The organism is Trichocoleus sp. DQ-A3 (assembly GCF_039961975.1).
Classification (GTDB): Bacteria; Cyanobacteriota; Cyanobacteriia; order Cyanobacteriales; family FACHB-T130; genus FACHB-T130.
The window spans coordinates 634,386-731,136 of sequence record NZ_JAMPKC010000001.1 but is presented as its reverse complement, the minus strand read 5'-3'; the positions used below and the strand labels follow the sequence as shown (position 1 = coordinate 731,136).

General features: G+C 47.4%; 79 protein-coding genes. 29 read left to right on the top strand and 50 right to left on the bottom strand.

Annotated features, from left to right (window positions below; genetic code table 11):
• The first annotated feature begins 214 nt into the window (after window positions 1-214).
• The 4 genes from NDI44_RS02965 (at window position 215) to coaE (ending at window position 7,579) form a co-directional block, all read left to right on the top strand.
• Window positions 215-4,207, top strand: a complete 3,993-nt coding sequence (locus tag NDI44_RS02965; RefSeq protein WP_199304868.1) for a PAS domain S-box protein — start codon at window positions 215-217, stop codon at window positions 4,205-4,207.
• The gene (locus NDI44_RS02960) at window positions 4,200-4,643 is read left to right on the top strand and encodes a response regulator (RefSeq protein WP_190413703.1); all 444 of its coding nucleotides are present in this window, start codon (window positions 4,200-4,202) and stop codon (window positions 4,641-4,643) included. Before NDI44_RS02965 ends, NDI44_RS02960 begins: the two co-directional genes overlap by 8 nt.
• 147 nt (window positions 4,644-4,790) lie before the next feature.
• Window positions 4,791-6,992 carry an EAL domain-containing protein gene (locus tag NDI44_RS02955; protein ID WP_190413701.1) on the top strand — a complete coding sequence of 734 codons (2,202 nt, stop codon included), beginning with the start codon at window positions 4,791-4,793 and terminating at the stop codon, window positions 6,990-6,992.
• A complete protein-coding gene (coaE, locus tag NDI44_RS02950) occupies window positions 6,989-7,579 on the top strand; it encodes a dephospho-CoA kinase (protein ID WP_190413698.1) in 591 nt (196 codons plus the stop codon). Before NDI44_RS02955 ends, coaE begins: the two co-directional genes overlap by 4 nt.
• Before the next feature lie 142 nt (window positions 7,580-7,721).
• Here coaE and NDI44_RS02945 read toward each other — a convergent pair whose 3' ends face one another.
• From NDI44_RS02945 to NDI44_RS02930, 4 genes are all read right to left on the bottom strand, one after another.
• Entirely contained in the window at window positions 7,722-9,119 is a 1,398-nt protein-coding gene (locus NDI44_RS02945) for a TldD/PmbA family protein (protein ID WP_190413696.1), read from the bottom strand.
• Between the two features lie 198 nt (window positions 9,120-9,317).
• Window positions 9,318-9,878 (bottom strand): signal transduction histidine kinase (STHK), LytS, encoded by a 561-nt coding sequence (locus NDI44_RS02940; RefSeq protein WP_190413694.1) that lies wholly within the window; start codon window positions 9,876-9,878, stop codon window positions 9,318-9,320.
• 251 nt (window positions 9,879-10,129) lie between these two features.
• Window positions 10,130-10,648 carry a BON domain-containing protein gene (locus NDI44_RS02935; RefSeq protein ID WP_190413692.1) on the bottom strand — a complete coding sequence of 173 codons (519 nt, stop codon included), beginning with the start codon at window positions 10,646-10,648 and terminating at the stop codon, window positions 10,130-10,132.
• Window positions 10,649-10,726: 78 nt separating this feature from the next.
• Entirely contained in the window at window positions 10,727-11,410 is a 684-nt protein-coding gene (locus tag NDI44_RS02930) for a general stress protein (protein ID WP_242028870.1), read from the bottom strand.
• A 520-nt stretch (window positions 11,411-11,930) separates the two neighbouring features.
• Here NDI44_RS02930 and NDI44_RS02925 point away from each other — a divergent pair.
• Complete coding sequence (locus NDI44_RS02925; RefSeq protein ID WP_190413690.1) at window positions 11,931-13,493, top strand: hypothetical protein; 1,563 nt, start codon at window positions 11,931-11,933, stop codon at window positions 13,491-13,493.
• 75 nt (window positions 13,494-13,568) lie between these two features.
• Here NDI44_RS02925 and NDI44_RS02920 read toward each other — a convergent pair whose 3' ends face one another.
• Window positions 13,569-15,218 (bottom strand): alpha/beta hydrolase, encoded by a 1,650-nt coding sequence (locus tag NDI44_RS02920; RefSeq protein ID WP_190413688.1) that lies wholly within the window; start codon window positions 15,216-15,218, stop codon window positions 13,569-13,571.
• Window positions 15,219-15,600: 382 nt separating this feature from the next.
• Here NDI44_RS02920 and NDI44_RS02915 point away from each other — a divergent pair, with 382 nt between their 5' ends.
• Entirely contained in the window at window positions 15,601-15,903 is a 303-nt protein-coding gene (locus NDI44_RS02915; protein ID WP_199304867.1) for a Dabb family protein, read from the top strand.
• 159 nt (window positions 15,904-16,062) lie between these two features.
• Here the strand turns inward: NDI44_RS02915 and NDI44_RS02910 are convergent, their stop codons facing one another.
• The 3 genes from NDI44_RS02910 to NDI44_RS02900 all read right to left on the bottom strand — a co-directional run bounded on the left by NDI44_RS02910 (window position 16,063) and on the right by NDI44_RS02900 (window position 19,671).
• Complete coding sequence (locus tag NDI44_RS02910) at window positions 16,063-16,986, bottom strand: restriction endonuclease (RefSeq protein ID WP_190413686.1); 924 nt, start codon at window positions 16,984-16,986, stop codon at window positions 16,063-16,065.
• Between the two features lie 200 nt (window positions 16,987-17,186).
• Complete coding sequence (aspS, locus tag NDI44_RS02905) at window positions 17,187-18,992, bottom strand: aspartate--tRNA ligase (RefSeq protein WP_190413683.1); 1,806 nt, start codon at window positions 18,990-18,992, stop codon at window positions 17,187-17,189.
• Window positions 18,993-19,365: 373 nt separating this feature from the next.
• The gene (locus tag NDI44_RS02900; protein ID WP_190413681.1) at window positions 19,366-19,671 is read right to left on the bottom strand and encodes a hypothetical protein; all 306 of its coding nucleotides are present in this window, start codon (window positions 19,669-19,671) and stop codon (window positions 19,366-19,368) included.
• A gap of 207 nt (window positions 19,672-19,878) precedes the next feature.
• On the opposite strand from NDI44_RS02900, the gene NDI44_RS02895 reads away from it, so the two are divergent.
• Window positions 19,879-20,400, top strand: a complete 522-nt coding sequence (locus tag NDI44_RS02895) for an orange carotenoid protein N-terminal domain-containing protein (protein ID WP_190413679.1) — start codon at window positions 19,879-19,881, stop codon at window positions 20,398-20,400.
• 110 nt (window positions 20,401-20,510) lie between these two features.
• Here NDI44_RS02895 and NDI44_RS02890 read toward each other — a convergent pair whose 3' ends face one another.
• The 3 genes from NDI44_RS02890 to NDI44_RS02880 all read right to left on the bottom strand — a co-directional run bounded on the left by NDI44_RS02890 (window position 20,511) and on the right by NDI44_RS02880 (window position 24,243).
• Window positions 20,511-21,275, bottom strand: coding sequence for an ABC transporter ATP-binding protein (locus tag NDI44_RS02890; protein ID WP_190413677.1), 765 nt, complete (start codon window positions 21,273-21,275; stop codon window positions 20,511-20,513).
• Between the two features lie 76 nt (window positions 21,276-21,351).
• A complete protein-coding gene (locus NDI44_RS02885) occupies window positions 21,352-22,569 on the bottom strand; it encodes an ABC transporter permease (protein ID WP_190413675.1) in 1,218 nt (405 codons plus the stop codon).
• 87 nt (window positions 22,570-22,656) lie between these two features.
• Window positions 22,657-24,243: an efflux RND transporter periplasmic adaptor subunit gene (locus NDI44_RS02880; RefSeq protein WP_190413673.1), complete on the bottom strand. Its 1,587-nt coding sequence runs from the start codon at window positions 24,241-24,243 to the stop codon at window positions 22,657-22,659.
• 320 nt (window positions 24,244-24,563) lie between these two features.
• Here NDI44_RS02880 and NDI44_RS02875 point away from each other — a divergent pair, with 320 nt between their 5' ends.
• A complete protein-coding gene (locus tag NDI44_RS02875; protein WP_339380716.1) occupies window positions 24,564-25,448 on the top strand; it encodes a tetratricopeptide repeat protein in 885 nt (294 codons plus the stop codon).
• A gap of 356 nt (window positions 25,449-25,804) precedes the next feature.
• Here NDI44_RS02875 and NDI44_RS02870 read toward each other — a convergent pair whose 3' ends face one another.
• Complete coding sequence (locus tag NDI44_RS02870; RefSeq protein WP_190413671.1) at window positions 25,805-26,128, bottom strand: hypothetical protein; 324 nt, start codon at window positions 26,126-26,128, stop codon at window positions 25,805-25,807.
• A gap of 450 nt (window positions 26,129-26,578) precedes the next feature.
• Window positions 26,579-26,812 carry a Nif11-like leader peptide family natural product precursor gene (locus tag NDI44_RS02865; RefSeq protein ID WP_190413669.1) on the bottom strand — a complete coding sequence of 78 codons (234 nt, stop codon included), beginning with the start codon at window positions 26,810-26,812 and terminating at the stop codon, window positions 26,579-26,581.
• Between the two features lie 95 nt (window positions 26,813-26,907).
• Between NDI44_RS02865 and NDI44_RS02860 the strand changes: the two genes are divergently transcribed.
• The gene (locus NDI44_RS02860) at window positions 26,908-27,441 is read left to right on the top strand and encodes a hypothetical protein (protein WP_190413667.1); all 534 of its coding nucleotides are present in this window, start codon (window positions 26,908-26,910) and stop codon (window positions 27,439-27,441) included.
• Window positions 27,442-27,892: 451 nt separating this feature from the next.
• On the opposite strand, the gene NDI44_RS02855 is transcribed toward NDI44_RS02860, so the two are convergent.
• Both NDI44_RS02855 and NDI44_RS02850 read right to left on the bottom strand, forming a co-directional pair.
• The gene (locus NDI44_RS02855) at window positions 27,893-28,111 is read right to left on the bottom strand and encodes a hypothetical protein (protein ID WP_190413665.1); all 219 of its coding nucleotides are present in this window, start codon (window positions 28,109-28,111) and stop codon (window positions 27,893-27,895) included.
• Window positions 28,112-28,273: 162 nt separating this feature from the next.
• On the bottom strand, window positions 28,274-28,705 hold the full coding sequence (locus tag NDI44_RS02850; protein WP_190413664.1) for a nuclear transport factor 2 family protein: 432 nt from the start codon (window positions 28,703-28,705) through the stop codon (window positions 28,274-28,276).
• A 277-nt stretch (window positions 28,706-28,982) separates the two neighbouring features.
• On the opposite strand from NDI44_RS02850, the gene NDI44_RS02845 reads away from it, so the two are divergent.
• The gene (locus NDI44_RS02845; protein ID WP_190413787.1) at window positions 28,983-29,312 is read left to right on the top strand and encodes a phosphomannose isomerase type II C-terminal cupin domain; all 330 of its coding nucleotides are present in this window, start codon (window positions 28,983-28,985) and stop codon (window positions 29,310-29,312) included.
• Between the two features lie 248 nt (window positions 29,313-29,560).
• Here NDI44_RS02845 and NDI44_RS02840 read toward each other — a convergent pair whose 3' ends face one another.
• The 4 genes from NDI44_RS02840 to NDI44_RS02825 form a co-directional block, all read right to left on the bottom strand.
• Window positions 29,561-30,526 (bottom strand): restriction endonuclease, encoded by a 966-nt coding sequence (locus NDI44_RS02840; RefSeq protein ID WP_190413663.1) that lies wholly within the window; start codon window positions 30,524-30,526, stop codon window positions 29,561-29,563.
• 361 nt (window positions 30,527-30,887) lie between these two features.
• Window positions 30,888-31,535: a Uma2 family endonuclease gene (locus NDI44_RS02835; protein ID WP_190413662.1), complete on the bottom strand. Its 648-nt coding sequence runs from the start codon at window positions 31,533-31,535 to the stop codon at window positions 30,888-30,890.
• A gap of 65 nt (window positions 31,536-31,600) precedes the next feature.
• On the bottom strand, window positions 31,601-34,210 hold the full coding sequence (gene acnB, locus NDI44_RS02830; RefSeq protein ID WP_190413661.1) for a bifunctional aconitate hydratase 2/2-methylisocitrate dehydratase: 2,610 nt from the start codon (window positions 34,208-34,210) through the stop codon (window positions 31,601-31,603).
• A gap of 640 nt (window positions 34,211-34,850) precedes the next feature.
• Window positions 34,851-35,276 carry a DUF4278 domain-containing protein gene (locus NDI44_RS02825; protein WP_190413660.1) on the bottom strand — a complete coding sequence of 142 codons (426 nt, stop codon included), beginning with the start codon at window positions 35,274-35,276 and terminating at the stop codon, window positions 34,851-34,853.
• Window positions 35,277-35,710: 434 nt separating this feature from the next.
• Here NDI44_RS02825 and NDI44_RS02820 point away from each other — a divergent pair, with 434 nt between their 5' ends.
• Entirely contained in the window at window positions 35,711-36,355 is a 645-nt protein-coding gene (locus NDI44_RS02820; RefSeq protein WP_190413659.1) for a hypothetical protein, read from the top strand.
• A 6-nt stretch (window positions 36,356-36,361) separates the two neighbouring features.
• Here NDI44_RS02820 and NDI44_RS02815 read toward each other — a convergent pair whose 3' ends face one another.
• The 3 genes from NDI44_RS02815 to NDI44_RS02805 form a co-directional block, all read right to left on the bottom strand.
• Window positions 36,362-37,840 carry a DUF1802 family protein gene (locus NDI44_RS02815; RefSeq protein WP_190413657.1) on the bottom strand — a complete coding sequence of 493 codons (1,479 nt, stop codon included), beginning with the start codon at window positions 37,838-37,840 and terminating at the stop codon, window positions 36,362-36,364.
• A 38-nt stretch (window positions 37,841-37,878) separates the two neighbouring features.
• Complete coding sequence (locus NDI44_RS02810) at window positions 37,879-39,318, bottom strand: hypothetical protein (protein ID WP_348235258.1); 1,440 nt, start codon at window positions 39,316-39,318, stop codon at window positions 37,879-37,881.
• Between the two features lie 409 nt (window positions 39,319-39,727).
• On the bottom strand, window positions 39,728-40,420 hold the full coding sequence (locus NDI44_RS02805) for a hypothetical protein (protein WP_190413653.1): 693 nt from the start codon (window positions 40,418-40,420) through the stop codon (window positions 39,728-39,730).
• A gap of 163 nt (window positions 40,421-40,583) precedes the next feature.
• Between NDI44_RS02805 and NDI44_RS02800 the strand changes: the two genes are divergently transcribed.
• Window positions 40,584-41,861 carry a Mur ligase family protein gene (locus NDI44_RS02800; protein WP_190413651.1) on the top strand — a complete coding sequence of 426 codons (1,278 nt, stop codon included), beginning with the start codon at window positions 40,584-40,586 and terminating at the stop codon, window positions 41,859-41,861.
• Between the two features lie 68 nt (window positions 41,862-41,929).
• Here the strand turns inward: NDI44_RS02800 and NDI44_RS02795 are convergent, their stop codons facing one another.
• Window positions 41,930-42,493 (bottom strand): adenylate kinase, encoded by a 564-nt coding sequence (locus tag NDI44_RS02795; protein WP_190413649.1) that lies wholly within the window; start codon window positions 42,491-42,493, stop codon window positions 41,930-41,932.
• A 302-nt stretch (window positions 42,494-42,795) separates the two neighbouring features.
• Here NDI44_RS02795 and NDI44_RS02790 point away from each other — a divergent pair, with 302 nt between their 5' ends.
• Genes NDI44_RS02790 through NDI44_RS02780 form a run of 3 tightly spaced genes read left to right on the top strand, consistent with a single transcriptional unit; the run spans window position 42,796 to window position 44,718 of the window.
• Entirely contained in the window at window positions 42,796-43,332 is a 537-nt protein-coding gene (locus NDI44_RS02790; protein WP_190413785.1) for a P-loop NTPase family protein, read from the top strand.
• 51 nt (window positions 43,333-43,383) lie between these two features.
• Window positions 43,384-43,968: a dCTP deaminase gene (gene dcd, locus NDI44_RS02785; protein ID WP_190413647.1), complete on the top strand. Its 585-nt coding sequence runs from the start codon at window positions 43,384-43,386 to the stop codon at window positions 43,966-43,968.
• Between the two features lie 12 nt (window positions 43,969-43,980).
• Window positions 43,981-44,718, top strand: coding sequence for a hypothetical protein (locus NDI44_RS02780; protein WP_190413645.1), 738 nt, complete (start codon window positions 43,981-43,983; stop codon window positions 44,716-44,718).
• 77 nt (window positions 44,719-44,795) lie between these two features.
• On the opposite strand, the gene NDI44_RS02775 is transcribed toward NDI44_RS02780, so the two are convergent.
• The 9 genes from NDI44_RS02775 to NDI44_RS02735 all read right to left on the bottom strand — a co-directional run bounded on the left by NDI44_RS02775 (window position 44,796) and on the right by NDI44_RS02735 (window position 55,655).
• Entirely contained in the window at window positions 44,796-45,335 is a 540-nt protein-coding gene (locus tag NDI44_RS02775) for a deaminase (protein ID WP_190413783.1), read from the bottom strand.
• A complete protein-coding gene (locus NDI44_RS02770; protein WP_190413643.1) occupies window positions 45,332-46,861 on the bottom strand; it encodes a thymidylate synthase in 1,530 nt (509 codons plus the stop codon). Before NDI44_RS02770 ends, NDI44_RS02775 begins: the two co-directional genes overlap by 4 nt.
• Window positions 46,862-46,932: 71 nt before the next feature.
• A complete protein-coding gene (locus NDI44_RS02765; protein WP_190413641.1) occupies window positions 46,933-48,432 on the bottom strand; it encodes an NAD(P)/FAD-dependent oxidoreductase in 1,500 nt (499 codons plus the stop codon).
• A 90-nt stretch (window positions 48,433-48,522) separates the two neighbouring features.
• Window positions 48,523-49,599 carry a threonine-phosphate decarboxylase CobD gene (gene cobD / locus NDI44_RS02760; RefSeq protein WP_190413639.1) on the bottom strand — a complete coding sequence of 359 codons (1,077 nt, stop codon included), beginning with the start codon at window positions 49,597-49,599 and terminating at the stop codon, window positions 48,523-48,525.
• A gap of 26 nt (window positions 49,600-49,625) precedes the next feature.
• Complete coding sequence (locus NDI44_RS02755; RefSeq protein ID WP_190413637.1) at window positions 49,626-49,907, bottom strand: HU family DNA-binding protein; 282 nt, start codon at window positions 49,905-49,907, stop codon at window positions 49,626-49,628.
• A gap of 375 nt (window positions 49,908-50,282) precedes the next feature.
• Complete coding sequence (locus NDI44_RS02750; protein ID WP_190413635.1) at window positions 50,283-52,880, bottom strand: AMIN domain-containing protein; 2,598 nt, start codon at window positions 52,878-52,880, stop codon at window positions 50,283-50,285.
• Window positions 52,881-52,958: 78 nt separating this feature from the next.
• Entirely contained in the window at window positions 52,959-53,750 is a 792-nt protein-coding gene (locus NDI44_RS02745; RefSeq protein ID WP_190413633.1) for a hypothetical protein, read from the bottom strand.
• Window positions 53,747-54,547: a PilN domain-containing protein gene (locus NDI44_RS02740; protein WP_190413631.1), complete on the bottom strand. Its 801-nt coding sequence runs from the start codon at window positions 54,545-54,547 to the stop codon at window positions 53,747-53,749. Before NDI44_RS02740 ends, NDI44_RS02745 begins: the two co-directional genes overlap by 4 nt.
• A gap of 4 nt (window positions 54,548-54,551) precedes the next feature.
• Window positions 54,552-55,655 carry a type IV pilus biogenesis protein PilM gene (locus tag NDI44_RS02735; protein WP_190413781.1) on the bottom strand — a complete coding sequence of 368 codons (1,104 nt, stop codon included), beginning with the start codon at window positions 55,653-55,655 and terminating at the stop codon, window positions 54,552-54,554.
• Between the two features lie 230 nt (window positions 55,656-55,885).
• Between NDI44_RS02735 and NDI44_RS02730 the strand changes: the two genes are divergently transcribed.
• Window positions 55,886-57,166, top strand: coding sequence for a sugar ABC transporter substrate-binding protein (locus NDI44_RS02730; RefSeq protein WP_190413629.1), 1,281 nt, complete (start codon window positions 55,886-55,888; stop codon window positions 57,164-57,166).
• Window positions 57,167-57,323: 157 nt separating this feature from the next.
• On the opposite strand, the gene NDI44_RS02725 is transcribed toward NDI44_RS02730, so the two are convergent.
• The 8 genes from NDI44_RS02725 to NDI44_RS02690 form a co-directional block, all read right to left on the bottom strand.
• Window positions 57,324-58,682 carry an ATP-binding protein gene (locus NDI44_RS02725; RefSeq protein WP_190413627.1) on the bottom strand — a complete coding sequence of 453 codons (1,359 nt, stop codon included), beginning with the start codon at window positions 58,680-58,682 and terminating at the stop codon, window positions 57,324-57,326.
• Window positions 58,683-59,260: 578 nt separating this feature from the next.
• On the bottom strand, window positions 59,261-60,175 hold the full coding sequence (locus NDI44_RS02720; protein ID WP_190413625.1) for a PAS domain S-box protein: 915 nt from the start codon (window positions 60,173-60,175) through the stop codon (window positions 59,261-59,263).
• Window positions 60,172-62,031, bottom strand: coding sequence for a CheR family methyltransferase (locus NDI44_RS02715; RefSeq protein WP_190413623.1), 1,860 nt, complete (start codon window positions 62,029-62,031; stop codon window positions 60,172-60,174). Before NDI44_RS02715 ends, NDI44_RS02720 begins: the two co-directional genes overlap by 4 nt.
• A gap of 461 nt (window positions 62,032-62,492) precedes the next feature.
• Complete coding sequence (locus tag NDI44_RS02710; RefSeq protein ID WP_190413621.1) at window positions 62,493-64,157, bottom strand: chemotaxis protein CheB; 1,665 nt, start codon at window positions 64,155-64,157, stop codon at window positions 62,493-62,495.
• A 277-nt stretch (window positions 64,158-64,434) separates the two neighbouring features.
• A complete protein-coding gene (locus tag NDI44_RS02705) occupies window positions 64,435-67,131 on the bottom strand; it encodes an ATP-binding protein (RefSeq protein WP_190413618.1) in 2,697 nt (898 codons plus the stop codon).
• A 127-nt stretch (window positions 67,132-67,258) separates the two neighbouring features.
• A complete protein-coding gene (locus NDI44_RS02700; protein ID WP_190413616.1) occupies window positions 67,259-67,687 on the bottom strand; it encodes a response regulator in 429 nt (142 codons plus the stop codon).
• Window positions 67,688-67,747: 60 nt separating this feature from the next.
• Window positions 67,748-70,639: a PAS domain-containing protein gene (locus NDI44_RS02695; RefSeq protein ID WP_190413614.1), complete on the bottom strand. Its 2,892-nt coding sequence runs from the start codon at window positions 70,637-70,639 to the stop codon at window positions 67,748-67,750.
• Between the two features lie 629 nt (window positions 70,640-71,268).
• Entirely contained in the window at window positions 71,269-73,452 is a 2,184-nt protein-coding gene (locus NDI44_RS02690; RefSeq protein WP_190413613.1) for a PAS domain S-box protein, read from the bottom strand.
• Window positions 73,453-74,199: 747 nt separating this feature from the next.
• On the opposite strand from NDI44_RS02690, the gene NDI44_RS02685 reads away from it, so the two are divergent.
• The 3 genes from NDI44_RS02685 (at window position 74,200) to NDI44_RS02675 (ending at window position 77,451) form a co-directional block, all read left to right on the top strand.
• Window positions 74,200-74,922, top strand: a complete 723-nt coding sequence (locus tag NDI44_RS02685) for a response regulator transcription factor (protein ID WP_190413611.1) — start codon at window positions 74,200-74,202, stop codon at window positions 74,920-74,922.
• A gap of 347 nt (window positions 74,923-75,269) precedes the next feature.
• Window positions 75,270-77,018 carry a SpoIIE family protein phosphatase gene (locus tag NDI44_RS02680; RefSeq protein WP_190413609.1) on the top strand — a complete coding sequence of 583 codons (1,749 nt, stop codon included), beginning with the start codon at window positions 75,270-75,272 and terminating at the stop codon, window positions 77,016-77,018.
• A gap of 4 nt (window positions 77,019-77,022) precedes the next feature.
• A complete protein-coding gene (locus NDI44_RS02675) occupies window positions 77,023-77,451 on the top strand; it encodes an anti-sigma regulatory factor (protein WP_190413607.1) in 429 nt (142 codons plus the stop codon).
• Between the two features lie 320 nt (window positions 77,452-77,771).
• On the opposite strand, the gene NDI44_RS02670 is transcribed toward NDI44_RS02675, so the two are convergent.
• On the bottom strand, window positions 77,772-78,206 hold the full coding sequence (locus tag NDI44_RS02670; protein WP_190413605.1) for a ketosteroid isomerase family protein: 435 nt from the start codon (window positions 78,204-78,206) through the stop codon (window positions 77,772-77,774).
• Window positions 78,207-78,373: 167 nt separating this feature from the next.
• On the opposite strand from NDI44_RS02670, the gene queG reads away from it, so the two are divergent.
• Both queG and NDI44_RS02660 read left to right on the top strand, forming a co-directional pair.
• The gene (queG, locus tag NDI44_RS02665) at window positions 78,374-79,387 is read left to right on the top strand and encodes a tRNA epoxyqueuosine(34) reductase QueG (RefSeq protein ID WP_190413603.1); all 1,014 of its coding nucleotides are present in this window, start codon (window positions 78,374-78,376) and stop codon (window positions 79,385-79,387) included.
• Between the two features lie 66 nt (window positions 79,388-79,453).
• Window positions 79,454-80,104 (top strand): HAD-IA family hydrolase, encoded by a 651-nt coding sequence (locus tag NDI44_RS02660; protein ID WP_190413601.1) that lies wholly within the window; start codon window positions 79,454-79,456, stop codon window positions 80,102-80,104.
• Between the two features lie 72 nt (window positions 80,105-80,176).
• Here NDI44_RS02660 and NDI44_RS02655 read toward each other — a convergent pair whose 3' ends face one another.
• The 3 genes from NDI44_RS02655 to gyrA all read right to left on the bottom strand — a co-directional run bounded on the left by NDI44_RS02655 (window position 80,177) and on the right by gyrA (window position 85,032).
• Window positions 80,177-80,818, bottom strand: a complete 642-nt coding sequence (locus NDI44_RS02655; RefSeq protein WP_190413599.1) for a restriction endonuclease subunit R — start codon at window positions 80,816-80,818, stop codon at window positions 80,177-80,179.
• Window positions 80,819-80,994: 176 nt separating this feature from the next.
• Window positions 80,995-82,338 carry an ATP-binding cassette domain-containing protein gene (locus NDI44_RS02650; protein WP_190413596.1) on the bottom strand — a complete coding sequence of 448 codons (1,344 nt, stop codon included), beginning with the start codon at window positions 82,336-82,338 and terminating at the stop codon, window positions 80,995-80,997.
• Window positions 82,339-82,500: 162 nt separating this feature from the next.
• Window positions 82,501-85,032 (bottom strand): DNA topoisomerase (ATP-hydrolyzing) subunit A, encoded by a 2,532-nt coding sequence (gyrA, locus tag NDI44_RS02645; RefSeq protein WP_190413594.1) that lies wholly within the window; start codon window positions 85,030-85,032, stop codon window positions 82,501-82,503.
• Between the two features lie 165 nt (window positions 85,033-85,197).
• Between gyrA and NDI44_RS02640 the strand changes: the two genes are divergently transcribed.
• Window positions 85,198-85,593: a response regulator gene (locus NDI44_RS02640; RefSeq protein WP_190413592.1), complete on the top strand. Its 396-nt coding sequence runs from the start codon at window positions 85,198-85,200 to the stop codon at window positions 85,591-85,593.
• A gap of 575 nt (window positions 85,594-86,168) precedes the next feature.
• Window positions 86,169-86,567, top strand: a complete 399-nt coding sequence (locus NDI44_RS02635; protein WP_190413779.1) for a response regulator — start codon at window positions 86,169-86,171, stop codon at window positions 86,565-86,567.
• 363 nt (window positions 86,568-86,930) lie between these two features.
• On the opposite strand, the gene NDI44_RS02630 is transcribed toward NDI44_RS02635, so the two are convergent.
• On the bottom strand, window positions 86,931-87,278 hold the full coding sequence (locus NDI44_RS02630; protein ID WP_190413588.1) for a hypothetical protein: 348 nt from the start codon (window positions 87,276-87,278) through the stop codon (window positions 86,931-86,933).
• Between the two features lie 213 nt (window positions 87,279-87,491).
• Here NDI44_RS02630 and NDI44_RS02625 point away from each other — a divergent pair, with 213 nt between their 5' ends.
• Window positions 87,492-88,421, top strand: coding sequence for a DMT family transporter (locus NDI44_RS02625; RefSeq protein ID WP_190413586.1), 930 nt, complete (start codon window positions 87,492-87,494; stop codon window positions 88,419-88,421).
• Window positions 88,422-88,642: 221 nt separating this feature from the next.
• Here NDI44_RS02625 and NDI44_RS02620 read toward each other — a convergent pair whose 3' ends face one another.
• Both NDI44_RS02620 and NDI44_RS02615 read right to left on the bottom strand, forming a co-directional pair.
• A complete protein-coding gene (locus NDI44_RS02620; protein ID WP_190413584.1) occupies window positions 88,643-88,825 on the bottom strand; it encodes a hypothetical protein in 183 nt (60 codons plus the stop codon).
• A 142-nt stretch (window positions 88,826-88,967) separates the two neighbouring features.
• Window positions 88,968-89,882, bottom strand: a complete 915-nt coding sequence (locus tag NDI44_RS02615) for a LysR family transcriptional regulator (protein WP_190413582.1) — start codon at window positions 89,880-89,882, stop codon at window positions 88,968-88,970.
• 399 nt (window positions 89,883-90,281) lie between these two features.
• Here NDI44_RS02615 and NDI44_RS02610 point away from each other — a divergent pair, with 399 nt between their 5' ends.
• Window positions 90,282-90,584, top strand: a complete 303-nt coding sequence (locus tag NDI44_RS02610; RefSeq protein WP_190413580.1) for a hypothetical protein — start codon at window positions 90,282-90,284, stop codon at window positions 90,582-90,584.
• A 196-nt stretch (window positions 90,585-90,780) separates the two neighbouring features.
• Here the strand turns inward: NDI44_RS02610 and NDI44_RS02605 are convergent, their stop codons facing one another.
• Window positions 90,781-90,987, bottom strand: coding sequence for a hypothetical protein (locus NDI44_RS02605; protein WP_190413578.1), 207 nt, complete (start codon window positions 90,985-90,987; stop codon window positions 90,781-90,783).
• A gap of 33 nt (window positions 90,988-91,020) precedes the next feature.
• Entirely contained in the window at window positions 91,021-91,683 is a 663-nt protein-coding gene (locus tag NDI44_RS02600) for a class I SAM-dependent methyltransferase (RefSeq protein WP_190413576.1), read from the bottom strand.
• A gap of 86 nt (window positions 91,684-91,769) precedes the next feature.
• Here NDI44_RS02600 and NDI44_RS02595 point away from each other — a divergent pair, with 86 nt between their 5' ends.
• Window positions 91,770-92,177, top strand: coding sequence for a hypothetical protein (locus NDI44_RS02595; RefSeq protein WP_190413574.1), 408 nt, complete (start codon window positions 91,770-91,772; stop codon window positions 92,175-92,177).
• A 200-nt stretch (window positions 92,178-92,377) separates the two neighbouring features.
• On the top strand, window positions 92,378-93,148 hold the full coding sequence (locus NDI44_RS02590; RefSeq protein ID WP_190413572.1) for a hypothetical protein: 771 nt from the start codon (window positions 92,378-92,380) through the stop codon (window positions 93,146-93,148).
• 355 nt (window positions 93,149-93,503) lie between these two features.
• Here the strand turns inward: NDI44_RS02590 and NDI44_RS02585 are convergent, their stop codons facing one another.
• Entirely contained in the window at window positions 93,504-94,841 is a 1,338-nt protein-coding gene (locus NDI44_RS02585) for an N-acetylmuramoyl-L-alanine amidase (protein ID WP_190413570.1), read from the bottom strand.
• A 208-nt stretch (window positions 94,842-95,049) separates the two neighbouring features.
• On the opposite strand from NDI44_RS02585, the gene pgl reads away from it, so the two are divergent.
• Both pgl and NDI44_RS02575 read left to right on the top strand, forming a co-directional pair.
• Window positions 95,050-95,775: a 6-phosphogluconolactonase gene (pgl, locus tag NDI44_RS02580; protein WP_190413568.1), complete on the top strand. Its 726-nt coding sequence runs from the start codon at window positions 95,050-95,052 to the stop codon at window positions 95,773-95,775.
• Window positions 95,776-95,885: 110 nt separating this feature from the next.
• A complete protein-coding gene (locus tag NDI44_RS02575; protein WP_190413566.1) occupies window positions 95,886-96,665 on the top strand; it encodes an FHA domain-containing protein in 780 nt (259 codons plus the stop codon).
• The last annotated feature ends 86 nt before the right edge of the window (window positions 96,666-96,751 follow it).

Here is a 96,751-nt window from a genome sequence, read left to right as displayed (position 1 = left end):
GTTCGACAATGAATATGATTTAGCCCTTGCTGTAATGGACGGCATGGAATCACGGAGTGAACAAGGGGGATATACGTTGGAGCGTTTTAGGTTTAAATCATCCTAGCTACTTATTAGGTTTCATCTCACCCCAAGCTTTAAAAAGCCCTTAGCGAAGCGGCAGCCATTCACCGGGGTATAGCCTTGCTCCTGCACAAAAGGAAATTGTTGAAGAATGGGCTGGCCTAAGCGATCGCAATCAAAATTACCGAACTCTGTTGAACCGGGTTTGCGAAAAGCAAAAACATACGCAGTTTCACTGCGATCGCGCCTCATCGGCTTGGTATTGCTGGTTGTTGTCCTGGTATTGGCGTTGATGTACACAAACTTTGAGGAACGCCGACACCAAACAACTCAAATTCAGGCAGAGGCGCTACAAATAACTAGGCTGGCTACCGCTAACCAAGAGCGCTTGATTGACAGCAAAGGGATAATTTTAGCTCACTACCCTAACCCCGAAGCCTGGGTTAGGCAAGCCGCACCGGAAGCACCTTTGGTTAAAACGATGCTGACGCAAAAAAGGGCTGGCATGGTGGAGGCTTCCGGCGTGGATGGTGTAACGAGCTTGTATGCGATCGCGCCCTTGGAGGGCACTTGTAGGAATCAGGGCGATCGCTGCAACCTCTACGTGTCAGTGGGCATCCCCAAAACCGTCGCCTTTACTGCTGCCGATCGGCAGTTGCACCGCAACTTAGCAGGCATGGGATTAGTCGCCGTGTTAGCGATCGCTGCCACTTGGGTGGGTAGCGAGGTGTTGATGTTGTGTCGGGTGAAGGCGCTCCTGAAGGCAATGCAGCAGCTCTCAGAAGGCGATTTGAGCGTTCGTAGCGGGGTGACTCACGGTTTCGGAGTCAGGGAATTGGCGGGTGCTTTTGACACGATGGCGGCGTCGCTAGAACGTTCTGAGCGCGATCGCCAGTCGGCAGAAACCTCCTTGCAAGAGCAAGAGGAAAAATATCGCTCCTTGGTGAACAGCCTGCCACAGGTGCTATTCCAGACTGATGAAGCCGGATATTGGACATTTCTCAATCCCGCCTGGAAAGAAATTACCGGCTTCGCCCTCGAAGAAAGTATCGGTAAGAATTTAATCGATTTTGTTCATCCAAGCGATCGCCCACAACACCGCGAAGAATTTCGCTCCCTCATTGAACGCCAGAAAGAATTTTATCGGTATCAGGCGAGATATCTGAGTGCAAACGGCGACTATCGTTGGCTGGAAGGACACGGCAAATTAACATTGGCTTCCGACGGAACGATTATCGGTACGTCCGGCACCCTGAGGGACATTACCGATCAAAAACAGGCACAAGAAGCCCTATTAACCACAAATCAAACGCTGCAAACCCTGATTGAAACTTCACCGTTAGCGATCGTAACGCTCGATGTTAATCGGAACGTCACCCTGTGGAATCCAGAGGCTGAGCATCTTTTTGAGTGGAAATCAGCAGAAGTTGTCGGCTATCCGCTGCCGATTTTCCCCCCGGATCAACAGGAAGCGTTTCATGCCTTGCTTCAGGCTGACTTACATGGCGGAGGAGATCGTGGTAGCGGTGGCAGGGAATTCCGCAGCCAAAAGAAAGACGGCACCTTGATTGACGTTAGCCTTTGGACAGCCCTGCTGCAAGATGTCAATGGCAAGATGAGCGGCAGCATTGGCATCTTCGCCAATATTAGCGAAAGCCTGCGGCACGCTACGCTACGCAATCGCGCTCTGGAAGCGCTGCGGGAAAGCGAAACCCGTTACCGCCTCGTCGCTAAAGCCAGCAACGATGCAATCTGGGACTGGGATTTACTGACAAACCGCGTAGAGTGGAACGAATCCCTGCAAAAACTCTTCGGCTATGCGGAAACTGAAGTAGGTTTTGATGCCAGGTGGTGGTACGAAAATATACATCCAGAAGACAGAGAGCGGGTTGTCAGTGGGATTCATGCTGCAATTGACAGTGGAAGACAAATCTGGTCGGATGAATACCGCTACCGTCGCGCCGATAACTCTTATGCCTTAGCGAGCGATCGGGGATTTATCGTCCATGACGATAAGGGGAATCCAGTGCGGATGATCGGCGCGATGATAGACATCAGCGAAAGCCTGCGGCACGCTACGCTACGCAAGCAAGCTGAGGCGCTGATCGCAGGGCAAAAACAGGTACTCGAAATGATTGCCACCGGCGCAGCACTGGGTGATGTTCTGGATGTTTTGGCTCGGTTTATCGAGACCCAATCCGGTGAGGGCTTTTGTTCGATTCTGCTAGTTGACGAAAAAGAGAACAAGTTACGACATGGAGTCGCTCCTAGCCTTCCCGAAAGCTACACTCAGGCGATTGATGGTATCGCGATTGGTCCTGGTTTTGGTTGCTGTAGTAAGGCAGCGTATTTCGGTAAACCCGTGATTGTCTCAGATATTGAGAGCGATCGCCTTTGGGCGGATTTCCGAGATTTGGCATTAAGCCATCAACTACAAAGCTGTTGGTCTACGCCTATTTTTTCCAGTAACGGTAAGGTATTAGGCGTTTTTGTAATGTATCATCCCGACGCGAGGCGACCGAATCAGGATGAGTTATATCTGACCGAGATTGCGACCCAAATTGCGGGAATTGCTCTGGAACGCCAGCAAGCAGAGGCAGCATTGCAACAGAGTGAAGATCAACTGCGCTTGATTACAGATGCTTTGCCGGTGCTGATTGCCTATGTCGATTCGGAACAGTGCTATCACTTTAACAATCGGGCTTACGAACAATGGTTCGGCAAATCTCAGGCGGAAGTCATCGGACAGCCCATTAGAAAAATTTTAGGGGACTCGGCTTATCAGGCAATTCAGCCGTATGTCGAGGCAGCATTGTCCGGGCAGGAAGTAACCTACGAAAGCCCTATATCCTATGAATATGGAGGGATGCGTTGGGTCAATGCTACTTACCTGCCACATTTTGGGGAACACGGTGAAGTCAAAGGATTTATTGCCTTAGTCAGCAACATCACCGAACGAAAAGTGGCTGAGGAAGCGTTGCGGCAGAGTGAGGAACGATATCGTTCTTTGGCACGGGCGACCTCACAGATGGTTTGGACTTCCAACCCCCAAGGTGAGGTTGTGACCGATCAACCGGATTGGAGAGCCTATACGGGTCAAAGCGAGGCAGAAATACTAAGCTGGCACTGGCTAGATGCCATCCATCCAGACGATCGCGATCGCATTGCCAAGCAGTGGTCTAACGCTATCCAAACGAAAAGCCTCTATGACACTGAGTTTCGGCTGCGGCGTGCTGATGGTATTTACCGCTACTTCAATGTCCGTGGGGTTCCCGTATTATCAAAAGACGGCGATGTGCGAGAGTGGATCGGCACCTGCACCGACATTACCGAAAAAGTCCAGGCAGAGGAAGCAATTCGACAGTTGAACGCGGAACTTGAACAACGAGTCATCAAACGAACCGCGCAACTGGAAGCTGCAAATCAAGAGTTAGAAGCTTTCTGTTATTCCATCTCTCACGACTTGCGATCGCCCTTGCGTGCTATCAACGGATTTTCGCGGATTTTGCTGGAAGAATATCTAGAACAACTCGATCCGGAAGCCCAACGCTACCAGAAACTGGTGCGGGATAATGCTCAGCAAATGGGACAGCTGATTGATGACTTGCTGACATTTTCGCGCCTTTCGCGCCAGCCACTGAGAAAACAAACTGTAGCGATCGCTGATTTGGTACGTCAAGTACTGGCAGACTTATGGCACGAACAGCAAAATCGCCAATTTGAAATAAATATCGGCAATTTACCCGCCTGCGAAGGCGATCCTGCTTTACTTAAGCAAGTAGTTGTCAACTTGCTGACAAACGCTCTAAAATTCACGCGCGGTCGGGAAGTCGCCCAGATTGAAATTGGCTATCGTCATCAGTCATTTACGAATGACCCAGAACTAGAGACAAATGACTTTTCAACCACTGTCGTTTATTTCGTCAAAGACAACGGCGCAGGCTTTGATATGCGATACGCTCATAAACTCTTTGGCGTCTTCCAACGGCTGCATCGTGCGGAAGATTACGAAGGAACCGGAGTCGGACTCGCGATCGTGCAGCGCATCATCCATCGCCACGGCGGACGTATTTGGGCTGAGTCAGGCGTTAACCAAGGCACAACATTTTACTTTACCCTGGCAGAGGGAAATATTCATGAGTGAGCGCACAGCAGAATGTTTGCTGGTCGAAGACAATCCCAACGACCTAGAATTAGCACTTTATGCTTTGCGAAAGCACAACCTTGGCGATCGCATTCAAGTTGCCCGCGACGGTGCGGAAGCCTTAGACTACATTTTCCGGACAGGTGCCTATCGCGATCGCTATCCGGAAAACTACCCCAAAGTCATTCTCCTCGACCTCAAACTCCCCAGAGTAGACGGCTTGGAAGTCTTGCAACGCCTCAAATCTGACCCCCAAACCCGCATGATTCCAGTCGTCATCCTCACCTCGTCAAACGAAGAACGCGACATCGTAGAAAGTTACCAGTTGGGCGTCAATAGTTATATCGTTAAGCCGGTGAACTTTGAACAGTTTACCGAAGCAGTGCAGCAATTAGGCTTGTACTGGCTGCTGTTAAACCAGCTGCCAAGCCGCTAGCAGCTAGCATTCTTGAGGCTAAAAATTCTAAAAACCGCAATTAAATTTACGCTCAACACCTCATAATTCAGACTGCACGCTCTCTAAAAGCGAACAGTGGTGTAACCCCGCCCACGGCTCAATTCCCTTGCTTACAAGAAGGTCATCATGTCCGCTCCGCTCCAGATTTTACTGCTTGAGGATTCCCTGGCTGATGCTGAATTAACTTTGCACGAACTACGTTTGGCTGGCTTTAAACCCGACTGGCAGCGTGTAGAGACAGAAGCCGACTACCTCGCCCAACTGCATCCCGGTATCGAGCTAATTTTGGCTGACTATAGCTTGCCTCAGTTTGACGCCCTCAGAGCGCTACAACTTTTGCAAGAGCGCGGCTTAGATATTCCGTTCATTGTGATCACGGGTACGGTGAGCGAAGAAGTGGTAGTGGAGTGCATGAAGCAAGGGGCAGCGGATTATCTACTGAAAGACCGTCTGATGCGGCTAGGATCGGCAGTAGCGCAAGCCCTACAAGCCAAACAAATGCGCGACCAAAAGCGGCAGACTGAGGTGGAAAAAACCAGATTAATCGCCGCTTCACAAGAGAGCGAGCAACGATTTCGAGCGCTGATCGAAAATGCGACCGACATCATCATCATTGTTAACGCCAGCGGTCAAGTGACTTATGTGAGTCCCTCTGTCAATCGGATTCTAGGATACGCACCCGATGGACTCATAGGCAAAAATGCTTTGACATTTATTCACCCAGAGGATGTGCTACTGGTTAAGCAAAGGCTGAAAAATTCGATTCAAAATCCCAATGTGACTCAGCGACTCGGTGAGTATCGCGTGCAGCATCGCAATGGCTCTTGGGGGATCTTCGAGGCAGTCACCACTAACCTCCTGAACGATCCGGCGGTGCAGGGGATTGTCGTCAACTGCCACGACATTACTGAGCGCAAGCAAGCCGAGGAGCAACTGCGACACCATGCGTTCTACGATTCGCTTTGCGGTTTGCCGAATCGGACATTATTTCTCGAACGTCTTGCCAGCCAAATCAAGCGTTCCCAAAGAGACAAAGACAGTTTATTTGCTGTTCTGTTTCTGGATTTGGATCGCTTCGAGATGGTCAAATATAGTCTGGGACACCTGGTAAGCGACCAACTGCTCATCGCTACAGCTCGCAAACTGATGACCTGCCTCCGTCCTACGGACACCCTAGCTCGGATTGGCACAGACGAATTTGCAATTCTGCTGGAGGATATTCACGATGTTAGCGATGCGATTCGCGTTGTCGAGCAGATCCAGGGGGAACTGAATTCGCCTTTTAACTTGGATGGGCGCGAAGTATTCACCACGACTAGCATTGGGATTGCCTTTGCAGGAAAGGGACAAGAGGGATGGGAGCCGGTTCGGAAAGCATCTGCCTCTATGCCGCTTTGTCCCTCTGCACCCTCTCACAATAACCTCTTGCCTCGTCCGCAAGACCTGCTACGGGCAGCCGACACGGCTATGTATCATGCCCGGTTAGAGGGTAAAGGTCGCTATGTTGTCTTCCATCGGGCCATGCATACCCTTGCCGTGGCACATTTGCAGTTAGAAACGGATCTGCGACGAGCGATTATCGCTACGGAATTTCAACTTTACTACCAGCCAATCGTCGAGCTGGCGACGGGTAAAATTAAGGCTTTTGAGGCTCTGGTGCGTTGGAATCACCCGACTCGTGGCATGGTTCCCCCAAGCGAGTTTATCCCTGTGGCAGAAGATACGGGTCTGATTATTCCCTTGGGTACTTGGGTATTGAACGAAGCTTGCCGTCAGCTAAAAGTTTGGCAGCAGCAGTATTCTACGACTCAGGGTTTGGCAATTAGCGTGAATCTCTCTGGTAAGCAGTTTTCGCAACCAAATTTGATTGAGCAGATTGACCGAATTTTGAGGAAGACTGGCTTGGATGGACACTATTTAAAGTTGGAAATTACTGAAAGCTGCTTGCTGGAAAATGCTGAAGCTGCCGCCATCCTGCTTTGGCAATTGCGAGATCGAAATATTCAATTATCGATTGATGATTTTGGTACGGGTTATTCATCCTTGAATTATCTGCACCGCTTTCCCGTTAATACATTGAAAATTGACCGTTCTTTTGTGAACCGGATGGGAGCGGGTGGCAAGGATGCAGAGATTGTCAAGGCAATCGTGGCGTTGGCTCATAATTTAGGAATGAGTGTGACGGCGGAGGGGATAGAAACGGCTCAACAGTTGGCACAACTCAAGGCATTGCAATGCGAACGAGGACAGGGATATTTTTTCTCGAAACCTTTAGATAATGGGGCTGCGGGACAGTTGATTTTGGCACAGTTGCAAGTTAATTCATGATGCGCGTTATTGGTCTGACGGGAGGCATTGGTACTGGCAAAACAACTGTCTCAAATTATCTTGCCAGCCACTACAATTTGCCGGTTTTGGATGCGGATATTTATGCTAGAGAAGCTGTAAAAGTGGGTTCGCCGATTCTCGGCGAAATTGTTAAGCGTTACGGAGCCGATATTCTGCTACCGGATGGAACACTTGACCGCCGAAAGCTGGGCAATATTGTCTTTAATTCGCCCGAAGAGCGGCGTTGGCTAGAGCAACAGATTCATCCTTACGTGCGCGATCGCATGATTGAAGAAATGCAAGCACTCAACTCGCATCCGGTTGTGGTGTTGGTGGTGCCTTTGCTATTTGAAGTAGGGATGACGGCTCTGTGTACGGAAACTTGGGTCGTATACTGCTCCGAACAACATCAACTTCAGAGATTAATCAAGCGAGATCGCCTAACTTTAGAACAAGCGCAAGCTAGGATTACTAGCCAAATGCCCATTCAGGAGAAATGCGATCGTGCTGATGTAATTTTAGATAACTCTTCTAGCCTAGAAGCTTTGCTCAAACAGGTAGATATGCAATTAAAAATGCAAAATTAAAAATGTGGGAGTTGTTAGTGTCATGAGTTTTTTATCGCCTATATCTTGACTTCTTCTCTGTCTCTTGAAAGGAAGAATGCCGAGGTTTAGGTCCTTCCAATCGTGAAAACTTCATGACACTGACGAAATTTCTAATTTTTAACTATTCTGCATCGCCTCCCACAATGACATTGCGAATGCGGAGACTTGGCCCACCACAACCAACTGGCAAGCCGTTCTGACCTCCCTTACCGCAGCCGCCGGATTCATCCCAGTAGAAATCATCCCCAATTGCTTCAATATCCGCCAAGGTGCTGAAAACATTCCCCGACAGCGTCACATCCCGAACGGGTTCAGCAATCTTGCCGTCGCGGATCATCCAAGCTTCAGCGGCGGAGAAAGTAAACATTTCTCCATTCGTCATACCACCCAACCAGTTACGAGCGTAGACGCCTTCTTTGATCCCTGCAAATAAATCCTCCACAGGCGTTTTACCCCGCTCAATCCATGTATTCGTCATCCGGACAAGGGGGGGATAGTGGTAATTCAGACAACGGGCATTGCCAGTGGGGGCTTCGCTTAGCTTTCCAGCAGTTTCGCGGGAGTGGAGGCGTCCAACTAAGATGCCATCCTTAATTAGCTGAGTCGTGGTAGCAGGCGTCCCTTCATCATCGTATAAGTAGCTGCCACGATGACCGGGAGGAGCAGCACCGTCAAAGATTTGCAGTTCTTTGGGTCCAAATCGGCGTCCCAGGGTCATCACTTCTAAGATATCCGGGTTTTCATAAGCCATGTCTGCTTCTGAAAGGTGCCCAAAAGCTTCATGGACAAATAAACCGCTGAGAATGGGGTCGATGACGACCGTGTAGGTATTGCCTTTCACAGGAGGCAGAGAGAGGGCGTTCACGGCACGGAGAGCAGCACTCCGAACCTGATCGTCCAAATTTGTTAAGTCTTCGTAGGCTTTGCGGGAGCCAGTCGTTTCGCGTCCAGTTTGCACGGTTTCGCCATTCCGCGCAGTGGCGGCAAAGCGCATTTCCATATCTACCCAAGACTGCTCAATCAGCGTTCCGTCTGAGGTGGCGAGGATAATTCGCTGGGAACTGTCGCTGTAGCGCACAGAGGTGGTGGTGATTGAAGGGCTAGCGCTTTTGAGGATTTCAGTGTAGCGATCGCACAATTGCTTCTTGGTTTCCAGCGATATCTCTCGCGGATCGCTGCCTTCTAGGGGAAGTTGGCAAGTCGCCTGTACTGGCTCAATCGGAGCCAACAGGGTTTCTTCATCGCCAATAATCCGAGCGGCAGCGATCGCTTCTTCAATTCGGTCTGCTAAGGTAGAAAGCTGATTAAAGCTGGCAAAGCCCCAGCCGCCCTGGTAACAAGCCCGGACTTGTCCACCAATGGAGATGCCTTCAGTGAGGGTTTCGACCTTATCGCCGCGCAAAAAGATATCAGTTCCTTCGGCTTCTTCTATCCGAACTGCCAAATAATCGACTTGAGGTGAGTAACGAGCGATTAAGTCGGCGAGCAAGTTTTTGGCATCAGCCAGTAAGGTCGGCATTTGTCTTGCAGCAACATTAATAAACTGCTTCCATTGTGCAATTATTTGGTCGCACCTTGCCACTGGAAGCAGGAAACGAGGAGCCGGGGAGGTTATGGTAATCGATAGAGATACAAAATACGAAAACCCCTTTTCGCTAGGAAAAGAGGTTTTTAAAGCCAGATGCACCTGTTACTACCTGGACAAGAATCTCTAATATCAAAGAGGCATTTCATTGATGGATGGCGGTGGTGATGCCGCAGCATCGTAAATTCTTAATTCTTGGACGTTCCAACGGTTGAGAATTGCTTCAGCTTGACGTACCTCTGCTTCTGTGCCCTCAACGATCAAGAAATAGTCCCCATGATGAATGCGATCGTTGTAAATTGCGGCTTGCTCATCAGGAATCCCGTAGCCAGTCAAGGCACCTAATAAGCCGCCTGCGGTTGCACCAATCACACCACTGGTTAAAGTAGTCGCTAAAGCCGTGGCTGCCACCCCAATAATGCTAATTGGCCCTAATACGGGAATGGCAGCAATGGTGCCTAGTCCCAGCGCCAAACCCAAGACGCTTCCGGCTGCACCACCCGCGATCGCGCCAAGGGTCGTTCCTTCTTGCGCTTTAGAAGTCGGTGGCGGGGATACTTGCTCAGGCTCTTTGTTGATTGCAGAAACCTGATTCATTGGAAACCCACCGGCTTTTAATTCCTGAATTGCGCCTTCTGCATCTTGCAAGCTTGAGAACACGCCAAAAGCTCGTTTTGGCTGAGTAAGCACCATTACCCTTTCCTCTCTAACTCTTTAGGAATCTATTCGTGATTTTGCCACAAGCGAAATCAAATTACAGTTTCACCGTTATTACACAGGACTTATCCAGTTGCCCTGAACTAAAGCCCACTCTAGTAGTTCCAGCTTCACCGCTCAAACCCATGAAACGGATTGATTGGAGTTGTTTTATTCAGTGAAAACTGACTTGGGCTTTCAGCCAGGAAATTGATTTCCTGGTTTCCAGGCCCTAAGTCCTAGTAAAGTTAATTTTTCTGGGCTGGCGCAACTTTCGCTTGAACAGCTACTGTCTTAACCCCCTTGATTTCCTTCGCCAACGGTTCTATTTTTGCCACTTGATCTGGCTTTTCTACAGTTCCTACAACTGTTACAGCTCCGTCTTTAGCATCAATTTCTAATTTGCTGCTGGGCAGGTTCGCTTCTAACTTGCTGCGAACCTCGCTTTCCAAGTCGCTATCAGCTCTTTCTAAGGGGTCGCCAGCAACCTTATTGCGTTGCTCCCGTGCCCGAATATCAGATTCTAGCTGTCTTTTGCGGACATCACTCGATGCATCGTTCTTCGCGCCTTGATCGGGTTGTGCTGAAGCATCAGCCGAGGGTGATGCTGGGGCACTGGCATTTGGACTGGCGGCTCCGGTTGCAGCAGGCGAAGAAGTCTGACTTGAATCAGAATCCGCTCCAGGAGACGTTTTCTCGTTGTTATCGCAAGCCGCAACACTCACTAACAAGACGCCACTAAACAGTAATGTTAAAAACTTGTTCATTTGTCAATTCCTCACTTCGAGCAGATAAGAGGTGGAAGCGTTTTACCTCCCACCCCGTTCAATCGTTCTCAAATCAGCCTAAAGAGTCTGTTCCCGACGGTCGATAATTTGAACCGGGGTATCCGTGCGTGGAGTTGTATCAACTACTGGAGTTTGATAAGTACCACTGGGATCGGCAATATCAGATGTGCGAGTTGTCGTTGTAGTGGTTGTATTGGTGGCAGGAGCATCGTAGATACCCCAATCTTGAATTCCCCGATGACTGAGAATCGCTTCGGCACGACGGATATCGTCGTCGCTGCCGTCTACCATTACTAAATAATCCCCACGGGATACTCGATCGCTATAGTGTCTGGCTCTTTCTTCAGGAATTCCCAAACCGATTAATGCACCTAAAAGACTTCCTGCGGCTGCACCAATGGCACCGCCAGAAAGGGTTGTAGCAATAGCGGTGCCTGCTGCTCCCGCTAGCATGACAGGGCCAAGTCCCGGAATTGCCAAGGCTCCCAGACCAACGAGCAAGCCTGTTAGACCGCCCAAAGTACCGCCGGTGACGGCACCTGCTTTCGCACCTTCGTCGGCTTTATTGCCAACGCGATCGCTTACATCGGCACCAGCAATGTCGTTTCCTTTGTCCGCGTCACGAGCTACTACGGACACGTTGTCCATAGAAAAACCAGAATTTTTTAGTTCAGTCAGTGCTACTTCGGCGTCTCGATAGTTTGAAAATACGCCAACAGCACGCTTATGTTGTCCTAACATCAGTGTTTTCTCCGATTGCCACTGAACCTAACCAAATTGTGTTACTAACACAGCAGCATTAGTCTGTCAGTAACAGTTCAATTCTTGCTTTTTATTTGACCAAAGCCATCAATCTTCAGATATAACTTCAATCTCCAATTTTCTGTTTTTTTGCAATTCCCCATCTTCCTTAGGAATTAGATCGTTACTAATTGAGGGAGTTGCACTTTGACCGTCTGCTCTTTATTAACAATCTTTTTAGGGGTCTTCAACTAGCAAGCACAGTAAGAGTTTGAGAAACAAAAGCTTATTTTCTTAACAAAAAAACATATATTAGGAAACGCTAGTAAAAAGAAAACAAATAGTTAGAGTTCTGTAGACTGTTAAATAGGAAGCGCAAGAAGTGATAGACAAAAAAATATTTTCTCCTATTCAATGATTTTATTAAAAACAGAGGACTTTAATTTTTGGGTCAAAACAGGGAAGTATAAATAAGGTCTACTGGGTTGTTTTATCAAGTTGTCAGATTGAGGAGTTTCAGATGCGGTACTTATTATTAATTTTTGTGTCTTCCCTACTAAGCTTGGTGTCCGGACAGGCGATCGCGCAGGCAGAGTCCCAAAGGCTGGGTGTAAGCCGCCAAATCCCTTCGAGTTCAGCTTCGGATCAAAGTTTCTGGCCCCAAGCTCAGCGATTGGTACAAACTCAAATCAATTTAATTAATCGAATCGAAAGAGCGAGTGCGTCTCCCGAACCCTACCCGGCTTTTGCGGCGGAGGGGCAAATCCTCCTCCACCAGGGAGAAGTAGATCGCTTTCTCAAGAGCCAATATCCCAATCCTGCTTTGCTGTGTACCCGCACGAACGGCGTTACCCCGGCAGGCTCTAATTTAACCTTGGAGCAGGCGCAGGTGTATTGCGCTCTCTATGCTTCGACGCAGCAATTATTGCCCCTGCGTCCGGTGCTGGAACGGCGACAGTCCATTCTCGCTCCCACTAGAGGAAATCCTTTGGCAATTGGTCAACCGTCGATTTTGACCGTACCTCCTCAGCGTTTGGCGGTTCCAGTGCCCAAATTTCCCGCTCCGGAACCGCCAGTCGTTGGTGTAGCAGCAAAGACACCGATTTCTGGCTATCAGCCGCCAATTCAGCCAGCGATCGCGCCCTCCCAGCAAACCGTGACAACCCTACAAACTGCCAAAAAGTTCTTGGGGCAAGCTGTGGCAGCATTTCCCCCCTCCGCCCGTTTTACTGATATCGCGGAAACGTACCAATTAAACGAACGCAACTCTTACGCCCTGTATCGGCAAGAGCCAAGCCTGTATAGCGAATTTCTTTCTCAACCCAACACCGGCATTGCCCGCGTTTTACCATCTGAGGCTTACCGTCAACAACTGAATCCACTAGGAAATCGGCTCTCGCCCAGCGTAGCAGAGCGTTTCCCATTTCCAGCTTTGCTGCAAGGGGTGGGCGGTGGTAACGATGAGGAATCGACTCCCTCATCGGTGCGAGTTGGTCCTGGGGATGAATTTACTCCGCGCTTTGCGGTTCGGATGGAAGGTAGTAACTTTGAGATTGCCCAGCAAGGGCTGGATTTTGGCTTCATGGTGGATTTGGGAGAAGTCCCCTTAGAAAACCTCGATCCCACCTTGAAGAAAGTCCGCGCCTTATCGCCGCAAACGCGCCAGTTTTTCCTCAATTATCGTCCGCCGAATCAATTAGCATCGATCCAGGTAGATCGACAGCGCTTTATCACGGGCAAGCTGGGTCAGGTAGCTTTCAGCGAACCCGTGCAACAGACGAGAGCGATCGCATCCTCGATCGACCGCCTCTCCCCAAATGCACCAGCGGTGCTGAACCACACCTACTTAATGCGATTAGTTCAATTCCAGGTGCCGGAAGTGGTTCAGACGGGAGGTACCGTTTCCAGGGAACAACGCCGCTATCTTGACCAAATTCTAGAATTACCCAGCAGCGATGTCCTTGTCGCCTTCCGTCCCGTCAGCCGTCGTGCTGATGGCAGTTACACGGTTTTGTGGCAAGTGCTAACTCAGTTTCCAGATCCCCAGATTGAAGATGTGGAAAAGTACATCAAGTTGCAGTAGTGGGTAATCGGTGATTTTATTTCGAGCCAAGGTGCAAAGAAGTTATTCTTAGCGTCTTTGCACCTTGGCTCGAAATTATCTCTTGGATTGATTCTCAAGAAAATCGTCCACCACGGCTTGCGCTTCCGGTGGAATCTCAGTGACGAGACGAATCGGGAAAGCGTCTGTTGAAGCCAACTGAGCATATTCTGGGGTGAGGAAAATTGCGTACTTGGCAGCATCATCGGTGAGTTGTGCTGCCATTGCCAGCGCGATCGCTTTCATGTAGCTGCGGATGGCAACAGCTTGTTCGCCAACAACTTCACCACCCGTGTAAAGGGTATTCGGTTGTCTCGCTTGATCTTGGGTAGTGCTGGGATCTTTCACACTTAAATGGGTGCTTCCCACCACACCCACCAGCCATTTTGGACTGGGTATTTTAGAAAAGCCGATAATTTGTTCGGTTAAAGCGGGAGTCGTCTTATCAGCGGAAGCGGCTTCAATTAAAGTGGGGACTTGCACAGCGCTTAAACCTGTTTCGCCAAAGAGCAAAGAGGTGGTGGGATTGAAAGCGATCGCTGCTTTTACCCTGGGATCTCGCAGTTGATAGCGGTCTTCCGGAAGTCCCCTGGCAAAACACTGGGAAGCTTCCCCAAGATTAAAGGAAATTACATTCCCTTTACAGCGCTCTTTTAAAGACGCTAATTGCAACTCGGCACCCGCAACCGATAAAGCTGTACTACCCCCCAGAGAATACCCGATTACCATGACGCGATCGGGTGCCAGTTTCCCCTGAAGTTCCCCTGCTTGGTTCAGCTTTTCTAGTTCGTCGATAACAAAACTGATATCCTTAGGACGATCCAAAAACTCCTGAGCATCTAACAGAGGAGCCTTGCCTCGGAGTGCCTGCTTCACATGACTTTCGTTACTCCCAGGATGTTCTAACGCTGCCACTACATAGCCATAGGATGCCAAATGCTCTGCCAGGTAGCGCATATCGGTGCGAACCGAACCTAAGCCATGCGATAGAACAATTATCGGTTTAGCCGGAGAAGCCGCTTCTGACCAGTAAACATCAAGGGGAATTTCCCGGCGGCGCTGGGTATCATCGAGTTTCAAGTTCAGCACCTGCACGGATGCCGTTCCCGGTAGCGTGGGATCGAAAGGTAAATTAAGTTGGGGGCGCTTGACAGTCAGTTGGGGGGCAATCTCCGCCATAAACCACTGAGTTTGCCAAAAAGCGCTGTTAAAATTTTCGACAACTTTAAATGCTTGGCTTAAGTCTATATAAAGGGTTTGACGGGGATAAGCTTCAATAAAGCTGAGCAAAGAGAGTCCTTCTGGTGCCCTAGCCCCCAATACGAGTCCCGATCGCACATCTAGCACCCCGACGTTATCCTGTCGCGATGTTGTGCTAGCCAAAGAAGATGCGATCGCGCTACCAATTTGAGTATCGAGTAACCGACTCACTTGCACAACATCAATATCAAGTTTTGCCCTCAGCGCTGACAGAATTTGGCTTCGTTGTTGCGAAGACAGGTTTCTTGCAAAACTTCTCAAAGACGATGGGGTGGTTCCCGTTTCCGCAAGCTGGCGGAGATCCGCGATATTGATGGATTCAGTAGAGGAGCCTTTCCGAACCACGATGGTTTGAGCGGCTTGTACAGAAGGAGTTGCGCTGCTGATGTAGGCGCAACCACTGAGGACGCTGATAACTGACAACAGCCATCTCAAGCGCGATCGCATGAATATTTCTCCTTTCTTGTGCTTTTTCGCTATCTGCTTGCAATTATTGTAGGGGCGCACGGCTGTACGCCCCTATAGATGTATACCGTGCAATTTATTCTTCACAGGCACGAAGCGTCTGACGTTAGGTTGTGGCCTTTGTCTGTACAGCCGCGACTTTCAACCATAGAGCAAGTGCAGCAAGCAGCTCACAAGCAGCAGAATAATTGAGAACCATTTGGTCTTGCGAGTGAATTTGTTGAAGACAGCAAGCACCCAAAGAAGCAGGATTAAGGGGCGATCGCTTGTGACTGAATTTTATTGAGAGCGATCGCATCGGGCTGTGTGTTCTTTCTGTTCCCAGCTAAGCTTTTAGATACTCTACCATCAGTAACCTAAGCAAATGCCTCAGATTCAACACATGGTTCTGCTCAAATTTAAACCAGAAATAACGTCGGAAAAGATTGCAGATTTGTTAAACCAACTGGGTGAACTTCAGCAATTAATTCCAGGCATTACCTACTATGCAGGGGGAGCCTACTCTAGTCACGAGGGGCTGAACCAGGGCTACAACCACGGATTTTTGATGACATTTGAGAGCGCAGATGCCCGCGATTTCTATCTGCCGCATCCCGAACACGAACGAGTGAAGTCTGCGATATTAAAATGCTTAGATGATTTTATCATCTTTGATTTTGAAGCTTAATTCTGTTAGGAAGGAGAGCGTTGATATAAACGTCTCTCCTAATTTCTGATTTCTTAAGCCCAAAGAAGTCGCAAGAAACGTTGCGCTTAGATAAGTTTAAACAGCCAATATTGTATCAGAATATCAATCTCAAAGGAAAGTTAGAAGCAAATTAACTATTTATGGAGATAAATTTGCTCCATCTGTAAAGTAGTCCGAGTCTATTTTCTTTATTTCGTAAGTCGATACTGTTGATACTCCTACATTGTGATCGATCATAAACTCGGCAAGTTGTTGACCGTCTATTAAAACAATTTTATATTCAATACTTGAAGCGTAGTTCCGTGCCTTAGTGGTAAATTTAGATGCCGTAATAAATACTCCCTTCTTTGCTTTCTTTCCATGCAAAGCGCCTACAAAGTCTCGGATTTCCGGTTCACCTATAGTTTTTTCAGCCCAGCGTTTTGCCTGAATATAAACAATATCTAACCCTAACTTATCTTCTTTAATCGTGCCGTCTATTCCTCCATCACCAGTCGTACCTATTGCTTTCCCAGCATCTTGTATAGAGCCACCATAACCCATGCGAACAAGCAAATGCACTACAAGATTTTCAAAAAACTTTGCTGAACACTCTTTTATCTTTTTAAGCAACTCTATTTCTAAATCTTTACGAATTTTTTGATAACCACAATCTATCAGCTTTTGGGGAGAGTTATCTAAAACTTCACCAAGGTCTTGTTTAGGCTTTTCAGCATCTTTCTTTGTTTTTTTAGGTCTTTTATCTTCAAGAAATTCTTTTAAAAAATTTATATCTATTTCTGACGGTGCGGTGCTTAAAATTTCCATGCCCAGCTCTGTAATTTTAACTAACCCTCTTTTATCTTCTAATAAACCTGCATTTTTTAAGTAATCTCTTGCGCGTCTAACCCGATTATCAAACAATTTTTCTCCCCCACTAGATGTTGATTCCTTTTGTTCATCCTCACTCAAATCGAATTTCTCAGAAAGAACTTCAATAGCATCTCTCAGAGAGTGTTCTTGCCCGTCACGAGCATAATTAAACAAAGAAGGAGCAATTGCTTTAGCCTGAGGTATTGCCATAACTTATCCTTTGGATGGAGCGGACTTGGTGTATATTATTCCAAGCAATCCCTTAGATTTGAGGCTATCCAGAGGAAAAGATAGCGATCGCTATCTTTTCCTCATGCCTCTGCTTTACTTTCCATGTTTTATTTTCCAAACATTTTGAAGGCGCACAATGAGAATTGTGCGCCTCTAAACCTTTGTCGCGATCGCGCGAGTTACTGCTTGTCTTTTTCGCCGGACTTGGGCTTGTAGGTCGAAGCAACGTGCAATTCCTTCAACTGCTTTCCATCGACACCAGAGGGCGCATCGGTCAATAAACAACGAGCCTGCTGTGTTTTCGGGAAAGCAATCACATCCCGAATCGATTCTTCCCCTGCTAAGAGCATCACCAAGCGGTCTAAACCGTAGGCAATTCCCCCGTGCGGCGGCGTGCCGTATTCAAACGCCTCTAGGAGAAATCCAAACTTGGCATACGCTTGCTCTTTCGCCAAGCCAATGGCTTCAAACACCTGCTCTTGAACCTCGCGCTGGTAAATCCGCCGACTTCCACCGCCAACTTCCACGCCGTTGAGAATCAGGTCATAAGCTTGCGCCCGTGCCGTCTTCAGGTCGTGCAAATCATCGGGATGGGGAGCAGTAAAGGGATGATGCAGCGCTTCTAGGCGCTTCTCATCCGCATTCCACTCAAACATCGGGAAGTCTGTCACCCAAAGCAGGTTGTTTTTGTCAGGAGCGATGAGTCCCAATTCGCGACCAATCACCTGGCGCAATCTATCGAGGGTTTTATTAACCGTATTCGTATCGCCCGCACCAAATAGCAAAAGATGACCGGGTTTTGCACCTGTGCGACTTAGCAATTCTTGCTTTTGCGCTTCGGTGAGGTTGTCTTTAATCGCGCCAATGGTGTCGAGTTCGCCGTCATCTCGCACGCGAATATAGGCAAGACCCTTAGCACCGGCTTCGCTAGCTTCTTTAAATAGGTCGCCGCCTGGTTTAATCCGCACGTTGGAAAAGGCGTCGTTTCCGCCAGGAACGGGCAATACTTTGACGATACCGCCAGAGGCGACAGCGCCGGAAAATACCTTAAACCCAGAATCTTTCAGCAAATCGGAAACGTTGACAAGTTCTAAGCCAAAGCGGGTGTCTGGTTTATCGCACCCGTAGCGATCCATCGCGTCTGCATAAGTCAGGCGCGGGAAGGGACGGGGTAAGTCGATGCCTTTGACCGTTTTGAAGATATGGCAAACTAAACTTTCGTTGAGCTGGAGAATCTCTTCTTGAGACATGAAGCTCATCTCCATGTCTAACTGAGTAAATTCTGGCTGTCTGTCTGCGCGTAAATCTTCATCTCGGAAGCAACGAGCAATCTGGTAATAGCGGTCATAGCCAGATACCATCAGCATTTGCTTAAATAGCTGCGGTGACTGAGGAAGCGCATACCACTCGCTGGGATTGACGCGGCTGGGGACGAGGTAATCCCGTGCGCCTTCAGGAGTCGATTTGGTGAGAATCGGCGTTTCGATTTCGATGAAGTTTTCGATGTCTTCCAGGTAGCGACGGATGGCTTTGACGACTTGGTGACGCAACTGGAGGTTGCGAGTCATGCGATCGCGTCTTAAGTCTAGATAGCGATACTTCAGGCGCAAGTCTTCGCGCAGGGATTCTGTGTCTCCCGCCCCTACTTGGAAGGGCAGCTGCTTGTATACCTGATTGAGCAGTTCAATTTTGTCTGCGTAAATTTCAATTTCGCCAGTCGGGAGGCGAGGATTAAGCGAGTCTTCGGGACGTTTGCTGACTCGACCTGTAATTCTGAGGACGTATTCGTTGCGCTGATTTGCCGCCTCTGCGTAAGAGTCAGGCGTCCGCACTGGGTCGCTGATAATTTGAACGATGCCGGTGCGATCGCGCAAATCTAAAAATATCACCCCCCCGTGGTCGCGGCGACGGTCTACCCATCCACACAAGGTGACAGTTTGTCCAATATGTTCGCTTCTAGGTTCGCCGCAGTAATGGGTTCGCATGGTTGCCGATCGAATGCTTGCTGAAAGATTGGGATTTAAAGGTAACAAAATGTGAAAGCTTTGCCCATTATCCTGCATTCTTTGTAATTCTGTTCAAACTGCTAGGGGCTGAACCTAGCGAACCTCTAACAATTCCTGACATTGGTACCAAAATAACTAAAGCTCAACCAACGCTTGGTTGAGCCATATTTTTGCATTTTGAGCGATTGGGATACGTCGCAGTGACCCTAAACTAGGCAAGATCCGAATCATTGCGGCATCGTCTACGCGATCGCTATCCTGATTTTTTTTAGTGAATACGGCTTTACTTCCCTGGTTTACCCAGTCCTATCGCTTTTTCCACGATTTATCGCTTTTATTGGCTGTTTTTTTCTTAAGCTCTAGGATTGACATCCTTCGCCATTTCCCGGAAGTCTTCCGGATTGCTATGAGCCTCTGGTGAGGATTTCATCTCTGTTGGCTGGGGCATTTTCCGGGCAGCACCTGTTGCAGCTTCAGCCGCTTGGGCACCAGCACCACTCTGGTCAACTTCACTAACGCTAAATTCTTTTGATGCTGCGTAGTCAGCGTCGAAATCGACACTTTGCGTTGCTTCTTCACCTGCAACCATGCGTTCGGCAGCTAGCTGGGCATCTTGAGTTGTCGCTTGATTCGGATCGGGTTTCACTTCTTCAGTCATAAGTAACTCCTATTTATTTAGACTTTTTTATCTGCAATTTAGATTTTAAAGGAGCGATCCCCGTTCCTCTGACCCTCTTGAGATAGATCCTTAGCCAACTCTCAATCTGCAAAACCGAGTGAGTCAAACTCTCTCTCTTGGAGGGCGATTTTAACCCACCAAGTTTGCAACTCTTGGAAATATTAACCTCATTCTTGGATAAAGTTTATGACTACAAACCAAAAATCTCAAGCTCTTTCCAGTGAAACTCAAAAAGTGGTTGAGGCTTTTGAAGCGTTGAACACGGATGACAAACTAGCATGGTTTTATTACGTTTATGAAAAGATGGGAGATTCGATTACTCCCGCTGCCCCAACTGCAACCGATCCAGAACTAGCTCCGAAGCTGTTAGGAGAATTTTTTGATTTGGATGACGATCGCCAGTTGGCAATTATGCGAGAAATTGTCAATCGCGAAAACACAGAATATTCCCATGCTTATGGGGCTTTGAAAGAGAATAATCAGTTAATGGTTTGGTATGCTTGGGCGCAGGGTATGGGTGATACGGTCGTAGATGTGCCCTCGGACTACCAAGCAAATAACCCCGTTAACGACCTAATGGGTCAAATTGAAGGTCTTGACTTTGAGGGACAAATTTCCATGTTCCGGACAATCGTTAGCAACATGGGCTATACGGACGTGAAGCCAATTCCCTCTCAAGCTGAAACTGGTAAGACTGCCAGCCTGTAAATTATTTCCTTATGCCATCGCAGGGGCGCATAGCCAGCCGTGCGTCCCATGATTTGATCCGAAATGCCATTAAAAAAGAGCGTTCTTGGAATTGAACGCTCTTTTTGCAATTAAGAAACGGCGACTTTACCAATATCGCCTGGGGTCAAATGGGAATGCAGCACTTGTCCATCGCGGAACCAGACGATGCGTTTGGTGAGACGAGCAACTTCGGGTTCGTGCGTAACCATGACCACAGTGATGCCGCTGGTATTCAGTTCTGTGAAGATGTCCATCACTTCTTCGGTCGTTTTGGAATCCAGTGCGCCAGTGGGTTCATCAGCAAGCAGCAAGACGGGTTTGTTGACAATCGCACGCGCGATCGCGACCCGCTGCTGTTGTCCCCCAGATAGTTGATTCGGTCGATTATTCAGTCGATGCTCTAAACCAACGCGAGTCAGAGCAAAGGTTGCTCTCTGGCGTCTTTCAGCACTCGGAATACCCGCATAAACCATCGGTAGCATGACATTTTCTAACGCTGTTAGTTGTGGCAAGAGATGGAATTGTTGAAACACAAAACCAATCTTCCGATTGCGAATTCCCGCTAAGTCAGCATCTTCTAGAGAGGACACATCTACGTTATCTAAGTAATATCGTCCGTCAGTGGGTCGGTCAAGACAACCAATAATATTCATCGCAGTGGATTTGCCCGATCCAGACGCCCCCATAATCGCGCAATATTCGCCCTCCTCTACAATTAAGCTCACACCAGCAAGGGCGCGAACTTCTGTATCGCCGACGCCGTAAACCTTGGTGACATCCTCTATACGAATGACGACAGGTTTTTTTGAAGGATTAAGGGCTGAGGACTCAGGAGTGAGTTGTTGATTGCTCATTGAAGGATTGAAGAATTGCTAACTGTTCAAACGCCCTTAGTTATGAACGATGAACCATGAACATTGTTCGTGCATTTTAAGCACTCCGCAAAGCCACAATTGGGTCAAGTTTAGCGGCTCGTCGTGCCGGGACGACGCCAAAGAATAGCCCAATCCCGCCGGAGACACTGACAGCAATAACAATTGCCACGGGTGAAATGCCAGCTTTCAGAGGGGTGAAAGCGCTGACGAGCGAGATCCCGCCAACGCCAATCAGAGTCCCTAATAAGCCACCCGCCGCTGAGAGAATTACCGCTTCGATGATGAATTGAATCAGGATATCTTGCTCTCGTGCGCCAATCGCCTTGCGAAGCCCGATTTCTTGGGTGCGTTCGGTGACGGAGACGAGCATAATGTTCATGACGCCAATGCCTCCGACAAACAGGGAAATAGCAGCGATCGCAGCTAACATGAAGGTCAAGCCGCTAGTAATCGTGTTTACAATGCCCAAAAGGTCTTTTTGACTGCGAACGGTAAAGTCATCTTCACCGTTGATTTTGTGCCGTAGCCGCAGCAGATTTGCCACCTGAAATTGAGCGGCTCCAATGCTGGCTTCGTCTTTGGCGGAGATAGAGATTGCTGTCACTTCAAGACCATAGGGAGACGTATTTCCCACGATCCGATTCGCTAGGGTGGTGATAGGTAAATAAGCCGCTTCATCCGGATTATCTCCCAGCGCCGAACCTTTGGGTTTCATCACGCCAACAATTTGAAAGCTGATATTTTTAATCCGCAGTTGTTGCCCGATCGGATCTTGATTGTCAAATAATTTATCTGCTAATTCTGACCCCAGGATGACAATTTGATTACTCCGCTTAATATCAAGATCGGTAATAAATCGTCCTCGATCCACATCAAAACTTCTCGCTGAGAGATACTCTGGCGTTGTCCCGAGAACCAAGGTAGTGGTGTTTTTGCTGCGGTAGGTAACTAATTGTCTGGAATTGATCTGGGGAGCGACATCTTGGATGGAAGGCACCTGAGACGCGATCGCTCTGGCATCTTCAAGAACTAGCGTTTTCGGTACCTCAAAGGTCGTATTCCGAGTTTTCTGGGAACCAGGAACCACAAACAGCACGTTTGGCCCCAACGACTCAAACTGTTCGGCGGCTAACCTTTGCGCTCCTTGTCCAATTCCCACCATCGCAATCACCGAGGCATTGCCAATCATAATGCCGAGCATGGTGAGACTGCTACGCAGTTTGTTTGCTACCAGCGTCGTGGCAGCCATTTTGACGCTTTCTACAATATCCATATTCGGTAATCGGTAATTGGTAATCGAGAAGGGGTAATCAGAAACCTGACTAATGACTAATTAGCTATTACCCATTACCAACTCTCCTTATTCCTCTGGCTTAGGTTTGCTATCTTTGGGCAAATCGATGAATACGCGATCGCCTTCGTTGATACCATCTAAAATCTGTGTTTGGTTTTCAATCGATGGGCCAATCGTCACCGCTTTAAACTGGGGTTTGTTCTCCTCATCAGGGACTAATACACCCGTCTTTCCTTTCTCGGTGACAATTGCCACGGTGGGAACGACCAAGGCATTATTCGCAGGTTTACCCAAAAAAGTCAGGTCAACATTCATTCCCGACCGCAGTTGTTCCTTACCCGTTTCCAGAGCGACCCGCACCTGAAAAGACGTGACATTTTGCTCGACCACCGCTTCCGGCGCAATCAGCTTGACCTTGCCTTTAAACACTTGGTCGGGATAGGCATCTGCCACAATCTCAACCGGCTGTCCTTGGGTAATTTGCCCAACATCAACCTCTGGGACTTTCGCCAGAATTTCTAAATCCCTGGCAATAGCAACAATTGAAGTCGAGGTAGCGGAAGCCGTAGTGGAAGCAGAAGTTGTGGGAGTAACGAAAGCGCCTTCTGTGGCGTATTTCTGCGTCACAATCCCCGAAAAGGGAGCGATGATTACCGTGTCGGAGAGCTGGACTTGCACCGCCTGCATCGAAGCTCTGGCGGCGTCAGCGGCTGCTTTTAACCCAGCAATCTCCTCTCGGCGCGTCCCATTTTCTAACTGTCGCAGAGCCGCTTGCGCTTCTGCAACATCCGCTTCTCGCTGGGAAATTTCCTCGCTGCGACCACCCTTTTGGCTTTGCTGCAAGGCAGATCGCGCTTCTGCTACTGCCGCTTGACGCTGCTGGATTTCTTGGCTAGTGCGGTTTTTGAGTTGCTCCAACCGTCGTTGGGCTTCTCTCAGGTTGGCGCTGGCATTGCGGTACTCTGTCAGCACCTCATCCAGCTGGTCTTTAGAAATGGCTCCTTGAGAAGCGAGCTGTTGATTGCGATTGGCTCGTTTTTGTGCCAATTCTACCCGCGCTTCGGCGGCAGAGATTTGAGCTTCGGTCTGGGCAATTTCTTCAGGACGACCAATTTGTACCGATGCTAGATTCGCTTCGGCTTGCTCCAGACGAGCTTTGAATTGGGCAATTTCTTCGGGACGACCCACCCGCGCCGCAGCTAAACGAGCTTTCGCTTGCTCTAGACGGGCTTTTGCCTGATTGATTTCTTCGGGACGGCTCCCCGCTTGTGCTTGTTGCAGTTTGGCTTGAGCTTGCTCCAGATTGGCTTTGGCTTGAAAGAATTGAGCCTGAAGCTGGGAATTCTCCATTTGGGCGATTTTTTGCCCTTGCTGGACTCTATCTCCCTGCTCGACGTATAACTTTGCCAAACGCCCAGATGTTGGAGGGCTGAGATTGACGCTTTGAACGGGCACGACGGTACCGCTAGCGATAATCCGTACTTTCAAGGTTTGCGATTTAACAGGTACGGTCAGGCTCTCAATGTCTAGTTTGGGCGTTGCCCGACCCATGATGAAATAAGTGGTAGAGCCAACTACCAAGATGCTAGACGCTATCAGCCCAATGACCCACCGAGAAGGGTTCTTGACTTTGCTTATTAGTGGAAGTTGCATTCGCGTAGTTTTTAAGTCCGGTAGTACGAATGAACAGACTGCTCAATGAGGGTATTTTTAATGACGATGGGATTCAGCTTTAGCACCAAGGAGTCACACTCAACTGTATTTATCTACAGCAAGTTGCTTATTGTTTCCCTATTTTAGCGAGTTTGAACTTCCTGACGGATTGAACCTTGTTTAGTGTTTCCCGTCAATCCGTTATAGCGATCCCCAAATTGACGTGTGGCTTTGCTCTCGATTTCTGCTACGGTCAGTTAAATTATTGGTAAGGTTGCTGAACATTTCTTCTCTTCGCATTATTTCTTTGAGGCTGCACCGTGCCTAAACGTTTTTCGATATTCCCGCTTCTTGTTTTCCTTGGTTTAGGGAGCGTTGCTCTCCCCGCCTCTGGGCAAGCACTCGTGCCCTATACGCTACAAATGGAGTCAAAAGAGCTAGAGCAGCAGGGCTTGAACCTGGCACAAGATGCGGCTCAGCTAGCGCGATTCCAACAATACGATCTAGCATTGCCCAGAGCGCGATTGGCGACTCAGCTGGCTCCCACCAGTTATCAAACCTGGTTTTTACTGGGGAGTTTGTTTTTGCAAGCGCAGGAGGTAAATAACGCCATTGATGCCTTGCAACGGGCGAGAACCCTTCAACCCAACGAACCGGGGATTCTATTTGCTCTGGGAAGCGGGCACTTTCAGCAGGAAAAGTATCAGGAAGCTGTTAGTGTTTTGCAAGCTGGGTTAAAGATCAAACCCGATGTCCCGGAAGCTTTGTTTGATTTAGGCAATGCTTACTACAAACTGAAACGGTTTCCAGATGCGATCGCTCAGTACCAAAGGGCGGTTGCTAAGGAAAAGAAATTCTGGCCTGCAATTAATAATATTGGGCTAGTTAAGTACGAAATGGGCGATATAGATGGGGCGCTTAGTGAGTGGCGTTCCGCTAGCTCTCTCGATAAGGAGGCGGCAGAACCCCGGTTGGCGATGGCGGTGGCGCTGTATGCGAAGGGCGATCGCGAACAGGGTTTGTCTTTGGGAGAGGCTGCGATTCGGTTAGACAGTCGCTACGCCGATGTAAAATTTCTCCAAGAAAATCTTTGGGGCGATCGCTTACTCACAGAAACGAAAAAGTTCCTGTTAACTCCCAGAATTCAGGAAACAATTGCCCAAAATGACAACGAACCTCGACAACCGCAAAACGCCCCTGAGTGAAGCATGAAGAATAAAGCACGAAGGATAAGATTTTATCCTTCGTGCTTTATTTTTTTGCGGGTAGTTTTACAAATTAGGGCAGGTAGGTAATGGGTAATTACTATTTTCCGGCTGCTCTGCTCCAAACGCCATAACTGCAAGTCTTTTACAAACTCAAGACTGACGCACAGACACCAGATAGGGTGTAGGATCTACGCCAGGTGCATCAAGATGGTCAACCGCTTACTATTTTGATCGGGTTTTGAGCTGACTGACCATAATCCGTAATCGTGCAACGGATACCTTTACCCTAAGAACTTGAGACCTTGGTCTAAATTGTTCAGATTCGATAGCACAGACGAAGTGAAAATTCTGCCTTATTTTTTGGAGTGATCGCTCTCAAAAAAGAGTTTATAAGCAACCCAAACCACTGCCCCAACTATAATCACATAAGAAAGGGTTCCTGCTAGCTGAATGCTGACAACGATGGTAACAACGATGGCTACAAACTTTCCAAGGTTCGCCAGTTTCTTGTACCACGGCTGGGGTGAACGCTGAGAGTCTTGATGCTTAGTAGTTTGATGCAGCGGCGGTTGATTAATTTCTGCCTCTATCTCTCGGAGTCGATTAGCTCTTTTGCGCTCCTGAAGCTCTCGTTCCCTGCGTTGAAGTTCGTTATCTTTATTGTCTGGATAATTCATAAGTGTTTATACTGTATAGGCTTATAAAAGTGTGTGATTATTAGCGTCAATCTTAACCTCGGAACCTCGCAACTGACTAGAGCAAATTAGAAAAAATTTAGTTAAAAAATTTTAGGCAGGCAAGCAAAGAAAGTACATTTGCTCTGTCTCTACCTGTAAATTCTTACGATTCATGTGTTAAATAGCACACTATCGTAACTCAAAAAAAATATATATAAAAGCGATCGCTATCTAGAACAAGTGTAAAATTCCTGTTATATTAATCCGCCGTGGTTACTACATAAGCCATAAAATAGGTGATTTTTTCACTATATCTACAAAAAAATTGTTGATTGTGTAATAGATTCAATTTTGCTTTGAAGCTGTATAAAATAGGGTGGGCAATGCCCACCCCAAACTCTAATAGCTAAGCTCACGATAGCTTTTAACCATTAGCTAGTTCACAATGCACTAAATCCATTTAACCCTCCGCAGCCAAGGCCAAACGCCCGTCTGCCTTCTCAAGATGACACCTTCACTATGTTCTTTGACGACATCCTTCAATTCTTCAGTGGTCAAGGCGTAGCCTAATTCACGAGCAACTTTTACGAATTCCTCTGGACTAGCTACTTCTTGGAATTTTTCGCGTAAACCTGGATCGTAGGTAGCAGCTTCCAGAAATTGACAGGCACTTTCTTTAGACATTTTGACAATCCCCCTACTCTACTGTGTCTTTTTTAGTTCATGCACTATAGCCATTTTAATCGTGCGCTATACTGCTGAAATTCTTTTTTAATCCTATGTTACAGACAGCCGCATCTACCAACCTGAATATTCTTTTAGAAAACCTCCTTTTCCTAGTAATTGTTACGTCTTTTCTTATCTTTGCGGGTTGGCTTTGGAGACATTCACCTCCCTTCACGATTCCTCAACCACTTCCGCCTTGGTTTAGAGCGTGGTTATTTGTTGTACTGCTAGTGGGAGTGGCGCTTCCCCTAGTAGCAATGGTTCTGTGGGGCATATGGTGGAATCATCCCAGCGTATTTCAGGTACTGGTGCCGTACTTTGTCATTTTGGGGTTACAAATTTTATCCGAAAGCGTGACAACGAGACGGTTTCAATCCTGTACGTTCGTGATGGTTCCTTGCTTATACCTTCCTTATCGCGTTTGGCAATTATATAGTGGATTGACGCTTCTGAATTGTCAGAGTGGGACAATCTGGATACAGAGATTATTAGTTCTGGAAATTGTCCTTTGGATTTTTAATTACGGCGTACACTTGTCGCAGATTCTCCGGCTTCTTAATTGGGAATTAAAAACTCAAAGTGATTAAAATTTAGCGGCAGTTCTTGAAAGGTAAAAGTCTGTGAGTAGATGAATTATGGCAGCCTATTCACATCTTAATGCCAGGAATTTATAGTAATAATACTTAGTAATTATTTTGATTGGTAGATGAAAAGCACAAACTAGAGTACGATAACGGCTATAGCCGTCCTAAATAATTCGTGAATTATGAGACCTCAACTTCTTAGAGAAGCTGGGGATATGAAGGGTAGCATCTCGCAAATCCAATAGGATTACTATGGATTTAATTAGCAGGAGATTTATAGGACAAATATCAAATTATTATTTTTATAATATTTATTTTTAGGTCATAAAAAATTTTGGTAAAACTTAATGGTTACTCTAAATATTCAATGTTGTATATTTGTAGAATCAAAGCGCAGCAAAATACTAAAAGATTCAACAATAAAGTAATAGAAATTTTTAATCAGCGGCACTATTTAGATTAGGGCAGAAATTTCATCTACAACTTTCAGCCGGTTCTTGCGGACAGCGTAAAGTAGCCGATCAATTGCTCGCTTGTCTTCTTCGCTGATTGCATCTTCCAACAGTGCAGCCATCAGCCCATATCGGTCAGCCAGGGTAATGCTACCAGTGTAGGTAGCTTGAGCAAATAGTTCAGCGATCGCAGAGTCGAGAGGGCAGATTTGAACAGGCATCGTTACGGATATTAACTCGATACTTCTAATATGACCCTTTTGCCCATTTTACTGAGTGATAAACCACTGTAAAAAATGTGACGATACCCTAGATAATCATGCGATCGCGGGTTTAAGTAAAGGTGATGAGCAGCTAATTGCTGAGTGATATAAATCACACAACTAGCCCTGCGACGGAGACTGTTCTGGGTGCGATTCTACTTTGGGCTGAACCACAACCGAAAGATACTCGCGGTAACGACAAATCTTGTCGCCACGAACATCGAAAGCGATCGCCCCTCGGTTCTGATAAGGCTTCCCCCGCAGATGCCCTTGAGAGCGAATCTCGAACACAACGGTCGTCTCGTTACTGGTGACGCCATCTAGCGTCACCACCAGCTCATTGTTGAAAGCTTCAGACGCATACTCAAAGAAAGCAGCTGCCCGTGCTTTACCGACATTTTCCCCCTGATATTGCCCCACTGGAAACCAGAAGCTAAAGTCATCCGCAAGCATTTCCAAAAACGGTTCCCACTTGCCGGTTCCCATCCCCTGAGTGAAGTGCCCAAATGCACGCTGGGCAGTTTCCATCGTGCTTTGTTGTGTTTGTGCCATGTTTGTAAGCTGCTGCAACTAAATCAATTGTGGCAAAAACAAGCGGAGAGAAGCCGTAGAAATCTCATCGGAACCGCAGGATGCCTGCTTGCATGCTTCGGATGCCGCTACCAGCTACTAGCACCCTCGATATATTGTCCCACCGATAATTAGTGCAGAGGAACTTTCAAAAATGCGGCAAAATTGAGATGCGAATCTTCGGAGACAAGCAGGGATGAATAGCAACCAAAATGAGGGGCAGGCTTCGATTCTGCCCTTACCTGAAGATAGTGACACAATGCGGATACGACCTTGGGGCACAGTCACTGTTTTAGAAGAAGGGCAACGCTACCGGATTAATCGCATTGAACTCAACCCAGGTCATCACATTAGTACCCAAATGCACTATCACCGCAGCGAACACTGGATCGTTGTATCTGGCACCGCCAAAGTGATTTGTGATGGTAAAGAGACAACCTTAATTCAAAAACAGTCAACCTACGTGCCGATGTCTACAGCTCATCGGGTTGAAAATCCAGGGTGTATTCCTCTAGTGATGATTGAAGTCCAAAATGGGGAATATCTGGGAGAGGATGACATCATCCGTTTCGACGACGCGGAAACCTAACATCGCAAAATCAAAGGATATATAGCACTCTTCCTAAAGGCGAGATCCCCAACTTCTTCAAGAAGTTGGGGATCTAAACCACCAACTTTGGATTGGATTGCTATAGTGTTTCTCAGTTTACTCAAATACAAGACCGAACTCCTAGCCCATTTCTTTTCTTTGTATGGGAGGGGTTGGAGGGTTAGGTTTTATGGCTATAGGTGAAGGATGCGATCGCGCCATGCCACAGGGCAATCAAGTCTTAATCTTTAGTATATCGGTTTGTAAAAAGGGTCTTTATCAATAACTGCCGCCTTAATTTTCTCTTTAAGAAAGTGTTTTAGATCCTTCTCCTGTTCCAGAAGTAAGATGATCTCTTCCAGGGTACAAAGAACTACCACAGCTTGACGAAGTGATTCTTTGCAGGTCTTTATTGCTGCCTCAGTATAGCTAGAAGTTGATATAAAGATGCCACGTGCCTGACCTCTGTTAAAAACTCTTACCAAATGCTGGGAAACCTCACCTGGTCCCAAAGCTGTGCTCCACCACTTCATTTCAACTAAATAAAAATCACCATTAATTTCAGCTACGCCATCGATCTGCTCAATAATACCTTCACCTTGATCTCCTTTTACGGTGAATGCTTCTCGAAGGAGAATTCCACTAGCCTTAAACAGACGATTCAGCACACCTTCTAATACCTTGCCTCGCTTGTGACTATCTGATTCGCGGAATAGCAAAAATAAATCTGCTTTAATGGCAGCTAATTCGTTCCGCCTTCGCTCCATTTCTTCCAGTTTTGCTTTCTCCTGTGCCTGACGCTTTATCCTTTCCTCTTCTCGTTCCTGATACATCTTCGTAAACGAATCTTTAACTTTTAGGACTCGGCTGATTTCAGCTACCAGACCCCTTGCCTTTAATTGGTCTTCTGGCCAACAGGTAGAGAAAGACTCAAATTCGACAATGCGTTTTACGATTTCTCGTCTTTCGCGTAAAGCTGAGTCTCCCCTTTCATTCAGTCGAATTAATACAGTTCGGACGATTTCATACTTAGAGATGCTATCACGGTTAGTGTTGACAACTATAGCGATATCGTTAGTTAACGTAGAGTCAACACCAGCGCCTCTAAAAAATAGTAATACGTCCTTTTTTGAACGACAAAGTAATGGGACTGTCTCAATGAGAAGCTTTAAAAATTCCGGCGGATAGTGAAAAGTAGAGAAATCGGAATTCATTGCACAGCTCAACTAAATATTACTTAATGATTTCTCAGGAGAGACTTCATAGGCTCTCCTTTATGTAGTTATTTTCAGCCAGAGATAAATCTTTAAGAAACCTGCTTTAAAAATATCATACTTGTATATATCCTAACATAGGTGCCCAAATACTTAGACGGGTAATGCAAAACTAGATGTCCACAAAAAAAAGCCCTTTCTGTAACAAGAGAAAGGGTTTTAAACAAATTAGACTTGAATAACTATCTACCAGCCACCGTAGAGATACCCAAAATATCCGTAATCCGGGGCATATCTTCCAGCAAAATCACGGGACATTCATCCTCAAAACAGTTAGTTAATCGAAGTTGAGACTAAAATTTTACGATACTGTAATTTGTTCTCGTATCCAATTTCTAAAAGCTCTCATTGTATTATTCCTACCAATAGCTTTTACCTGACTTAAATATTGGGGAATTACATGAGCCAGTGGTAAATTAGGAAAAATCAGACTAAAATCTGACTCGATATACTTACCGTCTCGTAATACATTAATTTGTAACTTGCCTTTTTCAAATCGCCAAAGCTCAGGCACTCCTAAAGCCTCATAAATACTTGGATGAGTGCGAGAAGTTATATCTATCTCTAAGGCTAAATCTGGAGGTGGGTCGATGGATAAATCTAATCTTTCTTTTCCTCTTACTGCTGCTTCATTTTGAATATAAAAACAGTTATCGGGTTCTATCCCTTTCAGCATATCCGGGTTTTTAAAAGTAGTAGAACCAAGAGGATAAAAATCAATATCTAGTTCTTCTAAAATAATTTCAATAAAGTTGCTGATAAACAGTTTATTGGTTTCATGCTCTGACAAGGGTGTCATGATTTCTAATATTCCATTGTCATAAGCTACTCTTGACGCACGATGTTCGCCTAACTCTTCTAAAATGGTTTCAAATTCTTGCCAGGTTATATCTTCAAGAAAAACTTTATGACCAGGCGGGATATTAAATCGCTTTAATTCCAATAGCATCTTTAAGCTTCATCTTCAATATTGGAAAGTAGGGTGGGCAATTCCCACCCTACCTTCATTATGAACTAGCGCAACGCACCAGAGGGAATACCCAAAATATCCTCAATCTTGGGCATATCTTCCAGGGAAATTACGCGACCTTCATCCTCAAAATTAGCGATTTGGTCGAAGTTGAGATAGCGATACAAATCACCCGCAAAAGGATGAATTTTCTTCGCCACAATCTCCATGTATTCTTGCACTGTGGGAATGCGTCCTAACATCGCACAAACAGCAGCTAATTCAGCCGAACCGAGATAAACTCGTGCATCTTTGCCCATGCGATTATTGAAGTTGCGAGTGGAAGTAGAAAACACGGTTGTACCGTCATCCACACGCGCCTGATTTCCCATGCAGAGACTGCATCCCGGCATTTCTGTACGCGCACCTGCGGCATCAAATACGCTATAAACACCTTCTTCCTTGAGTTGGTGTTCATCCATGCGGGTTGGAGGACAAATCCAGAGGCGGGTTTTAACTGCTGCTTCCCCTTCCAGTACCTTTGCAGTAGCGCGATAATGACCGATATTCGTCATGCAAGAACCGACAAATACTTCCTGCACAGGGTCATTCTGAACTTCGGACAGCAACTTAACATTATCCGGGTCATTGGGTGCGGCGACGATTGGTTCCTTGATTTCGTTCAAGTCAATCTCGATAATTTCCGCATATTCTGCATCTGAATCGGCTTCCATTAATGCGGGATTTGCCAACCATTCTTCCATTTTTGCCACGCGGCGCATGATGGTACGGGCATCTTGATAACCCCGCGCTACCATATTTTTCATCAGCGCTACGTTGGAACGCAGATATTCAGAAACTGTCTCGATACTTAACTTAATTGTGCAGCCTGCACAAGAACGTTCGGCACTGGCGTCGGTAAGTTCAAAAGCTTGCTCAACTTTTAAATTTGGCAAGCCTTCAATTTCCATGATTCGCCCGGAGAAGATGTTTTTCTTGTTCTGCTTCTCTGCTGTTAGCAAACCTTTTTGAATTGCCACGTAGGGAATCGCGTTCACGATATCCCGCAGCGTCACACCGGGTTGCAACTCGCCTTTGAACCGCACTAAGACGGATTCTGGCATATCTAAAGGCATCACGCCCAAAGCAGCTGCAAAAGCAACTAAGCCGGAACCGGCGGGGAAGGAAATTCCCAAGGGGAAACGGGTGTGGGAGTCGCCGCCCGTTCCTACGGTATCGGGTAGCAGCATCCGATTCAGCCAAGAATGGATAATGCCATCGCCGGGTCGTAAGGCGACGCCGCTGCGAGATGCAAAGAAATCGGGCAGTTCGTGATGGGTTTTGATGTCAACGGGCTTCGGATAAGCGGCGGTGTGGCAGAAACTCTGCATCACCAAATCTGCACTGAAGCCGAGACAGGCGAGTTCTTTTAACTCGTCGCGGGTCATGGGGCCGGTGGTATCCTGAGAACCAACCGTTGTCATCAGCGGTTCGCAGGAAGTGCCGGGACGCACACCATTGAGTCCGCAGGCTTTCCCGACCATTTTCTGCGCTAGAGTAAATCCTTTGCCGGTATCGATGGGAGGGCGAGGGCGGATAAAGATTGGACTGGGTTCTACTAATCCGAGGGCAATTCTGGTTTTATCGGTGAGGGTACGCCCAATCAGGAGGGGAATACGTCCGCCTGCGCGTACTTCGTCAGTGATAGTGTCGGGTTTGAGGCTGAAGGTGGAAATAACTTCTCCAGCTTCGTTGGTAATTTCACCTTTGTAAGGATAAATGGTGATTACCATGCCGGTTTCGATCTGGGTGACATCACACTGGATGGGTAATGCACCTGCATCTTCGGCGGTGTTGAAGAAAATCGGCGCGATCGCACTCCCTAATACATATCCCCCAGCCCGTTTATTGGGTACGAAGGGTATATCGTGCCCGATGTGCCACAAAACGGAGTTAATCGCAGATTTCCGGGAGGAACCCGTTCCTACGACATCCCCTACATACGCTACGGGATGCCCTTTTTTCTTCAACTCGACAATCGTTTCCAAACTTCCCGGTTGCCGAGATTCCAGCATTGCCAAGGCGTGCAATGGAATATCCGGGCGGGTTGTGGCATGGGTGGCGGGAGATAAATCGTCGGTGTTCGTCTCTCCGGGCACCTTGAAGACGGTGACGGTAATCGCTTCTGGCAAGATGGGGCGACTGGTAAACCACTCCGCCGCCGCCCAAGCGTCAATGACTTGCTTGGCATAGGAATTCGTCTCGGACAATTCCAAGACATCGTGGAAGGCATCATACACCAGCATGATTTTGCTTAAAGCTGTTGCGGCGGCTGATGCCAATTCATCGTCAGATTTGAGTAAATCTATCAACGATTGCACGTTGTAGCCACCTACCATTGTTCCCAGCAGTTCTACTGCATAGATGGGGGTAACTAAAGGGCTAATGGTTTCACCTTTGGCGACAGCGGTGAGAAAGCCAGCTTTCACGTAAGCAGCCGGATCGACGCCTGGAGGAATGCGATCGCGCAGCAATTCCAACAACGTCTCTTCTTCACCCGCTGGAGGATTTTTCAACAAGTCGCACAATTGAGAAGTCTGCTGGGCATCCAACGGCAGTGGTGGAATTCCGAGTGCCGCCCTCTCAGCGACGTGTTGACGATAAGATTCAAGCATTTTCAAGTCTCCTAATCTCAGCAAAATTTGGGGGCGGTAGCGCTTTTATCGCATCGCTTTTGTGTTCTCAATCGGAAGGATGCGATTCACACGCTTTTGCCCTCGATAGTTAGAAGTCAACACAAGGTATGGCGCTACTACTTAAGTCGCAGATCAACTTTATTAATTATTGTGAAAAAATGGAATAAAATTTGTAGGATTCGCTGCAACTACCCTTACCCGTAACGGTTGATCTGGCAGGATACATTCCCATAAAAAAAGGGCGATCGCTCTCTATCGCCCACGTAGCTTTATAAACCAGGAATCCGTCGTCTTCAGCTTTGAAGATTTCGTGCTTAGATAAAATTTTACACCTAAAGGGGGAGGAGTGCGATTTTTGACGGTTTGCAGATTCTGGCAGCAAATATACCTGGCGATTAGAAATCGCGGCTATACAAACAAAGTCCGCCTTCGCGGACTTTTGAAACCTGCATAGGTGGGTTTAGTTGAATAAATGCGAAGCAGCTTCTGCCCCCTTCTTCCGAAGGGGGGTAAGGAGGGTTGGCGTAGATGCGAATTCTATTCGCCCTCTTTACAAGCATTGGGATTCTCCCGTTACTCCCGCCTCAACCGCAAGCACCGCCAGATATTCCGGAAACTCCTAGAGGCACAATGTCAGTTGCTTCGACTCTGCTTCTAGAAGGCGAATTAGATTTTCGTCACCTTTGGCTTTAGCGACTTGTATCCGATGTTCCAGGCTGCGGTGGATATTCGCTAAGTGACTTTTAGCAGCGTTATCCAACACTTTTCGCCGACTTGTATCGGTTGGCAATTTCCGATCGCCTAGAGGTGCCATCCCTTCACATGAGATTTGCCTCTCTAGAGCATCCCTAGTCGTGCCGGTTTTGCCGATGAAGTAGGGAACTCCCCGATAGTTCAAGTTAACAATCGCATCGGGAACTGCAATATGTCTGGGATATGCAACGTTGTAAGTCTGTCCCCGATACTTCCCCACAATCTCGCTTTCGGTTACTTCCAGCGTGGGTGAAGTTTTTTCGTAGCTGACGCCGCGATAAGAGAGTTTCATAAGTTTCGCCTCCGATTGAGTTTCCTGAGTATTTGTGACTAAGCAAGGCACGCTGCTTCGCGATCGCGCTCTACTTTTATTCCCCAGAGCCACTGACGGCTATGAATACTCAGTCAGTGGTGAACTAGCTAATTTATTTCTGTATCTATTTTTACATTTTTCCCTTTAAAGTGTCAATTTTTAAGAGATTTTAAGAAAATCTTTTCAGCGATCGCTAGGAAATCGTCCAACTAGACTCTACTGGCTGCTGATGCCTATTGCTTTACCTGATTTAGTTGCCGGGAGAAGCGAAAAGTAGCTGTACAAATCGGGAAACAATCAATGGTTCATCAACGACACTAAAATTAGTCAAGAACCCTCTATCGGAAGTATTAAACTTCGTCTACCTCCTCAGAAGGATAAACAACTCGATTTTAGTGGTGCCAAGAAAAATTATGAAACCCAAAAGCTTTTCTGCGTTACAAATTTTAATCAAAAGAACCGCCATTCTAATCATTGCGGCTTTCGTGCTGGTTGTGGTTTTTGTGAATCGGGCGAATGCAAACGGGGCGGAGTTCCTGGTGAGTAACGGCAATAATTTCGATGTCAATGAAATTCAATTTAAGCGAGTTGAATATGTCGGGCAATGTCCGGGAACTGTAATGAATCCAGGCACAAGAAAAGCTCAGTTTGTTTCCAAGTCAACTCCACCCGCACCGAAGAGGAAAGTGACAATCCGGAACGTGACTCAGGGCATGAAGAGTAATCCTTATCCCTACACGAGCAGAGGTTACAGTGAAGGGGAATATTCTCAAGGCGTTGATTTGAGTCTAGGAAATAGCCATCAAACTCGTACTTTTGCAGTTTTGGAAGGCGAAAATAAGTTTGAGTATGAAATTAAAGAAGGAGAAAGAATAATTGAACAAGGCACTTTTACAGCGGAAGTTTCTGTAAAAGATGTTGGAGTTTTTCCCCGCGATACCATTTGTGAGGAAAAATTAGAATGTCGGGACGATGGAGACTGTTACGACAGAAACGGAAAGAAGAGAGGAAGTCGTCAAAGATGCTATACAACTAATACCTGCAATTGTCCTGGCTGATAAGACTTATGCGGCTGGCAAGTCACGCAGGAAATAAAAGCGATCGCTCCTCCAATCACTACCCTTAATCCTTCCCAAGTATCCCGTTAAAGGCGAGGAAAGCTCAATCAGGATATCGTGTATTTCTTCAGTTTTTAATGGCTGAGGAGGATTGGAGTAAATATATGCTCCATGAAGGGCATCAACCCCCGCAGTATCTGAGCCTGTGTTTTCTAGGTACTTTTTGACTAACCCAACAAGGTGCGATCGCAACTTGATATCTTGGTTAATTTTATCGATGTAACGATTAACTTTATCGTCAGCCAATCCAAAGGGAGCTTGCTGCAAGCACTGTTTTAGCTCTAACAAATCTATAGAGTTTTTGTGCTGTGCTTGGAGTTCAACCAGTCTTTGCAACGTTTCAGGTCTAATGGCATTCATTTGATTTTCAATAGCTGCTTGAAGAGCTGGAGGAGTTAAAGGGCCAGCGGCAACAATTAACTTGATTGCACGGTCAAATTCAGCTTTACCTAGATGGGTATGACCGAGATGGATTAGCTGAGCCGTTACGCTATTCGGTACACTTTCTTTTTTACTGGCTTTGCATTCGCCAACTACTGGATAGGGTTTTTCACAATAAAAATCTATTCCTCCAGCGCCTCCTGTAGCCTGTGGATCGAGGCTAGCTTTTGGGTTGCTGTTAGAATTTGTGAAACCTAGCTTTATTAAGCTCCTTCGGACTAATTTTTCAAATTCTTGACCCTCGCTGGAATTCCCTACCTCTGCAATTTTCTGAATCCAAGCCAAATCTGAATCTATTCGCTTTGCAGTTTGATTACTACTCCAGCCCAGAAATATTCTTATACTCTGGTCTAGTTCCTCGGCTGCTGGGTTTGTGGCTGATAAAAGAGCGATCGCATTCTGCAACTCTTCCAATTCTGGATGCGATGGCGGTAGTCGATTTTCTAGCTGGTATCGGCGTTGGGAGAAGAGGCGATCGCTTAATACAGGCGAAGATTCAGAAACTGTTAGGGGATTCAGTAAAGAAATAAACTTCCCTATTTTATTCTGATATTCAAGTTGTACAGGAACTTCAACCGGAGCGGGTATGGCATAAACTCTCAAGTAGGCTAGAAAAATACGCTGACGTTGCGATAGTCTTAACTGTAAGGTATCAGATGTCCATACAGTTAACTGCGATAAGGCTTCTAAAGATTCAGCATTAGCTATTTCTTGACAGGATTCACAATATGCCCACGCTTTAATTAAAACGGTTTCAGAATCTAACTGGCTAAGAACAGTTTGGGCAATAGGCAAAAAACTCGCTCTGTAGCACTGCTCGAAGGGCAATACCTCTATTAAAGCGCTGGAAGGATAAAGAGGAAATTGCTGTCCCTGTCTAATAAATATCTGAGGCATGGCTGTAATCATGCGCCCTTGCATTAAAGCTTCAATATCTGGAGCTGATAGACACAGAGCATTTTGAATTTGAATTAAATTACTCATGTTTAGGTGTCTGTATCGGTTGCATCAGGCACATTAGCTTAAGCATCTTCATCGACTGCATCCTCAGGAATCTGACCAGATGGATCGCTCAGAATTTCTAAAATTAGAGGGTTGTTAACTGCTAGCTTTTGCTCAGAGATAAAATCAAAAATCTGTTCTTTAGTGACTTCATAATCTGCCTGAGCCTCATAAACAGAGCAAATTGCAATTAGCGGTTTTACTTCTTCTTCCTTTAACAATACCCATTCTCCCCCCTGTTTGTCTAAAAGTTGTTTCAAATTATCTTGCGCTTTCTTAGCACCAGAATTTATTTTTTTAGACCGAATTAGACAACCCCGCGTCATCTTGTATTTATTGTAATCACTGAGATGAGATAAGCCGGTCGTTAGACCAATTCCCCCAGAATCTTGGATAATTGCTAAACCAATCTTCACTGTTTTGCCGTCTTCTTCACCAATGATCTTTAAATCTATGTACTTAGTTTTTGGAGTAACAGGAGATTCTATTTTTTCAATTTTCACTCCTGCTAATGTACTTCCAACCAACTGCTCAAAGCTAAAAAGTAGAGATTTGGCAATTTTAGCTTTATCCTCGATGTAGTCGCCATCTTGCAAGTTTTCTATTTCTTTCTTGAAAGCCGATTCCACTGGATCTTGGGGAAAAATTGGCTCAGCATCCCAGTGCTTCTGACACCATTGTAATACCTTTCTTACGGTCAATCTTTCTTGTCCAAGCTCTCTAAGTTGAGCTTCATTAAATGGATAAATTGGTGATACTGGCTCTAGTCCCCTTTCGTGATAAAAGTCTGACAGCCAACAAGATACTAGAGCATTGACATCATCGAAGTTAAGACCCCTTAGTTCAATAAGTTTTTCACCAATTCTATCAACAACTGCATCGGCGTAAGACAAAGTTTTAATTTGTTGTGTCCAGATTTCTGGATACATAGCTGTCAGTATCACGCCTCGTCTAATACTGTTATATAGATCCTTGCCTAAACCAGCTACAACCTGTGCTCTTGTCAAACCATCATCACTACATCCTGGATTGTCCAATTCATCGAAGCAGATGACGAGCGTTCTGTAATGACTGATTAAGTCGAGGATTTGACGAATTGTCTCAAAAGATTCAGAGTCTTTATCTTCCTCAGTAGAGTTTGGTAATCCCATTTCATCCGCTTTTGACTGCGCCAAACTTTTTCCAGAAAGCCAATTGATGGCAAAGGATGTGTGCTTCTGGGATAGTGTCCATAAAATTGCTTGTATAAGATAAGGATTATCGATGTCAGGCATGACTTCAAGAACCTTATCAGTCAGTTGCTCAACTAACTTGGGATTTTTAGCTAACAGCTTTGGAAAGCTAGTGACTATTTGCTTAGGCGTGTAGCTTGTACCTTTTACCTGATTCGCTAAAGCTGCTGCTAGTTCTTGCCACTGGCTAACGTCTTCGCTACCAATCTGTTTGAGGCTTGATGCCAACGTATTGAGAAATTCTGGCTTGATCCGGTTGAGATCGCTATAGTCACCCATGTAGACAAACAAAGCACCGCCCTCAGCCTGAAGTCGATGGCGAATCCGGCTGATAATGTGGCTTTTACCCAATCCCTTCTCAGCCTTGATAGTAATACCAACGGCTTGACGCTTCCCTATGCGAACTTGCTCAATAGCGTCAAAAACTGCATCAGAGGCATATTTATTTAAGGAAGTAACATCAGGGAAACCCTTTCCCCATACATCTTGCTTCCTGACAACTAACTCCCTGTTAAATGGGTTGTAACTTTTGAGGGCATTGTTTAGGTCTTCAATTGGAGATGAAAAGCTAGTCATGGTTGTGTGAGGAAAAATCTACAAGGATAGAACAAAGATCAGAAGAATCGTTTGGGCAAGTTTATGGTGTCAGCCGCTTGGCATAGCAGCGTAATCCACTCAATTCAGTGGTGATGGAATCTTCAATTTTGGTGGTCTCGCTATCTGGTAAGCTACCTCCTTGAAGTTGCAAAATATCGTTAGCTTGCATTTCCAGCAGCCACTCGTTGAAGTGCGATCGCGTAACTCGTTCCCCAATCTCTCGGCGAATCCGGTAAATCGGCACCAGATCGTCTAGGTTATAATCCCGGTTCAGCCGCTCGTAGACATCCAACGCCACAGGCTTAAACTCGTCGTAGGATGCGATCGCTTTCTCGGTTTCCTTACTCGATGTAGCAGTCGCCCCATTTACTGGCGTTCCCGTCTCTCTAAGCCATTTCAACAAAGCATTGCCAGTTTTTGCGCCAAGTTGGCTGTCAAACTGAAAATCAACATTTTTCAATCCTTCGCCAAGCATCTCAACGCCTTTGCCAGACAGGGATATTTTGTTTTTAGAGATAGCGATGGCTCCCGATGTTTGCAACTGTTCAAAAACGCCTTGATAGTCTCCCGCCCTCTCGTTCGTCCGTTTAACTCTTTCGGTTAAGTCACCTTTTTTAACTTCGTCATCGGCTCCCTTCATATCCCACAAAGCAAGCAGCACGCGAGTTTTAGCGTGAGCTTCCGTACCTTTTAACCCTTTAGCGGTATCTTTTGATTTTTCTTTTGGTGCCATCTCAGTAATTCCAGATAATTGCGATCTACAATTAGTATTCCCATTCAATCTAACCAAAGTTATAGTTCCCGTCACTCTCAAGCAAATTGCGATGAGACACGGGAAAAAAGCCAATTTACTAAAACATTAAGTTTGGTTAAAAAAAGTTAGTATCTGGTGGCTTGTGGATATCGACTCAATTCTTCAACCGTTTCAGCGCTTTGGTGTTCATCTCGGTTTAGAGCGCATTCAAAAATTATTGGCAAATTTGGGCAACCCGCACCACAAAGTGCCAGTGATTCATGTCGCCGGAACGAATGGCAAAGGCTCAGTTTGTGCTTACCTTTCCGCAGTGCTGACTGGGGCAGGTTATCGCGTGGGGCGGTATACTTCCCCTCATTTAGTTGATTGGAACGAGCGCATCTGTCTAAACGAACAGCCGATATCGCTAGAAACGCTAGAAAAATTGCTGCGACAAGTCCAAGCAGCTATTCAACCAGATGAAGAGTCACCGACGCAGTTTGAAGTCATCACCGCCGCCGCTTGGTTGTATTTTGCTCAAGCTCAGGTAGATGTGGCGGTGGTGGAAGTAGGTTTAGGAGGGCGTCTGGATGCGACGAATGTATGCCCTAATCCTCTCGTCACAATTATTACTTCTCTCAGCCGAGAACACTGGCAGAATCTTGGCCCTACTTTAGCGGATATTGCTAGAGAAAAAGCCGGGATTCTCAAGCCGGGATGTCCTGCTGTCGTGGGACAGTTGCCAGAGGAGGCAAGGGCGGTGGTACAGCAGCGGATTATTGAACTGGGTTGTCCGGTTGTTTGGGCTGAACCAGCGGTGGAGTTAAGAACCGCGAAGACGCCAAGGACGCAAAGAGAAGAAAGAAGGGTGGAGTATCAGGGGATAAAGTATCCTTTGCCGTTATTGGGAGATATTCAGCTGAATAATTCGGCGTTAGCGATCGCATCTTTCCAAATTCTTCAACAGCAAGGTTGGGAAATTTCCGAAGACGCGATCGCTTCTGGTATGGCAAAAACTCAATGGGTTGGGCGTCTTCAGTGGACAAGTTGGCAAAATCATCCGTTATTGATCGATGGTGCCCATAATCCAGCCGCCGCGATCGCGCTACGTCAATATGTCGATACCCTGGAAAAATCACCGATCCATTGGGTGATGGGGATGCTTTCTACGAAAGATCATGCGGATATTTTTAGTGCATTACTCAGAAAGGGCGATCGCTTGTATTTAGTCCCCGTCCCGGATCATAGTTCCGCCGATCCAGAATATTTAGCTACTTTGGCTCAAAATATCTGCCCAGAATTAGCCGATTGTCGCACCTACCCAGATCTCACGGCTGGATTAGAAGCGGCGATTTCCCCAGAAAGTTTGTTAGTTTTGTGCGGTTCACTTTATTTACTCGGTCATTTTTTGGAACAAAACCGCTCTGCTACATCCAGATAATATTTGTATTTTCAACGCAGAGGAACGCCAAGGTAAGCGCAAAGTAACGCAGAGGAAGAATCCCTGGATTACTCAGCACTCGCCGCCAAGTTTTTGCACAAAATATCGTGCTGCACTTGCTCTGGGGTTTGGTTTCCGTTGACAGTTAACAATCGTTGGCGATGTTCGTAGTATTCCAAGATGGGAATCGTGCGCTCTTGGAATAATTCGAGGCGGCGTTGTACGATTTCTAGTTGATCGTCTGGACGCGATCGCTCTAAAGAACGGCTCATCAACACTGATTCTGGCACCTCTAGCCAAATTGCCCAATCTAGATGTTGCCCCAAATCTTCCAACAAAAAATCTAATTCTTCTGCTTGAAAAGCAGTACGCGGATACCCATCTAACAGCCATCCACCCTTGATATCCGGCTGTTGAAGACGCTGGCGCATGAATTCGATCATTAGGGCATCTGGTACCAACTCACCCTTTTCTACATAGGATTGTGCTTGGATACCGAGGGGAGATTGGGATGCGATCGCTTGCCGCAAAATGTCGCCCGTGCAAATTCCAGGAATCCCCAGGTGACTACATAGCAATGCAGTCTGCGTTCCCTTACCTGCTCCAGGCCCGCCTAGAATTATTAGTCTCACGGCACCTTGCTCCTGCTGTGATTGAATCAAGCATCGCCGGAAGCTGAACTTTGATCAGCTTTCAACCAAGCCTATGCTGGCTATTTTGCCATTGATCGGTCGCTCAGCGAGACTGACGAAGCCAAGAACTAATACAAGAACTAATACAGGATAGTCAGTACTTAACGGGCTTGACGGATGGATATATCTAGTGTTTGATTATGAGGCAAAATAAAAAAATACACTACATATCGTTTGCCAACCCAACTCTTCTGGGGCAAGCGATTCGCTCTTCAAGATTCCTCACGATTAAACTTCGCCTTATGGTTGCCCAGCTAGAAACCCCAGCGCTTCATTCAGATCGTCGCCTGCTCCCCACTATTGAAGGACTGGTGCAAGTTTTTACCGGCGCTCACCGCAGCTTTTTTACCGGAGTGATGGCGCAAGCGCTGCGAATTGCCGGTCAAGGAACCTCAGTTTTAGTGATTCAGTTCCTCAAAGGCGGAATCAATCAGGGACACGAGCATCCCATGCGCTTAGGGCAAAATCTAGATTGGGTTCGTTGCGACTTACCCCGTTGCATCGATACCCCGCACCTCGACGAGGCGGAAACTCACTCTTTACTCCAGCTTTGGCAGCATACCCAGAAAGTAATATCCGAAGGCAAATATTCCCTCGTCGTGCTGGATGAATTGAGCTTAGCGATTAACTTTGGCTTAATTCCCGAATCCGAGGTACTAGCGTTGCTCGAAAAACGCCCTGCTCATGTAGATATCATTCTGACCGGCCCAGAAATGCCCCAAGCGCTTCTGGATGTCGCCGACCAAATTACTGAAATACGTCGCAGTCACCGACCCTAAGGAATACACTTCACGTTATCCTAGTATTCCGGTTGGGATTATTGTAACGCTGTGATTAAAAACGATATCTGGATTGCTGAGATGGCTCAAAAGGGTATGATTTCGCCTTTTGAGCCTACGTTAGTTCGCCGTATAGGTGAGCTACCTGTGATTTCATTTGGTCTAAGCGGTTTTGGCTACGATATCAGACTTTCAGCAGAAGATTTTCGCATTTTTAGACATATTCCGGGTACAGTTGTCGATCCCAAAAATTTTAATCCAGATAATTTGGAGCGGACAAAACTTCACACAGATACTTATGGTAGTTATTTTATATTACCCGCTCACACCTATGGATTAGGTGTAGCTATTGAAAAGCTGGAAGTTCCAGGCAATATAACTGTAATTTGTATTGGAAAAAGTACATACGCACGCTGCGGTATTATTGCAAATGTCACCCCCGCCGAAGCAGGCTGGCGGGGTCATTTGACACTAGATTTATCCAACTCTTCTAGCCTAAACTGTCGAATATATGTAAATGAAGGAATTATACAGCTACTTTTTTTAGAAGGTGAACCCTGCGCTGTTAATTATGAACAACGTAGAGGTAAATATCAAGATCAAGCTGAAGTTGTAACTCTTCCTATTGTTCTCTAAAAAACGAAATTCATGTCATTACTAACAGATAAATCTTTAAGATCCATGATTTGTACATTAAATGAATGGAATCAAGCAACTGAACAAGAAACCAAAATTGGTATTGAACCCTTTACAGAGGAATGTTTATCCCCTGTTGGCTATGATTTAAGCGTTGGAGAACAGTATTCATCTGCATTAAGAGGTATGGGTACAATTTCAGAAGATAAACCAGTTATTATTGAGCCTGGAGATACAGTTTTAATTTTTAGCTTAGAAAAAGTAAAAATGCCTAAAAGCAAACTAGTCTCAGCATTAATTTTGTCTAAAGTTTCTCAAGTCTCAAAAGGTTTATCACATATAGCTACAACAATTGATCCCGATTGGCAAGAAAATTACCTTTTGATAGCAGTACATAACCACTCAATCAAGAATATCAAATTAGAATTTAAGGAAAGATTTTGTACAATCGTTTTCTTTGAAACAAAAGATGCATCTGAAAAGTCTAGCCAAACAGGAGGTGCTGAAAGATTAGCTAACTTTGTACATAACTATGATGCTGAGGCTAGAAGGAAACTAAAACAAATAGAGAGAACAAATAAAGAAATACTTATATATCATATAATTTCTCTAAGTCTTATTCCATTGTCTATCGTAGTTGGATATATGTTTTTTCAAAATAAACCTGAACTCTTTATAACTACAGCCGGTTTAGGTGCAACTTTATCACAAACAGGTTTAGCAATAATAAATAACTTCCTTAAAAAGTAAAAAAATATCTGAATTTTATAGCAAAATAAATATTATTTCAATCGGACATTATATATTTCAATCGGACATTATATATTTCAATCGGACATTATAATGGATGTCGGATTTAGCAAAAATCCAGATGCTCTTTGCGTCGTGGCTTCAGATAAATAAATTTGTTTGAGGGTAACTAAACCATCTTGGATAAAGGAATCCCTTACTAGGATATTTCCTCCAGTGTTGAAAGGAGTTTCATAAAAAACTTCATAAATCCCTGCTGAAATAATTAGCTTTAAACAGGACAGACAAGGTTCAAGGGTGACGTAAATACTAGCACCATCAGTAGAAATTCCATGCTTAGCAGCTTGGGCAATGGCATTCGCCTCAGCATGAACAGCACGGGATGGCATCGCTTTACTAGCATCGCAGCTACTAAGACCAGGATAACAGTATCCCTGAGCCGTACAATGAGCAGAGCCTGACGGCGAGCCGTTGTAACCAGTAGCTACAACTTGCTTATTTTTAACAATTACTGCACCCACTGGAAATGCAAGGCAAGTTGAGCGAGTTGCTGCAAGTTTAGCCAACATGAGAAAGTATTCATCCCAGGTTGGTCGTTGAGAAGATTCGTACACTATTCTCTATCCTGAATGTATTGCTTACCAGTTCTCAGACATTCAGATGCTTTCTGGAACTCCATTCCCAAATAAGCCGCATGGTCTGGTTGTATCGAGGGAGAAGCCGCACAAATTTCTCTTACTAACTTCAATGGATTTTTACCGAAGTAGCAAGCAACAACTTCGCCGCTACCCGGTGTTGTTTGCGTAACAGCTATCTGGCTATCTGTGAGTTCGATTAAAAAATTTCCCGATGGATCGTAGTAGTCCTGTTGTTTGCAAATTGCCGCATACTGTTGCTGGATTAAATTATCAGCATTTTCCCAAGTGTCATCATAGATATGAGCAGACTGACTAATGGTAATCAGCGGACCCATCTTTAATTCATAATCAGAACGTCTCGTGATTTCATCTTTAATATGCTTTTGCAGCGCCCTTAGCCCCATAGCATTTGCTACCCATGCGCCAAACATATCGTTGCTCCTGAGTGTAGCTGTTAGGCTAAGGGTCCCATTAACAACTCTTACCCAAATATGGTTTAGACAGGGTGAACCACTATGTTGATGATCTGATGTCCCATCTGTTCTGCGGTTGATATTTCCTCCAGAATCCCAGAGATTCATAACAGCGCTAGCAGCGTCTATTTCTCCGATAAGTTTCTGAATTACATCCTCTATCTGATCGCGCCCAAACCAAGAGCGAAGCCGTTGTGAGTAAGTGTATTTAATACCTTCTACATAAGGACCATCTTCTAAAATTTGAGGAATATAGTTTTTGATAGTTTCGCGATCGACAGGTAAATAATTTGGTTCAGGAAAGTAGAAGTTATCAGGCTCATCAGTAACAATCGCCATTAAGTTGATCAATTCCTGAATATATCCATCGTAGCCAGTCGGTCGGATTATTCCGGTTGTCTTAATGCGATGAATTATTTTTACCCAAGTTTGGGCAATGGTTTTTCCTTCAATGCGATGTCCGTAAAGTTGCCCAGGTAGTACAATTGGTACTACTTCGGTATTAGGAAATTCTAATTTGGAACCCCACGGAGCAATCGCGCCCTGTGTTGCGTGAGATTTTATTAACTCTACTGCCTTAGTAATTGATGTGGCTTCGTAGGCTGTTACATTTCGCTGTAAATCTTCTAAAGCGCTAAATGGAATCTCAATATCAATGTACCCAGGGATGAGAGATTTAATCTTCCAACATCTGCGCCCAGTATCAGTTTTTCCTTCTGCAAATCCATCCCGAAAGAAGTCCAAAAGACACGTCCCACCACCAGCGTTACGGTCTTCTTGGGTGGCGTTGAGAATTACCAAAAATCTTACATGGGGATTAGCTAGTAGATTCCTAATTAGGAAACTAATTCCCCGTGTTGGGCTGTACAGTTGACCAATAACAGCAAATTCGTGGGGTTGTAGATGTTTAGCGATCGCTTGCTTAACAGTCCAACCTGTGACAATGGCAGTTTGCCCCGTACCACAAATGAGCTGATTAGGCTTGTACAGTGCATTGTACTGAAATTGAGTTACTTGATCGGTTGCTGCCATGAAATACTAACTGATGGCACGATCTTATATTGTAACACCTTATTTAGTTAGATATGATAAAATAAATAAAATCATGAAGACCATGACCGCCTGAAGTTGAAGAAGCCTTCGAGGAAGTCTTCCAGACGGGTATTTTTCCGGAGTCGTTGTCGGTGCCACTCGTTAGCAGTTTGCTGAATAATTTCTGATAAGGTGGGGGAAATGGCAGGTAGCTGACTGAGAGCATCTACTTTTATGTTCTGTCGCATAGCGAGAGCGATCGCTCCTATTAACTCAGCCGCTTCCATCCCTACTAGCGTTGCGCCCAGAATTTCTCCATTGTGACGCACCAGAATTTTACACAATCCGGTGATTTCCCCTAATATCTGGGCTGCTGCTACTGCCTTGAAATATTGTCGCAACACTAAAACATCTTTACCGTACTGGCGTCTTGCTTGTGCCTCGGTTAAACCAACCCGTGCCAGCATTGGTTCGGAAAAAACGCCTGTCGGAATGCCGCGATAGTCTACTTTGAAAATAGGCGCAAACAAGGCATTTTTGAGGGCGATGCTGGCTTCGTACCGGGCAATGTGGGCAGCTTGATAACCCCCAGCAACGTCCCCACAAGCGTAAATCCGGGGGTTCGTTGTTTGCAGTTTCTCGTTCAACTCCATCCCACGCCGATTCATCTTAACGCCAATGCCTTCCAAGTTTAAACCTGTGACATTCGGTTGCGGTCGAGTACATAGCACAATTTCATCGGCTTCAATCGCTTTGTTGCCAACGAGAACCCACTTTTTGCCGTCAATTTGTTTGACTTGCGTCACCTCTGTTTGAGTCAGGACGCGGACGCCCTCAATTTCTAGCTGTGCTTGCACCACTCTCGCCGCTTCTGGGTCTTCTTTCGGCAGAATGTGGGAACTGCGTACCACCAGGGTGACATCAGCGCCCAACCGAGATAAAGTCTGCGCCAGTTCGGTGCCAGATGCGCCACCGCCAATAACCACCCAGCAGGGGCGAGGAGATGCGTCTACAGCTATCTGTTCGGGGGATTGCTGCCAAATATCTATCGGCGTCCGATAGCCAGTAGCTTCGAGTCCGTCAATTGCTGCAATCCCCGGACGAGAACCCGTGGCAATCAGGTAGGCACGCGATCGCAATCTCCGCCCGTTGACGACAAAAGCGAGGTAAGGTTTACGGCAAAATTCACCCTCCCCAACAATGACATCAACGCCCAAAGAAGCCAAAATCGCTGGGGAATGCTGTTCTTCTAAAGTGGAGAGGACGCCATCCGCCCACTGGATTGCCTCAGTCAATCGCCCCCCTGGAACGGGTTGCTGTTCTGTAGAATCAGCCAGATCCCAGGGGACACCAAATCGATTGAAGTCACTTTGCGGGTGAATCACTCGCCTAACCTGAGTCAAAGCTTTGGTATAGAGAGACCCTAACTGTAAGGACGATTGCCAGCGTCTCTCAGAAGGTGGCTGGGGTTCGACTAAGGCGACGCGGGCTTGCAGGTTGGCAGCAGCAATTGCGGCATGACGCCCTGCCTCCGTGCCGCCTATTACGACTAAGTCGTACTCAACTGCCATGATTTGTTCTTTGTCAGTTGTTAATTGCTAATGTGTTGATTGCTAATGGCTAATCGGAAAAATGAACAATTAGCCATTAGCGATTAGCCATTACAAAATTGCCGCTAGACCGTCGATTAGGCGCTGGTTATCAACTTCAGAACGCACCGCGACTCGGAAGTAGCGATCGCCCAATTCTGGAAAGCTCAAGCAGTCACGAATCAGAATTTTACTCTGCTTGAGAAGTTTTTCCTGTACTTGCGAACTAGGTTGTTCTGACTCAACCAGCAAAAAGTTAGCAGCACCCGGTAGCGGTTGCAATCCCGGTATTTGCGCCAAACCTTGAAACAGGTGAGACTTTGCCGGTTCCAACCAATCCCAGGTTTGCTGTTGAAATTCTGTATCCTGTACCACAGCGACACCAGCGGCAGCGGCTAAGGTGTTGACGGGCCAAGGATCGCGCCATTGTTGCCAGCGACGCAGACGGTCTGGGTGAGCGATCGCATAACCTAAGCGCAGCCCTGGCAGACTGTAGAACTTGGTGAGCGATCGCAGAATTACCAAATTCGGGTACTCTTGCACCACTGGAATGAGGCTTTGCTGCTGGGAAGGCGGTAGAAAATCCATAAAGGCTTCGTCCATCACCACCAGCGCAAATTTCTCCAGATAAGGGATCAGAGTCTCTCTGAAAAACATCTGACCCGTGGGATTGTGCGGGTTATTCACCAGTAGACCAGTGGGATTTTGGATTTTAGATTTTAAATTTTGGATTGGGAATCGTAAATCCAAAATCGAAGATCGAAAATCGGGAAGCGGGCACTCAAGTACGTTGGCGCTAAACGTCCGGAGTGCCCGCCAGTAATCGCCAAATGCTGGTGTCACCAGACACGTTCTCGTCAGTTCTGATAAATCCCAACTTGCCCAGGTTAGTAACTCTGCCGAGCCGTTCCCAGGCAGAATCCAGTCTGGCGGGAGTTGGTGCCGCTGACCCAGAGACACCCGCAACTCGCCATAATCTGGGTCAGGATAGGCACGTAAGCGCTCTAGATGTGCCCCAATCGCTGCGAGTGCCGATTGGGGAGGTCCCAACGGGTTAATACTGGCAGAAAAATCAACAATGAGGTCGGGGGAACAGCCTGCCAGTGCAGCTGCCCAGGCTAAGTTACCCCCGTGAACAGGCCGAGTCAAGGATGGTTGCCGCTTTGGATGAGTGGTTAATCTTCGGGCGCGACTTTTTCTTTAAACAACTTACCCGCAGAAAATGCAGGAACCTTCGTTGCGGGGATTTCCATCTTGTCCCCAGTTTTAGGGTTGCGACCCTCGCGGGCTTTGCGTTCCCGCGATTCAAAGGAGCCAAAACCCACCAAAGTCACCTTATCGCCAGAAGAAACAGCTTCCATGATAGCTTCCAAGGCAGCCGTCAAAACAGCATCTGCTTGCTTCTTAGTGACAGAAGCCTTGTCTGCCACTGCATCAACCAATTCACCTTTATTCATGTTTCGTCACTCCAAATGGTTTGTACGGGCGTGGTTATCACTAGCTCTAAAGTCCCTATTTGGGGCTTTAGACACGAGCTTTTGAGGGCAATTTAGCCTCAAAAAAGCTGAAACTCTCGCTGTCTCGAAGTTTCACTGCATTATTCTAAAGTCTGCGTGCTGGATATGGATCGTCGAAAGCTTTAAGTTATGTAGATTTGAGGATTTTTTTGATTAATTTTACGGCAACAGGCACTTTTTGAGAGTTGCATAGCATAGTCTTCTAGCCAAAAACTCCGTCTACGGCACAACTTCCCCCTGTCGGAAGTCGAACAGGGGGAAGTTGTGTTTTGTCTCCTGAAGGCTCAAGCGATCGCTACTTGTTACTTACGCGCTTTACTTCTGCTCCAATATCTGTCGCGCGTTTTGTCCTGGGGTGTAGCTGTAGCCAAACGCGGAACGGGACGAGTCATCGATAATCTGAGGCGTCAGCAACACGATTACCTCTTGCCGTTGATTGACCTTGTTGGTACTTCTAAACAAGGCACCCAGCAGCGGAATATCGCCCAAAATTGGCACTTTCGATACGGTCGTTCGCTCCGAATCTTGAATAATCCCCGACAGAATCAGCGTCTGACCATCTCGCAGGCGAAGTTGTCCTGAGTTCAGGTTACGCACCGTCAGCAAAGCGATTTGGTTGACATCATCACCAACGACTATATTTTGCTGACCCCCAATCGCAGTTACGGTGGGATTTACCGCTAAAGTGACGAAACCATTATCGTCAATCCGCTCGACTCTGATATTGAGGATTAAACCTGCCTGTTTAATTTCTGCTGTGACGGTTGTATTCGTCGTATTTTCGGTCGTTTCCGTTTCCCGCCGAATATTACCGACGACCTCTTGAGTCAAGTTGACGGTAGCCGACTGTCCTTCCTGGACAACCAGAGTCGGGTCAGTCAAAATCTTAGCGTTGCCACTTTGAATCTGCGCCCGCAATGAGGATAAGAACCGGCTAGGGAACTGCAATAGGGAAGGGAGAGCTGCCGTAACCGTCCCAACCGTCCCCGCTGTTGCAGTTGATGTCACCACTCCGGTAACGGGGTCACGGGTTTGAGTAATGATATTGTCCGTAGCCGGAGTAATGGTTACAAAACCACCCTGTAGCGGATTATTTAAATTCACAACAGGTCTAGGAAAAAGCCCAGCGCCTGCATTTTGCACCCTTTGAACACCATTCGGACCCACTATGATGGTACCGGGTGAAGTTCCCGGAATGCTTACGGGATTGTTTGGGTCGAGGAAAACATTGGCTCCACTAAAGGGATTCGGGATAACAGGGGGGCTAACCTGACTCGTATTCACCTGCTGGTTTGTCGGGGGTCTGACACCGCCGTAATTAAAGGCTGCTGCTCCCTGGTCAACACTGAAGAAGCTATCCCCGATCCCGAAGGAGAAGCTAGTGTTAAAGTCCTTGGTGTTCAATAGGTTGACATCAACGACCTTGACATTCACTGCCACCTGGCGACGACGGGCATCTAACTGGGTCAAGAGGTTTGTCGCAATTTCAACTTTGCGAGGAGAGCCAACCAGGGTGATGGCATTGAGTCGCTCGTCGGCTGATACTGCTAACCCTTTGAGTAGTAAGGGGGCATTTCCCTCAGTAGCTCTCAGTGCTAAAATGCTTGGCGTTCTAATTTCTACGGTTCGAGCGGCGGCTCCCTCTCCAATGGTCTGAATTTGAATTTGCTCTGTAGGGATTTGCGTCTCTGCCCCTTGGGTCGTCAAGAAGTTCGCTGCTGCCGTCACAGGGACTTGATTGAGTCGCAGGCTGCGCGTGATGATATTTCGAGCATCGTCAGGCAGTCTGGCACCCACAAAAATTGTTCGTCCAACTCGGTTGGCTTCTAAACCGCTCAGCTGAAGGACGTAGTTGAAGACATCTTGAACTGGCTCATTTTCGATATCTAGGGAAATCGTAGGTCCCCCCTCGGTAGCACCACCTGGGCCAGGAGCGGCTGCTGGTTGCCCCGGAGTCCCGCCTGCTGCCGCGCCTCCCGTAAAGGCAAGGTTGAGACCCGCAGAACGGGCAAGCAGTCCTAAAACTTCTCGGACGGGAGCATCCCGCAACACTAAGCGGGGTACGCGCTCAGCTGTACCGAGATCGATGACAGCAGGGGCAGCATTGGTGTTGGAGGTAGTAATATCGCCGACTGGGGGCGCGATCGCTCTCGGCAAGAAAGGCGGCGCTGGACTGACGGGTTGCACTGTCCCCGCCGCTGGAGCCGGAACTCCGTCAATGGTAATGCGCGGGTTTGGCACCAGAACATCTGGGTTTGGCGGGTTGATGACTGGTTGAGGCTGAACCTCAGGTAGACCGGGCGCGGGGGTTATGCCACTGGGTGCTGGAACCTGAGGGCTTTGACCGGGTGCCGTTTGGGGGAATACACCGCCCGGAACTGGCGTTTGAGCGAGTCGGGTTGGAGTCGGTGGCGTCTGTGCCGTGGGTGCAGGTGCAGTAGGAGAAGAATTAACAGGTGCCTGGGAGGAGAGCGTCGGCGGTGCAACAGAGTTAACGTTTAAGGTGATTCCCCCTTCCTTGTTCTGGCTAATCTGCCCGGTCGGTTTGCTGTTAGCAGTGCTGACCGTTACTCGGACGCTATTGTCCTCCCGCTGGCTCACGACGATTGACTGAATGCCAGGAGCCGGATTTTCCTGACGGAAGCTGTCTCCCTCAGGTAAGCTCAGTCGGGCATTCAACACGTCTGCCATTAACTCATTGTCACGGCTGAGTGTGAACATCTGAGGGCGTAGGACAGTGTCCTTGCCGGAGCGATCGCCCTCAGATGTCTTTAGCATCACTTCAACACCGTTATCCGTGGGATTGAGTTGCACAGCGGTTACTTGCGTGGCAGCTGCTAAGACCCGTTGTGTTCCGGGTAGAACCAGTGCTGAACCGAGCAAGATTCCACCCAATATTGATAGCTGTTTCACCGTTTCCTCCTCACACAAAAGCAATTTTTGCACCTGAACAGCTTTCAGGTCGAATTCTCGACACCTACTTGCTGTCTCCTACTGGGGTGGTTGAGCTGCCGCTGCTGCTGCCGCTGCTGCTGCCGCCGCCTCTTTCGCTTCCTGCTCCGATAATGGCAGCAGCACCTCTAACCTAAAAGAGGTGTTAATCAAGGTTCGCTCTTTTGGTTTGCCAGTGGGGACAATTTGACCCTGCCGGTTTACCGTAATTTTCTGACTGGTCGCCGCGTCCTTTAAATCTGATTTCAAGTCTTTTACTACTAGCAGTTGCTGGAGTCGCTCTAGACTTCTCAGAATGGATTGGGTTTGTCCGTAGTCGCCTTCAAAGCTTACATTGTATACCTTACGTTTGAGCTTACCATTGACTTCCGGCCCTAAAGATCCATCAGTAATAATGTCACTACTGCTGGCACCAGCGGCATCGTTTGTTCTTGGCTCATACTTGGTCAATTTACCCTGTCTTGCCTTAACAAAACGATTGATATCTAGCATTAAGGTATCCAGGGTTCTGGAGCTACCAAACATGGAAAGGACAGCAGCTCTTTGCTGTTTTGCCTTGTTTAGGTTTACTTTCGCCGCATCAATTTTTTGCTGGAGTTGTGCCTGTTGTTGAATTTGCTGCTCGGTGTTTTCTACATCAGTTTGCAGTTGTTGATAAGAAGTCCACGCAGGCAACAACAGGTTAGCGACCAAATAAGCTGCTCCTGCTAAACCCAACACTGCCAGCAAGGCACCGCTGACTGTTGGCGTGAAAGTAATACCAAAGGCACTGGGATAGGCAGCTTCATCTTGGCCTTCATCGGATGGTATAAAGTCTTGACTTACCGTCATTTTTGCAGCGCTCCTGTGTTCTGAAGGTTTCTAAGCCGAGTCGCTAATCCCACTGCACCTTTGCGCTCCCACTCTCTAAGTAACTGGGAAGCCGGGGCATCGCTCAGGCTCGTTTTAATGGTGTATTCCACCACTTTTGGCAATTTAATTTCTACTCTAGCGTTGGAATTTCCTTGATCCTGGGGCTGTTGCACCTGAGTTTGATTGTCTTTCAACTCAGCCGCCACAATTTGGGTATCTTCGCTATCGAATAACTTAGATCGCTGTAGCGTTAGCAAAAAGTCGTTCACTTCATCAAAGGAGCGAGCGTACCCTTTGATTGACACGTTAGAACTCGGAGGGGCAGCGGCAGCAGTGGGGCTAGGGGCTGCGGCGGCGGTGGCTGGATCTGGAGCGGTTTGCTCAATGCTGGTGATTTGTAGACCGGGTGGCACGCGATCGCGTATATCCTGCAAAATCGCTGACCACGGAGCTAATTGATTAAACACGCTGGCGAGTGCCTGCGTTTCTCCTTTCACTGCCTGAGTTTCGTTGTTGATTGCTTGAATTTGCTGCTCTTTGGCTTTGCCTTCATTGAGCCGCTGTTCCAATTGAGCTTTTTTGGCGGTCAATTGTTCGGTTTGGTTTTGCAGCAACAACCACAACGCCCCAACTCCTGCTGGCAACAGCAGACCGACTGCCAATCCCGCCAACAGCGGCGTCATGTTTTTATTCCCAGAGGGAGCTTTGGCACCGGGGACATCGCGGCGGATGATGTCCGGGCGATCCTTAAGAAAATTAATATCTAGGCTATACATCGCTTTAAACCTCTCGTAGTCCTAATCCCAATACCACTCCCAATCCCGGTCTTTGCACTGGTGAAATTTCCTCTATCACCTCCAAGGAAAGGGCCGCAACTGGGTCTACTTGTGTCGTTGGCAAGCTCAACCGTTGCGTGAAGAATTCATCCAGTTGTCCAATTCCTCCTCCTGGCCCAGCGAGTAGCAGCTGCGCCACTTCTAAATTTTCGCTCTGATTTAGATAAAAATCGATAGAACGACGCAGTTCGTCGGCAAGCTCTCCCAATACTCTAACCAAAGCCGCCATACCGGGATTGATCCCTGTTGCACCTGTGCGGACATTATCGACGGGGGTGTTGGGAATTGTCATCCCTTGCAGGATTTCAGTGTTTCTCGATGTCGGTAAATTCATCGCCCGATTCAGGGCACTCTGTAGTTGATACGTCCCAATCGGCACGGTGCGCGAGAATTGTGGCACCCCATCTACGATGATGGCAATCTCGGTGCTGTCGAACTCAATATCTACCAAAACGGCAGCTTCTTGAGGACCAAATTGCCGCAACTGCTCTCGAATCGTCCGAATCAGAGAAAAACTGCTAATCTCTAACACATCGATTTTTAATCCAGCTTCGCGGAAGGTTTCGATATAGGTATCTGTCACATCCTTGCGGGTGGCAACTAGCAGCACCTGCACCTTCTCGATTCCATCCTCATCGGTGAAAAATCCCAGCTTCTGGTAGTCTACATCTGCTTCTTCCCGTGGAAAAGGCAAGTAGAGACCGGCTTCGTGATCCAGTACCATTTCCCGCAACTCTTTGTCATCAAGTTCCGCAGGCACCGGGATAACGCGCACCACGGCTTCGCGACCCGATACGGCAGTGGCGACGTTCTGGACTTTTATCTTACTTTCAGCGATCGCTTCCTTAATCAGTTCTGCTAAAGCTGGGGCATCGATAATCTTGCCTTCTTGAAAAACCCCTTCCGGAACTTCTTTCGAGGACAGCATTGTTAATTTGAATCCTTGTCCCTGCTTGCGTAGCTGAGCAATATTAATTCGTTCAGGGGCAATTTCTATACCAATTCCTTTGGTACGTTTCGATAATAATCCTTTAAATCGGGTGAACATATCTTTAGGTTTGCTGAGGGGAGCAGCCATAGAAAGTTTAGTTAGGTAAGAGAGATTGCGTATAGGGAAATAGAGACAGATTCATGGTACCCAATCTAGCTGACAAACACATCGGTAGAGACAAAAATACACCCTGTATAGATTCCGTACCATTAGATATACCTCATCAGGTAGGATGAGTTACTGCTAGCTGGGTTACTGCTAGCGCTGAAAGTGGAATTGCAATTTACATGATCCGTAGGAAAACCTGGAGACGATTGGGCATCTGTACCCTATTGGGGTTCATTTTCAGCTGGGTTATCAGCTGTAGCCCTGGATCTGCCCCATCCGGAAAAGGGGAAATTGAGTTCTGGACGATGCAGCTGCAACCGCAGTTTACTGAGTATTTCAACAAACTGATTGCCAACTTTGAAGCGGAAAATACCGGCGTCAAAGTCCGCTGGGTAGATGTACCCTGGAGTGCGATGGAAAGCAAAATCCTGACGGCGGTTTCGGCAAAAACAGCACCCGATGTCGCGAACCTCAATCCGGACTTTGCCTCTCAGTTGGCGTCGCGCAATGCTTGGTTGAATTTAGATACTAAAGTTCCCCAGGCGGTGCGTCAGCAATATCTACCTAATATATGGAAGGCTAGCACGCTCAGCGACCAAAGTTTTGGACTTCCCTGGTATTTAACGACGCGGGTGACGATTTACAACCAGGATTTGTTTAAAGCCGCTGGGGTAAGCAAACCTCCGGCGACTTATGCCGAACTGGCAGAAGTTGCTCAACAAATTAAGGAAAAAACCGGCAAGTATGCGTTTTTTGCAACCCTAGTTCCAGAAGATTCGGCTGAGGTGCTGGAATCGATGGTGCAAATGGGGGTTCAATTGGTGGATGCCAATGGAGAGGCGGCTTTTAATACACCCGCAGGGAAAGCGGCGTTTCAGTATTGGGTAGACCTTTACCAGAAGAAGCTGTTGCCCCAGGAGGTATTGACACAAGGGCATCGACGTGCGGTTGAACTGTACCAAGCAGGTGAGACGGCGGTGCTAGCAACGGGCGCAGAGTTTATGGCGACGATTGAGAAGAACGCCCCAGCGATCGCGCAAGTCTCCGCTGCGGCACCCCAGATTACCGGCGAAACGGGTAAAAAGAATGTAGCGGTGATGAATCTGGTGATTCCCCGCGACACTCCAAATCCGGATGACGCCCTCAAATTTGCTTTATTTGTCACCAACGATCAAAATCAGCTGGCTTTTGCTAAGGCGGCGAACGTGTTGCCGTCTACAGTTCAGGCAGTGCAAGAGTACCAAAGCCAGATAGCCAGTAATCCGAAGGTGTCGCCAGTGGAACAAGCTCGCGTCATTAGTGCCAGCCAATTGACATCGGCAGAGGTTTTAGTCCCGGCGATGAAGGATCTCAACAAGTTGCAGAAGGCAATTTATGAGAATTTGCAAGCAGCGATGTTGGGGGAAAAGACGGTAGACAAAGCAGTTGGAGATGCAGCTTTAGCGTGGAATCAACGCTAGGGATTCACGCTAAAGCTGCCAGACCTAACCTCCAACCCCTTCCTGGAATCGGGAAGGGGAGCAATATTCAAGAGAAATATTCAAAACCCCTCTCCGTTTCGGAGAGGGGTTTGGGGAGAGGTTTGGAGAGGCACTTTTTTCTCTAGATGGGGAGTTATCACACGATTACAGCAGTATTAGAGCTTGATGTGACTTCACGGGGCAACTCTAGGCGGAAAGTTGAACCCTCTCCCGGCTGACTTTCCACCTGTATTTTCCCATCCATCATGCGAACTAATCGGTCAGTAATGGCAAGCCCTAAACCCGTACCCCCATGAGTGCGCGTCAGGCTTTGACTGAGTTGTCGAAATTCTTGAAAAATTTGCTGAATTTCCGACTCCTCGATCCCAATGCCCGTATCTTTGACAGCGATCGCAATTTGGTCGGGTGTCGGTTCGCAAGCATCCACAGTAATGCTACCCGAATCGGTAAACTTAATCGCATTGGAAAGAAGATTAACCAACACCTGCCGCACGCGATTACTGTCATTCACAACACAAGGATTATCAAGACTAACGTGAATATGTACTTCCAGGTGCTTCTGCTGAGCCAAGCTCTGGAGTTCTTCCACCGTTTGCGAGACTAGCTCGACTAAGTCAAATTCTTCCAAATTTAATTCCAGCTTTCCCGCCTCTAGCTTAGAGAAGTCCAGAATATCCTCAATCAGTTTGAGTAGGTGTTTGCCACTATTAAAAATGCGCTCCAGCATGTGTATTTGGTTTTGACCCAGCTGATGCTGAGCTTGGCGCATCAACAATTGCGTAAAGCCTAGAATCGCATTCATCGGAGTCCGCAGTTCGTGGGACATCAGCGCCAAAAACTGCGACTTCAGCCGGACTTCTTCTTGAAGGCGCAAATTTTGCAAATGATAATAGCGAATTTTCTCCTCCGCTTGCTTGCGGGCGGTGATATCACGTAGCATCCAGCGCAGGGAAGACCCCTTACCTTGCTTATCTGGGACGCTGGTGACAGTCAGCGCAGCATTAAAGAGTTTGCCTTGACGCGATTTTAGTCGCACCTCCCACTCCTGAACTAAGCCTAATTTTGGCACCTGAGTCAGTTGGGAACGAAAGGCTCGACGAGCTTCTTCAGGCACAAATATGATTAGCGGTTTGCCCACTAGGTAAGTGGGCAAGATACCGAGAAGCTCAGCAGCGGCGCGGTTGGCTTCCCGAATCGTTCCAGCCGCATCTGTTACCAGGTAGCCGTCTGGAGCAAACTCGAATAGGTCTAGGTAGCGCTGGCGTTCCGATTCCAATGCTCCCCTCGCCACTAACAACTCCTCATTCTGCTGGCGCAGTTCTTCTTCGGCTACGTGTAATTCTTCCAAAGCGGTTTTTAATTCTTCCAGCGATCCCGCTAGCAGCGCTGGCTGTTGCTGAGGCGATTCGGTGACACGCTGCTGTAACGCCGCTGCGCGTTGGCGTGCCGTCTCTATTTTCTCGGTAAACCGCTCTCCTTTTAGGTGAAAAGTCATGAAATTCTTGATTACTATCTTTTTTTAAACTTTTGTTAAGCTCTTGAATCACCCATTTTGCTTTTTGAGCAATTTGGAAATCAGATTAGCTGTAAGCGCCCTAAGCAACTAGACAAATCACACAAAGTTTTTAGCTTTTGGCAGCAAGTGCCGTTGAACTTAACTTTAATGAATAAATTCCCGTAATACACAAAGTGTGCAAAATCTTAGTAAAGACACTATGTACATACTTTGAGTTAACTGTAAGAAATTTATATGTAAATCCTCTTTAAGGCTGATAAGTTAGGTGAAATCCATAAGCCGTAACCAGAGCTTTATCCACATACCTTTCCGTTCCTTCTCGAAACCAAACAAACCCGATCCCCCAGCCTTCTGCCCACTTCACGGTAAGCGTTGCCTGGTTAGAAGAAGAAAAAGCTAAAATATTTTAGATTTTTTTAGGGAGAAAGCGGCTAAATTTAACTTTTTTTATCTTGTCGGATCGGGGTTTGGAAAGCGGTTATTTTTATACCAGTAGGGTTGATTTTTTACACATACTTAGAAAAGATATTTCAATACAGACTGTAGCTTTGAGATTTTTATAGTATTGGCATAGCGCTGTGCAATTCTTGCATTAATACAATCACTCCCTGAATATCTTTTTTTAAAATAAATAGAGGCATACAGGTGACTTTACACTGAATTGTCCTCCCACGCCGGTTGATAGCATCTAGTGTTTCTTCGTGGTATTCCAAGTCCCCGGTTAAACAGCTTTGAATCGGCTGTCTAAGCTGCTCTACCGGCAAGCCAATCTTTAAATTTAGAAAAGGCTGTCCCTGGACTTCATCGCTTCGCAGTCCCCACAAATCTTCAGCTTGAGGATTCCAGATTTGGATGTTCAGTTCTTGGTTTAATACGACAATGCCGCCCGGTAGGCTGGTAAAAATAGATTTGAGAAAGGCGTTGGCTTGGTTAACCTGGTTGCTGGACAGCCGCAGTTTTTCTGTTGTTAGGCGTAGCTCTTCGTTACTTGTATCTAATTGTTCTGATTTTATTTGTAAATCTTCGTTACGCGCCTCTAAGCTATCAGCAGTGGTCTTAATTTGGGCGATCGCGCTTTGCAGGTGTTCGTTGACGACAAGCCAGTCGTGGTTTTTATTCTCTAAGGCGCGATCGCTCTTGGCTAATGCTTCGACAGTCGCTTGCAGTTGCTCATTGAGAAGTTGTAGCCTCTGTTTAGAGTATTGCACCTGGAACTGTCGAGATTGGTTCATGTCTTGGCGATCGCTCTCCATCGCTGCCAAACGCTCGTTGGATTGAGATAGCTCCTCGTGCGCCACCAGCAAGTCTTCCAAGACGAAGCAAAAGTCCTCAAACGCTGCCGTCGCCAACACGATTTGCTGCAAGATTAATGCCTGTAGGGGCGATGAATCAATGGCTAATAAATATTTGTGCAGGATTGCCAAGTGTTGTTGTAGAAGGATTATCTGCTGGGAAAACTTGTCCTCATTCATTCAGGAACTCCTTCTTGCTCCTCCATGAATAAAAGCACTTCTCGAATCTCTCCCTCTTTCCCTAACAAAGGTTTACAAGAGACTTTACACTCAATTGCCTTGCCGCGTCGGTTAGTGGCATTGAGGATAATTTCTTGTAAATCCTTCTCCCCAGATAGACAGTTGCGAATCGGCTGTTTGAGTTGCTCTACTGGCAAGCCAATATCTAAATTTAGAAAGTGTTGTCCTTGGATTTCATCGCTTCCCAGTCCCCACAACTCCTCAGCTTTGCGATCCCAACGCTGGATATGCATATCTCGCCCGACTACGACGATGCCGCCCCGAAGAGTGCCTAAAATCGACTCTAAAAAGGCGTTTGCGTCGTTGAGTTCTTCGCTGCGGCGGTGCATTTCATCGTTAAGAGCCTGCAATTCCTCATTCGTGGATTGTAGCTCTTCGTTCATGGTTTCTAGCTCTTCGTTAGAGGATTGGAGTTCCTCATTTGTCGTCTCTAACTCTTCGTTAGAGGATTGGAGTTCCTCGTTCGTCGTTTCCAACTCTTCATTCGTAGACTGGAGTTCCTCATAAGCCATTTCCAGTTCTTGGTTGGATTGTTGCAGATCGTCCTGTAGCCGTTTGTAGCGGCTGACATCAATGAAGGAAATACTGACGCCTAAAAGATTGTTGGATACCTCTACGAGCGGTACCACCAGCACGTCTAGAGTAATCGTTTCGCCTTTCGGAGTTTGCCACGGCACATCCCTGACAGTAATCTGTCGGCGCTCCGTATAGGCTTGATCGATACAAGAGCGTAATTCCAGGGGACGATAAGAAATTTCTAAATCTTGCAAGGGGCGACCCAGATCCTTCGGACTCAAGGGAAACATTGCCCTAGCACGTTCGTTCACCAGCACTAAAAAGCCATTGACATCTATCACTATTTGGGATGTCGGGCTGCTGTCGAAGGCGACTTCCCGAATGCGGACATGAGTGGCTAGATTGTTCACTGCCTCCTCGCTGCCAGACTGAGCCATAAGCAACAACCGTTCGCGTATTCCTATTTTATGGGCTTTGGTAAAGATACGCCGCTTCAAATCCACAGGTGTGAAAGTGTGGCTGTGGCTGAGCAACATCTCCGCCTTCCCTAAAAAGATAAAGCCACTGTCATTCAGGGCAAAGTGAAAGCGGGAGAGGATTTTAGATTGAGTTTCGGCATTGAAATACATCAAAGTGTTGCGACACACCAGTAAGTCAATGCGGGAGATGGGAGCATCAATCGTCAAGTTGTGACGCCCAAAAATCACCAAGCGACGCAGATCCTTGCGAAAGTTATAGCCGCGAGCGCATTCCTCGAAGTACTTCTCTACCATTTCCGGAGCCAGATCCGCGACATCCTTCGCTGAATAGGTCGCTTGGCGGGCTAGATTGAGGGCTTCCTCGTCTAACTCGGTGGCATAAATTTTCACCCGTTCTTTGAACTGTTCCACTCCCAGCGCTTCAGCGAACGCCATCGCGATAGTATAAGCTTCTTCTCCAGAGGCACAGCCAGCACTCCAGATGCGGATCGGTTCGTTGATTTGTTTGCGGGCGGCAATGGTGGGAACGATTTCTTCAATAATGTAATCCCAGGCTGAGCGATCGCGGAAGAAGGCAGTTACATTAATCAACAACGTGTTAAACAGGTGAATAAATTCTTCTGGATATACTTCTAGGTAATCCATATAATCGTTGTAGCTTTCCAGTCCTACTATCTGCATCCTTTTCAGGACGCGACGCATCAGAGAGGAACGTTTGTAGCCAGTAAAATCAAAGCCACGGCTGCCTTTAAGATACTCTAGCAGCGCTTCAAATTCAGGGTTGAGGATTGAGCGATCCATAAGTAGTTGTTATTTATACCAGTTTTCCATAAGTGCAATACGGTTTTGACCTCGCTTCCATTGCTCTAGAAGAATCTGAGAGAGGCTTTGAATTGACCGCCCACAACCGCGTTGGGAAGAGGGTTAGCGCTTAGGTTTTCTCTGTATATCTTACCCGATCGAAAATGACTATAATAGCTACTCGCTTAATCGAATATTTTTTTACATAACATCAATTTAGTATATTAGCGTAATTAGATATCACGCTTTGGGAGTGGTAGAAAGGTTAGTTGTCAATCGCAGCAAGCTGAGGACTTAATGACTACAGAGGATTTCCGATTCCCAGTCTTCAACAAAGTTACATTGATTGCTCACAGTTTGATTAGCAATTCGTGGTAAATCGCTAGCTTTTTGTCCTATTTTTATTAGCAAACTCTATCTATAAATGATTGGATTTAGTGACAACAATTTGCCATTTGCAATTAGCTATTTACCAGATTCACCAAAGTAGCAGCAATTTCATTTAAGGGGAGTATCCAATCGACTGCTCCAGTTTCAATTGCGGCTCCCGGCATCCCAAAATACTGCGAAGATTCCCGATCTTGCGCGATCGCGATTCCGCCCATTTGTTTAATCGCTCTGATGCCGGTTGCACCATCCTTACCCGTCCCGGTGAGGACAACCGCGATCGCTCGTTCTTTAAAACTTGCCGCGATTGATTCAAAGAGTAGATCAGCGGAGGGACGGACAAAATGCACCAGTTTCGTCTGGGTGAGGGAGAGAGTGGCGTCAGGGTCGATCAGCAGGTGATGATTCGGCGGCGCGATATAGATTGTCCCCGGACGCATTTGCTCTCTTGGTTCTGCCTGCTTGACGGGTAGAGACGTGCGACGATTCAGGATTTCTGCGAGTAGGCTGGGGTGTTTGGGGTCTAGGTGCTGGACGATGGCGATCGCTGCCGGAAAGTCTTTTGGCAAGCCAGAAATCAATTCGGTGATGGCTTTTATCCCACCGGCAGACGCTGCCACTGCCACGATGGGAAAGGTAATCAAAGGGTAAGAATTTTCTTCGGTTTCTGGGTTCGATCCTGCTTTTCTCCGATTCTCCTTTTCTACCTGCTTCCCATTTTCCGGGTCTGTCTGGGTATCTTTCTCTTTGTCCCCATTGCCATTTAAAAGCAGTTGCCGGATGATGGTAGCGTTGTGCTGAGCTTCGTGCGCCTGTTCTTCAAAGCGTTTGGCTGACCGAGTTTGGTTGCGATCGCGTGCCCCTTGATGCATCCGACGGGACAAAGCGGCACGTTCTTCTAGTGCCCTAAACGCATTCCACAGTGCCGTCTCTAGTGCCTCAGATTGCTCTGCCAGCAGAGTCTCGACGGAATAGCCGTGACCCGTGCGGCAGCGGAACCGAAGCAACTGACTGTCGTGCAGTTCCCACAGGGCACCCCCGCAATCTGGACAGCCGAAGCCGGAGGGCGTTCCGGGTCTGTCATCTTTGTATATGGAAGCCATATCTAATTCTGCGCTCTCGGATTCCATTTCCATCTCATCAGTTACAGGCTCTTTTTCCTCGGCTGCCACTGACTCTTGAGCCAAGCTTACCAGGGTAGGAGCGATCGCTGACAAAGGCAAAATATAATCGATTTCTACGTTCTCGATAGCGCTACGGGGCATTCCGGGAAACAAGGCGTCGTTGGGATCTTGAACCACTGCGACACCGCCTCGCTGCTTCACCGCTGCGAGTCCCGCCGTCCCGTCGTCAAGATTGCCTGAAAGCACCACACCCACCACTCGCCGTCCATAGAACTGGGCTGCCGTGCGAAATAGGGGATCGATGGCGGGTCTGTGACCGTTCTCCTTAGGACCACGAGCCAGGTGGATGTATCCGCGTTTAACTAATAAATGGTAATTTGGGGGTGCCACATAAATCCGCCCATGTTGAATCGCCTCGCCGTCCTTGGGATGAGATGCTTTCAAACAGCCGCAGCGATTCAGGATACTTGGCATGGCGCTGGTGCTGTGGGCAGGGAAGTGTATGACGACAAAGATTGCAGCTGGCAAATCCGGCGGCAAAGCCTTGACCAGTTGAGTCAGCGCTTCTACCCCGCCGGCAGAGGCACCGAGGACGATAATATCGTGACCAGACATTTATTTTCTCAATGCAGCGGATGAATTAAATTACCCAATCAAGCGAAGACCGAATTCTCAAAACTCTTTTCAATCGAACAAGTAGCAAGTAGCTGAATCATCGCCGCAGACGCTTCGAGATCCTGTATTGGTTACTTTAGGCTAACATCTGTCACTCGTCATCAATCCTCAGCATGAAAGCGCTTACTGAGTGTAGAGCAATTCTATTTGAATTGTGAGGGTGTAGGGCACCCTTGATTGAGAACTGCCTCGACACAACTGATTCGATGAAAACAAGCTAAATACTGACTCGGCGGGGAAATTTTACATTGAAGGTAGATCCGTGACCTAAATGACTTTCCACTGATATTTTTCCATGCATTAATTGCACTAATGAGTGAGTGATGGCAAGCCCTAAACCCGTACCCGGATATTTTTTGGCGAGGGACTGATCGACTTGCCGAAATTCTTCAAAAATATGCTTTAAGTTTTCCTCAGCAATTCCAATTCCGGTATCTTGAACGCTAAGTAACACTTGATCCGGGGAAATTTCTTGTACTTTGATGCACACACTTCCGGTGTCAGTGAATTTAATCGCATTGGAGAGAAGATTTACCAAAATCTGCCGCAGCCGAGCGCTATCATTCAATATCTGAGGGTTTTGTAAATTTGCCTCAAGTTGCAGCTCCAAATGCTTTTCTGAAGCAAGCGATCGCAATTCTTCTGCGGTTGTTCTCACTAGCACTGGCAGATTAAATTCTTCCAGTTTGAGTTCCAATCTTCCGGCTTCAATTTTTGAGAGGTCAAGGATGTCATTAATCAGCGTTAGCAGGTGTTTCCCATTGCTGAGGATGCGATCTACCATGTCCAATTGTTGCGGGCTAAGCTGATTTTGCCGCTGGCGCAACAGCAGTTGAGAAAAGCCGATCACAGCATTCATTGGCGTCCGCAGTTCGTGGGACATGGTGGCGAGAAACTGCGATTTCAACCGCGCTGCTTCCATCAATTGCAGATTCTGAAGTTGAATTTGCGTGGAAAGATTTTCGAGTTCCTTGTTTTGCTGAGCCAGGATTTCGTTTTGTAAAGCTAAGCGTTCCTCTCGTTCTTCTAAAGCATTGATCAGACGGGCATTATTAATCGCGATCGCGGCTTGTTCTCCCACCGCCGCCAGCAGATATCGGTCTTCTTCGTCAAACGCATGAGAATTTTCCCAATTACCGATTGCCAGCACGCCCAACCGTCCCGCTTGCGCGGACTCAATCGCCACCACATAAAGTGAAGCTGGCAACTCTGAGGGCTTTACGGTGTCGGATGTCGAGTGGAGGAAAGCGGCTTGTTCCCCTTCGATAAGCTGAGAAATCCCAGTCAAAAACACCTGAGAAAGCAATCCTTCCCCCGAACTAAAACCATCTTCCAGGCGCAATTTTTCCGTACCGATTCCCGCCGTCACCGTTAAAACCAGGCGATTGCACTGGGGGTTTTGCAGCATGATAAAGCAAAACTGGGCACCCGCGATCGCATCGCAAACCGCTTGAACCATCACCCGTAACAAACCGGGTAAGTCACTCAGGCGCTGGTTTAGTAAATTTGTCAGCTGCTGGAGTGTCCGGAGTTGTTGCTGTTGTTCGCCCAGAATAATGATCGCCTTGCGTAAGTTCTCAGTCGCCGCTTGCGCTTCCCGGTATAATTTTCCATTTTCGACCGATAAGGCAGCACGACGGGCAAGTTCCTCTGCCAGAGCCAAGTCCATCGCATCGTAGCGGCGTTTCTCTTGAGTGGACACCAAGGAAATTGCCCCTAAAGTGCGATCGCGCACCAACAGGGGCACCACCATGTAAGACTGAAAGCCCAGCTCCCGAACTATTTGCAGATGTTCGGCATTGCGGGTCGCAGCTACGAGCATTTCGTCGTCAATTTCAACGGCAAATTTTGGTTTGCCCGTGCGTAATACAATGCTTGCGGGGTGTTCTCCATCCGGGTCGGGGGGGAACAGATGCAGCACCTCTTGCACCAACTTCTCTGGAGAGGGGTTTGCATAAGCCGTCCCCATCCGATGAATTGAGCCGTCCGCTGCCAGAATATCTACTATGCACACGTCGGCTAAGTGGGGTACTGCCAATTGAGCCAGATTCTCCAGGGTTGTTTTGTAATCTAGAGAAGCTGAAAGGACAGCACTCGCTTCTGCCAGAAATCGCTGGTTTTCTAATGCCCGCTTGCGCTCTGTAATATCGCTAATAATTCCAGACATTCGGAAAGGCTTGCCGTTCCCATCTCGCTGCGCTTTGCCTCTGGCAATGCAGTAACGATAATGCCCAGAAGCGTGCAACAGCTTAAATTCCACATTACATTCCACTTGATGCTCCAGGTGATCGCGGATGCTCTGGACGATGCGGTATCGATCTTCTGGATGCAAAAGTTGGCACAATGCCTGGTAATTGCCGACAAATTCTTCACGGGACAAGCCGCTGATTTCAAAACAGCGGTCATTCCAATAAACGGTGTTGGTGGTGATATCCCAGTCCCAAATTCCGTCGTTCGATCCCTCTAGAACAAACCGATAGCGTTCTTCGCTTTCTTTGAGTAATTGGTTTGCTTCTGATGCCTGTCTTTCCGCTCGATAGAGGCGAAGCGCATTGTGCAGGCTGCGAGAGAGACTTTCTGGAGAAACTTTGCCTTTAGAAATATAGTCGGATGCTCCGGCTTTCATCAGTTCGACGGCAGTTTGCTCGTCTCCCTGACCCGTCAAGACGACCAAGGGGATTTTAAAACCAGACGAGCGGATATTTTGAACGAGGGTGAGTCCATCCCCGTCAGGCAAGCGATAGTCGAGGAAGACACAGTCAAAATGGTCGCTGTGTAAAGTAGCGATCGCTCCTTGGCAGTCGCTGGTTTCTACTAATTCCATTTGCACGCCAGCCGTTTTGAGCGACCGGCGAACCGCCATCCGGTCTACTTCATCATCATCGACTACCAGGATTTTTAACTTTTCTTCCATAACCATTCAAGGACGGAATTCGTAAAAAGCTTTGAGTTTTAAATTTTAAGTTTTGAATTAAAGAATTCTCTTGTAACTCACCACTCATCACTCATCACTCTTACAATCCATTACCCATTCTCCAAAATTAGGGCATTTCACTAAGCATCCAATATTGATTGAGCGTTGCCACTACCTCCACGAATTTAGCAAATGTTACGGGTTTGACAATATAACCCGCTACATTGAGATTGTAGGCTTCCACCTTGTCTTTATCTTCATTGGAAGTCGTTAGTACAATCACTGGAATTGCTTTGAGTTCTGGGTCTGCCCGCAATTCACGCAAAAATTCAATTCCACCCATTTTGGGCATATTCAAGTCGAGTAAGACCAGCCGCCGCTCTCGCGGAACCTTTGTTGAATCGTCAGTCCCCCGCAACATAGCTAGTGCTTCTAGCCCGTTATTGGCAACATAGAAGGGATTTTGAATATTATTTTTTTTGAATGCCCGTTTTACGGTCATCACATCAACTTCGTCGTCATCAACTAGCAAAAGGTTTGTCATCTTATCTACCATGATTTAAAAAACTATTGATTATTATTTTTTTATTCATTTTTTTATTAGTGATATCCATATCTAGACAAAAAGCGAATTGTTACTACTGGGTTGTTTGGGCCAGGTAAAGTAGAAAGTTGACCCTTGATTGACTTGAGATTCCAGGCGAATGGTTCCTCCTTTGTTTTCGATGATTTTCTTAACGATGGCGAGTCCCACGCCGGTGTTTTCTACCTTATCTCGTGCCTCCAGAGTTTGAAACATGACAAAAATTTTTTCATGATATTCCGGAGCGATCCCACACCCATCATCTGCCACGGCAAATTCATAGAATGTTTCTTTATCTTGTACTGATATAGTCGCGCTTCCCTCCAACCGAGGGTGGTGTTTGAAGGAATTGCTGAGCAGATTTGCAAACACTTGTTCTAAGGGCAAGCGCTCGGTGTGGAAGGTAGGCATTCCGGGCTGAATGGTGATAGCGAACGTGGGTGGAGGTGCAAGCGTGTTGATAACTTCTGCCAGTAAGGTGTCAACGTCCACAAGATCCACAAAGGTCTTAACCCGCCCCACACGAGAATACTGCAAAAGACCGTTGATTAGAGCTTCCATCCGATGAACGCGCCCCCGCAGTAGATTCATATTCTCCTGGGTTTCCGGATTTAGAAAGTCGAGTAGGTCTTCTTCAATCCAAGTGGAGAGGTTAGCGATCGCTCTTAGAGGTGCCTTGAGATCGTGGGAAACAATATAAGCGAAGTGGTCGAGTTCGGCGTTGCGTTTTTCTAAAGCGGCGTTAGTTTTGGTGAGGATGTTACTCAGACGGGCTAATTCCGCCGCGCGATCGCGCAAAGCTTCTTCGGCAAATTTTCGCTCAGTAATGTCAATACACGAGCCAATATAACCCGCAAAACTCCCATCCGCCAAAAATCGTGGCGTTCCGGTATCTAAGACCCAGCGATACTGCCCATCTGCCCGCAATAGACGGTACTCCATTTGGAAAGTTTTCCGGACATGAGCAGCCGCCCGATAAGTATCCAAACAGCGCGGCAAATCCTCTGGATGCACGCCTTCTGCCCAACCTTTGTCGAGTTCTTCCTCTAAGGTTCGCCCTCGGAAGCTCAGCCAACGCTGATTAAAGAAATGACACCGCCCATCCCGATCTGCCACCCATAACAAGACGGGGGCACTATCTGCCATCGTGCGGAAGCGTTCTTCGCTTTCCCGCAATGCCGCCTCCGTTCGCTGACGCTCTGCGAGTTCTTGTTGCAGCGTTTTAAACAGACCCGCGTTGTCAACAGCTAAAGCAGCGCGACGGGCAAGTTCGCAGGCAAAGGTCAGGTCAGCTTGACCGTAGCGACGACCCGACTCGGCTGAGGTAAAGGTAATTGCCCCCAAGGTGCGTCCGCGAGCTACCAGGGGCACCACCATTGCCGATGTAAAGCCTATCTGTCTCAAGATTTCTAGGTGTTCGGGATCGCGAGCCGCCTCTACCAGGAGGGAGTCGGGAATCTCCGCGTATAACTCCGCCTGACCCGTGCGTAAAACGTTGGGGAGACCATAAGCTTCATCGGGATCGGGCGGGTAGCGCTCCTGCAATTGGTAAGCCCAATCGACCTTCGATGGGTCTTGATGGACAACTGCCAGTCGGCGAATTGTTTGATTTTCGTCGAGCATATCGATAGAACACCAGTCAGCTAGCTGAGGAACTGCTAGCTGAGCCAGGGTTTCTAAGGTAGTTTGATAGTCAAGGGAGCTAGTCAGGAGGGTCGTCGCTTCACCCAAAAAGTGCTGTTGTTCGTTAATTCGCTGGCGTAGCGTAGCGTGCCGATGGCGATCGCTGATGTCCGTACCCACCCCAATCGTGCGTACTGCCTTGCCGGTTTCGTCGCACAAAACCTGACCTTTTCCAGAGATCCAGTGGATGCTACTGTCAGGCCAAACGATGCGAAATTCAAGCTCAAAATCAGTCTTCTGCTCGACTGACTGAGCGATCGCCTTTTTCAAGGAATCTCGATCGTCTGGATGCACTACTTCTAGGAAGGCGGCAAACGTACCGGCAAAAGTTCCGGGAAGTAAACCGTGCATGCGTTCTAGAGTCTCTGACCACGTCAGCTCGCCAGTAAGGATATTCCAGTCCCAGATCCCCATCCGTCCTGCCTCCAGGGACAATCGCAGTCGCTCCTCGCTCGTATGTAGCGCTGCTTGCGTTTGCTGCCGACTGGTAACATCCAGAACCAAAGATAACACTGACATCAAGCGACCCGATTCATCTAGCAAAGCGGAGTTGTACCACTCGCAGTAGACAATCGAGCCATCTTTTGTATAGTTACGGTTTTGGGACACGCTGCGCCCTTCGCTGCCTTTGAGCAACCGTCCGATCTCATCATTGACTGCTGCTACATCTTCGGCGTAGATAAATTGCCATTCCTGAGGATGTTTACCCGTTACTTCGGCGCTTCGCCATCCGAAGAGCGCTTCAGCTTCCCGCGACCACCTCGCCACTCGAAAGTTGCTGTCCCACTCGATGAGCGCTAAGGGTGAGTTTTCTAGATGGAAGTTGAGTTTGTGCAGTTCATCTCCCGATGCCGTTGGAGTTGGCTGTAAGAAGCCGCGATCGCTGAGCATTTCCTCCCAGGAGCGATCGCGGCTTCGGTCTGGCGTTTTTAGAGACATCTGAGGATAATTGCTAACAGCACTACTCAGCCTCGTTTCCAAAACGGAATTTTCGCTTGGGCTTCCCGCCTCTGGGTACTTTTTTACATTGGCGAAAGCCGCTAAAACAGCGCTCCACAGACCGAGTTTCGTGCCACCGTACCAGATGCCCACCAATATGGCAGCAAAAAGTATTAGAAAAGGAGTTTCTTTTCCACCAGTTAGAATGTTTAGAATCAGTTTAATTAGCAGTGCTAGTGTCACCGCTAATAGAGCGATACCGTAACGCATTACCTGGAAGCCTACCCCTGGCAAAAGTTTCATCCTTCTAAACACAAATTGCCATAAAACCACTTTCTCAGGCATCAACCACTAGGAAGGTGATCGATTGCCCAGGGTTTTCCGCTGTGTTCAGTCGGATTGCATCCAGTATTATAGAACTCGCTCCAGAAAGTCCGCGCAATTGAGTTGGAGTTGCGATCGCGTGTCTTCGGAGCGAGGCATTAGCCTCGCGCTGGCTTGTCAATTCGCGCCAGAGTTTTTGTAGTTGCTTTTTAGTAGAATCAACCCTGACGTAGCATCAGCCATAGGGACGATTATAGAGATTCGGCATCTACAATTTGCACCGTTACTCTATCGAATCTAAATTAAGGAATCCTTACTAAAGGCTTGAATTTAAAAAAAAGTTTAAGTTTTAACGAAAGTAAAAAAGTAAGTTTTAGTACCAATCGAAGATTTAAAACTCGCATTAGATGCAGACCAAAAGTTTTTGAATTGGTACTTTTGTACGCCTAAGCAAGGATGGTTTTGTTTATCGCAGTTCTCTCTTGAGTGCAAGAAGGAACCTCACCCCCAGCCCCTCGACCTTCACGGAGAGGGGAGAAGATTGAACGCCTCTGGGATGTTTAGACGCGCTTTCAACCGCCAGCTTAAGACGGGTGCCTGAGATGAGTTTAGGTACTCAGAACCGATTTCGACCAGGTAAAGCGAAAGGTTGCTCCTTTGCCTGCTTGAGATTCTACCCAGATGGCTCCTCCTTGGGTTTCAACAATTTTTTTGACCAGGGTTAGACCGATGCCCGTGTTTTCGACGATATCGCGAGCTTGTAAAGTCTCAAAGATGGCAAAAACCTTCTCGTGATATTCGGGGGCAATTCCTGGCCCGTTATCTGCCACGGCAAACTCATAAAAGTTACTTTGGTCTTGAACAGATATTGTCACTTGTCCCTCTGCTTGGGGGTTGTGTTTAATCGCGTTGCTAATCAGATTGGCAAACACCTGTTGTAGGGGCAAGCGTTCGGTGCGTAGGGTAGGCATTCCAGGGCTTACGACAATGGTAAAAGCCGGTGGCGGTGCGAGGGTGTCAATGACCTCTGCGAGAAGTTTTTCCACATCCACCCATTCCACAGACGCCTTGATTCGTCCTACGCGGGAATATTGAAGGACGCCATTGATCAGCGCTTCCATACGATGGACGCGCGATCGCATTAAGTCTAGATTGTGCCTAGTTTCTTCAGTCAGTTGGTCGGAGATGTCTTCTTCAATCCAAGTGGAGAGATTAGCGATCGCTCTCAGCGGTGCTTTGAGGTCGTGGGAGACAATATAGGCAAACTGATCGAGTTCTTGGTTGCGTTTCTCTAGAGCAATATTGGTTTGGGCAAGGATGGCGCTTAAGCGGGCTAATTCCCCTGCACGCGATCGCAAATCTTCTTCTGCTTGTTTGCGTTCGGTAATGTCGCTGTTAATTTCCAGGGTCGCTAAGGGTTCGCCCTCATCGTCTGTCTGCAATGTCCATCGGCTAGAAACCCGAATCTGCGTACCATCGCGCTTGGTGTCGAGCAGTTCACCTTTCCAGTAACCGTCGTGAAGAAACATTTCGTCGATTTCTTCGATATTGGGAGGAAATTCGGTTCTCAAGAGTTCGTGGGCGTATTGACCGAGGGCTTCTTTCTTTGTCCAACCGTACAGCCGTTCTGCCCCCAGATTCCAATAAGTAATCCGATCGTCGCGATCGCGCACCAAAATCGCGTCATTTGCCAGATCCAGCAATGTCGCTTGTTTTCGCAGCATTTCCTCAGCTTGCTGGCGATCCGTAATGTCCCGCATAATCCCAATCAGCAAGCGCTGATTGTAAGAATGTATCTCGCTAAACGCTAACTCCATTGGGAACGTGGTGCCATTCTTGCGGCGTCCTACCGTTTCTTGCAGTTGCCGCATTTTGACTGGGTTGTTGCCCACAAAGTGGTTGAGCGCCTGGATGCTATCACCGCTGAAGGGCTGCGCCACCAAGAGTTTCAGGTTTTTGCCAATCGCTTCGGCGGGTTCGTACCCAAACATCAAGGTAGCAGCTTGATTAAAAGACTCAATATGACCTTGATCGTTGATAGTGATAATCCCATCTACCACATTGTCTAAAATGGCGCGGATGCGAATGTTACTTTCGCGCAAACCCGTTTGTTGTCCTGCCAGTTCCCGGTCGAGCTGATCGAACAGATACACCGCTGCTAGCGATCCCAGAAGACCGAGTGTTGCTGTAGCGCTGAGTACGCCAATGGTAATTCGCTGCTGATGCTTTAAGTCTCGGCTGCGCTGGTCAAGCAAACGAGCTTCCTCGGCGGAGAACAGGGCAATTTGCCGACGAATGGCATCCATCGTGGTTTTGGCTTGAGGCTCCAATCGGAAACTGCCAGCATTTCCCTGCTTGACGACTTTTATCCGAGCCACATTCTGGTTCATTATGCTGACTTTTTGCCGTACCAGCTTTTGAAGCTGCTGGACTCGTTGCAGCTGTTGCGGCTTATCTTTGACGGAATTATCCAGTTCTTGGAGGAATTGAGGAATGCTTGCGATCGCTGCGTTATAAGGTTCTAGATATTCCGGGCGATAAGTTAAGGCATAACCCCGAACCCCTGTCTCGGCATCCACTATCGCTGTGAGCAAGCGATTGGCTTGTAATAGCACCTTCTGCGTTTTGTCAACATAATTTTGCGCCGTTGCAGTACTGCGTTGCAGCCCAGCAAATACCACCACCGACGTTAAAAGACACATGATCGGGATGGCGATGATCAGGGCACCCCGCCGACGCACGGGAAGATCGGACCAAAGAAGGTGTAGGTATTGAGTTCCAGAAGGAGCCATTGCAAGCTTTGACTTTTAGCTTAAGCTTTTAGCTTAACTAACTTGGGTGCTGTCCCAGTGAAAGTGTAGATGGTGGCTGATAACGAGTGAGTGGCTACTGATGAAGAAAGCGATCGCCCAACTTGCCAAGTCCAAAGCCGACACAATCCGGTTCTGTAACAGGTACAGTCCTGGGATCGGGGTGTAACTGAACGAGCTATCTATGCTCGCTGCTTCGGCTCTAGATGGTTTGGCAAAGAGATTCCTTTAAAGAATTCTCCAGCCCGGATGATTCTCATGCTGCCAACCCGGTATACTCATACCAGCGGTAGTTGAACTCTGGGCTGCTCGTGCTGCCATTGGCAAGTAAAAATCTGAGATTCTGCTGTCTGCCACGTCTGGTGATGTTGAGCAAGGCATTTTCCCAGTTCAGCCACCTGACTCAACCAGAGAAACCGCCTTGTGCGCTCCAGCAGAAAGGTAAAATCCAGATGGTTAGTGGTTTGTTGCAGTTATCGATCGTACACTTGTACTAAAATTGACCAATTGCCAAACTGTCCCTTTTAAAAGACTGCCGCGCTCAAGCTTTGGTTTATGGTTAGGTTTGCCATGTCCCCGCCAGTAAAAATATCACCTCAAACAGATGAGGAGGGTATAAATTACTAATACTAGAACACGCAAAGAATGGCAGTAGATTGACGACTGCAAACTCTTTAGGAAATCTTTATTTTTAGAAAGTCCATAGAATTGCAAAGTGTGGAAGAGAAGATGAGTCAAATTCGCGTCGCTTTAATTGAAGACCACGACCTGACTAGGGTCGGCATCCGGACAGCGCTGCAACAGCGCGGGGAAATTGAATTTGTAGGTGAAGCCGCCAATGCCACTGAAGGTCTGAAATTACTGGAAACGACCAAGCCAGATGTGGCGATTGTCGATATTGGCCTGCCCGATATGGACGGAATTGAATTGACGAGGACGTTTAGGGAATGGCAGGTGGCTTCGGAGGATGGGGGTCATACCAAGATACTGGTGTTGACTTTACAAGATGACGAAGAAGCGGTATTGGCGGCATTTGCAGCAGGTGCAGATTCCTACTGCATGAAAAACATTAGTTTTGATAAGTTGCTCGAAGCGCTGCAAGTGACGCACGAAGGCAACGGCTGGATCGACCCAGCGATCGCCCGGATTGTCTTGCAGCAAACTCGATCTAGTCAGACAGGATTGGATCAAGCAGCCATATCCAAAACGGTGATTATCAATGCCACCGAACCGGAATACAGCCAGCTAATTGAAGCTTATCCGCTGACGGAACGGGAATTAGAAGTTTTGCAGCTGATTGTTGAAGGGTGCAGCAATGCCGCGATCGCGGAAAAGCTCTACATCACTGTCGGAACTGTCAAAACCCACGTCCGGAATATTTTGAACAAGCTGTGTGCCGATGACCGCACCCAAGCGGCGGTGCGTGCTCTACGCTCTGGCTTAGTCGGATAAATACCTTTGCTTGTGGAGGATCGGGCGCTCGGTATGAGTTGACTTCTGCTTGGCTTGACATCGGTGAACCCTCTGTAGCTGCCACAACCTGGCAGCTATGCTCGCCTCTATATCCTGGCAGCGGTATTTAACCCGTAGTCAGTTGGTCGAGTAACAAACCTTAGTCAATGGGCGTCTCAGAATGCCCTCAAAGCTGTTATTCTATCGAATCATCAATCAGCAGCATCACGAGAAATAAAAGCGAGAACCGGAATTTGCTCCGGTTGGCGATATGCAGGCAAGGGATGAGGAGTGAAAATCCCCTCAAGCTGTCGATGATCTAATTAAGCGGGAAGCGGAGTGTGCCGATGAGTCAGGCAGAAGGGAGCAAACTCAAACTGATGGTGGTTGATGATGAGCATGACAACCTAGATTTACTTTATCGGACATTTCGGCGAGATTTTCGCGTCTTCAAAGCCGACAGTGCCTTCAGCGCCATTCAAGTTTTGGACACGGAAGGGGAAATGGCTGTGATTATTTCTGACCAGCGCATGCCCCAAATGAATGGAACCGAATTTTTAAGTAAAACAGTTGAGCGCTTTCCCGATACCATCCGGATTCTCCTAACCGGCTACACGGATGTCGAAGATTTAGTCGATGCGATTAACTCCGGTCAGGTGTTCAAGTACATCACCAAACCCTGGAACCCGGAGAACTTAAAAGCAGTGGTTCAACAAGCCGCGGAAACTTACCGCGTGCTGAAACAAAGGACGAACGAACTGCGCCGCGCCTTGCGCCGAGAAGAACTCTTGAATGCGGTGACAACGGCAATTCGGGAGTCGCTAGATTACCAGAGTATGCTGCAAACCGTTGCCAATACCATTGGGCAAGCTTTTGAGGCGAGTTATTGCGTTCTGCGACCCGTAGAGAGCGATCGCTTGACCAGCGAAGCTTTTTTCTATCCAACTCCCAATGAGCCGAGCGAGGATACAGAAACCCCAGTACCGGAACGCGACTCAGACTCTTTACTACAAGCAGCCCTGGAAAGTCGCAAGATCCAACTTGCCCAAGGCGAACAAGAGGGAAGGCGTTCCACTCAGTTAGGAGTGCCGCTGATCTTCCAGCAGCAGGTGTTAGCCGTTCTCTGCCTCTATCAAGAAAACAGCGATCGCCTCTGGGCACCCGATGAAGTTCAGCTGATAGAAGGCGTCGCCGAACAAGCCGCTTTGGCGCTTTCTCAGGCGAAACTCTACCAGCGCACGCAGCAGCAAGCTCAGCAGATGCGTGCCGAACTAGAAGTCGCTCGTCAAATTCAAAATAACCTCCTCCGCCAAAGTTGGCCTGAAGTAGAAGGGATGCAGGTGCAAGCCTGCTGCGTCGCTGCTAGAGAAGTGGGGGGTGATTTTTTTGAAGTGTACGTCCATCCTCAAGGCGATGTTTGGCTGGCAGTGGGAGATGTCTCTGGGAAAGGCGTCCCAGCGGCTCTATTTATGGCAAGTGCAATTTCTATTCTGCGCCGGGAACTCGCTCAGGAAATTTCTCCGGAGCCAGATGTCGTCATGCGGAATCTTAACAGCATTATGTCCAACGATCTCGTCAGCACCAACTGCTTTATCACGATGGTGCTGGCTCGTTATACCCCAGCAACTCAAGAGTTGGTATATGCTAATGCCGGTCACATCTATCCCTTAGTCTGGTCTAATCGGGAAGTCGTGCAACAAAGAGCGGCACCTACTTCAGACTCGGCGCTGGAACCAAATTTTCTCAAGACTCGCGGCATCCCTTTGGGAATTTTACCCATCTGGAAAGCCAAGCAGGGGCAACTGACCTTAAATTCAGGTGAAATTCTGCTACTGACGAGCGACGGGATTACCGAGGCGACTGTCACCCAAGAAAGTAGCCTTCGACATACTGCTTCGGAGATCGCGCCGACGGCAGAAGTTACCACTGGCAGCTTTGAAGGTACGAGTAGTATGCTGACACAAGATGGGCTTTGGAAACTTGTATGCCTTGAGCCAGTACCTTTCGATTTGAATAACTTACTCGCGCGGATTCGAGAACACACCAATAACGTTCAGGAAGACGACCAAACTATACTCTCTCTGGAGGTTCTTTAAGTACATGAAAACGGAGCTGCACATACCAAGTGATTTGAAGTTTTTAACAATTGTTGAAAGCTGGCTACTGGGATGTTTGGAAGTCGAACTGACCGACTCGGTGGATTGGCCTCGTCAATCGAATCGCTTGCGATTGGCTTTGGTGGAAGCATACTCGAATGTGGTGCGTCATGCTCATAAGGAGCAACCAAATTTGCCCGTGCTAATTCGCCTAGAACTAAAAAATCGGGATATTGCTCTCGAAATTTGGGATCACGGTCAGGGATTTGACTTATCAACTTATCTCCCGCCTACCCCGAATGATAAACAGGAAAGCGGTTATGGGTGGCTGATTATGAATAGGTTAATGGATCGAGTAGAGTATCGCTTACAAGTAAACGGTCGTAACTGTTTGAAGTTAGAAGCGAGTTTGCCAGAAGCGACAAAAGCATAGCATCGTGGGATTGATGGTTTTTTATGCCATCAGGGTGCCCAAAAAATAGACATAATTAGGAACCAAAGAGAGCTTTTAACCGGGTATTTTCTAACCTCATGAGCTGGATAGCCTGAGGTTTTTTAAGAGGAACCAGCACATCGATCTAGGCGAGCCGGGTCAATGGAGTGGCATCGCCTCTTTTTGTTAAAAGAAGTAAAGCGAATAGCGATCGTTTTACAGGGAATTGATAAGTTTCACAAAGAAGAGTTGACTTATAAAATGACTCGATTCCAGGCTAAACCTGGGATCGAGGTAAAAATCCTTATCTAAGCGCGTAATCAACGGCGTAAGTTCAGTAACTCTTGGGGAGATGCTAATAGTTTGATCCGGGTAAAAATAATTTGACGCTGTGGATTGAGGATAAATATCCAGGAGACATTGACGCCAAAAACGGGAGTTTGTACCTTACCGCTAACCTGAATCTGCGTGTTGCCATCTTCTAGAGTTTCGGCAATTCCTTCACGGGGGGAGAGAGTCATGGCCTTGGCTTCTGCTTGCAGGTAAGATGCGATCGCATCATGTCCCACAATCGGCGACTCAAATGGGGGATTCATTTCCCCATCCTCTGCAAACAAAGCAGCAGTTGTTTCAAAGTCTCCTGCATTCATCGTTTCAAAATAGCGCAGCACGACAGGCTCTGTTATTCCGGCAATTGTCAGCTCGGTGGTAAATTCAGATTCCGAAGTTAAAACTAGATCGTCAGCTGGTGTCATGGCATTTCCTACAAACCACACCGATCAGTATTAAACAAAACAGCAGGTTCGCACCTGCGCTTCTGGAGGGATTGTTCAGAACTTTCCTGCTTTTGCATCTGTGTTGCTGCGGTTTCAACCGCTAGGTGCAAAACCGAAATCCGAGAAACTATAATGATTCGAGTCAGATGCGATCGCCATCAAACCTTGTGAAAGTACCCATCAGTAGTCGCGAAGTGAAGCAAAAAGCCTTGGAGTTGGGATTCCACAAGGCAGGAATCGCGGCTGTAGATGGGGCAGAAGTGGAAGTACAGCCGTTGCAGGCATGGCTGGCACAAGGCTATCAGGCGGACATGGAATGGATGGCGAATCCTAAGCGGCAAGATATCCATCGAGTCATGCCAGAAGTGCGATCGCTAATTTGTGTGGCCCTCAACTATTACACGCCTCACCAGCGTCCCGAAGGTAAGGAATACGCCAAAATCTCCCGCTATGGCTGGGGAAGGGATTATCACAAGATCCTGCATAAAAAGCTGAAAGCACTCACCACTTGGCTGCAAGAGCAGGGAGAAGGCATCTCTGCGCGTTACTATGCTGATACTGGCCCCGTGCAAGATAAAGTATGGGCACAGCAAGCTGGAATTGGTTGGATTGCCAAGAATGGAAATGTCATTACGCGCGAGTATGGTTCTTGGGTATTTTTAGGGGAAGTATTGACCAACCTCGACTTAACGCCTGACTTGCCCCATACTGAACACTGTGGCACTTGCACTCGTTGTATCGATGCTTGTCCCACGGGTGCAATTACCCAGCCCTTTGTCATAGACGCTAATCGGTGCATCGCTTACCACACAATTGAGAATCGGGCTGAAAAGTTACCAGACGCGCTAAGCGAAGCGAAACCGTTAGCGAAGCAGGACGGAGTGGCAGCGATCGCATCTCCTCTGCAAGGCTGGGTTGCTGGTTGCGATATCTGCCAGGATGTTTGCCCTTGGAATCAGCGTTTTGCTCAGCCTACGGATGTTGCCGATTTTCAGCCGTATTCTGGCAATGTAGCTCCCCTTCTAAGCGAATTAGCGGAAATTTCTGATGAAGAGTGGGATCGCCGGTTTCCCGCCTCAGCGCTGCGGCGGATAAAACCGGAGATGTTGCGGCGCAATGCTAGGGCAAATTTGGAAGCAAAAGCACCACTCGACGTATGACATAGCGCCAGCAAGTAGGCACTACACAAGACAAAATTCAGCCCAAGTTGAGATACACCCAAAACAATGACCGTAAAAGTCATAATTTTTGATTTCGATGGCACAATTGCTGATAGCCTTGATGCCGTCGTGAATATTACTAATCGTTTAGCCGTAGAATTCGGGCATCAGCCAGTCAGTCTAGAAGATATCGAAAAGATTAAAAATTTAAGTTCTAGCCAAATTATTAAATTTTCTGGGGTTTCTATCTTTAAGTTACCCTTTCTACTTAGGAAAGTTAGAACAAGATTACATAATCAGGTTCAAGATTTAAAACCTTTTCCAGGTATTAAAGAAACTTTTACAGAGTTGAAAAATCTGGGGTACCGATTAGGGATTATAACATCTAATTCCAAGGAAAATGTTTCGATTTTTTTGAAGCAGAATGATTTTATAGACTTATTTGATTTTATTTATTCAGCCCCAACGATTTTTGGAAAACACAAAGTAATTAATAGTTTTTCTAAAAAACAAGATATGCAAATTAATGAGATGGTTTATGTTGGAGATGAAACAAGAGATATCGAAGCGGCAAGAAAAAGCCGGATAAAAGTAATTTCAGTTAGTTGGGGTTTTAATTCAAAAGAAGTTTTAGCCAAACATCACCCAGATTTTTTGATTGACAAACCTAGCGAACTATTAGAAGTGATAGGAAGTTTACAAAAACAGCCAGTGTAAAGATGGAAGCCGCTTTCTAAAGTTAATTGAAAGAATACGCGACCGTGCTGCCATAGCTCAGATAACTACTGACTAGCCTATGACTTTACAGATAGCTTTGAGAACTTGTAGTAATTGGGTTAAACGCTCAGAATCAATCAAGTTCAACTCTGGCATTAGCAGATAAGTCGGGGGATTTCCCCGCTGAATATACACTAATTGATATCGCAGCCCGTTTGTCGTTAATCCCCAAACGGATGTTTGATGTTCTAAACTTTTATGGGCATAGGTAAGGAGTTGAGGAAGACCCGTGAAAGCTTCAACCTGACTGTTTTTAGCTTCAATGACCAAAACCCAAAAAGATACGTTAGCTGTTGTCTGGTGAGTTTTCTTGACGGCTAAAATATCCAACCGTCCTGTAATGATGGTGTCTTCATCTGTGATATTGATATCTGCGATACCCTCTTCCAAGCTAATGTGGATAGGGTAGCGGTAAAAGCCAGCTAATCGCAGTAACGGAGCAACGGTAAGAAGCTTTACCTGTCCTTCCAGCACTTTTCCTGCTGTTAAATAGTGGCGAAAGTCATCCCAAATTTGTAATAGTTCTTGCTGTTCAAACTCTGTTAGAGGTTCTAAAGATAACAACGGTGTGAAAGAACCATTGTACTGCTCCTGAAAGTTTAAAAGACGATGAACATCATCTAGAGATAAATTGCGGGCGTTGAGAGTTGTCATGGGGTTATGTGAATTTTGGATTTTGGATTGAATGAGTTCGGTTGTTAGGGGTAAAAATTATTTTCTGAGTTTATGCCTATAGCGGGGGAAGATGCTCTTTTGGTAAGTGGTAGATGAGCGAATAGTACCCAACAGCTTATTGCCGAAAAAAGTCTTGCTAAATCGCAAAAATCCAACTAACGCGAGGGAATTGCGATGCCAGTCTGTGGATCGAAGAAATGAATTTTCTCTGGCATCAGCGATAACCACAAGCGATCGCCAATTCGCACCGCTTTGTCTGGAGGAATGCGTACCTGTAAGGGATATGCGATCGCTGACTCTAGGAGAGTGGCAGATAAATAAGTTTCGTTGCCTAGTGCTTCTACCAAATCTACTCGCACCTGGAGATTTTTGGGGGCGGGAACGCCAACGATCAAGTGTTCGGGACGGATGCCTAAAGTCAGGGATTGCCCATCGTATTTTTGCAGTGCTGACGCCCAAACATCGGGGAGAGTGAGCCGAAATTGAGAATGGGTAATGAGGAGAGGTGCTTTCACTTGCACCGGCAAAAAGTTCATCGGCGGCGAACCAATGAATTCTGCCACGAAGCGGTTGGCTGGCTGGTTGTAAAGTTCCAACGGTGCAGCGATTTGCTGGATTTTTCCGTGATTCATCACCGCGATGCGATCGCCCATCGTCATCGCTTCCGTTTGGTCGTGAGTAACGTAAATGGTTGTTGTGCCAAGCTGTCGCTGCAACTTAACAATTTGGGCGCGAGTTTCTGCCCGAAGTTTGGCATCTAAGTTCGATAGCGGTTCATCCATCAAAAATACTTGAGGATTGCGCGCGATCGCTCGTCCCAATGCGACTCGCTGCTTTTGCCCTCCTGATAGTTGTTTTGGCAACCTGTTTAGGAGCGGCTCAATTTGCAACAATTGAGCAACCGTTCGTACCTGCTCGTTAATCGCTTTCTCGCGTTCGGGTATGTAGCGAAGATGCTTGGGAAGCGATCGCGTCATTTCCACCAACAGATTTTCCGCCCAGATGGGCAAAGAGGACTGTGGACTGAGTGAAGCATTTCCCTCCTCTGCGCCCCCATTTTCCTGCTTCCCCGCGCCTTTGTGCCCCGTGCGCCGCAGTCCAAAGGCAATGTTGTCATACACCGTCATGTGGGGATAGAGGGCATAGTTTTGAAACACCATTGCGATGTCTCGTTCCTTTGGCGGCAAATCGTTCACGAGAGTGTCCCCCACCCGGATATTGCCCCCCGTTAATTCTTCCAGTCCCGCAATCAGCCGCAACAGGGTACTTTTGCCACAGCCAGAAGGGCCTACCAACACCATAAACTCGCCATCTTGCACCGTCAGGTTAATCCGTCGCAAGACATTTGTTGCTCCAGACGGAGACGAAGGTTTGTCATCTACAACCAGCGACCCCTCATCGACTGGCGTCAGCAGAGGTTCAGGCGCGATCGCTGCGACGACTTCCCCTTGACGACCGGAAAAGCTTTTGTAAACGTTTTCTATAACAACTTGTGCCACGGCTATTAATACCCACTACTGAATCTATTTTCAATCACTTACTCGCAGCACAGAACTCTTAGGAAAATCGGAGAACCAAAGCAGTAGGGAATCTTGTGGCGGAAAAGAATTAATGGCTTTGAGTTCGGGATTCATCGTTCTCAATAAATCCCGAACGCCGAACTACGAACAAAGGACGACAGTAATAATTTTTTCGTCCGGGTTTAATTCGAGGATGCGATCGCCTGTTCCATCTTTCCCTCGCAACTGCACTGAATTTACTGGCATTCGCACGACTCGCTGGGCGCTGGTCAGAAGGACGATCTGAGACTTTGCTGGAGCCGCGACCATCGCTGCCAAAGCATCTGTTTTGCTGGTAAAATGCAGTGCCTGAGTGCCAAGGTCGCCAAGATTTGCCAGTCGGATTGTACTCATCGGCAGGCGTTTGGCATACCCCAACTGGGAAACGATTAAAATATTCTCATCATCCCCCAGCGTTAAGGCTCCTACCAGTTGCTCGGAACGCCGCAGCCGCATTGCCTGCACCCCCATCGTCGTGCGTCCCATCAAGGGTAGATGATCGTCGTTGACTTGAAGCCGCAGCAAACGTCCGCCCCCAGTCGCCAAAACGAGCTGTTCGCCGGTTTTAGCCAGATTGACGTACTTTAACCGATCGTCTTCTTTCAGTTTCATGAGCGTGATGCCGCGACTGGTAAGGTTAGCCAGTTCTACCAGAGGCAGGCGCTTGATTCTCCCCTGTTCGCTAAGCAAAATTAGATCGGCACTTTGCGGATTTTCAGGCAGAAAAAAGTTGGAGACAATCGTTTCTGCCGCAGTTTGAGCTGAGTTGGACAGCAAGCCGATTAGCGGCGTTCCCCGCGATTGCTTCCCGGTTGGCGGAATCTCACCCACCTTGATCGGGTAAGCTTTGCCGCCGCTGCTGAGTACGACTAACTCGGCTTGGGTGCTAGTCGCCTGAGTTTTGACTACAAAATCATCTGGACGACTGCTGCTATCGCCTTTTCCAGACGCGGATTTATTTCCATTTTTAGGGATGCGCCGGACATATCCGCGCTGGGTAAACTCCAGAACTGCCTCTTCTTCCAAGTGTTCAGGAGTTAGGAGTGCGGCTTGAGTAGATTTGGCCTCTGACTTGTGACTTTTGTCTTTTGAGTCGGGTTTTTTCTCTGTTGGCTGAGTCTTTAATTCTTTCGCTTCCGTCAGGATCTTGCTACGGCGCGGATCGGTGAATTTGCGTTTGAGCGATCGCAAATCTTTTTTCAAGGTTTTTAGGAGTTCGCGGCGATCGCTTAGCAACAGTTGCAACAGATGAATTCTCTCTGACAACTCGTTAAACTCACCTTGTAAGTTTTGCCGTTCTAACCCAGTCAGGCGTCGCAAGGGCATTGATAAAATAGCATCCGCCTGAACCTCACTGATATTCAAGCGTTCTTGTAGCCTTAACTTGGCAGTGCTGCCATCAGCAGCATTCCGGAGAATTTCAATTACCGCATCCAACTCGGTTAAAGACGCCAGCAACCCTTCCACAATGTGAATGCGTCTTTCTGCCTCACCCAATTCGTAGGTATACTGCCGAGTCAGCGTCTGTTCTCGGAACTTGAGAAATTCCTCTAACAGCTGGCGCAACGTGAGCTGACGCGGCTGCCCATCTACCAATGCCAACAGGATCGCGCCAAAATTGGTACACAGCGCTGTTTGTCTATAGAGTTGATCGAGGACATGGTGAGGATTGGTGTCTCGTTTCAATTCCACCACCACGCGCATTCCTTCGCGATCGCTTTCATCCCGCAGATCCGCAATGCCTTCGATTCGACCCTGATTGACCAGTTCCGCTACCTTCTCAATCCAACCCGCCTTATTCACCTGAAAAGGCAATTCCGTCACCACAATTGCCGCCCGCTTGTGCCGTCCCCGAGTTGCCGCGATTTCCTCAATCTGGGCGACTCCCCGCACGGTGATGCTACCGCGACCCGTGCTGTAAGCTTCCCGAATTCCCTCTGTCCCGACAATTTCGCCCCCCGTTGGGAAATCTGGCCCCGGAACTAGCTTCCATAGCTTCCCGTCTGGGAGATCGGGTTGATCGATTAGGGCAATTAAACCATCCACGATCTCACCCAAGTTGTGCGGCGGCACATTCGTTGCCATGCCGACGGCAATTCCGGCGCACCCGTTGAGTAATAACACCGGCAGCTGAGCTGGCAGTACGGTTGGTTCTTGTTGGGAATTGTCAAAGTTGCCGATGAAGTCAACTGTGGCTTCGCCAATTTCACTCAGAAGCGCTTCATGACTAATTGCAGCCAGTCGCGTTTCCGTGTAACGCATCGCCGCAGGTGGGTCATTATCCACCGAGCCAAAGTTACCATGACCGCCGAGGAGGGGATAGCGGCTGGAAAATTCTTGCACCAGACGCACTAAGGCGTCGTAAACCGCCTGGTCGCCATGTGGATGATATTTGCCCAAAACATCCCCAACCACCCTAGCGCACTTGCGGTAGGGGCGGTCTGGCGTCAGTCCGAGTTCGTGCATGGCATACAAAATCCGCCGATGCACCGGCTTTAAACCGTCGCGGACATCGGGTAATGCACGCCCGACGATCACACTCATGGCATATTCAAGGTAAGACCGTTGCATCTCCGCGTGTAAAGGCGTGGGGATGATCTGTCCGGTTGCCAAAAGGTTCAGTTGTTTCGCCATGAGTTTTATTCCCTAGTTCCTGAAAACGTAAAATTTTTTTGCATCTTGAGGTTGATGACCGATCGCGTCACAAATGGCAACGTGACAAAGAACCTTTCACAGTAGTATGGAACCGCAGCTATGACCACGACTCTTCCAAAGAGCGCCATTGAAAGGAAAAACTCGATGAAAACCGTTTTGATTGTAGAAGACGATCCGATTAATGCTCGGGTTTTTTCTAAGATTCTGAGCAAGCGGGGCGGTTTGGCAGTTAAGCATACCGAAAACGTGGAAGAGGTAATGCAAATTGCCCAATCCGGTGAGGCTGACATTATTTTGATGGATGTTTCCCTGGCCCATAGTGTTTACCAGGGTAAGTCGGTTGATGGCATAAAAATCACGCAGATGTTGAAGGCTGACCCGCAAACTGCTAGTTTGCCTATTATCCTGGTTACGGCTCATGCGATGGAGGGCGATCGCGAAAATTTCCTCAAACAGAGTGGTGCCGATGCCTATATTTCTAAACCAGTTGTCGATCATCAACTGTTTGTGGATCAAATTAAGGCATTGTTGCCACAATAATACTTTTATGTTCCAGGGGTAGGGCGGGCATTGACCGCCCTGAGTTGTAAAATTCAATGTCTTCCATTTGGAGTGTGAAGGCACTCTGGTGGCTTTTTACCTTTCAGCCTTTGCCCTCTTCTGTTGCCACCAGTTTAGTACATTTGTATTATTTAAGGAATCCTGGTGGGTGGTTTCTTTACTTCGCGTGACTCGCAGCCCCCGACAACTCTGGCAAAGTGACATGAGGGGCGTGGCATTAATCCCACAAGCTGGGATTTAAACGGTTGCGGACGTTGGGTAAGGCACGTCCGGCGATCGCGCTCATGGCATATTTAATGGCGTATTCAAAATATCATGGTTGCATCTTTGCGTGTAATCCTGTAGGGACAAACCGTCCGGTCGAAGGTCGGTTCAGTTTTTTTATCATAAGTTTTATTTCCTATTTATTGACAGCAACAAAAAATTTGCATCTTGCGATTGATGGCAAATTAAGCGATAAATTTTAAGGTGACAAAGAAATTTTCATAATCGTATTGAAACAAAAAACAATGACTACGACCCTAGAAAAAAACGCTGTTGAAGGGAAAAACTCGATGAAAACCGTTTTGATTGTAGAAGACGATCCGATTAATGTTCGGGTTTTTTCTAAAATCCTGACAAAGCGAGCCGGTTTGCAAGTGAAACATACTGAAAATGTAGAAGAAGTAATCCAAATCGCCCAAGCTAGGGAGGTTGACATTATTTTGATGGATGTTTCCTTAACAAACAGTTTTTACCAGGGTAAATCGGTTGATGGCATAAAAATCACCCAACTATTAAAAGCTAACCCGCAAACTGCCGCTCTACCAATTATTCTGGTGACAGCTAATGCGATGGAAGGCGATCGCGAAAATTTCCTCCAGCAAAGTGGTGCCGACGAATACATTTCTAAACCAGTTGTCGATCATCAACTGTTCGTGGAGCAAATCATGGCGCTGATACCACAAAAGTAGTTTTGATGCTGATAAGGTGGAGCAAGCTTCATGCAGGCGAGTTGCAAAGCTCTTGTTTCAAAACTATTTGTGACGGCTGTGCCCAAACTTCGGCTCGCAGGTCTTGTATTCAGTTAGGTAAAACCTAGTTTAGTACACTTGTATTTTTTCAGAAATAGTAGAGGCAGAAATAGTAGAGGGGTAGCAATTTTTGCGGCTGCCCAATCGTGTCTCATGTTAGAGTGCGATCGCGTAACGTCTAGGCTTTCTTCGCTGTTTCCCCTGAATGCCTCAATGATGCGACCTTTATTGGCGCTGCCGCAAGCAGTTAGCGCGAATAATCCTGACTCGCGCCTACGTCTAGGTGCGATGATGCTGAATCAATTAAAGATTTTGACCCAATAAGGAGTCAAACTCCGCTTTTAATGCCTTTAGATCGGCAACTCTTGCGACTAACAAATTTTCTTTGCCAGCATCCTTAAGACGCTTGTTCCAATATTGGATATTGTCAGAATTGTTCAGCCAAAAGTCTACCATTGTATGCAGAATCTCTTCTAAATTCCAGCCTCGCTTGGGTGGAACCGCTTCAACGGATTCCAGAAAAGCATCCAGGGTGCATTTAGGACTTCCTAAGTATTCGGCTCTGTGTGGATCTGTTTGAATAATTTCCTGTTGATGGTTAAAGAAATAAAGAATGGGAGATACCCCTAAAATTTCAAAGGTATAGTTCATCGCAGTCTCCTCAAAATTTTCTTTCTTGCTGAATCCTACCAATTGTTAAAGAATAGTATGGTTACATTGCTAACATCTTTGGCATCCGGCTTAAGTAAATTTATACAATGTTTGATAAGCGAGAAATATCCGCCAGAAGAAGTGTGCAGCCTGAACTGAGGAGTATGCCCTTCGGTAAAATTTACATCAGAATGACCGATTCAAAAAACAGGAATGATATTTTTAACAAATTTTTTTAATTGGATTACAAATTTTAAAGGAGAACTGGCGGCACTCAGTGCCGCCTTTTTATGGGCGATCGCTTCGCTGGTTTACAGCCGCTTGGGACGGCAAATCCCACCCCTAGAACTGAATTTGTTTAAAGGGATAATTGCGATCGCGTTCCTTGTCCTCACCCTACTTTTGCAAGGACAGCTGCTACCTGAAATCAACCCGACTGCACTGACACTATTGCTACTAAGTGGCGTCCTTGGCATTGGATTGGGAGATACGGCTTATTTTGCAGCCATCAACTGCCTGGGTGCAAGGCGTACCTTGATATTAGAAACCCTAGCACCCCCCTTAACAGCCGTGTTAGCGCTAGTCTTTTTACAAGAACAACTGACGGCTGCTGCTTGGTGCGGAATTTTATTAACCATTCTGGGCGTCGTCTGGGTGGTGACGGAACGGGTGCCTAATTCCACCGCTGAAAGCAAGCATCTGACGATGCGGGGAATTAGTTGGGGTTTACTGGCAGCAGTAGCACAGGCAACAGGTGCCGTCCTCTCGCGGACAGCCCTCATCCAATCGAGTATCAGCCCCTTGTGGAGTACCTTGGTGCGCTTGGGGGCCGGGGTACTGGTGCTACTGCTGTGGAAGTTGCTGGGGCGGCGTCAAGCCAATGACTGGCTTAAACCGTTGCAGTCTTGGCGCATTGTGGGAGTCATTGCCATAACCGCTTTTTTCAGCACCTATCTCGGCATCTGGCTGCAACAAATTTCTCTGAAATTCGCCCCCGCAGGAATTGCCCAAACGCTAAGTTCTACTAGCCCGTTGTTTGTCTTACCCCTAGCGATTTGGATGGGCGATGTTGTCAGTTTTCGAGCTATCTTAGGTGTTTTAGTTGCCTTGGGTGGAGTAGCGGTGCTGTTTAGCCTTCGGTAGGGATTTGGTGGGGAAGTGCCTTGAACAGAAAATAGCGATCGCACTATTACACCAGTAGTTTTAGAAAGGGAGATTGCTCGATTAATAAAGTTTGAGGCTATGCTTAACCCCTAAAAACATAGCGCCTACTTCAGAAGTAGACGCTCTCAAGAGAGGACTTTTTAACCCAGTTCTATCACTTTGTCACAAGCCACAATAATTTGCGATCGCCAGTAGATAGACTAAATAGTTGTATTTTCCCGATCCATCTGGCGTTCAATCGTTTCGATCGCAGCGTTAAGTCCTGCCAATCTCGCCTCTAGATCGTTTCGCATCCATTTCAGGAACCGAAGTCTGCGTTCCTGATAATCTCTACCGGAAACTGGTTGAGATCCCCAACAGGTACTACCCCAAAACGGAAACATAGCGTTCATCCTTAATGTAAGTCTACTTTCATCTTGACCAAATTTTTTGGCAGTAAGGGGACTGAGAATGCAGTGATTACCGTATCTCCAACCAAAAAGAGCGCCCTTCTGATTTGCGAGCGCGCTCTCTCCTGAACTTTAATTAAACCGCTGCTTTAGCCGCAAAGCGTCCTGTATTCCGGATAGCATCTAGAAATGCATAGACGGCTGGAGCATGAAGGGCATTTGCGAGAAGCGCTACCCCAATTACTCGCTCTAGAGGTGCTGGCAAGCTGCACACACGCACCCCAGTGGGTACAGGTTCGGCAGCAAGGCGAGGCAGAATTGCCGCCCCTAATCCTTGCGAAACCATGCTGACGATGGTGGAGTCTTCTTTAATTTCATAAGCAATATTGAGCGCGTATTCTGCGATTACCAAGTATTTGCGAATCCACTCATTGCAGGGAATGCCGGAACTAATAATCAAAGGATAAGTGGCTAACTGCTTCCAAGTGACTTTGGCACTACTTAAATTAGTTGTAGGCGGGAGTAGGAGAACATAATCATCCCGCAAAATTTCCCAAGTTTCAAATTCATTACCAGCGGGTAAGTAGATAAACCCAATATCGGCATAACCGGCTCGCAATGCATCTCCTACACGCGAGTAATCATCACCATCAACGATGCTTACAGTGATATTCGGGAAGCAAGCGCGAAATCGAGCGATCGCTGTCGGGAGTATGTGAGTCGCCACACTCCGAAAACAGGCAACTCGCACGTTTCCACCCTGTAAGCCTTTTTCTAAATTGGCTTCCTTCTCCATTGCTTCCAAAAGCTGTAGCAATTTACGAGCATGAGCCGTAACCCGCTCTCCGACTGGGGTAAGACGCGCTCCATAACGTCCGCGAGCCAGCAAGACGACTCCCAATTCTTCTTCAAAACTTGCGATCGCATGACTGATTGCTGACTGCGATACCTCCAACTGCAAGGCGGCTTCGCTGAAGTTGCCGTAGTCTGCCACTGCGACTAAAGCACGAATCTGGGAAAGCTTCATCCGGCTTTTATTGATTTCATTCATGGCGGTTATGCAAGCGGTGTATGCATTGTCGCAAACGCAGTCAAATCATGTCTTCTTCTATATATGAATTTTATTCATACTACCTATACAAATATTGCTTTGTCTATCAAATAACCAAAAGTTACATTGAATTTGTCAGCGAATTTAGGTTGTGCAATCTAGATTTCTTGGTTGAATTAGTCGAGATTTTACAAGCTCCTCTCTAGTTCCACATCACCCATTCAGGTGATTCTACTGGAGGAAGTAAACTTCTAATCTTCAACTTTACTCTGGAATTAACCTTCATTAGTTGCAGCAGAATTGATCCTGATAACTGCTGCAAGCAGATAAGTTTGTCTATCCTACTTTTTTGCAGCGCAATCTGAAATTTATTCTATTTTGAAGCGGGAGAAATTTGTTATGGAAACTTCTGAAACTTGTTTTGACAGAAAAGACCTAGAAACTATTTACACAAAAAAAGAGCAAAAGTCTGTTTGTGGAACTAAAGTATTTTCTACTTTGAATAGTGTTTGGCAGTATTTAGTTACATTTTTTACTCAAGAACCAGAGGTAAAAGTTTGGAAGAAGTGCGACCGCTTTGGAAACATCTGGTGGGAAGGCTACGATCCTTTTAGCGGCAGCTCTGCAACTTTTGGTTGTGAAGTTGATATGCTGGAATGGGTTGAAAGAAGGTACTACGGAAACAATAAGTCAATGTTTTAAAGAAGAGCAAAACATTGGAATCCGGGAACTTTTATCTTCTAGCTAGATTTTCTTGGTAAGCGCTTTTAAAGCGAAACAAAAAGAGTATTACCCCAGGAAAATCTTCTCGACGTATTGCACAACCCCCAGCTAATGCTGGGGGTTTTTGATGGAAGCGATCGCTCCCTCTCACCCCAACTGAATTTATTTCTGGCGGTTATGAATCGTCTTCAATTCCCATTGTCAAATCTAGAGTCGCACGAGCAACAGCGGCGTGTTCTTCGGCAATATCGGGAGGAGGAGTGGTGATATTTTCGTTTTGACCTTCGACTAGCAACCTTGGTTTATCGTCCTCTTCCGGTTTCAGAGTTGAGTTATCTAGATTAGCTTGCTCACTTTGGGGAGTCAGTTTCTCATCTGTCATAAGCGTTCTTTTTGCGAAGTATCTTCGATTTCCTTATCGCTTAACCGCTAAGGTCAATCCATCTGCTATGGGGACGAGACTGATAGAAACTCGTTCGTCGCGGTGCAATTTTTCGTTCAAAGCTCGGATATTCTGGGTACTGTTATCCCGATCTTGAGGATCGGCAACTCGTCCACTCCACAAGACATTATCGATGGCAATTAAACCACCGGGACGCACCAGCTGGAGCGATCGCTCATAATACCCGTCATAATTACTCTTATCAGCATCGATGAACGCAAAATCAAACGTTTGTGCCTCCCCCTGTGCCAATAGCCGATCCAGCGTTTCCAGCGCCGGTGCGATTCGCAGATCGATCTTGTCCGCTACCCCAGCTTCCTGCCAATAGCGCCGCGCTACCGAGGTAAACTCTTCACTGACATCGCAAGCAATAATCTTGCCGTCTGGGGGAAGTGCCAAAGCTACGCACAAAGAACTGTAGCCAGTAAATACGCCCACTTCCAGGGTTTTCTTTGCCCCCATTAGCTGAACCAACAGCGCCATAAATTGCCCTTGTTCTGGGGAAATCTGCATCCTGGCGTAGGCATGATTTGCCGTTTCTTCCCGCAGACGGCGAAGAATTTCTGGTTCTCGCAAGGATGAAGAAAGTAGGTAATCGTAAAGCTGGTCATCTAACCCTAGGGCCTTTTTTGACATGATGGATTTAGAACTCGAAGAACGCACACAGCCTATCCTATCGTTCTGGTTGTGATACGTAGGAAATAGAGGAGAAGTTAAACGCCATGCTGCGAATTATTTTGACAGTGATTTTGTTGGGACTGCTGACAGCTTGCGGCATTGGTGTACCCGCACCAGGTGGTCAACTGGTACAGAAAGCGATCGCGCTTCAAGTCAGCCAAACCCAAAAGCAGCTGAGTCAGCAGTTATTCCAGCAACCCTCTAGCTTTGAAATCGCTCAAATACGAGTGACTCACGAGGAACCTTTGTTGATTCAAAAGTTACCTGCCTACCACATCCAAGGCACCTACAACTTTACCCTGCAACGTCCTAACCATCAGGTAACTCAACAACAAAACCACTTTGATATCTACTTGCAACGCCAAATCGAAGGTAAAACATGGCGTCTGGCAATCCCTCAATCTACTAATACAAATACTGAACCGACTTGGCGCACTTGGTTGATTCAATAAATAAAATTTGAGCCATTAATATTTAATCAATTTCTGTCCATCCTGCCCCATCCTTTTCTTTCTTTCCTTCGCGTCCTTTGCGCCTTCGCGGCTTAACAATCCAACTCATGTGAAAGTTGCCAAACTATCACAACCCAATCTATCGTCACCGTTATCCCCAGCCACGATTGAGGCAATTCCTTCAGGCAGACATGGCATAGATGTATTTCAACTTTATTGGTTTCAGTGTGGGACTGGTCGTTTTGATGCTGGTGGCTTTTGGCGTAGTCCAAGGGTTAAATGTGCCAGCAGGTAATTTTATCGATTGGGTAATTGGTGCGGCGAGTTTTTGGTGGCTGCTGGTGATTGTGACGGTTCCGTGGAATATCCACTTTGACGCGAAAGAAGTCATCGCAGAAGCAGCACTGTCAACCGAAAAGGGAATTGCGATTGATGAGAAACAAGTTAAGTATGCCAAAGCGATCGCAAATCGGTCATTTTGGGTAGCGATCGCGCTCCATTTTCTCTCTGCTGCTGGTCTTTATACGCTAGCTGTAACCGGCATCAGTGCCGTTGGATACGTCAGTTCCGGTGCCGCTTTACTATTAACGGCTTTGCGTCCCGCCGTGCGAACCTACGAATATTTAGCCGCCCGGTTGTCGATGATTCGCCAAGAATTTCAGTATCCCCGCCAAGATATTTGGGAACTCCGCAACCGCTTTGATAATTTAGAGTATGCCGTCAGGCAATTAGAAGCGCAAATGAATCCTGAAGATCCATATTCTTTTGTCGCCACTCAACAGCGAGCGGGCGATGAAACTCGCAAAGAATTAGCCCGCGTGAATGCCACAATTGAAGAACTGCGAGCCACAAACCAAGCCGATCACGAGCGCTTATCCAGAGAAGCGAAAAATGCGATCGCTCAACTCAGCGCAGATGGGCAATTTCTCGACCACGTCCGTGAAATTATCCGCTTTTTCAAAACTGCCTAATCAGAAGAGAGGGGAGAGGGCTGAGGACTGAGGACTGAGGGCTGAGGGCTGAGGGCTAGGGGTGAGGACTGAGAAGGGGGAGAGGTTTGAGGGCGAGTAGAAGCACGCGAGATATGAAACAGTAAGACAGTTGAAGTTAACTTATTGCACCCAAGGCTAAAGTGTTGAATCTGGAGTTTTGTTGTCTCTCCCTTATCCCTTGTTAATACCTCAGCCCTCAGCTCCCTCATTCACGCCCCTATCTAGGGATTTTTTGTGAACTGGAGCCTCCCCCCTCCTCAGCCCTCAGTCCTCTCCCCTCTTCTATACTTCAGTCCTCAGTCCTCAGTCCTCAGTCCTCTCCCCTACTCAATCCTTACAAGAATCCCGCTGACTCATACAGCCTTCTGAGAGTTGCCTCAATCTTAGTCCCGTACTGCGGATCTGCTGCCCACCGTCCGCTCAACTGAGAAATCAGCGGCGCGACGCCCCGCGTCACAAAGCGAAAGCGCGGATCGACCAGTTCCTGTACCAAAGGCTCTAAACTCGCGTAAGCTTTCAAGTGTTGGATATGGGCGCGGACGCCAATTCTGGCGCTGGGGAAGGTCGCGCTCTCAGAAGCTCCGCCGATCGATCCCAAAGCGGCAAAATTATTTTGGCTGGGCTTAATGTCACCCCCAAAGCGCAAAAAGCCGGTTTCTACACACATTTGACAGAAGGCAATGTCATAGTTGACGCCCTCAATTGTGGCTTCTTCCCGGTAAAGTTTGGGTAAGTCGGGAAACTGGGCGAGGGCGTTTTCGTTATTGGCTTTGAGGAACATAATCATCTGTACCTCAGAGGTATTTCCATATCCCATAATCCGGTCTAGTTGACCGGGACAGATGGGTAAAATGGAGCGCAAAGACAGGGTGCGGGTGGCGCTATCCCAACCAACCGAGATATTAAAAGGTCGAAGTTCAATGGCTTTGACATAGACGACACCTCGGTAGGACACGCGGCGGACTGAGGTGTTATTTGTCAAGTCAATTGCGAGCCTGTCCACCAGGTCAATAGGGATGTAGGCGTTGCTATTGATGAGAACGCCCTTCTCCCCATAGACCTGGTTATTAATGTTGATATTGATGGAAGGATAGGTGGGGGAAGTGCCAGGATCGGGGGTGGGAGTACCGCCTCGGCTCCAAGATGCCAAGCCGTCTGCAATTCCTAGCGCGATGTCGCGGCGGCGATTCTGAATTAAGAATCGGTCATCCGGATTGGTGAGATAGCCAACTTCCATCAGCAAGGAAGGAATAAAAGTGTCGCGGCAGAAACTCAAACGTCCGACGCCGGTGGCGGTGTCTGGCTTGACTCCCCGGCTGGGCAGCTGGGGAACGCGGCGCAAAAGCGCCAAAAGTAGCAGTTCGGCATTCTGCTTGCGTTCCTCGTTGCTGGAAATGTAGAAGACCGTAGCGCCACGAGTCGCCGGGTTAGAATAGGCATCGGCATGGATTTCTAGCGCCACGTCGCCGCTCCGAGAGCGGGCGTTGAGCCAGGAAATCGACTGCGTTGAGTTCTGATCGTCTGGGACAGAAAGAACTTCAAAACCCCGCGATCGCAGTTCGGGTACAATCTGGTCGCGCAGCAGAATCATCTCTTGAGCCTCTGTGGTGCCACCTGCTTGCCCTCCTGGCTCTCCAGCACCATGACCGGCTGAAATAAAAATTCGTCCCATCTTGAAGGATTCCCCCAGCGCTAAAAGTAATCTATATTAATCAACCACGATAAGGATTTCCGGGTGCTACGGCTAGTCCAACTTAACGCTTCCTCTTTGAGAACAGCGAATAAATTGTTCCAGACACATATATTAATGGGTACTAAGAAGAAGAAACTGTAAGATTTTCGGTATGGTAGAGCTGGAAATCATCAATTCATCCCCATAGATGAACAAAATCGTTGAAGTCTTACCAGATAAAACGGCGCTGATTGAGCGATCGCTCCAAGTGTGCGTCGAGCAAATTCACGCCACAATCGAACAGCGATCGCTCTGTACTATCGCCTTGTCCGGTGGTAGCACCCCCAAGCCGTTGTATGAAGCGATCGCGATCCAAAATCTGCCTTGGGATAAAATTCACATATTTTGGGGCGACGAACGCTACGTGCCGCCAGACCATCCCGATAGTAACCAAGGGATGGCGCGGAGTGCATGGCTGGATAAAGTAAATATCCCAGCCGCCAACATCCACCCCATGCCAACCGATGAAGCCGATCCATCTGTTGCAGCGGATAAGCACGAACAACACATCAGGGAGTTTTTTCAAGTTCAACCCGGTGAATTTCCAACGTTCGATCTCATTTTGTTAGGGATAGGAGACGACGGACACACAGCTTCTCTGTTTCCCCACACAGAAGCATTGAATGTACGCGATCGCCTGATTACCGTCGGCAACAAAGATGGGCAACCCCGGATCACCTTCACGGCACCCCTAATTAACCATGCTCGGTGTGTCATATTTGTGGTTGCCGGTGCGAGTAAACGACCTGCTCTCGCTCAGGTTTTTGCTCCTACCGCTGACGACCAAACCTATCCCAGTCGGTTAATCCAGCCCCAAGGCGAACTTTGGTGGCTTTTTGATGAGGCTGCCGGTCTTGAATTAAGCCGGTCTTGAACTAGCCGGTCTTGAACTAAAAAGTTAAGACGCCTCGCCATTCAGACTATATTTGAATTTCCACCTTCCACTCCCATCTCTAGGAGGGATACAGCCTGCAAGGAGGTTTTATGATTGTCTGCCCGAATTGCAATCACCAAAATCCTGATGGAGCAGCCCAGTGTGAGGCTTGCTACACCCCCTTACCCGCCACCACCGCTTGTCCCAACTGTGGCGCACCCGTCCAAACCGACGCTACCTTCTGCGGTCAGTGTGGTTCTAACCTGCGACCGAGCAGTCCAGGTGAGGTAGGGGCATCGACAGGACTAGACCCATTCCCCGGCGTACCGGACTTAATGGCACCCGATCCGCTGGTGGCACCCGATCCTTTAGTGGCTAGCCCTCAATCATCAATGCCCAGCTCTAGCCCGGATGTACCCGCTCCGGTGGCACCCGTTCCAGCTACAGTGGTCAGTCAGCCACCCGCACAGGAGCAAGCAAGCGTTACCCCCCCGGCGGCTTCTAGCAGCACTCCACCCGCGTCCGCAGCAACTTCTGGTAGCTCAAAAACGCAGCTACAGCAGCAGAATGCCCGTTTGCTGCACGTCCAAACGGATACGATGATTGAATTGCCAGCACAACTGTCGGTGATTCACATCGGCAAGCCAAACGACCAGATTCCACCTGATATTGATGTTTCAGGATTCCCCAATTCCGAGATTGTTTCTCGGATTCATGCGGATATCCGCGTGGAGGGAGACGCCTTCTACATAGAAGACGTTGGGAGTGCGAATGGCACCTACATTAACCATAACCCCCTGCCTAGCGGCAATCGGCACCGTTTAAGAACCGGCGATCGCATTGGCCTAGGCAAAGGCGACAAGATGACCTTCTTGTTCCAACTCTCTTAATCCCAGAGGCTGTTCGATGCGATCGCAAAGCCTGAAAAGCCTGCTGCATCGCCTCTTGGGGTGAGGGGTCATGGCAATTGCAGACT

Excerpts from the sequence above, each read along its gene's own strand:
- NDI44_RS02965 (WP_199304868.1), top strand. The coding sequence starts at position 215 with ATGGGCTGGCCTAAGCGATCGCAATCAAAATTACCGAACTCTGTTGAA.
- NDI44_RS02960 (WP_190413703.1), top strand. The coding sequence starts at position 4,200 with ATGAGTGAGCGCACAGCAGAATGTTTGCTGGTCGAAGACAATCCCAAC.
- NDI44_RS02955 (WP_190413701.1), top strand. The coding sequence starts at position 4,791 with ATGTCCGCTCCGCTCCAGATTTTACTGCTTGAGGATTCCCTGGCTGAT.
- coaE (WP_190413698.1), top strand. The coding sequence starts at position 6,989 with ATGATGCGCGTTATTGGTCTGACGGGAGGCATTGGTACTGGCAAAACA.
- NDI44_RS02945 (WP_190413696.1), bottom strand. The coding sequence starts at position 9,119 with ATGCCGACCTTACTGGCTGATGCCAAAAACTTGCTCGCCGACTTAATC.
- NDI44_RS02940 (WP_190413694.1), bottom strand. The coding sequence starts at position 9,878 with ATGGTGCTTACTCAGCCAAAACGAGCTTTTGGCGTGTTCTCAAGCTTG.
- NDI44_RS02935 (WP_190413692.1), bottom strand. The coding sequence starts at position 10,648 with ATGAACAAGTTTTTAACATTACTGTTTAGTGGCGTCTTGTTAGTGAGT.
- NDI44_RS02930 (WP_242028870.1), bottom strand. The coding sequence starts at position 11,410 with ATGTTAGGACAACATAAGCGTGCTGTTGGCGTATTTTCAAACTATCGA.
- NDI44_RS02925 (WP_190413690.1), top strand. The coding sequence starts at position 11,931 with ATGCGGTACTTATTATTAATTTTTGTGTCTTCCCTACTAAGCTTGGTG.
- NDI44_RS02920 (WP_190413688.1), bottom strand. The coding sequence starts at position 15,218 with ATGCGATCGCGCTTGAGATGGCTGTTGTCAGTTATCAGCGTCCTCAGT.
- NDI44_RS02915 (WP_199304867.1), top strand. The coding sequence starts at position 15,601 with ATGCCTCAGATTCAACACATGGTTCTGCTCAAATTTAAACCAGAAATA.
- NDI44_RS02910 (WP_190413686.1), bottom strand. The coding sequence starts at position 16,986 with ATGGCAATACCTCAGGCTAAAGCAATTGCTCCTTCTTTGTTTAATTAT.
- aspS (WP_190413683.1), bottom strand. The coding sequence starts at position 18,992 with ATGCGAACCCATTACTGCGGCGAACCTAGAAGCGAACATATTGGACAA.
- NDI44_RS02900 (WP_190413681.1), bottom strand. The coding sequence starts at position 19,671 with ATGACTGAAGAAGTGAAACCCGATCCGAATCAAGCGACAACTCAAGAT.
- NDI44_RS02895 (WP_190413679.1), top strand. The coding sequence starts at position 19,879 with ATGACTACAAACCAAAAATCTCAAGCTCTTTCCAGTGAAACTCAAAAA.
- NDI44_RS02890 (WP_190413677.1), bottom strand. The coding sequence starts at position 21,275 with ATGAGCAATCAACAACTCACTCCTGAGTCCTCAGCCCTTAATCCTTCA.
- NDI44_RS02885 (WP_190413675.1), bottom strand. The coding sequence starts at position 22,569 with ATGGATATTGTAGAAAGCGTCAAAATGGCTGCCACGACGCTGGTAGCA.
- NDI44_RS02880 (WP_190413673.1), bottom strand. The coding sequence starts at position 24,243 with ATGCAACTTCCACTAATAAGCAAAGTCAAGAACCCTTCTCGGTGGGTC.
- NDI44_RS02870 (WP_190413671.1), bottom strand. The coding sequence starts at position 26,128 with ATGAATTATCCAGACAATAAAGATAACGAACTTCAACGCAGGGAACGA.
- NDI44_RS02865 (WP_190413669.1), bottom strand. The coding sequence starts at position 26,812 with ATGTCTAAAGAAAGTGCCTGTCAATTTCTGGAAGCTGCTACCTACGAT.
- NDI44_RS02860 (WP_190413667.1), top strand. The coding sequence starts at position 26,908 with ATGTTACAGACAGCCGCATCTACCAACCTGAATATTCTTTTAGAAAAC.
- NDI44_RS02855 (WP_190413665.1), bottom strand. The coding sequence starts at position 28,111 with ATGCCTGTTCAAATCTGCCCTCTCGACTCTGCGATCGCTGAACTATTT.
- NDI44_RS02850 (WP_190413664.1), bottom strand. The coding sequence starts at position 28,705 with ATGGCACAAACACAACAAAGCACGATGGAAACTGCCCAGCGTGCATTT.
- NDI44_RS02845 (WP_190413787.1), top strand. The coding sequence starts at position 28,983 with ATGCGGATACGACCTTGGGGCACAGTCACTGTTTTAGAAGAAGGGCAA.
- NDI44_RS02840 (WP_190413663.1), bottom strand. The coding sequence starts at position 30,526 with ATGAATTCCGATTTCTCTACTTTTCACTATCCGCCGGAATTTTTAAAG.
- NDI44_RS02835 (WP_190413662.1), bottom strand. The coding sequence starts at position 31,535 with ATGCTATTGGAATTAAAGCGATTTAATATCCCGCCTGGTCATAAAGTT.
- acnB (WP_190413661.1), bottom strand. The coding sequence starts at position 34,210 with ATGCTTGAATCTTATCGTCAACACGTCGCTGAGAGGGCGGCACTCGGA.
- NDI44_RS02825 (WP_190413660.1), bottom strand. The coding sequence starts at position 35,276 with ATGAAACTCTCTTATCGCGGCGTCAGCTACGAAAAAACTTCACCCACG.
- NDI44_RS02820 (WP_190413659.1), top strand. The coding sequence starts at position 35,711 with ATGAAACCCAAAAGCTTTTCTGCGTTACAAATTTTAATCAAAAGAACC.
- NDI44_RS02815 (WP_190413657.1), bottom strand. The coding sequence starts at position 37,840 with ATGAGTAATTTAATTCAAATTCAAAATGCTCTGTGTCTATCAGCTCCA.
- NDI44_RS02805 (WP_190413653.1), bottom strand. The coding sequence starts at position 40,420 with ATGGCACCAAAAGAAAAATCAAAAGATACCGCTAAAGGGTTAAAAGGT.
- NDI44_RS02790 (WP_190413785.1), top strand. The coding sequence starts at position 42,796 with ATGGTTGCCCAGCTAGAAACCCCAGCGCTTCATTCAGATCGTCGCCTG.
- NDI44_RS02780 (WP_190413645.1), top strand. The coding sequence starts at position 43,981 with ATGTCATTACTAACAGATAAATCTTTAAGATCCATGATTTGTACATTA.
- NDI44_RS02770 (WP_190413643.1), bottom strand. The coding sequence starts at position 46,861 with ATGGCAGCAACCGATCAAGTAACTCAATTTCAGTACAATGCACTGTAC.
- NDI44_RS02765 (WP_190413641.1), bottom strand. The coding sequence starts at position 48,432 with ATGGCAGTTGAGTACGACTTAGTCGTAATAGGCGGCACGGAGGCAGGG.
- NDI44_RS02755 (WP_190413637.1), bottom strand. The coding sequence starts at position 49,907 with ATGAATAAAGGTGAATTGGTTGATGCAGTGGCAGACAAGGCTTCTGTC.
- NDI44_RS02745 (WP_190413633.1), bottom strand. The coding sequence starts at position 53,750 with ATGACGGTAAGTCAAGACTTTATACCATCCGATGAAGGCCAAGATGAA.
- NDI44_RS02740 (WP_190413631.1), bottom strand. The coding sequence starts at position 54,547 with ATGTATAGCCTAGATATTAATTTTCTTAAGGATCGCCCGGACATCATC.
- NDI44_RS02735 (WP_190413781.1), bottom strand. The coding sequence starts at position 55,655 with ATGTTCACCCGATTTAAAGGATTATTATCGAAACGTACCAAAGGAATT.
- NDI44_RS02730 (WP_190413629.1), top strand. The coding sequence starts at position 55,886 with ATGATCCGTAGGAAAACCTGGAGACGATTGGGCATCTGTACCCTATTG.
- NDI44_RS02725 (WP_190413627.1), bottom strand. The coding sequence starts at position 58,682 with ATGACTTTTCACCTAAAAGGAGAGCGGTTTACCGAGAAAATAGAGACG.
- NDI44_RS02720 (WP_190413625.1), bottom strand. The coding sequence starts at position 60,175 with ATGAATGAGGACAAGTTTTCCCAGCAGATAATCCTTCTACAACAACAC.
- NDI44_RS02715 (WP_190413623.1), bottom strand. The coding sequence starts at position 62,031 with ATGGATCGCTCAATCCTCAACCCTGAATTTGAAGCGCTGCTAGAGTAT.
- NDI44_RS02710 (WP_190413621.1), bottom strand. The coding sequence starts at position 64,157 with ATGTCTGGTCACGATATTATCGTCCTCGGTGCCTCTGCCGGCGGGGTA.
- NDI44_RS02705 (WP_190413618.1), bottom strand. The coding sequence starts at position 67,131 with ATGGAAGAAAAGTTAAAAATCCTGGTAGTCGATGATGATGAAGTAGAC.
- NDI44_RS02700 (WP_190413616.1), bottom strand. The coding sequence starts at position 67,687 with ATGGTAGATAAGATGACAAACCTTTTGCTAGTTGATGACGACGAAGTT.
- NDI44_RS02695 (WP_190413614.1), bottom strand. The coding sequence starts at position 70,639 with ATGAAACTTTTGCCAGGGGTAGGCTTCCAGGTAATGCGTTACGGTATC.
- NDI44_RS02690 (WP_190413613.1), bottom strand. The coding sequence starts at position 73,452 with ATGGCTCCTTCTGGAACTCAATACCTACACCTTCTTTGGTCCGATCTT.
- NDI44_RS02685 (WP_190413611.1), top strand. The coding sequence starts at position 74,200 with ATGAGTCAAATTCGCGTCGCTTTAATTGAAGACCACGACCTGACTAGG.
- NDI44_RS02680 (WP_190413609.1), top strand. The coding sequence starts at position 75,270 with ATGAGTCAGGCAGAAGGGAGCAAACTCAAACTGATGGTGGTTGATGAT.
- NDI44_RS02675 (WP_190413607.1), top strand. The coding sequence starts at position 77,023 with ATGAAAACGGAGCTGCACATACCAAGTGATTTGAAGTTTTTAACAATT.
- NDI44_RS02670 (WP_190413605.1), bottom strand. The coding sequence starts at position 78,206 with ATGACACCAGCTGACGATCTAGTTTTAACTTCGGAATCTGAATTTACC.
- queG (WP_190413603.1), top strand. The coding sequence starts at position 78,374 with ATGCGATCGCCATCAAACCTTGTGAAAGTACCCATCAGTAGTCGCGAA.
- NDI44_RS02660 (WP_190413601.1), top strand. The coding sequence starts at position 79,454 with ATGACCGTAAAAGTCATAATTTTTGATTTCGATGGCACAATTGCTGAT.
- NDI44_RS02655 (WP_190413599.1), bottom strand. The coding sequence starts at position 80,818 with ATGACAACTCTCAACGCCCGCAATTTATCTCTAGATGATGTTCATCGT.
- gyrA (WP_190413594.1), bottom strand. The coding sequence starts at position 85,032 with ATGGCGAAACAACTGAACCTTTTGGCAACCGGACAGATCATCCCCACG.
- NDI44_RS02640 (WP_190413592.1), top strand. The coding sequence starts at position 85,198 with ATGAAAACCGTTTTGATTGTAGAAGACGATCCGATTAATGCTCGGGTT.
- NDI44_RS02635 (WP_190413779.1), top strand. The coding sequence starts at position 86,169 with ATGAAAACCGTTTTGATTGTAGAAGACGATCCGATTAATGTTCGGGTT.
- NDI44_RS02630 (WP_190413588.1), bottom strand. The coding sequence starts at position 87,278 with ATGAACTATACCTTTGAAATTTTAGGGGTATCTCCCATTCTTTATTTC.
- NDI44_RS02625 (WP_190413586.1), top strand. The coding sequence starts at position 87,492 with ATGATATTTTTAACAAATTTTTTTAATTGGATTACAAATTTTAAAGGA.
- NDI44_RS02620 (WP_190413584.1), bottom strand. The coding sequence starts at position 88,825 with ATGTTTCCGTTTTGGGGTAGTACCTGTTGGGGATCTCAACCAGTTTCC.
- NDI44_RS02615 (WP_190413582.1), bottom strand. The coding sequence starts at position 89,882 with ATGAATGAAATCAATAAAAGCCGGATGAAGCTTTCCCAGATTCGTGCT.
- NDI44_RS02610 (WP_190413580.1), top strand. The coding sequence starts at position 90,282 with ATGGAAACTTCTGAAACTTGTTTTGACAGAAAAGACCTAGAAACTATT.
- NDI44_RS02605 (WP_190413578.1), bottom strand. The coding sequence starts at position 90,987 with ATGACAGATGAGAAACTGACTCCCCAAAGTGAGCAAGCTAATCTAGAT.
- NDI44_RS02600 (WP_190413576.1), bottom strand. The coding sequence starts at position 91,683 with ATGTCAAAAAAGGCCCTAGGGTTAGATGACCAGCTTTACGATTACCTA.
- NDI44_RS02595 (WP_190413574.1), top strand. The coding sequence starts at position 91,770 with ATGCTGCGAATTATTTTGACAGTGATTTTGTTGGGACTGCTGACAGCT.
- NDI44_RS02590 (WP_190413572.1), top strand. The coding sequence starts at position 92,378 with ATGTATTTCAACTTTATTGGTTTCAGTGTGGGACTGGTCGTTTTGATG.
- NDI44_RS02585 (WP_190413570.1), bottom strand. The coding sequence starts at position 94,841 with ATGGGACGAATTTTTATTTCAGCCGGTCATGGTGCTGGAGAGCCAGGA.
- pgl (WP_190413568.1), top strand. The coding sequence starts at position 95,050 with ATGAACAAAATCGTTGAAGTCTTACCAGATAAAACGGCGCTGATTGAG.
- NDI44_RS02575 (WP_190413566.1), top strand. The coding sequence starts at position 95,886 with ATGATTGTCTGCCCGAATTGCAATCACCAAAATCCTGATGGAGCAGCC.